The 115343-nt window shown below is 36.2% G+C and carries 72 protein-coding genes, 1 tRNA gene and 1 pseudogene (2 of these 74 running past the window's edge); 29 read left to right on the top strand and 45 right to left on the bottom strand.

The genetic code is table 11. From position 1 onward, the window contains the following. The 5 genes in view from JKP34_RS18345 to JKP34_RS10835 are tightly spaced (each overlapping or abutting the next) and all read right to left on the bottom strand, a layout consistent with a single transcriptional unit that may run on beyond the window. Window positions 1–209, bottom strand: the start of a protein-coding gene (locus tag JKP34_RS18345) for a PorP/SprF family type IX secretion system membrane protein (protein ID WP_201920971.1). 1267 nt of this gene lie to the left of the window's left edge; 209 of the gene's 1476 nt are visible here — the first part of the coding sequence; its start codon is at window positions 207–209; the stop codon falls past the left edge of the window. After that, complete coding sequence (locus JKP34_RS10850) at window positions 206–4585, bottom strand: Ig-like domain-containing protein (RefSeq protein ID WP_201920969.1); 4380 nt, start codon at window positions 4583–4585, stop codon at window positions 206–208. Before JKP34_RS10850 ends, JKP34_RS18345 begins: the two co-directional genes overlap by 4 nt. Next, complete coding sequence (locus tag JKP34_RS10845) at window positions 4582–13776, bottom strand: T9SS type A sorting domain-containing protein (RefSeq protein ID WP_201920962.1); 9195 nt, start codon at window positions 13774–13776, stop codon at window positions 4582–4584. The genes JKP34_RS10850 and JKP34_RS10845 overlap by 4 nt, the downstream gene beginning before the upstream one ends. After that, window positions 13773–15755 (bottom strand): fibronectin type III domain-containing protein, encoded by a 1983-nt coding sequence (locus JKP34_RS10840; protein ID WP_201920960.1) that lies wholly within the window; start codon window positions 15753–15755, stop codon window positions 13773–13775. The genes JKP34_RS10845 and JKP34_RS10840 overlap by 4 nt, the downstream gene beginning before the upstream one ends. After that, complete coding sequence (locus JKP34_RS10835) at window positions 15755–20386, bottom strand: hypothetical protein (protein WP_201920958.1); 4632 nt, start codon at window positions 20384–20386, stop codon at window positions 15755–15757. Before JKP34_RS10835 ends, JKP34_RS10840 begins: the two co-directional genes overlap by 1 nt. A gap of 200 nt (window positions 20387–20586) precedes the next feature. On the opposite strand from JKP34_RS10835, the gene JKP34_RS10830 reads away from it, so the two are divergent. From JKP34_RS10830 to JKP34_RS10815, 4 genes are read left to right on the top strand one after another with little or no spacing between them, the layout of a single operon-like run. Next, window positions 20587–21714, top strand: coding sequence for an MBL fold metallo-hydrolase (locus tag JKP34_RS10830; RefSeq protein ID WP_201920955.1), 1128 nt, complete (start codon window positions 20587–20589; stop codon window positions 21712–21714). A gap of 40 nt (window positions 21715–21754) precedes the next feature. Next, on the top strand, window positions 21755–22471 hold the full coding sequence (locus JKP34_RS10825; RefSeq protein WP_201920954.1) for a pseudouridine synthase: 717 nt from the start codon (window positions 21755–21757) through the stop codon (window positions 22469–22471). Between the two features lies 1 nt (window position 22472). Beyond that, window positions 22473–22817, top strand: a complete 345-nt coding sequence (locus JKP34_RS10820; RefSeq protein WP_201920951.1) for a translation initiation factor — start codon at window positions 22473–22475, stop codon at window positions 22815–22817. Further along, window positions 22810–23298, top strand: coding sequence for a DUF2062 domain-containing protein (locus JKP34_RS10815; RefSeq protein WP_201920948.1), 489 nt, complete (start codon window positions 22810–22812; stop codon window positions 23296–23298). Before JKP34_RS10820 ends, JKP34_RS10815 begins: the two co-directional genes overlap by 8 nt. On the opposite strand, the gene JKP34_RS10810 is transcribed toward JKP34_RS10815, so the two are convergent. Together JKP34_RS10810 and JKP34_RS10805 are read right to left on the bottom strand one after the other, a co-directional pair. Then, a complete protein-coding gene (locus JKP34_RS10810) occupies window positions 23295–24866 on the bottom strand; it encodes an ABC transporter permease/substrate-binding protein (protein WP_201920945.1) in 1572 nt (523 codons plus the stop codon). The genes JKP34_RS10815 and JKP34_RS10810 overlap by 4 nt on opposite strands. After that, the gene (locus tag JKP34_RS10805; RefSeq protein ID WP_201920941.1) at window positions 24859–25755 is read right to left on the bottom strand and encodes an ATP-binding cassette domain-containing protein; all 897 of its coding nucleotides are present in this window, start codon (window positions 25753–25755) and stop codon (window positions 24859–24861) included. The genes JKP34_RS10810 and JKP34_RS10805 overlap by 8 nt, the downstream gene beginning before the upstream one ends. 96 nt (window positions 25756–25851) lie before the next feature. Between JKP34_RS10805 and JKP34_RS10800 the strand changes: the two genes are divergently transcribed. Beyond that, complete coding sequence (locus JKP34_RS10800; protein ID WP_201920938.1) at window positions 25852–26475, top strand: flavin reductase family protein; 624 nt, start codon at window positions 25852–25854, stop codon at window positions 26473–26475. 73 nt (window positions 26476–26548) lie between these two features. Next, window positions 26549–27055, top strand: coding sequence for a peptide-methionine (R)-S-oxide reductase MsrB (msrB, locus tag JKP34_RS10795; RefSeq protein WP_201920936.1), 507 nt, complete (start codon window positions 26549–26551; stop codon window positions 27053–27055). 39 nt (window positions 27056–27094) lie between these two features. Here the strand turns inward: msrB and JKP34_RS10790 are convergent, their stop codons facing one another. The 9 genes from JKP34_RS10790 to JKP34_RS10750 form a co-directional block, all read right to left on the bottom strand. Continuing rightward, a complete protein-coding gene (locus tag JKP34_RS10790) occupies window positions 27095–27658 on the bottom strand; it encodes a 1-acyl-sn-glycerol-3-phosphate acyltransferase (protein ID WP_201920933.1) in 564 nt (187 codons plus the stop codon). 93 nt (window positions 27659–27751) lie between these two features. After that, window positions 27752–27955, bottom strand: coding sequence for a hypothetical protein (locus tag JKP34_RS10785; protein WP_201920930.1), 204 nt, complete (start codon window positions 27953–27955; stop codon window positions 27752–27754). A 110-nt stretch (window positions 27956–28065) separates the two neighbouring features. After that, the gene (locus JKP34_RS10780; protein WP_201920928.1) at window positions 28066–29469 is read right to left on the bottom strand and encodes a sugar porter family MFS transporter; all 1404 of its coding nucleotides are present in this window, start codon (window positions 29467–29469) and stop codon (window positions 28066–28068) included. 86 nt (window positions 29470–29555) lie between these two features. After that, window positions 29556–30290: a glycoside hydrolase family 16 protein gene (locus tag JKP34_RS10775; protein WP_236664964.1), complete on the bottom strand. Its 735-nt coding sequence runs from the start codon at window positions 30288–30290 to the stop codon at window positions 29556–29558. Between the two features lie 53 nt (window positions 30291–30343). Next, a complete protein-coding gene (gene bglX, locus JKP34_RS10770; protein ID WP_236664963.1) occupies window positions 30344–32650 on the bottom strand; it encodes a beta-glucosidase BglX in 2307 nt (768 codons plus the stop codon). A gap of 90 nt (window positions 32651–32740) precedes the next feature. Next, a complete protein-coding gene (locus tag JKP34_RS10765; RefSeq protein WP_236664962.1) occupies window positions 32741–33847 on the bottom strand; it encodes a family 16 glycosylhydrolase in 1107 nt (368 codons plus the stop codon). A gap of 57 nt (window positions 33848–33904) precedes the next feature. Beyond that, entirely contained in the window at window positions 33905–35995 is a 2091-nt protein-coding gene (locus JKP34_RS18340) for a PKD domain-containing protein (RefSeq protein WP_317193681.1), read from the bottom strand. Window positions 35996–36008: 13 nt separating this feature from the next. Continuing rightward, window positions 36009–37511, bottom strand: a complete 1503-nt coding sequence (locus JKP34_RS10755; protein ID WP_201920921.1) for a RagB/SusD family nutrient uptake outer membrane protein — start codon at window positions 37509–37511, stop codon at window positions 36009–36011. Between the two features lie 11 nt (window positions 37512–37522). Then, window positions 37523–40621, bottom strand: coding sequence for a SusC/RagA family TonB-linked outer membrane protein (locus JKP34_RS10750; protein ID WP_201920919.1), 3099 nt, complete (start codon window positions 40619–40621; stop codon window positions 37523–37525). Between the two features lie 273 nt (window positions 40622–40894). Between JKP34_RS10750 and JKP34_RS10745 the strand changes: the two genes are divergently transcribed. Together JKP34_RS10745 and JKP34_RS10740 are read left to right on the top strand one after the other, a co-directional pair. Beyond that, window positions 40895–43798 carry a triple tyrosine motif-containing protein gene (locus JKP34_RS10745; RefSeq protein ID WP_201920916.1) on the top strand — a complete coding sequence of 968 codons (2904 nt, stop codon included), beginning with the start codon at window positions 40895–40897 and terminating at the stop codon, window positions 43796–43798. A gap of 253 nt (window positions 43799–44051) precedes the next feature. Beyond that, complete coding sequence (locus JKP34_RS10740) at window positions 44052–45470, top strand: DNA/RNA non-specific endonuclease (RefSeq protein WP_201920913.1); 1419 nt, start codon at window positions 44052–44054, stop codon at window positions 45468–45470. A 70-nt stretch (window positions 45471–45540) separates the two neighbouring features. Here JKP34_RS10740 and JKP34_RS10735 read toward each other — a convergent pair whose 3' ends face one another. The 6 genes from JKP34_RS10735 to JKP34_RS10710 form a co-directional block, all read right to left on the bottom strand. Then, window positions 45541–46497 (bottom strand): mechanosensitive ion channel family protein, encoded by a 957-nt coding sequence (locus JKP34_RS10735; protein WP_201920910.1) that lies wholly within the window; start codon window positions 46495–46497, stop codon window positions 45541–45543. Between the two features lie 45 nt (window positions 46498–46542). After that, a complete protein-coding gene (locus JKP34_RS10730; protein ID WP_201920907.1) occupies window positions 46543–47811 on the bottom strand; it encodes a metallophosphoesterase in 1269 nt (422 codons plus the stop codon). A gap of 124 nt (window positions 47812–47935) precedes the next feature. After that, window positions 47936–51337: an efflux RND transporter permease subunit gene (locus JKP34_RS10725; RefSeq protein WP_201920905.1), complete on the bottom strand. Its 3402-nt coding sequence runs from the start codon at window positions 51335–51337 to the stop codon at window positions 47936–47938. 23 nt (window positions 51338–51360) lie between these two features. Beyond that, complete coding sequence (locus tag JKP34_RS10720; RefSeq protein ID WP_201920902.1) at window positions 51361–52497, bottom strand: efflux RND transporter periplasmic adaptor subunit; 1137 nt, start codon at window positions 52495–52497, stop codon at window positions 51361–51363. A 33-nt stretch (window positions 52498–52530) separates the two neighbouring features. After that, window positions 52531–53919 carry a TolC family protein gene (locus JKP34_RS10715; protein ID WP_201920900.1) on the bottom strand — a complete coding sequence of 463 codons (1389 nt, stop codon included), beginning with the start codon at window positions 53917–53919 and terminating at the stop codon, window positions 52531–52533. Continuing rightward, complete coding sequence (locus JKP34_RS10710; RefSeq protein ID WP_201920897.1) at window positions 53900–54529, bottom strand: TetR/AcrR family transcriptional regulator; 630 nt, start codon at window positions 54527–54529, stop codon at window positions 53900–53902. Before JKP34_RS10710 ends, JKP34_RS10715 begins: the two co-directional genes overlap by 20 nt. 210 nt (window positions 54530–54739) lie before the next feature. On the opposite strand from JKP34_RS10710, the gene JKP34_RS10705 reads away from it, so the two are divergent. Then, window positions 54740–55561 (top strand): alpha/beta fold hydrolase, encoded by an 822-nt coding sequence (locus tag JKP34_RS10705; protein WP_201920893.1) that lies wholly within the window; start codon window positions 54740–54742, stop codon window positions 55559–55561. A gap of 3 nt (window positions 55562–55564) precedes the next feature. Here JKP34_RS10705 and JKP34_RS10700 read toward each other — a convergent pair whose 3' ends face one another. Then, complete coding sequence (locus tag JKP34_RS10700; RefSeq protein WP_201920890.1) at window positions 55565–60430, bottom strand: BspA family leucine-rich repeat surface protein; 4866 nt, start codon at window positions 60428–60430, stop codon at window positions 55565–55567. A gap of 308 nt (window positions 60431–60738) precedes the next feature. Here JKP34_RS10700 and purL point away from each other — a divergent pair, with 308 nt between their 5' ends. The 8 genes from purL to JKP34_RS10660 all read left to right on the top strand — a co-directional run bounded on the left by purL (window position 60739) and on the right by JKP34_RS10660 (window position 69701). Beyond that, window positions 60739–64428, top strand: coding sequence for a phosphoribosylformylglycinamidine synthase (purL, locus tag JKP34_RS10695; RefSeq protein WP_201920888.1), 3690 nt, complete (start codon window positions 60739–60741; stop codon window positions 64426–64428). Between the two features lie 125 nt (window positions 64429–64553). Next, window positions 64554–65105 carry a DUF4136 domain-containing protein gene (locus tag JKP34_RS10690; RefSeq protein WP_201920885.1) on the top strand — a complete coding sequence of 184 codons (552 nt, stop codon included), beginning with the start codon at window positions 64554–64556 and terminating at the stop codon, window positions 65103–65105. A 92-nt stretch (window positions 65106–65197) separates the two neighbouring features. Next, window positions 65198–65270 (top strand) — tRNA-Gln (locus tag JKP34_RS10685). Between the two features lie 76 nt (window positions 65271–65346). Beyond that, complete coding sequence (locus tag JKP34_RS10680; RefSeq protein ID WP_201920882.1) at window positions 65347–66273, top strand: ribose-phosphate pyrophosphokinase; 927 nt, start codon at window positions 65347–65349, stop codon at window positions 66271–66273. 24 nt (window positions 66274–66297) lie between these two features. Continuing rightward, window positions 66298–66933, top strand: coding sequence for a 50S ribosomal protein L25/general stress protein Ctc (locus JKP34_RS10675; protein ID WP_201920880.1), 636 nt, complete (start codon window positions 66298–66300; stop codon window positions 66931–66933). Between the two features lie 90 nt (window positions 66934–67023). Further along, window positions 67024–67938: a glutaminase gene (locus JKP34_RS10670; RefSeq protein WP_201920877.1), complete on the top strand. Its 915-nt coding sequence runs from the start codon at window positions 67024–67026 to the stop codon at window positions 67936–67938. Window positions 67939–67940: 2 nt separating this feature from the next. Then, window positions 67941–68672 carry a 23S rRNA pseudouridine(2604) synthase RluF gene (gene rluF, locus JKP34_RS10665; protein WP_201920874.1) on the top strand — a complete coding sequence of 244 codons (732 nt, stop codon included), beginning with the start codon at window positions 67941–67943 and terminating at the stop codon, window positions 68670–68672. A 30-nt stretch (window positions 68673–68702) separates the two neighbouring features. Next, a complete protein-coding gene (locus tag JKP34_RS10660; RefSeq protein ID WP_201920871.1) occupies window positions 68703–69701 on the top strand; it encodes a DNA topoisomerase IB in 999 nt (332 codons plus the stop codon). Here JKP34_RS10660 and JKP34_RS10655 read toward each other — a convergent pair. The 16 genes from JKP34_RS10655 to JKP34_RS10580 all read right to left on the bottom strand — a co-directional run bounded on the left by JKP34_RS10655 (window position 69698) and on the right by JKP34_RS10580 (window position 96813). Continuing rightward, entirely contained in the window at window positions 69698–70765 is a 1068-nt protein-coding gene (locus JKP34_RS10655) for an MraY family glycosyltransferase (RefSeq protein WP_201920868.1), read from the bottom strand. The genes JKP34_RS10660 and JKP34_RS10655 overlap by 4 nt on opposite strands. Before the next feature lie 10 nt (window positions 70766–70775). Then, window positions 70776–71984 (bottom strand): DUF1972 domain-containing protein, encoded by a 1209-nt coding sequence (locus JKP34_RS10650; protein WP_236664961.1) that lies wholly within the window; start codon window positions 71982–71984, stop codon window positions 70776–70778. Window positions 71985–71988: 4 nt separating this feature from the next. After that, the gene (galE, locus tag JKP34_RS10645) at window positions 71989–73023 is read right to left on the bottom strand and encodes a UDP-glucose 4-epimerase GalE (protein WP_201920865.1); all 1035 of its coding nucleotides are present in this window, start codon (window positions 73021–73023) and stop codon (window positions 71989–71991) included. Window positions 73024–73155: 132 nt separating this feature from the next. Next, window positions 73156–74229, bottom strand: a complete 1074-nt coding sequence (locus JKP34_RS10640; RefSeq protein WP_201920862.1) for a glycosyltransferase family 4 protein — start codon at window positions 74227–74229, stop codon at window positions 73156–73158. Then, complete coding sequence (locus tag JKP34_RS10635; RefSeq protein WP_201920859.1) at window positions 74226–75452, bottom strand: glycosyltransferase family 4 protein; 1227 nt, start codon at window positions 75450–75452, stop codon at window positions 74226–74228. Before JKP34_RS10635 ends, JKP34_RS10640 begins: the two co-directional genes overlap by 4 nt. Before the next feature lie 4 nt (window positions 75453–75456). Next, window positions 75457–76149, bottom strand: a complete 693-nt coding sequence (locus tag JKP34_RS10630; RefSeq protein WP_201920856.1) for an acyltransferase — start codon at window positions 76147–76149, stop codon at window positions 75457–75459. Window positions 76150–76151: 2 nt separating this feature from the next. Next, complete coding sequence (locus JKP34_RS10625; protein WP_201920853.1) at window positions 76152–78557, bottom strand: phosphotransferase; 2406 nt, start codon at window positions 78555–78557, stop codon at window positions 76152–76154. Window positions 78558–78710: 153 nt separating this feature from the next. After that, on the bottom strand, window positions 78711–80006 hold the full coding sequence (locus JKP34_RS10620) for an O-antigen ligase family protein (protein WP_201920851.1): 1296 nt from the start codon (window positions 80004–80006) through the stop codon (window positions 78711–78713). Beyond that, a complete protein-coding gene (locus JKP34_RS10615) occupies window positions 80003–81106 on the bottom strand; it encodes a glycosyltransferase family 4 protein (protein WP_201920849.1) in 1104 nt (367 codons plus the stop codon). Before JKP34_RS10615 ends, JKP34_RS10620 begins: the two co-directional genes overlap by 4 nt. Then, on the bottom strand, window positions 81088–82335 hold the full coding sequence (locus JKP34_RS10610) for a lipopolysaccharide biosynthesis protein (RefSeq protein WP_201920846.1): 1248 nt from the start codon (window positions 82333–82335) through the stop codon (window positions 81088–81090). The genes JKP34_RS10615 and JKP34_RS10610 overlap by 19 nt, the downstream gene beginning before the upstream one ends. Beyond that, window positions 82332–84518, bottom strand: a complete 2187-nt coding sequence (locus tag JKP34_RS10605; RefSeq protein ID WP_201920843.1) for a GumC family protein — start codon at window positions 84516–84518, stop codon at window positions 82332–82334. The genes JKP34_RS10610 and JKP34_RS10605 overlap by 4 nt, the downstream gene beginning before the upstream one ends. Window positions 84519–84523: 5 nt before the next feature. Next, window positions 84524–85276, bottom strand: a complete 753-nt coding sequence (locus JKP34_RS10600) for a polysaccharide biosynthesis/export family protein (protein ID WP_201920840.1) — start codon at window positions 85274–85276, stop codon at window positions 84524–84526. Between the two features lies 1 nt (window position 85277). Next, window positions 85278–85712: a response regulator gene (locus JKP34_RS10595; protein WP_201920837.1), complete on the bottom strand. Its 435-nt coding sequence runs from the start codon at window positions 85710–85712 to the stop codon at window positions 85278–85280. Window positions 85713–85876: 164 nt separating this feature from the next. Continuing rightward, complete coding sequence (locus JKP34_RS10590) at window positions 85877–90487, bottom strand: FG-GAP-like repeat-containing protein (protein WP_201920835.1); 4611 nt, start codon at window positions 90485–90487, stop codon at window positions 85877–85879. A 139-nt stretch (window positions 90488–90626) separates the two neighbouring features. Further along, window positions 90627–95447: a PAS domain S-box protein gene (locus JKP34_RS10585; RefSeq protein WP_201920832.1), complete on the bottom strand. Its 4821-nt coding sequence runs from the start codon at window positions 95445–95447 to the stop codon at window positions 90627–90629. Between the two features lie 7 nt (window positions 95448–95454). After that, window positions 95455–96813 (bottom strand): sigma-54-dependent transcriptional regulator, encoded by a 1359-nt coding sequence (locus tag JKP34_RS10580; RefSeq protein ID WP_201920830.1) that lies wholly within the window; start codon window positions 96811–96813, stop codon window positions 95455–95457. Between the two features lie 150 nt (window positions 96814–96963). Between JKP34_RS10580 and JKP34_RS10575 the strand changes: the two genes are divergently transcribed. From JKP34_RS10575 to JKP34_RS10540, 8 genes are all read left to right on the top strand, one after another. After that, window positions 96964–97632: a DUF502 domain-containing protein gene (locus tag JKP34_RS10575; protein ID WP_201920827.1), complete on the top strand. Its 669-nt coding sequence runs from the start codon at window positions 96964–96966 to the stop codon at window positions 97630–97632. A 56-nt stretch (window positions 97633–97688) separates the two neighbouring features. Next, window positions 97689–98249, top strand: a complete 561-nt coding sequence (gene pth / locus JKP34_RS10570) for an aminoacyl-tRNA hydrolase (protein WP_201920824.1) — start codon at window positions 97689–97691, stop codon at window positions 98247–98249. Between the two features lie 102 nt (window positions 98250–98351). Next, window positions 98352–98765, top strand: a complete 414-nt coding sequence (locus JKP34_RS10565; RefSeq protein ID WP_201920821.1) for a 6-pyruvoyl trahydropterin synthase family protein — start codon at window positions 98352–98354, stop codon at window positions 98763–98765. Continuing rightward, the gene (folE, locus tag JKP34_RS10560; RefSeq protein ID WP_201920818.1) at window positions 98740–99438 is read left to right on the top strand and encodes a GTP cyclohydrolase I FolE; all 699 of its coding nucleotides are present in this window, start codon (window positions 98740–98742) and stop codon (window positions 99436–99438) included. Before JKP34_RS10565 ends, folE begins: the two co-directional genes overlap by 26 nt. Before the next feature lie 101 nt (window positions 99439–99539). Further along, window positions 99540–100250, top strand: a complete 711-nt coding sequence (locus JKP34_RS10555; protein ID WP_201920815.1) for an SDR family NAD(P)-dependent oxidoreductase — start codon at window positions 99540–99542, stop codon at window positions 100248–100250. A 60-nt stretch (window positions 100251–100310) separates the two neighbouring features. After that, on the top strand, window positions 100311–100751 hold the full coding sequence (locus tag JKP34_RS10550; RefSeq protein ID WP_201920812.1) for a hypothetical protein: 441 nt from the start codon (window positions 100311–100313) through the stop codon (window positions 100749–100751). 4 nt (window positions 100752–100755) lie between these two features. Continuing rightward, window positions 100756–101004, top strand: coding sequence for a hypothetical protein (locus tag JKP34_RS10545; protein WP_201920809.1), 249 nt, complete (start codon window positions 100756–100758; stop codon window positions 101002–101004). 41 nt (window positions 101005–101045) lie between these two features. Beyond that, complete coding sequence (locus JKP34_RS10540; RefSeq protein ID WP_201920806.1) at window positions 101046–101291, top strand: hypothetical protein; 246 nt, start codon at window positions 101046–101048, stop codon at window positions 101289–101291. 12 nt (window positions 101292–101303) lie between these two features. Here the strand turns inward: JKP34_RS10540 and JKP34_RS10535 are convergent, their stop codons facing one another. From JKP34_RS10535 to JKP34_RS10520, 4 genes are all read right to left on the bottom strand, one after another. Continuing rightward, window positions 101304–101855 (bottom strand): hypothetical protein, encoded by a 552-nt coding sequence (locus JKP34_RS10535; protein WP_201920804.1) that lies wholly within the window; start codon window positions 101853–101855, stop codon window positions 101304–101306. An 8-nt stretch (window positions 101856–101863) separates the two neighbouring features. Next, entirely contained in the window at window positions 101864–102235 is a 372-nt protein-coding gene (locus JKP34_RS10530) for a DUF1987 domain-containing protein (protein ID WP_201920802.1), read from the bottom strand. A gap of 2 nt (window positions 102236–102237) precedes the next feature. Beyond that, on the bottom strand, window positions 102238–102786 hold the full coding sequence (locus JKP34_RS10525) for a SiaB family protein kinase (protein ID WP_201920799.1): 549 nt from the start codon (window positions 102784–102786) through the stop codon (window positions 102238–102240). A 95-nt stretch (window positions 102787–102881) separates the two neighbouring features. Then, on the bottom strand, window positions 102882–104384 hold the full coding sequence (locus JKP34_RS10520; protein ID WP_201920796.1) for a peptide MFS transporter: 1503 nt from the start codon (window positions 104382–104384) through the stop codon (window positions 102882–102884). 215 nt (window positions 104385–104599) lie between these two features. Between JKP34_RS10520 and pckA the strand changes: the two genes are divergently transcribed. Next, window positions 104600–106222 carry a phosphoenolpyruvate carboxykinase (ATP) gene (gene pckA / locus JKP34_RS10515; RefSeq protein ID WP_201920793.1) on the top strand — a complete coding sequence of 541 codons (1623 nt, stop codon included), beginning with the start codon at window positions 104600–104602 and terminating at the stop codon, window positions 106220–106222. 62 nt (window positions 106223–106284) lie between these two features. After that, entirely contained in the window at window positions 106285–106938 is a 654-nt protein-coding gene (locus tag JKP34_RS10510) for a peptidoglycan DD-metalloendopeptidase family protein (protein ID WP_201920789.1), read from the top strand. Here the strand turns inward: JKP34_RS10510 and JKP34_RS10505 are convergent. Further along, window positions 106935–108226: pseudogene (locus tag JKP34_RS10505) on the bottom strand (NupC/NupG family nucleoside CNT transporter). The gene JKP34_RS10510 and the pseudogene JKP34_RS10505 sit on opposite strands and share 4 nt — an antisense overlap. A 137-nt stretch (window positions 108227–108363) precedes the next feature. Here JKP34_RS10505 and JKP34_RS10500 point away from each other — a divergent pair. Beyond that, window positions 108364–109053 carry a 16S rRNA (uracil(1498)-N(3))-methyltransferase gene (locus tag JKP34_RS10500; RefSeq protein WP_201920786.1) on the top strand — a complete coding sequence of 230 codons (690 nt, stop codon included), beginning with the start codon at window positions 108364–108366 and terminating at the stop codon, window positions 109051–109053. Window positions 109054–109096: 43 nt separating this feature from the next. Here JKP34_RS10500 and JKP34_RS10495 read toward each other — a convergent pair whose 3' ends face one another. Beyond that, window positions 109097–109582 carry a hypothetical protein gene (locus JKP34_RS10495; protein ID WP_201920783.1) on the bottom strand — a complete coding sequence of 162 codons (486 nt, stop codon included), beginning with the start codon at window positions 109580–109582 and terminating at the stop codon, window positions 109097–109099. A 321-nt stretch (window positions 109583–109903) separates the two neighbouring features. Here JKP34_RS10495 and JKP34_RS10490 point away from each other — a divergent pair, with 321 nt between their 5' ends. Further along, window positions 109904–115343, top strand: partial view of a PKD domain-containing protein gene (locus JKP34_RS10490; protein ID WP_201920780.1) — the 5' portion only. It continues 1460 nt past the right edge of the window; only the first 5440 of its 6900 coding nucleotides appear in the window; it begins with the start codon at window positions 109904–109906; the stop codon falls past the right edge of the window.

Here is a 115343-nt window from a genome sequence, read left to right as displayed (position 1 = left end):
GTGGTGTTCAATCGTAAACCACTATTATATCGCTGGGTTCTATGCGTAACATTAAAGCCCATTACATTATCAATACCTGTATAACCAGGATTAAGTGATAATTCAGTATTCTGATAACTCGAAAAATAAGGCTGCTGCGCCATTGAGCTGCTAATCGTTAAGACCAATAGCCCAATTATTAATATGATATGTGTTAATGATTTTATCACCTTAATAAGTTTATAATACCACTATTATTTCCATTGAATTGCACTTCCGTACCATCGTAAAACCTTCCTGACAGGTACCATACATAAATTCCTTCTTCGGCATTTGCTCCATTCACCATTCCATCCCATCCTATTTCAAGCGCCTCTCTCGGATTGTCAGTGCTGTACATTACTCTACCCTGCCTGTCTCTTACTTCAAATCTGATGCTTTCGAAACCTGCACCATACAATTTGAATCTGTCATTTTCACCATCATTGTTTGGCGTGAAAAGATTCGGAATAAATACCTGATTTTTCACGAAGATGGTCATTTGCTTTTCTACAAAACAGCCTAAACTATCTGTGGCAGTCAATGTGTAAGTTGTTGTCGATTGCGGGCTTGCAATAGGATCAGCAATTGTAGGATCTGTTAATCCGGTGGCAGGTTCCCATCGGTAGAAATCACCACCGTGGGCGAAAAGTTGTATTTCATCTCCTGCACCAATGGTGGTATCCATCGGTATCTCCACAACTATTTCTTCTTTAACAAATACTGTAACCTCAGCTGTATCACGTTTACAATCTCCTGCCTGAACTATTACCTGATAAGTTGTAGTCTCGCCAGGGAATGCCACAGGATTAGCCGCATTAGCATCGGAAAGTGTTGTAGCCGGAGACCATTGATAGGTGTATTCAAATGCACTTCCTGAAGCTGTTGGTGCCCCACCAATTTGTACATCACCATTAGGACAGATGGTTTTATCTTCACCTGCATTAACTACTAAAGCTGCATCAATACTTACTAAAACAGAATCGGCATAAGTACAGCCGGCTGAAGTTGTAGCTGTTAAAATATACCATGTGTCTGAATCAGGAGAAACAATAGGATTAGCAATAGTTACATCGCTTATGTTAGCATTTGGGCTCCATGAAAGTGTCCATTCATTATTAATTCCTACCGGATTAAGATTGACTTCGCCCTCATTACAAATGAATAACTCTTCACCAGCATCAAAAATTGGTAATGGATTAACAACTACATTAATTGAATCAGTATTAACGCAACCAGAAGCATTCCACACTTCTGCAAACCATTTTTCATTTTCAGCTGGTATTATTTCCAATGAGCCTTCAGCATTCAGGAACTCATCTCCTTTATCATTGTACCAGTTAATAGAATCGAAGGCTATATCAACAGTTAAGACTGCTGATTCGCCCTCGCATAACTCAATATCATTTCCCAAATCAAAGTCAGGTAATTGATTAACAGTCACATTAACTGTGTCTGACGCAAAGCAACCGTTCAAATTTGTAAACTCTACATAGATTTTTTCAGAATTAACGGCAGTTCTGTTTAAAGTAGGCTGATCAGTTGCTAATAAGCCTTCACTTTCAGAATACCAGTTAATTTTGCTAAATGCTCCTTCAACTGAAAGTTCAAAATTATCTTCAAAACAGATAGAGAAATCCTCTCCTAAATCAACTGTAGGAAGCTTATTAACAGTTACTTGAAGTGTATCATAGCCAATACAATTACTATTGTTGATGTATTCTGCGTAAACCGTAACTGAATTATCCGCTTCAAAATTAATATTTGATTGATGCGTATTAAGTAAACTATCACCCAAATACCAGTTAATACTATCTGATAAGGTTGGGATTTCAATGTTAACTATTTCGCCAGAACATATGGAGAAATCATCTCCTAAATCATAAAATGGAGGTTCAATTGTATCCACTATAATGGAATCAGTATATGTACAACCGTTAAAAGCAAAAGCTTTTGCTATAATAGTATCAGCCTCAGTTGCCTGATAATCAAGAAACCAATCACCGCTTTCAAGCAAGCCATTTTTAACTGAGGTCCATTCTACACTAGCTAAACCTTCTTGAGCTTCTAACAAAATATTGGCGTTCACACAAATGGCTGTGTCATTTCCTAGGGAGAAAACTGGTAAATCTAATTTGGTTATTAAAAGTGTATCAGCATTGGAGCAGCCTTTATCATCTACCACTTCAACAAACAAGCTATCATCTTCTGTTACGGTAAAATCAATCGTGTTTATGTCAGAAGCTAGTGATCCCCTTTTAGCACTTGTCCATTCCACTGAGGCCCAAGTTCCCGATATTTCAAACTGAGCGATGGAATTTTCACAAATATTAACGTCAGCACCTAAATCAATCTCTGGTAAAGGATTTACAGTCACAACTATTGTATCAGTAACTGAGCAGCCTTCTACATTTGTTTTATCAACAAAAAGTGTATCTGTTTCTGTAAAAGCTTGTTTAATATTAATAACATCTGTAGCTATTACTCCTAATTTTTTAGTATACCATGAAATTTGATCGTAGGCTGTGTTGATGCTATATGATAATGTATCGAATTCACATAATTCAACTGCCATTAAAGGATTTTGATCAGGTAAAACCAGTGACTGAACAAAAATAGTATCATAGCCTACACAGCCAAAACCATTTGTTAACTCCGCCACAATAGTATCATTAGCAGATACTACTTGACTATATGAAGAACCACCTGATTGAATTAATCCCTCACCTTTTCTATACCAATCGATATTGTTAAATGACTCACTAATATTTAATGTCAGCATTTCATTCTCACATATTGAAATATTTGATGGAAGCGATGAAGCTGGTAATTCAATCGCTTTAATGTTAATAGTATCGTAAACTGTACAACCTAATGGTTTTATCACCTCTACAATTATAGTATCATCCTTTTCTACAGTATAGCTGAAATCATTATTATCTGATAACAGTAGACCGTCTGTTTTCGAATACCAGTTTACCTCATCAGCAGATACACCAGCTGAAAGTAAAGCATCATCACCCACACAAATCTCACTGTCTGTTCCAAGGTCAGGTTTATCGCAAATAATAAAGGATTGTTCAGCTGCGAAGCCTGAGCTTAAACCACCTGCATCAATTGTCTGAACAGTCCAGAAATATTCACCCTCGCTTAATTGGCTTAAAAAACTGCTTGCTGCAGTTCCATTGGAGGTAATAGTGTTTACGAGTAGATCATTACCACCACTAATACTTAGTTCACTTACAACATTATAATTACCTGAACTAGTGCCAGCAGCTATTTGATAGGTTAATTCATTGGTTGCCGTAAGCGCATCAGTGCTTTTTGTCCAGCTCAGTTCAACAGCATTTAAGTTTACATTACTACTTAATCCTGTTGGTGGATTCGGCCTGCCATTAGTTGCTGCTATTGTGTTTTGATAGAAATATGAAATGATAGGGTCTGTAGGGTTGGTATCAGAAAATCCTGTAGCAAAAAAGTCGTTTTTGCCATCCTTATCTATATCTACAATTTGAATACTTCCATTAGAAATACCATCCATAGTGATATTGGCATCTGTAAAATTACCAGTACCATCATTTGTAAAAACTTCTCCCCTATAATTACTCGATCCATCTAACCCAATAACCACTAAGTCTTTATCGCCATCATTATCTAAATCTTTTAAATCAAAAGAGGCATTATTAAGAACTGGTATGCTGGATGAAATTTCAGAGTAAGTACCAGACTGACTTTTATACAACTTTAAAACCGGACTAAAAGAACTGTTTCGCCCTATTAAGAAAATATCAGCTAATCCATCAGCAGTATAGTCTACCAGTTGCACATCATTGATTAACAAATTTGATGTGGCTGAAAAAACCTTCTCGGTTAACTCGGCATCCTTATCGAGCAAAAGTAACTTAGATATAAATTGACCACTTGCGTTTTCTCCTGAAATGAATAAATCTAATATACCATCCTGGTTAAGATCAGCTTTGGCTAAACTAGCTCCCAAGAGGTCTGGTAAGCTATAGTCTGTTGATTGAGTAAAACTTAAGCTGTTTTGAATCCAAACAGATGTTTCAATAGCACCTGCATTATTATAACCACAAATAACAACATCTTTTTGACCATCTAAATTAATGTCAAAGTCCAATAGCTTAGCCTGATAAAACCCTGATACAAGATCATTAGAAACCGTAAAGCTCGTTCCTTGATTTAAAAGTAAATGGTTTTTTACCTGATTAGCATCATCACGACCTCCATATAAAATATCGACTTTATTATCATTGTTAAAATCTGCCAATAGAAAAGTAGCATTTTTTAATGCCACTACTGGCAAACCTACCAAGGTAAAGGTATTATCCTGATCGTTTTGGTATATCTCAAAATGCTTGAATCCATCATTATCAATACCATTAACAATAGCATCCTGATAGCCATCATTATTAAAATCAGCCCACTCTACCTGCACATTACCTAAAACAGGTAATTCGGTACTACCCAAAGTTGAAAAACTTTGCGCAATAAGTGCACTATGCCCATGCCATAGGCAAAAAATAATTGCGAATAATCTTATTCTCATTTAACTACAAATCTTTTAGAAATAGTTTGTCCGTTGGTTTCAATCACAGCGATGTAAACGCCTGCCGGAAGCCTGTCATCAGTAATATTAAAGACATGCTTCTGCTGTTGCTTGCCACTTAACTGATAATATTCATAACCCTTATGAAGGTCTACTATCCTTACATCAAGGTCATGTTGCTGATTCCCCTCAACCTCTAGCCTGAAGGTTCCATAGTTAGGATTTGGATAAATATTCGTACTTAAGTGAAGTTTCCCTTGTGACTTACTGAGCTCTTCTTCCTTCAAGCGAGCCGCTTCATCTTGTGATAATACATTTATCGTCTTTGTCACATATGCCTCACACTGATCAAGATTAGCCTTCATGGACATCTCAAACTCGCCCGTTCTTGTAAAAATCACTTCTTGATAATCAGCTTCCTGTGAAACTAAATAAAAGTCCTTGTCATCAGGGTTAAACCACTCGACTGTACTAGGCATAGGCCAGCTGATATCTATTATTAGTACAGTATCACCCACCACGGCTTCAGAGGTAAGTAAGAAGTCAGCTTGTAAAAGGTCATCATCTTTAATTACTTCTATATCGTGAGCGTCTATACAGCCTGCTTCATTTGTCACTTCTATGTGGTAGTTACCTTCCGCGTCTATTCTTACTTCTCTTTCAGTACTTGAAAAGGTATTGTCAGAAGTCCATGAATAAGTACCCCAATTGCCTGCATCAAGGGTGATATAACCTCCTGTACATAGGTATACTATTTCTGGTAAATTACTTAACTCTTCCAATGGAGGATTCTCCATGGTTACCTCATAAGCTGTGGTACATCCTTCAGCATCTTGTATAGTAAAGCTATGGGTCCCTGCCAATAAATCATTTCTTTCCGAGGCTTCTACCCCATCTTCCCAGATAACTTTGTAAGGTGCTGAACCACCAGATGGTGTCACAGCTACCATGCCCGATGGCTCATCGTAACAAATAGGATCAGCAACTATCAGTTGACTGATATTAATTGGAGTGGCATCATCAAGTCTTATGCTACCATTAAAAGTACAGCCATTACCATCTGTAATAGTTACAGCATAAGTACCTGCTGCTATATTAGTAATAGTAGCTCCCTGAGCACCATTCTCCCAGCTAATAGTATAATCACCACTACCACCAGCTACTTCAATACTGATGTTACCATCAGTTCCCTGATAACAAGAAGGTATGTCTCTACTAATACTTTCTATTTCAATCGGGTTAATATTGTCTATGGTTAGTCTTTGAGTAAGACTGCAATTATTAGCATCTGTAATAGTTACATCATAACGGCCAGCAGTCAGATCCTCTCTAGTAAAAGTAGTTTCCCCATCTGACCAGCTGATTTGGTATGGAGCTGTGCCTCCATTTACTTCAATTGTAGCTTGACCGTCTGCACTACCAAAACAGCTTACACCTGTAAGCTCAGCTGTGATAACCAATGGCTCAGGCTCTTCTATTTCAAAAGATTCAGCTATGGCACAGCCAGCATTATCCGTAACCAATACCTCATAAGTACCTGCTCTAAGCCCTGATCTATTTTTGCTGATTGCACCATCGGACCAGCGATAAGTATATGGTGCTGTACCACCTTTCACTTCATAGGTAATACTTCCGTTAGAAGCATCATTACATTTAGTGGCAGCTTCTTCAACATCAACTAGTTCCAATAAGTCAGGTTCTGTGATGGTAAATTCAAATGCAGTAGCACAGCCATTGGCATCTGTTATGGTAGCAGTATAAGTACCTGCAGTTACATTTCTTAATATCGGGCCTCGTTGACCATTAGACCATTTCACTAATGGACTTCTGGCATTTCCAATTGACGTGAGTTCAATACCTGCATCATTGGCATTATAACAGCTTGCATGTTCAATAGTATAATTTATGGTTACACTATCTTTTTGCGGTACAGTAACTACTTGTGTAAGTAAACAACCATTATCATCTGTAACTTCAACCGCATAGTCACCTGTTAGTAAATCATATCTTCTCGATGAGGTATTACCATCTGGCCAGCTGACTCTATAAGGCGCTGTGCCTCCATTAATACTTAATTCTGCCGAGCCATTGGCTGACTCATAGCAACGTGGAGCAGCTACACTAGCCTGTAAACTCAATGAGTCTGGCGCAATAATGGTAACGCTTTCACTTACAGCACACTCATCATTATCAAAAACTTCTACACTGTAAGTGCCTGCAGCTATACCTGTAAGTGTTTTGCTGCTGGCTCCTGTAGACCATAAGTAACTGTAATTACCAGTACCACCAGCTACCACTACTTCAATACTACCATCAGTAGCTGTATGACAGCTCGGAGTTTCTTTATTAAAGCTTGCTATGTAAATTGGATTAACAGTACCTACTGTTACTGATTTTACAGCGCTGCATCCAGAAGCATCTGTCACCAATACAGTATATGTGCCTGGTAATAAATTAGATGCTCTCTCTATATTTTGATTTTGCTCATCATTCCAGCTGATGGTATAAGGTGATGCTCCACCACTAATATTTATTTCCGCGGCACCATCATAAGTGGTCTCACAAGTAGCAGCTACCGTCTCCACTACACTGATGTTTAAGTCGGTGCCTGGTGATGTGATGTAAAATGATAAGGTATCGGTAGTGCATGAACCATTTTCTGCATAAATATCATATTTACCAGCACTTAAACCCTCTGCACTATTTGTAGTAATACCTGCGTCATGAGACCAGTGATACCTATAGTCATTGCTTAGTTGACTAAGTACTATACTACCGTTAGCAGCTCCGCATGATGCCAAAACAAAGCTTTCAACTGTTAACAAAGGTGAGGCTACTTCGTTTAGTACAATGGATTTTTCTAATTGGCAGCCTACGCTATCCGTAATGGTTACCTCATAAGTACCTGCAGCAAGATTTGTTCTTCGACCTTCAGTAATGCTGGCATTATCGTCCCAGCTGATTTGGTAAGGTGCAAATCCACCTCTTATATTCAACTCAATTACACCATTACTACCACCACAACTACTAGGAGTAATACTGTTCGATACTGTCAACTGATTCGATAAATCTTCTTCTAACTCAACTACCTTAGTAGTAGAACAGCTATCTGCATCTGTTACAGTAATGGAGTAAGTGCCCTCTCCCAGTCCTGTTTTTAACCTGCTGTTATCGGCTACTCCATTCCACGTGATGGATAGTGGCTCTTTTCCTGTAGCAGAGGTAATTTCGATTGTACCATTCGCTAATCCACAACTTGGATTGAACTGGTTGATACTTAGTTCAGGTCCACTCGTATTGTTAATAGAGAACTTGAATGACTGTTCGCAGTTGGTGCTATCTGCCACTAAAACTTCATAAACAATACCTCCTTTTAAACCTGAAGCCGATAGTCCGTTAGTAACCGGAATAGTTGTCGGCCAGTATACAGTATAAGGTGCATTCCCTCCTGTTACAGATAAATCAACCGAACCATTAGCGATACCACAAGTAGCTTGCGTAGCGTTAGCTATTGATACTGACAAGGCTTCATCGCCTCCTACAAAAACAGTATCTGTAATAGCACAACCGCTTTGGTCACTTAGCTGATAGTAGTAAGTTCCTTTACTTATATTACTAAGTAGAGAGCCATTACCTACTAATGCATTTTGGCTATTGTACCATTCAATACTATAGCCTGGAACACCTCCTGTGATATTTAATGTAACTGATGCATTAGCTGCTCCGCAAGTGGCTTGTGAGATATCAGCTACCGTTGCGGACAGATTTGTTTGTTCTTCTAAATAAACTGAATCTCTCTTCTGACAGCCCATCGCATCTTCTACTATCACAATGTAGTCTCCTGCCATTAAAGCATCAGCTGCTAACAGCTGTCCACCTTTATACAACCAATTGGTGGTATAAGGTGCTACTCCGCCACTGATGTTTGTAACCACCTCACCATTAGCTTCACCACATCCAGGTTGATTGAGGATGTTATAGTCTATAGTTATTTCATCGGGTGAGTTAAAAGTAAAGTTTAAGGTATCGGAGATACAAGAGCCCGAACTAGCCACCAACTGAAATGTACCTGCAGGAATAACATCAAATAAAGCTGTATCTGTAGCTGCTATTTTAAATGAATCTGTTGCATTCCACAGTTTATAGGCCAAGTTGCCATTAGTGGAAGTTAATTGTAATAGGCCATCATTACCGCCATAACAACTTACATCTGTTTGGTTTAGCACTTCAACATTGAGCATAAGTGGCTCTACTGTAAAGGTGGTTGATTCCTCACAACCCTTACTATCTCTTATGGTTAAAACATGCTCACCTATTGTTAAAGATTCTGTAAATCTAAACACACCACCATTAGGCACAAATGATTCATACGTGCCATTATTAAACTTGTACTCATAACCATTTTTTGGCCAGCCACCTTCCACATTTCCATGAACTATTATTTCTGATGGATTGGCACAATTGTAACTAGTAGTAGACTGAACATCAGCATAAAGAGGTAGTGGAGACCTACTGATGGATACCTCTTTACGAGCCACTACCCGACAAGCACCTTCAGCACTTAGCCTCACTTCTACTTTATAATTAGCTGGAGCAAGATCCGTTAATTCAAGTATATTCTCAGCAAATAAATCTCCATTTTTTAATACTTTAATATTAAAAAATGATAAGCTTTTTTCATCACCATAACTAGGATAAATAGAAAGACTTCCATCTGTGGCATCATAACAACTTACATCTTCCTTTTCAACATTAAGAAGCAGCTGAGGAGTAATAGAAATGGTATCTGTCTTGGAAATCAAACAACTATTGTCAAAAGACTGAGCGTAGTAATTAGTATCCTTCAGTAAAACTTCGTAGATACCACCGCTCTCTAAGCTATCGAACAACACTGTTGACTGCAAGTATCCATTTTCATCTGTCCATAAGGAATCTGCCTCTCTCCAACTATTTTGATTATCAATTGAGAATAGATGCTTCCCATCTCCACCGAATGCATATACTCTTAACTTTGCATTATCAGAATTGGCACAGGTAGATGGTTCTATCACTGTTTCAGTAATCACAAGAGAATCGAATCTATCTTTAACAGTTTCTAATTGCTCAACACTGCAACCTTCATCGTCTAATACTTTTACACGATAATCACCAATGAACAAATCCTCAAATGCAAAATAACCAGAAGCAGAAGTGATTTCTGATGTTAGTAGATTATCTGCATCGTCATATAATTCAACAGTATATGTTCCATCGCTAGAGCGCCCATTAATTGCCTGAACTTTTAATATTGCAGCATTATCTCCCGCACAGGGTGCATAATCATGTGTTAAGGAACTAATCTCGAGTCGAGCAATATCATCAATTGAAAAGGGGATAAAATTCTCAGGACAACCATCTAAATCATCAATAATGGTATAGAAGTAATCACCACTTGTAGCTACTAAGGTAAGCTCAGTAGCCCATCCTGATTCTCCTGGAATTGGGTTTTTATCACTATCATAAAAAGTGATAAGATATTCTCCATTTTCATTAGGTACTCCTCCCCTAGGTTCTACAGTAAATTCTCCATCTGAACCTCGAAAGCAAGTAGGTGGTGACTTAGACGTAGTTACCCCGATTTCTAAGGGTTCTTTTAGCTCGAAGGTACCTGTCTCGTCTTCATCCTGTGTTTTACCTGAAAAGTTATTCTTATCTAATACCTCTATGGTATAAAAACCTGCATCTACATTGTTAAATGTAACCGTACCCCCATCAACTGAAAGAGTTTTTTCATCAAATGTATCTCCTGATTCAGTAAATAATATTACTCTATATTCAGGAATACCCCCATCTACTGTTACATGGATTTCATCAACCCCATCAAAACATTGAATATTATAATTTCCATTATCATAAGTTGAAAGGTCATAAATTAATTCTAAGGGATCAGGCTCTTTTAGTGAATAATAAACAGGATCAAGTGCACATCCTAAATTATCTGTTGCTTCAAGTCGATACTCAATAGGATCTCCATTACTATCTGAAGCTCTCAGATTATTGAAAATGTTACTGGTATTAGCTGATGCTTGTTGTTCAGCTATTTTATTATTATTGTCATCAAATAGCTTAAGAACATAAGGTTCTTCTCCCCCTAAATAAGTTACTTCTAGCATACCATCAGATCCTCCATAAACAGAGACATGATAATCAGTCGAATTATTTTCGAATTTAACCTCTAACTCATTTTTGGTCATTTGAAATGCTTGGCTAGGCTGATTAATTGTGAATGAGAATTGATCAAATTGGCACCCTTCACCATCTTCACCGTTTAATTTATATACACCATAAGGAAGGTTTTTTAAGGTTAGGCTTACGCTACTATTAACATCATAAGTGAAAGCGCTGTAATTACTAAATTCAGATTCACTAGGCAGTTTTCTTTGTAGATTAAGATTATAATTATTCAAATCACCCTGAGTATTACTCATGGAGAGATTAATATTAGTATCATCACCGAAGCAGATTAGTGGATATGTAGGATTATCTGAATCACCCGCAATAAGGGGCTGCTTTTTTTCCGTGAAATTAATAATGGTACTAGTCGCATCGCATGTGCCATCAAAGACTTCAACATAATAGTCTCTTGCATTATCCAAACCACTTGCACTCACCGTATTTGCTCCGATAGATAGGCCTGTATAAGTTGAGGTCGTAGGTACTTCCGCTTCTGTATCGCTATAACGTAAGATGGCAGAACTAGCCGCTGCATTTAAATCAGAGGCATTATTATTGGCCTCAATTGTAAAAGATACTTTATTTTGATAGCACTGCGCTTGTGTTCTACTGGTAATTGTTAGGCTCAAATAATTTTGTACACGAGGGATATCTTCTTCAAATTCATCTGTTTCAGAGCAACTGCCTTCCTTTAAAGTAAACCTAACATTGTCTTCTTCTTTAAGACCTAAAATAGCTGTAGCATTATCAGACGCATTATAGTCGCTATCGGTATAGTTACTTTCAAAATAATTGCTATTAATTTGCTCCTGAGATATTTCTACATCGTTAATGTAAAGTTTTGATATAGAATAACTGGTATTTGCCTGACTACCTGAATAATTTGTCAGAATTAATTTACCATCTTGCCCATCTTTACAAGTGGGAGCTTTAGGTGTAATTGTGATGTCATAGCTTCGTGTATCAACAATCTCAGCACCATCTAATCTTATACATGAAGGATTTCTAATCAGTGCCACTGTATATTTACCTGCAGGTAAATCAAAAGTTTGCTCACTGTTGTTATCATCAGAATCAAGAGATTTAGTACCTGCTTCAGTCCAAGCAGTCTCAATTGATGTTTGACCCGTGTATTCTTGTTCATACACTTTAAGAGTCATACTTTCATCTACCCCCGATGGAGTGAAATAAATGGTACCATCAGAACCACCAATACAAGATGGAATGGTCGGTGGTGTTTCAGCCGTTAGTCCTAATTGGTCTGGTTGGCTAATGGTAATTTCACTCGACTCTATCCAGTTACAGAAAGTAGATTCATTTTTTTTATAGCGGACCCGTATTTTGTACACACCAGCTTCAACATTGCTAAATTGAATTTCTGTTCCACTGTCTTCTGACTTTAAATAACCAGAAACAGCTGAGAAAATGCTGCCAGATTTCTTGAGCAGCTCATATTCCAATTCGTCTCCACTTTGCCTTTCTGCCATTGCTGTTAAGGTGGTGTTATCACCAAAACAATTCAAGGAAGTGTTTGCTGCTGCTATGTCTTGGCTAATAGCAACTACGGGAGCATCAGGGATTTTAAAATAATACCTTTGAGTACAGGCATCATCTTGAATTACTATTTCGCCACTTTCGTTTTCCTGCATTGGGGTAACTTGTATGTCATAATAGCCCTCACCAAAATCTCTGCCTATTTCCTCATCATTCTCATTAAGATAATTTCCTTTAGAGAATATGAATTTATTCTCATTATTTTTTTCGACTAAAAGTACGTAACCATCTGGACGTACTGCCGTTATTGATACAGGTCCTGTAAATACATCACCATTAGTATCCTCTTGATAGACATTTTCTAATTCTATTATATCACCACCTGGTCCCTCTTCAAACTTGAATAAATTAATTTGCACCCATTGCAAGTTATCGTCTGTATTTGTAAAAGAAACAGTTGCATTATTCTTCGCATTTTCATCAACATCTTCTAGATTCGGACAACTAGGTGGTAAGAAAGTAATATTTTCAAAAACTGGCGGGAGTATAACCTCAATATCTAAAATAGTATAAAAATTTGAAGCCGTAGAGAAAGACCATTCATTAGCTATTATGGCACCCTCACTGTTTGTACTTAATTCTGCTCTGGAAAAAATCAATTCTATATCTCCCGAGCCGATAGTATTAAAGTCTATATCAAAAACATATTCATCACTTTCTTGTAGAACCAGTCTTGGACGAATCGGTTTTGTACCTAAAGAATGTAAAGTTTGTTCACCATTTCTTCGATAATACATGTATTGAGTGGGAAAATTATCGAATTGGTAACATGTTACTCCAGCTCTAGTACCTTCAATAAAGGCAACCCCAAAAGTTTGAATTGTTTCATCTGCGCAGATGGTGGATGGAATGGGGTCTAATGAACTAGCAAGAACTCCACTATTCATCCAATAAGCCTCAGCTTCTTGCTTTTTAAGATATAAATTAAATTCTCTTTTTCCGTCAATAGCAACGGTGCACGTTTCTGGGTCACCACCACCTCCACCACCACTTGAACATTCGCTAGCGGATTTTTTAGTTACAGTTAATGCATCAGTATTCGTGAGTCCATAGGCACCACCATCACATGATATAGCAACAGCAATACTCACACTTCTTATAGGAGCATTTTCTTCCCAAATGATTGAAGCAGAACTAAATGGAGAACCTGCACCTTCGTACCGAGTACCACCAGTTGAAAAAGTACCGCCTGTTACCTGCCATAGATAGCTATAAGAAGTGTTCCCAAGAGTACATGGTGAATAGCTATCACTTTTCTGTATGCTGTAAGGTTCACCAGAGCCATCGGTACAAACTCTTGGTGCACCTACAATTACAAAATTGTTATTAGTTTGATTTATATTATAACTTTCAGCTATCTCAGCCTTAACATAAGGCATGAATGGCATAATAAGAATATAAATAAATAAGAATAATTTTTTCATAAAAATACAAGCTTTACGTTCGCTTTAGATTTTACGTTAGAATCTATTATTTCAATTTTTCCATTCTCGTAAGGCACCGTTTTAAGTAAATTCCACTGCTCATTGCTTTTTACATAAATATTGCTTGTAGAATAGTGATCACTATACTTAGTTTCCCAGAAAATTGTAGTTAGCCCTTTGTCATCAATTGTTACATTGTAAATTACGTTCAGGTCGTTTTTTTCATCATTAAAACTAAACTGAAATGGCTTTGAGACAGCCTCATTTCCTGAGGAATCTACTGCCACTAACCTTAATGAAATCTTATTTATATTTTGAGGCAATTGTTTCTTGAAAAATAAACTATTAGTATCAACAACTCCCACTAATTTATAATTCTGTACATTTTTTTGATAAATTAAATATTTATCGATGTCTATACTACTACTTTTTAACCAACTCATCTTGTATGAATCACCTTCTTTTATAACTGAGCTTATTATCGGTGTTGCAGGTGGCACAATGTCTGGAAGTTTTACTTTGAAGGGCTCACTTAATTCAGAAGTATTACCAACTTCATCTACAGCGCTTAAGTAGAAGATTCGTTCATTATTGATAAACTTTAGGTTTTCAATAACAACTACAGAGGTATCATTTGTCTTGATTTCTTTTACAAGGCTGGGCTCAATCCCATTGAACATAGATTTATACAATCGAAAGCCGGCAACATCAGATTCCGGTAATTTATTCCATTTGAGAATAATCAATGAATCAGAAATTTCAAACCCATCAATTATTGGTTGACTCGGAGGAACACTATCAATTACGTTATAAAGAATAGGAAGGCTATATTGAATTTTATCAAAAAAACTTACACCAACTCTATAGTAATTATTAGTAATCGGTGACTTGTCTATTAGTACTTCCTTATTTCCTTTACCTTTATCTACTAGTTCATAATTCCCGTCAGCCTTTTGGGAACGCTCCAGAAAAACGTTATCAATATATTGCATATCTCCTTTATACTTAATTCTAGCATTAACGCTTTTATTGTCTCCTATAAATAGACTATCAATTGAAGCAAATGGACTTTCATAGACCGGCAGAATTTCTACCTTTAAAGTATCAGAAGGAGCACTAATTCTACCAAAAATATCTTTACCTTTTACTCTATAAAATACAGTACCTTCACTCCTTGCAGTATCTACATAACTAGCATATTGATTTGATATCGTTGGTCCTTCATCCAGATTGATAATAGGTAATTCATTCATTGCCTCAAACTCTAAGCTTTCATCAGCCTTTTCTACAATAAAGCTAGAATACACTTCTAGCAAAGAGGATTTAAACCAAAGCACCTGTGTCAAACCGTTTTCCTGAATTGAATGGCTCATTTGTGGTCTTGGGTTAGGACCTTTATCTAAAGGACCAAAAAAAACTGAACCTGTATCCAGTTTCATGGTAGAATCTTGATAATTTGGTACTATAGTATATAAATATCTTTCGTTCTCATTTACCTCATAGTCCTTATAAAACAGACCTGATTTCTCTGCCACTTCTATTGATTGATCTGCAGCAAATAGTGCCATTGAAAACCTAGAATCCTGTTCCTTCGCTTTATTTACAATGGAAAAAACATCAGTTTGCTGGTCATTAAAGGCTACATAGTCCCCAAACATACTTTGTGCAGCAATGGCTGCATAGTCATTTGCATTTACTAATTCCTCCCAATTATCTAGAGGTTCTGGTTTAACAGCTTCAAATACTACTTTTTTATCTAAAGGAGTGGGGAGTAATTTACCGTCCCTTTGATAAACAAATTTTTCTAGGCGGTAACCATGTTTTAAACTTTTGAGCCAAAGAATTGAATTATTAGGAGCCCAGCGTAGTAATATGGCGTTTTCTTCATCGTCATATGCAGCTGCAATTTCAACCTTATCTTGGGCTCTCAAACTTAAAGCAGACAAAAATAATGCTATCGTTATAAGGAATTTATTCATTAGAATCTTCTCGAAGGATTAAATTGAATATTACTTTTACCTAATTCACCATTTGGTAAGCGATAAATCATTTTCGTAGGGTAACCTCCTACTCTAATCATTGGAAAATTCGAATTAATCAGAGTCTCCACCCAATCTGGTTTTTCTTTGTTAACATATTCTAGCGCCATCTCATTCTTGAAGTTTTTATAGTGTCTATTAATCGCCACCGGAACGTTAAATTGTACTCCTACATTCCTTTGACTCACATAAATATCTTGATTGAAACCTACGCTTTGATCAATAGTTAAACCAGCTGAGCGTTGAATGATGATATATTCATTAGTTGGTAAATTATAGCGGCTAGTATGATTATATAATATCGGATTAATATCTTTTTCTATCCAATCGTTACCTGCTGATAAAAACTCTGTTTTAATTAATGGATTATTTCCTCGTATTTCTAACTCATCAAATACCTCATAACCATTAATAAAACTGTATAATAATTTGTATACCCTAAATGAAACATTGTCTATTGTACCAGTTGTTCTATCATAGTAATCTGAAAATAACTTCTCTTCTAAAGTATTGAACTTACTACTACGCATGTAAAAATCATAAATTGACTTTTTCTCTAAATTCTCTACAGTACCTTGAGCCTGATTCGTTTCAACCTCAAAATCTATTTGTCTATCTGCTAACTCCTCTCCTAACTGAATTCTATCTGTTCTTCTTGTAACATTAGCATCTATAGAGGTGTTTTGATTTGTAGGCACCCGTAAAAGTTCAAAATGAAGTACCTCTCCTTTAGCCACTTGAGGAATGTTGAAGTTTACCTGATTATTATTATTATCGTATGTAAAATCAGATTGAAACTCTTTACCATCTGATGTTGAGAATGAAGCCTTTAGATTCCACTTACCATTTTCCGTATCAAATGGTCTGGTTAACCCGCCTTGATTCAATTTAATATAGCCTCTATCGGTTTCATCCTGATAGAAATTGGCCATTCCTTCAATTGGATAGGTATATGAAACCATATGCTCCGGAATGAAATCAGGTTGAGGTCCAGATTTAAAATTTATTGATAAGGTCTCGGTACTATTTTCTTCTACAGTCTGCCACCCTCCATCAACATACTCCTTAAAGATTATTGAAATTTCAAGCTTCATATCCTTCTCATCAGGCAAAATATCAACAGGCTTCAAAACAGCAACATCCTTTCTACTATTAAATGACATGTCAGTTGCCAAAATACTATTGCCTTGCTTAAGCCTAAAATATTCAACTTCTGCTTTATATCTTAAAGTATTACCATTTAAGTCTTCCAGTTGAAATTCTTTTTCAACCGGAATATTAAAGACAGCCTGAGGTGAAGTAAAAACATCTACTTCAGTAGCCCCATTATCAGGAGTTAATTGCGCAATAACCTTCACATCTTCCAATGGATTGCCACCATCAAGATTTTCCAGTTCACATTCATCTCCTATGGTTACTGTGAAGCTAAATTTACCTTTTACCAAACCGTTTAGGACACTAAATCTACCGGCAGCATCACCTCGCATCCAAAATGGGTTTGGACCTTTCACCTGCATTAAAGCTGCAAGTTCGCCATGGAAAATTTCGACATTCTTTTTAATAAATCTCAGGTTAATTTTCATCCCTATGGTGGCCAACATACCGAAATAGGCTTGACCTTGGGCATACCAACCATTAATACCTACCAGACCTGTTCTGCCTGAACAGGTGGCATTATATCTTTGCATATTTATATCAAAGCCTGCCGTTGCCGCAAAGCGTCCGTAAAACATCAAGAACCTCTTATCCCCAGTATCAATAGTAAAGCGTGCACCAAAAGCAAATCCTTTTCCGGTACTTTGTTCTCCTAATTGTCTGCTATTAGCTCTTATCTGTTCATTTTCGGCTCTCTGCTCAGCAGTTAAGATATCCAATACCAGTTGTGGTGGCGGTGGCATACCAGGAATATTGTGTCCCACCATAAAATAACCTTGAAGTGTAGCTAAACTTAATATGTCGATACCAATAGGGACTGTCGGGTTACCTATGTGTATATACCACTCACCTGGTGCAAAATGAATAACCGCTTTACCAGCCAACCCACCCGGATTAGTCCCCTTAATAAGACCACCAGCTGCATTGATATACATCGATATTTCACCATGGAACGTATCGTTAGTGTTGTCAAAAAGCAGATTAACCTGTCCACTAATTGAAGCACTAGAATTACGCTCTATTTCTTCTCCATTTGAAACCTTAGAGGCCACTTCTTGTACTTTGCTCAAACTACTGCTAAAGGACTGCGTCATAATCTCTACTCCACCGTTGAAGGCAACCTGATTTACACCTCCTGATGAACTAAAGGCAATACTAAATTCTGCATTGCCATTAGCGGTTGTTTCTGCATTTTGAATACTAAATGTAACAGAGGCTTTAATACCTAAGTGATAATTAGGATCTGGTACATAAATAACTCCCGAGGTTGATTTCCCTAGATTTGACCCTAGATTCTCATTTAAACCTTGTTGACGCATATGATAATAAGCCCCACCACCAATACCGTTCAAAGCAAATGGTGGCACCATAGGCATGCCAGTTTTCCACTCTACCAATGCATCAACATACCAATATCTTAAGTTATTAACTTTACCAAAAAGCGCAACGGCTGTTACATCAATAGAAGCAAATTTAGCCTCGACATCACCTCTAAAACCATCGCCATAGGTATTGTCACCTTCATAAAATGTAAGTGAGCCCTTAATAGAAAAACCAGGTCGTTCAACATCTACTGATATTTTGGATAACTCTATCTTGTCATAGCTATAAATCTGTCTTCCCTCAATACTTTCTCTTTTGGCCCAAACAGTAAATCCTGCTCCAGCACCAAAGCCACTATCATCTGCTTTTACCAGATTAACTGTAACATCGGCATAAATGCCAATTCTATTATCATCTGTTCTTAATTCTACTGCATTTATTCCTATTGGAAAGCCACCAGTTTTATTTTCTGAATTATTGGTAAAACCAAATGTCTCGGCTTGTATATATGGTGCTTCAGTTTGTAATACTAATTGTTGAAATACTAGTCCTTTAACTTCTGCCGTCTTTTTTCCTGATTCAGAAGTAGGTGCAATATTCATATTTCCATTTAGGACTGCTTTAGGTTTAAACTTTCCACCCTGAACCTTTAATTCTATGTATGAATCAGCAGTTAAATTTAAATCCGCCTTGAATATATCAAACTGAGCATCATCCTGAAGTTGAGCGATTAACTGGTAGTCATTAGGGCCAAGGATAGTTCCTGAGTATAGCAAGGGTTTTTCTGACTTCATTGAAGGAATCTCAATCTGACCAGCTAAACCAGCAGAAACTAGTTCATTTTGTAGAAAACTAGCATATAAACTATCTACTGATAGTTTCCAGGAATCAGCATCGCCTTCATCTAACGTAAGTAACTCACGAGCAGAGAGACTGCCAGAAAATCCAGATTCATCAATAAGTATTTCTGCGGCTCTAAAAGAAGTTCTTCCTGTTGTGTTCTTTTTATTGAATTCCTTTGGAAGCGTAACTACTAATTCCCTAAGATAGAACCCTCTCCAAAGTTCTCTTGTTCCTTCTATAAAATAGGGAGAATCATAATCTGTCGGAAACTTAATATCCGCTGAGTTCCGAGTATCGGAAAAGTCAAAAACCGCATTACTCACTTCAAAACTCCAGCCTTCCAAACTTTTTAATTGGAACCTTGGTAAAGTCAGCTCAACGAGAATGTTATTCCAATCTGTTACAGTTGTTGAGAAATTGGTAGTCAGCCTTTCCTCAGAAGGAGTACCATCAGGATTTTCTTTGATAAATAGATCTTTGGAAAATGTTACGTCAGCATCAATAGCCAATTCTTTGAAACCGTAGCAGTCAAATTCTGCATAGGTGGGTCCAGGTGTTGCAGGATCATCACTCCCTAATAAGGTAATTAAAGCTTTATCACCAGGAAGTGTAATATTTGCATTACCTATCAATTCAAGTCTTCCAACACCGGTAATTCCTCCTTCAGCTGAAAATTCAATACCCCGTCCCATAAAAGACAAAGTATCTTTTGAAGTTTCTAATACCAGGTAGGCATCAACATAAGCATTGGTTTCTGTTAGCTTCAACTTGTGAAAAACAACCGTGTAGGATAAGCCCCCTATGGTTTTTTGTACACCTACAGGTAATTGAAAAGTCATACCTGCCGTTAGCTGGTCTACCAATCGCCCCTCATCTTTTACACTTTGAAGAAGTGCAATAGCCTCACCTGCGAAATATGCTACAGAATCCTGATTGATATTAGGAGATTCTCTATACTTACCCCAGTCTAGAGGATCTAATTCTTCAGTATGGCTTGAAAATGAATTATTTATTTCATCATCGAAACTTCTTTCAAATCTTACAGAACTTTTAAAAATTGACCTAATTTCCCTTTCAGGAATGGAAATATTGAAGCTATTTATGGCCTTTAATCTAACAGGCTTGATACGGTTAACCTTGGTAAGACTTTTACTATCAGAATCACCTGTGAAACCTTCGGCTTTTATATCCGTGTAGGGATTAACTAAAAACGTGACCAATAAAAAAACAAGGAAGTAGAGTTTCTTCAAATTGTTAGGTTTTGGGTGATACAACTTTTTTCAAGCCACGAAACTAACTACTAATGTATAGATTGCCAATGCCTGTTCAATAAATATTTTTATTGTTCGATGAATATGGACTATTTTTAGATTAGAAATCTGACCTTTTCCGCCTCAACCTCCATTAGTGTTTTAAAACCAATCCACACTTATCCTCGTTATCCCATCCAATGAAATTCGTAAAGAACCTTTTTAAGTGGCTATTCATAATAGCCATCATTTTAATAGCAGGATATTATATGGTTAAATACTTAGTACCCTCAGTGGGTAAAGCTCCCAAACAAGCTAAGATGGAGCAATCTCCTTATTACCAGAATGGTAAATTCCAAAATGTAGTTGAAACCAAAAGTGCTGACTTCAGCCAGATGCCTGGCATTATAAAGGAATATATCAACAGAAAAGCTGAAAGTGCTCCTAGTTCAGACTATGTTTTTCAGGAAACGAATAGTGAATTGCTGAGTAAGGATACAAGTAATACAATTCATTATAATTGGTTAGGACATGCTGCTATCTTGATGGAGAAGAAAGGCAAATACATTTTGCTCGACCCTATGCTCGGCAAACGGGCATCGCCCTTCAGTTTTATGGGGCCAAAACGTTATAGCGCACCACCTATTTCAGCGGAGGATTTACCCGAGCTTGAGGCTGTAATTTATTCACATGATCATTACGACCATTTAGATTATGAAACTATAGTTAAACTAACGGAAAAGACTAAATATTTCTACGTGCCTTTAGGAGTAGCCGCTTCATTGGAATCATGGGGTATTCCAAAGGAAAAAATCAAAGAGTTTAGTTGGTGGGATCAGGCACAACAAGATCATGAAATAACTATTACGGCTACGCCTGCACGCCATTTTAGTGGAAGGCTTTTTAGCCAGAATAATACATTTTGGGCTAGTTGGGTAATCCAGTGGGATAACGAAAAAGTATACTTCGGAGGCGATACTGGTATTTTTGATGGCTTTGCCGAAATAGATCAAAAGCTTGGTCCATTCGATATGGCCCTGCTACCAATAGGTGCCTACAATGAAGCCTGGCACGACATCCATATGGACCCGAAAGAAGCGGTTGAAGCTTATCATCAATTAAGAACAGAAAAGTTTTTTCCTATTCATTGGGGTACTTTTGATTTAGCCCTCCATAGTTGGTATGAGCCTATACAACAATTGGTAGAGATGAGCCAAAATGATCAGTTACCTTTAATTACACTACCACAAGGGGAATGGTTTAGCAAAAATGATCATTCTGAAAATTATTACTGGTGGAAAAAATATTCCAACACATTAAATCAATAGTGTAATACAGGCTTTCAATTTATTTTCAGAGCTTTGTGTTATGGAAACGATTGAGTCTATTGTGTTAGATATCATATACCAGGATGAGCAACTCGTGGCTATTAATAAACCACATGGCTTACTTGTCCATAGGAGTAAAATAGCAGCCGAAGCAGATGTATTTGCTTTGCAATTACTTCGTGATCAACTAGGACAAAAAGTCTATCCTGTTCACAGAATTGATAGAAAAACTTCAGGTATTCTGCTTTTTGCTTTGTCTGAAGAAATGGATAAATCCATGAAACAGCTGTTTGCGGAAAAGCAGGTCGGAAAAACTTATCTCGCCATAGTCAGAGGTTTTACTGAAGATAAAGGAACCATCGATTATGCTTTAAGGAAGGAAAATGGTCAGTTGCAAGAAGCCGTAACGCACTATAGGACATTACAAAGAACTGAAATTGCTGTTCCTTTTGGCAAGCATAATACATCCAGATACTCGCTCTTAGAGGTAAAGCCTGAGACAGGGCGTATGCATCAGATCCGAAAACATATGGCACATATCAACCATCCTATTATTGGTGACCGCCCACATGGTTGCAACAAACAAAATAAGCTATTTAAAGAAAAGTGGCAGATGGATAAAATGATGCTTCATGCGAAGGAATTGAACTTTACCCACCCAACAAGTAACAAAGCGGTAAACATAAAAGCAGATATTTCGTCAGAATTTGAAAGAACTTTAGAATTCCTTTCTTTTGAAAAACTAATAGTAAACTGATATGGGAAAGAATAAGAAAAACAGAGAAGGTATTGTGTATTCCACTAATGATGATTTCGAATACGATTATGAAGAGTCATTCGAAGAGGAGACATTGCCTCCAGCTGAACAAAACCTAAAAGTACAGCTTGATAAAAAGGCTAGAGCCGGTAAAAAAGTTAGCTTAATAACTGGCTTTGTAGGTACTGCTGACGATCTAAAAGATTTAGGCAAACTGCTTAAAAGTAAATGTGGTGTTGGTGGTTCTGCAAAAGATGGGGAAATCTTAATTCAAGGTGACTTTAGAGATAAAATTGTGCAGACGCTTACTAAAGAAGGCTATAAAGCCAAAAAAGTAGGTGGCTAATCTGAGGGAAAAATTTATTTATTATTTAGATAAGTATCGCTTCAAATTAAAGCGATATTGGCATGAAGTATTAACGTCTGACAAATCAGACCATATCATTGCCATTAGTTATGCCATTGGTACTGAAATAGCTATTTTTCCTACTCCCGGCTTTAGCACAGCCATTGGTTTTGCCTTATTGGCCATATTTAAGGAGCTTAATAAAATGGCTGTATTGCTTTCCATGCTAGTTTGGAATGCCTTTACCGTATTGCCTGTATATTGGGCTAGTTTCAAAGTAGGTTCATTTATTTCTTCTTCCATCCCTCCCATAGAAACAGCGTATAAATGGCTCGATACTACCATCTTATATTTCAAGCAATTTGTGATTGGTAATTTAGCTGTGACTATTCCTATTTCAATTATAAGCTATTTTGTTGCCAGAGCTATTCTGCAATGGAGCAGAGAAAGAAGAGCCAGTAAAAAAGCAAAACAACTCTAACGAACTATTTCAGCCAAATCACTTATTTTTTCTACTTCAAGTGCATTGGCCTGCTCCTTTCGCATCAGCATGGCAAAGGTATTATTAAAGCCGAGTGGCCTACTCCATACAAAATCAAATTGTTCTTTTGACTCTTTGATTACATAATAATAAACTTCATCTGGTGATTTGAATAAATCTGACACTTTTTCATCTTCATTTTCTAACATCAGCAGTAATGCCGTTCCTGTATATTCTGGGTAAAGGTCAATCTCGCTATTTTTCATAGCATCCATCAAAAGCTTTGTACCTCCGAAACCCAGCTTCAATTCAACCCTACAGTTAGTTTGATATTCGATTATGTAGCGAAAAAGATGAGCCAAGATGTAGTTCTCTGTAAATGCTTTGCTACCTATGGTAATAGTCACATTCCGTTTTGCTGGCTTTGATAGTTCGTCATTTACAAATTGATTAGATTTTAAATAATCAAAAGCTACTTCTGCAGGCTGCCTGCCCAGTTCATCCACTTCATAATTAAGAGCTGTCATAGTAGAATCATCTATTTGCAGGCTAAGTCGATTTAAAGCCTTTAGAATATCAGGATGTTTGTTGACTATTTCATTTCTTAGCATTGCAGCTGCTTCATAAGGTGGGAAATAGTTTTGATCATCCTTTAATACTTTTAGGTCATAAGCCTTTATTCGCCCATCGGTAGAGAAGCCGCTAATTAAATCAACCTCTTGCTGTTGTAAAGCTTTGTACATCAAACCTATTTCCATCTCTACGTAAGGAATTTCAAAATCATAAGCTTCAAACAAGCCCTTCAAACCATCTTCTCTGTAAATAAACTCTGAAGGAAATCCACCCTTGATATATGGGCCTTCATTGGGCTTCTCTCCCTTGAAAAACTCGTAACCAAGATAAATGAGCAGTAAGGAACCAAAGCTTACCAGTACAATTTTAATGACTTTCAAGCTACTCTTACCAATAAGACCTAAAACAGAATCAAGCATCAGGGCTAATAAAGATGCAGGAATCGCTCCTGCTAAGATCATGTAGCTATTGTTGAGTTGTATGCCTTGCAGGATAAACTTGCCCAATCCACCAGCAGCAATAAAGGCACTTAAAGTTGCAACACCCACATTAATTACGGAGGCTGTTTTTATACCTGCCATGATGTAAGGCAAAGCCAATGGCAATTCTACTTTTAGTAGCAATTGTCTTGACGTTAAACCCATAGCTATGGCAGATTCCTTTACTGACGGTGCTACCTCTGCAATTCCGGTATAGGTATTTCTTACTATAGGCAATAAGGCATATAGAAGTAATGCCACAATTGCTGGAACCACTCCTATCCCGAGTATTGGTAATAAAAAACCCAGTAAAGCCAGACTCGGAATTGTTTGTATGATATTAACAAAGCCTAATATGGTTTTAGACAAGCGCTTAACTTTCGAAACAATTATCCCTAATAAAACACCTAAAAGTGTTGCTATCGCTAATGAAATAAAGGTGAGCTCAATGTGCTCAAGCAGCTGTTTAAGCACCTCATCACGATTTTCCAAAAAAAAGGTAAGAAAATCACTCACGCCATTGCTCCTTATATTGAGCAAAGGCTTTCATCAATATTTGCTCATCTTTATCTTCCACAAATTGTAAAGCTTCAAGTAGCGTTCCTTCTTCTCTTATATTATTAGGTAATTGATGTACATAAGGTTTTAGAGAATGAATTTTACAAGCTGCAAGTGCTGCCTGATATTTATCACCAGCCGTAAAAGCTTTTACTTTATCCGTTTTTGGCTTGAATATCAGTCTTTCGGGCGTATCTATCTGCTGAATTTCACCGTCAGCAATCAGACAAATTTTATCTGCTAGTTCAACAGCTTCCAATAAATCGTGGGTGACCATTACGGTAGTAATTGCTTCCTTTTTTTGAATTTGCCTATAATCCTTTCTTATTTGATTTCTGATGAGTGGATCCAAGGCGCTAAAGGGTTCATCCAGCAGCATAATATCTGGTTCTCCTGCCATTGCTCGTGCCAGCCCCACTCGCTGTGCCTGCCCACCACTTAAGTTTTCAGGGTATTTGTTGGCATGCTCCTCATAATCAAGATCTAACCTTTTCATCCAATGTTTCACCTTAAATTCGATGTCATCTGGCTTCTCTCCTGCGAGCTTAGGCAATAAACCTATATTTTTAAAGACAGAATAATGAGGAAAAAGCCCTACATCCTGAATCACATAACCTATTCTTCTCCTTAGATGAACTAAGTCTAACTGATGAAGTGGCTTATCATGAATCATAACTTCACCTGCACTAGGTTCTTCCATCCCATTAATCATTTTTAACATGGTAGTTTTTCCACTACCGCTAGCCCCCAATAGAACTAAAAACTCCCCCCTATTAACCTTCAAATTCACTTTATTGAGTACACTAGCCCCTTCAAAATTCTTGCTTACCTGGCTGAATTCAATCATGTATTGAATATATAGACTAAAACTTATTTTATAAAATGTAATATCAGTTATAACGATCTATTACAAACAAAAGCTAATTGTCTAAGTTCAGCTAAGATGGAATTAAATCAGTCAGACTTTACTAGATTAGACACGAGATATAGAGCCAATTTTTTTAACACCCTAGCAGGTTTTAAGAGTGCCAATCTGATTGGTACTTATGATGAGAATGATAAGGAAAACCTAGCCGTATTTAATTCAGTAATCCATTTAGGAGCCAATCCAGCTTTAATGGGTTTTATTCTGAGGCCAACTACAGTTGAAAGGCATACCTACGAAAACATTAAAAAAACGGGCTTTTATACCATCAATCATATCCATGAAGCTATCATTGAAAAAGCTCATCACACTTCTGCTAAATACCCATCACAAATTTCTGAATTTGAAGCCTCGGGTTTACACGCTCAAGTTGTGGATGATTTTAAAGCTCCATTTGTTAAAGAGAGTATCATCAAAGTTGGTTTAGAATTCCGAAATGAGTATTTCATTAAAGAAAATGATACAAGATTAATTGTTGGAGAGGTGGTTCATATTAGTATTCCTAAAGAGTTTATAACAGCAGAAGGCTCTATTGATTTACCAAAAGCGCAAACAGTAGCTATCTCTGGTTTAGACAGTTATCTTAAAACTAAGCTCATAAAGAAGTTGTCGTATGCACGACCGAAACCCAACAATAACTAATAATTCACAACTCTTTAATACGAAGTGAGTTTACATTATAGAATCAAAAATTTCTGATATGGGTTTATCAACTATGAAATATCATTTTATTTATATTATTAGTACGTTTATTTTATTCTCAACACAATCTTGTGCACAAAACAAGACTGCCTCTAACGAAGGTCAAAGTGAATCGGATCATAAATTTGAGATTCAGAAAACAACAGCTGAATGGAAGGCACAATTAACACCTGAAGAATTTAAAGTATTACGTGAGGCAGGTACCGAGAGGGCATTTACTGGTAAGTTTAACGATTTTAAGAAAAAGGGAACATTTGTTTGTGCTGGTTGCCAAACTCCATTATTCAGTTCAGAAACAAAGTTTGATAGTGGTACAGGTTGGCCTAGCTTTTATAAGCCAATAAACGATAAAAATGTACTTGAGGTGAAAGATAAATCGTACGGTATGGTAAGAACTGAGGTAGTTTGTGCAGTTTGTGGAGGTCATCAAGGTCATGTTTTTCCTGATGGACCAAAACCTACTGGTTTACGCTACTGTATCAATTCAGTTTCAATGGATTTCGTGCCTGCAGAAGAATAATTGAAAAAAATCTATGAGGGGCATGAATCAATAGACTTTTTACCTCACTCCGTTTTCTGGGAATTTACCATTTAAAGGTCGATAAAAGTCTTTCAATTCTTCGATCTGTTGGTCTATATTGCCATCAGGATAGATCATCTTACCTATACCTGCAATCTTCTCTTTGTAGTCGAGGTAACCACATATGATAGGTACATTTGCGCCTTCTGCGACACGGTAAAAACCTGTTTTCCAATCAGGGTTATAGCTTCTTGTTCCTTCAGGTGTCACCAATACTATCAATTTTTCTCTCTGTTTGAATAAATCAATCATTACAGCTGTCATCGACTTTCTATTTCCAGAAGCATCCTTTTTACTTCTATCAATACCGATAGCACCCATTGGGTTTAAAATTATATTCAAGGGGAATTTGAGTAGTTCTTTTTTAACGGTGTAGCGAACAGGTACTTTTAGGATAAAAAATGCTGCTCTTGCCCAAAAGAAATCCCAGTTTGAGGTATGCGGTGCAGCAATCATTACTGCTTTATCTATTCCTTCGGGAAGTTCACCTTTAACCTTCCAACCAAATAATTTAAAGATTAATTTTGATATGATGTGCCACATAAAAGCATCCTTTTAGAATGCAAAAATGAGACTATTATTTAACTATAGGTAATAAAACTATTATTAATATGTAAGATTTTCACAATCTTAACCTTAGTTGATGAGCTCACTTTCTCTCTTAGGAGCAATTCTTTGCAAGCCTACAAGGCTAGCAGTATTTGGATTGATAGATACTGGTTTGATAGATGCACTCCTTTGTGTATTAGAAGAAGACTGATTAACGAACATCATATCGCTCACCACCAGCGCAGTACCTACAACAAAGAGTAGAGATAATAAAGTAAAAAATCTTTTCATAGCATGTTCGGTTTATGACCAACGCAAACAAGACACATGCCAACAAAAAAAGGTTGGAAAGAAAATTAAAAAAGTTTCATTCCAACCTTAAATTATGCTATAAAAATTACCTACTCTATTTCTCCATATTTTTCCTCCCAAATACCTTCTACTTCTTCTAATGACTTTCCTTTGGTTTCAAAAAGATACTTTTGAGTGAATATGATAATGAAAATAATGAACACACTGAAGATGAAGTACGGCAGCGATCTGTTCCAAAAGCCATCTAAATTTGTTTCACTACCAGCTATAACCGGAAAACTAAAGGTAACCAAAGCATTACCGGCCCATTGCACAGCTACAGCAATTGACATCGCTACACTTCTTATCTTGTTTGGGAACATCTCTGACAATAGTACCCAGGTAACTGGTCCCATACTCATCGCAAAAGATCCTATAAAAAGTAAAACACCAATTAGCGATACAATTCCTACGGCATCAGCATATAATGTACCTCCTAAAAGAATAAAGCCTAACAACATACCAAATGAGCCAATTATAATTAATGGTTTACGGCCTAACTTATCTACTGTAAACATGGCTACGAATGTAAAGAGGAAGTTAACTGCTCCTAACAAAATCTGCTGTGCAAGAACATCTTCCTGACCGTAACCCAGGGCTTTTTCAAATATATCACCTCCATAATACAGCACTGCATTAATACCTGTGAACTGTTGTAAAAGTGACAATATGGACCCAATGATAATAATTGGAAGTACGGATTTCTGCAAAACTGAAGTACCAGTTAATTGAGTCTTTCTTTCTTTTGCTAAAGAAGCCTTAATTTCGTCTATTTCTTTCTGAGCTACTTCTTTGCTATGAAGCTTATTAAGCACAACCATAGCTGCTTCTTCCATTCCCTTTTGTACTAACCACCGAGGACTTTTAGGTATAAAGAAGGTTAAACCAAGAAATAATAAACAAGGAATAAGTTCTGACCAGAACATCCATCTCCAGCCGGTAGAAACATTTTCAGCTTCTGTATTTCCATTTCCAATGAAATATGTAGCCAGAAACACCACAAAAAAACCAGTTACAATCGCTAACTGGTAGAAGGATACAAGAACCCCTCTTTTATCCTTCGGAGAAATTTCTGCTATATAGGTTGGGGCTGCCATGGAGGCAAGTCCTATTCCTAAGCCGCCAATTAATCTAAAGATCACTAATAGGGTTACTGATTCAGGTAAAAAGGAAGGCAAACCTGACCCCGCAGCAGATACCGTAAATAGCAATGCTGAAATAATAAGTGTTACTTTCCTGCCCAATGCATTACTAATGGTTCCTGCACCGATAGCGCCTACAAAGCAACCAATGAGCGCACTGCTTACTACCCACCCCTTCATGAAATCGCTTAATTCGAAATATTTACTGAAGTAGAATTGAGTACCGTTTATAATACCAGTATCGTAACCGAAAAGTAGCCCACCTAATGCTGCTACCATCGTAATTAATATAAGTAATCCTTTCTTTGACATGATTTGCTTTGATGTATTTGAAACCTAATATTAAGCATTTAAGCAGAGGAAACTGCATTAAAAGGCTATTTTTTTAGGTCATATTCCTACTCTGGTTTTTCACTATAAACTTTTACATAATCAATGATCAACTGCTGTGGCCAAATATCTTCAGCAACTCCATATCTTCCACCCCAATCACCACCAACAGCCAGGTTTAAGATTAGATGAAAAGGTTGAATAAAAGGCCATCCTTCCTTTCCCTCACCATTTTTGTTGACTGTATGATATGAAGTACCATCAACATACCAAACAAGCTGATCATCAGTCCATTCTAAAGCATAATTATGAAAAGCTTCTGAAGCATCATTTACCATGATGCTATCCGACTTTTGCGTACCTTTTACATGATTATAAGCTTCAGTATGAATAGTGCCATATATTTGTCCTTGATTATATCCAACATGTTCCATGATGTCTATTTCACCATCTAATGGCCAGTCGAGAGGTTTCTTTTGAGAAGGCAGCATCCATATAGCAGGCCAGGTACCTCTTCCTTCAGGCAACTTAGCTCTTACTTCAATATAACCACCCTTCCAGTCTCCTTTTTGTTTAGAAGTTAATTTGGCTGAGGTGAAATTTTTGTCATCATTAGTTTTAATGGCTGTAATTATTAATTGACCATCCTTTATACTAATGTTATTTTCAGTATAGTACTGTAGCTCATTGTTACCAAATCCACAGAGTTCTGGACATCCATTACCTTCAATAATATTCCAGTTTTCTCTAATATTTTCTGCCGAATAGTCGAAGTTATCTTCCCACAGCAGTTTACTTTTCATTTTTGAGCTACAGCCGAAGGAAAAAATTACTGCTACAATTAATATATATCTCATCATTTTAGGGTAAATGTTTTATAATTACTTACAGCCGAGCTAGCACCAATTAGTACCTTAAATGAGCCTGGCTCTGTTCCATAAGTGAAGTCTCTTCTGTAATAAGCAAGGTTTTCAGGCTTTATGGTAAATGAAACTTGCTTAGTTTCGCCTGCAGCTATTGCTACCTTTTCAAAACCCTTTAACTCTTTTACTGGTCTTGTAATGCTCCCTACTTCATCCTGAATGTAAAGCTGAACTATTTCATTTCCATCAACTTTACTTTTATTGGACACGGCTATGGAAACTACTATTGAATCATTTTCCGCTTCCAATGCTTTTTTTGAAAGTTTAAGTTCGCCATACTCGAATTCGCTGTAACTTAACCCGAATCCAAAAGGAAATAATGGACTATTATCCACATCTGTATGGTGGGTATAAAATACCTGGCCTGGTGCTGTTGAAGGTCTGCCAGATGTTTTATGATTGTAATAGATTGGAACCTGACCAACATTTCTTGGAAAGCTCATAGTTAATTTACCGGATGGATTTACTTGACCAGTAATAACATCGGCTATAGCATTTCCGGCTTCTGAGCCTAAATGCCATGTTTCTAATATAGTTGGGATATTTTCATGTTCCCACTCAAGTGTTAGCGGTCGTCCATTCATCAATACCAACACTATATTTTTATTAACCTTATATACTTCTTTTAACAAGTCAAGCTGAACTCCCGGAAGCCCAATGTTGGATCTGCTTCTACCCTCACCTGACATATAAGCTGGCTCACCTAGGACCATGAATACAACCTCAGCATTTGAAGCTTTTGCCATTGCTTCAGAAAAACCACTTTTATCGGTTTCGTTGATCTCCAGCTCATCAAAAAAGTTATTTGGTCCTATGGACAAATCACATCCTTTAGCATAACTAATCATGGCCTCTTGACCCAAAGCTGACTTCAATCCTTCATAGAAAGATACCGCTGTATTTGACTGGGCGGCTGCTCGCCAATTACCTAATGGTGCGTCTTTATCTTTTGCTAATGGACCAATTACTGCTACTCTTTTCTTTTTGTTGAGCGGCAATAAATTAGTTTCATTTTTAAGCAATACAATAGACTCTGAAGCCATTTCTCTAGAAACCGCTAGGTTTTCCTGTGATAATAATTCTTTATTTTCCCTTGCGGAATCGGCATATTTATAAGGATCTTCAAATAAACCCAATTTATATTTTAAAACTAATACTCTACTAACGGCTTCATTAATTAAAGAAATATCAACAGTTTTATTTTCTACTAATTCTTTCAAGTATTTTGAATAGGCATCCGCTTCCATATCAATATCAGAACCTGCTATGATTGCTTCTTTTGCAGCTCCCTTTAAATCTTCCACTGTACCATGGTTTACCATCTCACCAATAGAATTCCAGTCAGATACAACTACACCTTCGTATCCCCAATCCTGTCTCAACTTTTCTCTTAAAAGATAACTATTACCTGTTGATGGAATACCTAGCATATCATTAAAAGCATTCATAAAAGTGGCAACATCAACCTGAGCAGCATCTTTGAAAGGTGGGAGAATTCGATTAAGCAATTCGTGTTTGTTGATATTTACATTGTTGTAATCTTTACCAGACTCCACGAAACCGTAACCTGCAAAATGCTTTGCACAAGCAGCTATGGTATTGTTACTGCTTAAATCATTTCCTTGAAAACCTTTTACTCTTGCCTGAGCAATCAAACTACCCAGGTATGGATCTTCACCTGCGCCTTCCATAACTCTACCCCATCTGGCATCAACAGATACATCAACCATTGGAGCAAAGGTCCATTGCAAACCAGCTGAAGCAGCCTCTTTAGCCGCAACTGCCGCTGACTGTTGCATTAAATCTAAATTCCAGGAACAACTTTCTGCCAACGGAAGCGGAAACATAGTTTTATAGCCATGTACTACATCATATGCAAATATCAATGGTATGCCTAACCTTGATTGCTCCACAACTTGCTTTTGAAGTTTATAGGTGTTTTCAGCTCCTAAAAGATTTAACACTGACCCAACTTCCCCATTGAGAAGCATTTCATATCTTTTTTGAGAGGTAGAACCTTTATCACCAGGACCTGTCATTTCAGCTCCAACAGAATACTGGTTTAGTTGTCCAATTTTTTCATCTAAGGTCATCAGTCCTAAAATGGAATCTGCCTTCTGAAGAATCTTATCATCAGATTTAGAAATCTCTTTCGGTTCAGAATCATCATTATTTTGACATGAGAAAGCCATGCCTGCTCCTAGAATAAGAGCAAAAATGATAGGTTTAATATGTTTCATGAGTAAGGTTTTTATTTAAAGTGCCATCCCTTAACAACTTAAGGAAAAGCTGCTTTACCAGTCATATTTGTTTGGACTGATCACATTTCTTTATTGTTTCTGAAATACTCTTACATAATCAACTGTCATTCTTTGTGGAAAAACAGTTGTTGCATCAGGTGAACCAGGAAGATTCCCACCAACGGCTACGTTAAATATGAAGAAAAATTCATCTCTAAATTCTGACAAATCATCAGGTGTTATATCTATGGTATGGTATAGATTATCATCAACAAGCCATTGAATTTTTTCTTGATCCCATAAAAGTGTGAAGACATGAAATTCATCACCAAAAGTTGATCCTGGGTCAAGTCTGTAAGGTTCTCCTTGTCCGCAGGTACATGCCCTTGTGCCATTACTATCCCAATGTAAGGTTCCGAAAACTTCACGTTCTCTTGTTCCACCTCCAATTTTTTCCATGATATCAATTTCTCCGCATGCCGGCCAGCCTACATCCCTAAAGTTGGCACCTAGCATCCAAAGAGCCGGCCATATGCCTTGTCCTTCAGGTAATACTGCTCTAATATCTATTCTTCCAAATTGAAACTCCTGTCTGTTTTCAGTAATTATTCTTGAAGAAGTATAATTATTACCACTGAAATTTTCTTCTTTAGCGGTAATTACCAAATAGCCATCTCTCACTTCAGTATTCTGTTCTCTATAATATTGGAGCTCATTGTTGCCCCAACCATTTCCTCCAGTTCCTATTTCATGAGTCCAGTCATTAGATAACGATGTTCCATCAAACTCATCTTGCCATACTAAATCATAGCCTTCATAAGAAGTTGGTGTACTATAGCCATCAGGAAACTCTTCCTGAACTTGCTCAGAAATTTCAACCTGCTTTGATACCTCAATGAAAACATTTTCAGTAGTATGCGCACTTACCTTAATAGTATAATTACCGGCAGAGGAATAAGTATATGATGCACTACCATCGTTAGATTGAATCACATCAGAGCCATCACCAAAATTAAATTTATAGAAATTACTATTTGAGGCACTAGCATCTATGCTTACACTCTGAGGATTGCTTTCACTTATGGTGATTTCAAAATCAAGATCAGTTGGTGGCTCAGGTTCTAGTGCGGATTCTGATGAATCACATCCAATAACTAGAAACATTAATAACACATATAAAAATTTAATCTTTGTCATGCTCTAAATATTTAAATGGGTAGACTTTTAGAGTCTACCCATAATAAACTATCTTAATTAATTTGCAGGTATAAGAACAAAGTTCCAGAAAGCTCCTCCAACGTCAATTGTTAGTGATAGCTCCTCACCAGAGGCGTTTTTGAAGTAATCTAAAACCTCATATGTTACAGCAGCATCCATATCTGGAGGTGCAGCACCATATTCTCCACCATTATATGCTTTAGGTAAAGCCATAAAGGCTCCTGTTCCCCTCACTGTGATATAGGCTGGATCTGTATCTGTTGCAGGAGTTAAAGAGAATGAATGAATACCAGAACCCCATGCAGCAGCATCGGTACCTTCAAGATTGGTGTCTGGCTGACAGCCATCTGATAATCCCATGTAACCTTCTCCAAAGATATCACCATTAGTGTTATACTCATACTGACCGCCTGTTTTGAAGATGAATTCATCATTGAACAAGCACGGTCTGTCTCCTGAAATATCTGCTCCATTAGGGAAATAAGCATCGCTACCTTTATCCGGACCAACTCCAAATGCACCAGCAGCAGGCTTCAGTTTCCATGATTTGGAACCACCACCAGTTAATAATTCAGTGGTAATTTCATTAGCTGATTCAGTAGCAAAACCAATATCATCTATGTAGAATGTTCCACCATTATTATTCTCAGTATCTGCAAAAACTACTAAATTTTGAAGGTTATTCTGTGCACCTGAGAAATCAAACGTTAGTTCAACCCATTGCTCTGCAGTTGGAATACTTGCTTCCACCTGAGTAAAGGTATCAGGATCACCAGCTACTTCTAGTTTTAGTAAAACATTTGTTGTCACAGGAGACCATACTTTCATTGAAAGCGTGGTATTCTCTGAAAAGTCAACAGGCTCGTCTAATAACATGGCTAGACCTGCAAAAGAGAATTCTGTTCCTTTAACAAACTCACCAACTCTGGTAGACGTATTTGCTCCCGTAGGATCTGGGTTATCAATCACACTAAAAACGGACCCACCGAATTCACCAAATTGAATGTTGTCATTCTCCCATGTTAGTGGTAATAATTTAGGCGTAGAGCTAACTGTTACTTCTTTAGTTACAGTAGCAGATTGTCCGGGGCCTGTTGCTGTCAAAGTCACACTATAAGTTCCTTCTTCAGCATAGGTATGAACTGGACTTTCTTCCGTACTGGTGCTACCATCACCAAAATCCCATGTATAAGATTCAGCATTTAATGAAGTATTAGTAAATGTTACTGTCAACTCAGCTGGTTCAGCAGAGAAGTCTGCAGCAATTGGGGCATATCCTTTTCTGATTAACCTGTGGTACCATTTCAGATCTGGCGTTGAAGCATCACTAAAACGAATAAACATTTCATTTTCAGATATAGAAAGTATCTGATATTGATTTACACCTGTATTGTAACCTATAAATCCATTATTAGTGAAATTAAGGTTTATGTAACCATCTTCTCCGTCTTCAAAAGAGAAATTAATATTCTCAGGTGCAACATATGGTGCCTTTCTATCTCCAACTTCTGGTTCAAATGCTCCTGGAAAGTTAGACTCTTGTGCTGCGTTTAGATAAACATCTCCATTGGTATTCTGCTCGAACTGATATTGATTTAAGATGAAAGTATATTCATCATTGTATAATCCACCACCTGCTTTTTCATTTGCAGCAGCTGCATAATAGTCCGGAGTATAGGAATTTGGAGGACCAACACCAAAGTGGCCTGCTCTAGCAGCATCAATCACCCAAGTTTTACCTTCTGGTTGGTCACAACCACCTGTTAATAATTCAAGAAACTCTACATCACATATTGTAGGGTCTGTTGATTCAATTGTTACACTTTCAGAAGATGATACAGAACCACCAGCTGAATATACTGTTAAAGTAACTTCGTAATCACCAGCGAAAGGAAAATAACCTTCTACCTCATCTCCTTCAGCGCTGGCTCCATTACCAAAGTCCCATTTCTTAATGAAACCATCTGAATTATTAGAAAACACTATATAGTTTTCACCTTTTGATGAAGTGCTGCTTTCAAAACTAGCTTCAGTTGGCGCAGGCGCTTCATCCAGTGTAAACTCTTCCTGACAAGCGGTAAAACCGATAGTCAGTATTGCGAAAAATAAATAATATAACTTTTTCATTTCCATGAATATTTTAGTTGTAATTAGGATTTTGTGACCAATTGCCACCTGCCAGGTCTATCTCGATCTGTGGTATAGGGAATAATTCATTTTTTCCTTCAACAAACCCTTCAATTTCTGAAGCTGCTCGGCCCGTTCTAACAAGATCCCAGAACCTGAAACCTTCACCAGACATCTCATATCTTCTTTCCTGCCAAATAGCTTCTGTTAAAGCTTGTCCTGAAAGGGATAAATCTAACATGCTAACTCTTGCACGGACATCATTCAGATATTCCAAGGCTTTAACATCGTTTGGAGCAGATTTTCTATTATGAGCTTCCGCAGCCATCAAATAAATATCTGGTAATCTTAATAGTCTGTAGTTTACCGGACTAGTAAGATCATTATCAGGCAACCCTAATTCATCCAATCTTTTAATATACTTATTGTTGTAAAAGCCTGTATGACCACCACCACCAATGGCATAAGAGATATCTCCTGGATTGTCCTGTTCCGCTATAAATGCATCGATGTCTAAAACAGTTCCATCTCTTCTTATATCAGAAGGATCAAAAGCATCATATAAATCCTGAGTTGGTAAATTATAACTGTTACCATCACCGTATTCTGGTCCTGTATATTGTCTAATGCCTTGGAAACCAACAGCTGCAAAACCCTCAAGACAAACTAGACATCCATAAGAACCACCTTCTTGTCCTGAATACTGAATTTCAAAAACAGATTCAGAGTTACCTTCCTGATTTACACTAAATAAATCAGCATACTCTTCACTAGTTGTTGAATTGATAAGACTGTAAGGCCCCATATCAATAACACTGTCCAAAACAATAGCCGCATCATCGAACTTATCCTGATAAAGATACACTCTACCTAATAAACCTAAAGCTGCACCTTTGGTAACCCTACCTTTTACAGAGTTTGTCCAATCCAATCCTGCTGAAGCTGCCTTTAAATCAATTTCAATTTGTTCGTACACCTGAGAAGCTGGAGTCCTTTCCAATGAAGTAGACTCTTCTTCGGATATTAATCGATCAAGGATCAACGGAACATCACCAAAGTATTTTACTAATTGAAAATAATAGTATGCTCTCAAAAAATGAGCCTGAGCATAAATCTCATCCTTGCCTTCAAAATCCAATTTATCCTTATTACTAAATAGATAATTGGTTCTTACGACACCTGCATAATTGAAAGAAAATACTGATCTAAGTTCATTATTCACTCCATTATGCGTCATTGCTTCAATTTCGTGTAGACCAGGAGTGTCAGTAACACTTTCCCCTCCTGCAATCGCATTATCAGAAGCTATTTCTCCTATCCACATATTTAAATAGGAAGTCTGCAATAAATCGTAAGCTCCTGTTAGCGCTCTGTCATAATCACTTGGTGTGTTGAAAAAGCTATCACCATCAATGGTATACAGCGGATCAACCTCCAATCTATCATCGCAGGCATTCAGGAATGATAGTCCTAGTACCGCGACAAAAAACATTAATATTTTATTATAGAATTTCATAGCGTTGATTTTTAAAATTGAATGTTAAAACCACCCATTAAAGACTTAGCCTGAGGATATCGACCTAAATCTACCCCATTGCTCAAAGGATCAGATGAACCAACATCAGGATCGTATCCCATATATCTTGTGAAAGTGAATGGATTAACCGAACCTATATAAACTCTAAATTTGGTCATCCCCATCTTCTCTGCAATAGACTGAGGAAAATTATACCCGATTTGGATATTTCTAACTCTTACATAGCTACCATCTTCTACATAAAAGTCTGAGAAGTTCGTGTTGGTAGTTAAACCAGTGGTTAGGCGTGGATATTCATTTGTAGAACCTGGACCCGTCCATCTATTGAGGTTATAGGCCAATTGATTGGCATATGGCTGTTGTCTTTCATAATTTCTTATGATCTCATTTCCAACAACCGCTGTTACGTTAGCCGTTAAGTCAATTCCTTTATAATTGGCGTTTACATTAAGACCCATTGTAAAATCAGGTATAGGAGAACCAATCATGGTACGATCAGAATTATCACCAAAGCTAATTTCATTATCACCATTTTGATCTACATACTTGAAATCACCAGGCTGCGCTCCAGGTTGCGAGATAGGGCTTGATGCTATTTCCTCAGCGGTTTGCCAGATACCATCAGTTTCGTACCCTATAAAATAACCTATTGGAAAACCTTGCTCTAGTCGTGTTACTACATTTCCACCTACGCTAAATCCTGTTCCCGGAACAAAATCAACTCCTCCTGGTACTTTAGTTACCTCATTTTGTAAATAAGTGAAGTTATAGTTCACAGAAAAACTAAAATCTTTAGATGGCTTAAAAGCATAGTCTAGATCAAGTTCAAAACCCTTATTTACTACCTCACCTGCATTTTTAAATGATGGCTCAGTACCAGCACCTCCTGTACCTACAGTAGCAGACTGTGGTGGAGCAAATAATAATCCTGTAGTAGTTTTAATGAAATAGTTAGTGGCTAAATCAAAATTTTTAAACAAAGTCAAATCCAAACCAATATTAGTCTGAAGTGTTGATTCCCATGCTAAATTTGGATTTGGCACTCTACCTAAAGCAACACCAGAAACAATTACATCATCAAAAACATATTGACCTTCTCCATTTAAAGATGCTCTATAAGCATATGGTTGAATTTGATCATTTCCAGTCCAACCTTGGCTCACTCTTAGCTTGGCGAAATCTATTGCTTCAATGTCAAAGAAATCTTCATCACTAATTACCCAAGCTGCAGATAAGGAACCGAAATAGCCAAACCTATTATTTGAACCAAATTTAGTCGAACCATCTCTTCTTATTAAACCTGAAAAAAGATATTTCTTTTCATAATCATATTCACCTCTTAGAAAGATCGAGTTTAACCGATCAAGATATTGAAAGGAATTAGTATTATTTAAATATCCGTTTCCTATACCAGTTACTAATGAAAGATCCGCAAAAGCTACATCATTATTAGGTACGCCATAGCCAGTACCGCTTACCTGAGAACCTGATACTTCGTTAAAAGAGAATCCTGCAGTAGACTTTACTGTATGATTACTACCAAAGGTTTTTTTATAGTTTAGAAATCCTTCAACCAAATAATCTAAATAAGAAGATTTTGATTCTGTTACACGAGCACCTCTCTCTAAAGTAACTCCCCCAACTTCATCACCTATTTGAACTGTGGTTGGATCTAAATCAGCATTGGCCGCTGTATTCTGTGCTTTACCTGCGCCATACCAAGCCAAAGGTCCAAACTCTTTATAATCAACTACAGCATAATTGTAACCTACTCTGGCATTAGCAGTAAAGTGATCGCTGATTTCGTATTCCAATTCCTGTTTACCAACTAATTTGTTCACATAAGAGTCATTATATGTATTCTCTATTTGCGCAAATGGATTGATTACATCCGAAACATTTAACAAATAAGAAAATCTTCCATCAGTTTTAATTGGCTCAGTTGGATAGGCATTGGCAGCATTATACAATACAGAACCTATACTTCCTTGAGGAAGACTTTTACTATATTCGTTAGTATATAATAAAACGTTTGTCAATTTCAGTTTAGGTAATATTTCAGTTACGAAGTTTACTCTAGCATTGTACCTCTCAAATAGGGCCTTATCTCCACCAACTATTCCTTCCTGGCCAAAATAAGAACCTCCAATATTATAAGTGGTTTTTTCAGTACCACCTGAAACAGATATATTATAATTTTGAATAGGTGCATCGTTAAACACTTTATCTTGCCAGTCAGTGCCTTCGCCTAAATTGGTGTTATTAAATGGTACTGTTTGATTGTTAGCTGCAAAAGCCTCATTTTTCAAAACAGCATACTCTGTTGCGTTTAATAAGTCCAGGGTTTTAGCAGTTCTTTGAACACCATAATAACCACTTAAGCTTAATCTTGGCTTGGTGTTTTTCTTACCCTTTTTAGTTTCAATGATAATCACACCATTAGCTGCTCTAACTCCATAAATACCTGCTGTTCCATCTTTCAAAACGTTCACCGATTCAATATCCGCTGGGTTAAGAGCATTTAAACCCTCTGAATCGTAAATGATACCATCTACAATTACCAATGGGCCTGAATCACCATTAGTTGATATACCTCTAATATTAATATTGGCTGAACCACCAGGTGCACCTGAATTGGTTGAAATATTAACACCAGCAACGGCACCTTGTAAAGCTTGGTCAACTCTAGGTACATTTCTTTCTTCAATTTCCTGAGCGTTTACTTTTGCAGTGGCACCAGTCAGTTCCTTTTTGGTACTTGTACCGTAACCAACCACTACTACTTCGCTAAGTTGTGATATATCTAAATCTAAACTGACAGTAATATTGGTTTGTCCGTTATAGCTTATTTCTTTATCGGCATAACCAATAAATGAAAAAACCAGCACATCACCACTGTTAGCCGAGAGCTTGAACTCACCGTTTAAATCGGCTGTAGCACCTCTAGAGGTTCCTTTAATCTGAATACTGGCACCTGGCAGTGGTTCGCTTGTTTCAGCGTCTTTAACAGTACCAGATACACTCTGAGCCTGCGCAAAAGATGAGGAAACAACAAGTGCCAACATCATTAAGAGTAATTTGTGTTTCATAATTTTTGAGTTGGTTAGAACTATTAAAATAATTATGCAATCGTTTTCGAAAGCACAACCTGAAATAGCGACTTTCAGTTCACATCACCTATTTACACACCTCATCATTAATACATCATACATATTTTTACATTACATCAAAAATACATCAAAACTCTACTAAAAACATCTCATAATCATTTAAACACATATTTTATAGTTTTAACAACTTCACCATTTAATATTTCCTAAACATTTTTTATACATCAAATGAATATTTAAGTAATTTTAAATATGCGTCAACGAAAGCAATTCATTTTTATACTTTGTTGTATTTTTCTAAACTGCGTTCAAGCTCAAATAAATAAACTTGGGCTTCCCTTTAGCGAATACTTCCCTAGCGCTGAATACAAAGGTGGAATTCAAAACCTGGAGATAACCCAGAGCCCTGAAGGAATTATCTACGTAGCAAATAATTTTGGCATGCTTTCCTTCAACGGTACTTCCTGGGATATCCACAGACTGAAATTAGAAACAAAGTGCAGGTATTTGCTAATTGGCCAAAAAGGAAAGGTTTATGTAGCCGGTCAGGGAGATTTTGGCTACTTTACTATTGATAGTACTGGTCAATATTTATATAAGTCTCTCTCAAATAATTTACCAGAACAGTATAAAGACTATGATGAAACCTGGCGAATCTTCAAAAAAGGCAATGAGCTTATCTTTTGTACATTTGACTACCTATTCTACTTTAATACAAATGATGAATTGCTTGATGTAAAACCATCACCTGCTGATATTGAGAGTTTCTATTTCCTAAACAACGCTATATATGTAAATCAGCAAGGTTCGGGTATACTTAAGCAGAGTGAAAAAGGTTTTGAATTAATACCACATGGTGATTTCTTCTCTGATAAAAAGGTAAGTACCATTATTCCTATTCTAAATAATGAGTTGTTAGTAGCAACGCAAAACAGTGGTTTATACATCATTAATAGTATTGGTATTAAAGCATGGAATAAACAAAATCAACAATTTTATAAGGACGCTTCTATCAACACAATCATAAGAATGTCTGATGGAAACTTCGCTATCGGTACGTTAAATGATGGTCTCATCATAACTGATAAAAATGGCAATATAAAAATGCAGCTCACCAAAGGTCATGGACTTGAGAACAGAACCATATTATCCATTTTTGAAGATATGCAAAACAACTTGTGGCTCGGACATAATAACGGAATAAGCCTGGTTGAACTTAATAACCCTTTTTCGCTAATTAATGAGCAATCTGGCCTGCCGGGTACAGGATATGATGCTTTTTTAGAAGACAAATTACTTTACCTAGGTACAAATAATGGTCTATTCTACAAAAATATTGACAATCCTAATAACCTACCAGAGAATTTCACCGGCTCTGACGGACAAGTATATGAAGTAAATAAAGTCTATGAAAAATTAATTATTGGTCATCATGCTGGTACTTTTACAATTGAAAAGGATCAAGTAAATCTAATTTCAGACATACCTGGTGCCTGGACATTTCTACCTCTGAAAAACCATAGACCCTATATACTTCAGGGGAATTACAAAGGCCTCGCACTCTTTAAGAAGAATGGCAATAAGATTGATTTTATCAGAAAAATAAAAGGGTTCTCTGAATCTTCAAGATTGATGGAGCAAGCCGATAACGGAGATATTTGGATGACCCATGGCTACAAAGGGGTTTTTAAGTTCAAGCTAAATGATCAATTAGATTCAGTAAGTGTAAAGTATTACGGTGAAGACAAAGGCTTGCCATCTAAACTCTTGATTAATGTTTGGCGCATTGATAACAAGCTCATTTTTAGTACTGAAGAGGGTATTTACACCTATAATAATGACAAAGATATTTTCGAGCATTATCCTGCCTTTGATGAGTATATAGGCGCAAAGTGTCAAATTATTAGTATGACTGAAGATCCTGTAGGCAATATTTATTATGTAACTACAGATGAAATGGGAGTGCTTGAGAAAAACGGTAATGGACAATACACTAAGCATAGTGGCATCTTCAACAGAATAAAAACACTACTAAATGATGATCTTCAAAAAATAATAGCATTAGAAGCTAATCAGGTTCTATTTGCAGCTAAAGAGGGTTTTATTCATTATAACAATCAGAGTAAATCGAGAAAAGTAACCAACTTGAAAACCCTTATCACGGATGTTTCCATTACACATAATATAGATTCAACCATTTCACACGGGCGCTATTTAACTGAAAAAGGAATAGTAACAAAACAGCCTAAGAACGCTATTCATCAAATACCATATAAAAATAATGCGGTTAGAATTGCTTATTCAGCGCCTTATATGGAAGCACATGAACGAACCATGTATCAATATTGGTTAGAAAACTCAGAAGAAGACGGTTATAGTGAGTGGAACAACAAAACAGAAAAGGAATACACTAATCTGAGCGAAGGAGAATACATTTTTCATGTAAGAGCAAAAGATGTTTACGGAGACATAAGTGAGGAATCCACCTATACATTTATCATTACACCGCCCTGGTATAGATCAACTTATGCCTATACAGGCTATATATCGCTGGCGATTATTCTGGTACTTTTGATATATTTCTTTTATGAAAAACGATTCCAAAAAAAGACTGAAAAATTAACAGAAGAAAAGGAAAAAGAAATCAACAGAATTGATACTGAACTGAAATCATCTGAAGAATTAATTGATAAACTTAAAAATGAAAAATTAAAAGCTCAGATTGATGTTCAGAACAAAGAACTGGCAACTTCCACTATGCAAATCATCAATAAAAATGAGTTCATCAATAGTGTTAAAGGTAACCTGAATACGGTTATAAAGAGAAGTAAGAATCAGGAGGTTAAGCAAGAGATCAATAAGATTATTGGTAACATAGAAAAGAATATAGAATCAGATAAAGATTGGGAAAGCTTTTCTATGCACTTCGACAAGGTACATGGAGACTTCACACATCGCTTCAAGGAAGAATTCCCTGATATTAGTCCTCAGGAAATGAAATTAAGCGCTTATTTAAGAATGAACCTAAGCACTAAAGAAATAGCTCATCTTTTAAATATTTCTGTAAGAGGAGTTGAAATTGCACGATACAGACTGCGAAAAAAATTGCAACTAGAACGTTCAGATAATCTACAAGAGTTTATTCTCAAGTACTAGGTATTACCAACTCATTCGTAACACCTTAGCCAGATTTATTTAATAATTATTAAATATTAAAGACAAATTTTCCTTAGCACTGCCAAAATAGATTTAATACAAATAGAAATAAAATTAGTATTAAATAACTCCGATTTATTAAGCTATTGTTAAACAAACAACTACATTTAATACATCTGCATATTTTACAAGTCCAATATTTTTCATGGTTTCAATAATTTTGGGGCAATCAAAAACCTAAACCATTTAACCAATGAAAAAACAAATTTCAGGAATCGTTTTCCTCATTATTCTATTCACATTCGGCTGTACAGAAGAAACTGTCAACCCTAAAAAGGATAGTAAGTCGTTACTCAATATTGTAGGTGAAATATCTGCACATACTGAGCAAATAGAAGGAGATTTTGCTCAAGGGCACCAGCATACCAATGAAAGAACTTCATCTTTCACAGAAACTTTCGAGTCAGCTTCCAAAGGTAGTTATTCAGGCGGCACCATCAGTGTAGGTTCAGGTAGCTGGTACTTAACGGATGCCCTAATTGGTACGCTTTCAAGCGACAGAAAGTACAATAGTAGATCAGTAAGAATTAGAAATACCGGTTACGCCATCATGTCATTCAACATGGATAATGGCGTAAGCACGGTAAAAGTTAGACATGCCAAATTCGGTAGTGACGGCAATTCTAGTTGGAGACTTATTTATTCAACAGATAATGGCTCCAGCTGGTATTTTGTCGGCTCAACAATCAATACAACATCTACCTCACTAAATACAGCCTCTTTTACTATCAATTATTCAGGCGCTGTTAGGTTAGGTATTTATAAAACAGCTGGTGGTAGCAATAGAATTAATGTTGACAACATTGAAGTTACAGCCTACGGAAGTTCTTCAGGCGGTGGCTCAGGAAGTGGTACAGCCTCCAGAGATAATAACATGACATTCGGTAATCCATCTGATGCCTCGTCATCAAGTAGCAATAATTATCTTATTAACCGATCTGATTATGCCTTATCATACAACAACGCCAAAGGAACTGCCAATTGGGTTAGCTGGCATTTAAGTACTGCATGGACCGGTAGTGCATCAAGATGTGACTGTTTTAAAAGTGACACCGCCCTACCCTCAAGTTTCTTTAGGGCAGTAAGCAGTGATTATACAAATAGCGGCTATGACAGAGGTCACTTATGCCCTTCGGCAGATAGAACTTATACCAGTACTGCAAATAGTAATACGTTTTACATGACAAACATAGTTCCACAAGCAGCTGATAATAACCAGCGTAGTTGGGCCACTTTGGAAAATTATTGCAGAACATTAGCTAGTCAAGGTAATGAATTACACATAGTTGCTGGAGTAGCAGGAACAGGTGGAACGGGTAAAAATGGCTATAAAACGACCATTGATGGTGGAAACATCACTGTCCCGGACTCATTTTGGAAAGTAATTTTGGTTCAGCCAAACGGTACTAATGATGTAGGCAGAGTAACTACATCAACCAGAGTGATAGCTGTTAATATCCCTAACGATCAAGGTATTGGCACCAATTGGGCAAGTTATAGAACCACAGTTGATTATATAGAGAACATAACCGGCCTTGATCTTTTTGAAAACATTAATAATTCTACTGAAAGCTATTTAGAATCTAGAGTAGATAATGGGCCAACCAACTAAAATGAATTCTAACAAAAATAAAAGAGCAGCTTAAAAGCTGCTCTTTCTTTTTAAGGCTACTTGTTCTTTTTTAGGAAGGACTATTACCTGCCTGATGTATCTGCATTTCACTCAAAGTTTGGCCGCCTTTAATACCAAAATCCAAAGTTCTGATAGGGAAAGGAATAGTAATACCTTCCTCATCAAACGCCTTCTTAATAGCTTTGATGGCTTTAGAACGCATTTCTAAATAGCTAGGGTTTTTAGGATACTTAATCCAGAATTTAATTTCAAAATTGATAGAACTGTCACCAAACTCATAGTAGGTAAAGATCATATCATCATGTCTGATTACACCCTCCAACCCTTTAAGCGTTTTCTCAATAATTTCTTGTACTTGCTCTAAACTATCTGCATATGAGACACCAACAGCCAAATCAATCCTTCTCTCGCCTAGAATGCTGTAATTAACGATAGGGCTGGAAAGTACATCTTTATTCGGGATATATACTTCCTGACCCTGCCACGTTTCAACAACAGTAACACGCAAGTTTGTACGGCTAACAGTACCCATAAAATCAGAAAGCTTTACAATGTCACCGATAGCGAAAGGTTTTCTAAATGCCAGCATAATTCCTGAAACGAAATTGGCCGCGATATCCTGAAAAGCAAAACCTAAAGCCAAACCAATAACCCCTACACCAGCGAGTAATGAGGTAACAGCCTTATCTAGCTTTAGAATCCCGAGGATAATAAATAAGCCGAGCCCAAGAATGGCATAGTAAATAATAGTTGAGAAAAGATTTTCAAGTGCCTGATTATTTGAAGATCTGTTAAAGACTTTAACAAATAATTTCTGTCCAGCCTTTGCCAAAAGCAGAAATATTAAGAATAGAATAACTGAGACAAACATATTGGGCACCATATCAATGAAAGTGTCCCACCATGTCATTACTTTGTCAGTTACCTGATCCAGTGGTCTTGCCACCTCTTGCTTTAAAGAATCTACCTTCTGTTCTGTATCAGATTGAAGAAATGAAAAAATCATAGTGAATGTTGGTTTGTCAAGACAACCAAATCACTTTTATTTTGTTTAGGCCGACCTTAATTCAAGAATAGTAATTTCAGGAGGCATCCCTATTCTGCCGGGGTAGCCTAAATAACCATATCCCCTATTTACATAAATACTTTGATCACCTTGCTGATATAAGCCAGCCCATTGTTTATAAGCATATTGTGCCGGACTCCATTGGAAATCACCTAGTTCAACCCCAAATTGAAAACCGTGGGTATGGCCAGAAAGCATTAAATCAATGTCAGGATAGCTTTTTCTTACCTGTGCATCCCAATGGCTTGGATCATGAGAAAGCAAGATCTTAGCTGGATACTCTTCAGTGCCTGCATAGGCTTTTGAAAGGTCTCCATATTTAGCAAATCTACCAGCACCCCAATTTTCTACTCCTAATATAGCTAGTGGCTCATTATCAACCTGCAATATGCGATTTTCATTATTGAGCAAATCCCATCCCATAAGCTTATGGGCTTCCATCAAGTTCTCAAGGTTTTGTCTTTTTACAGCTTCACTTGGCCAACTTTTATAATCACCATAATCATGATTCCCTAAAGTAGAGAACACGCCTAAATCAGCCTTTACCTTTGAAAAGATGGGTACATAATCAACTACTTCTTTTGCCTCATTATTAACAAGATCACCAGTAAACAATACCAAATCCGGCTTCTCTTTGAGGAGCATGTCTACCCCACCCTGAACGGCTGTTTTATTCCAAAAGCTTCCTGAATGAATATCTGATAATTGACCAATTTTAACGCCATCCCAGGCCTTTGGTAAACCTTTGATGGTTATTGATTTCCTCCTTATCCTGTAGTCATGTGCACCAGATATAATGCCAAAGCTCATAGCAGCAAACGGTAAAGCTCCTGCTATCAATGCGGACTTGGCAACAAATTCGGATCGGCTGATCTTACTACCCTTTGAGACTTCAGAAACAGCAGCCTTATCCGAGCTAATCAGTTCCTGTAATTTATAGTAGCCCAACTGTCCTAATCGAAAAATATCGCCTAACAACAGTACAAGAGCAGCAATAAACTTCGAGAAATAATTCATGAAGACTATTACCAATAAAAAGCTTCTAAATACTCTTGAATAGTTATCAGGATTACCAAAGTGATAGAGCCAAAAACAGGCAATGGTTAAAGCTGTAAATCCCCAATAGCCATAAATTGCTACAATTCTCCATATTCCTGTAACATTTTGAATGGTGAGCTTTAAAGCTTGATAAACGTAAAAATCAAGCAATAAGAAAATGATAGTTACTATGGGTATTAGGATGATTTTAGACATGACAATTGAATTTTAATTCCTTATTAGAGTACTTTTAAAAATAATTGAACGGTAAAGTAAAAAAGGCGCAGAAAATCATTTCTACGCCTTAACTAGTTAAAACTCTATAAATAATTCTTACTAATTATCTACCAATACCAAATTTGGCATTCAGCTGATTAGCAATCAGGTACATCACTGGTACAATCACCAAGGTAAGGAAGGTTGCAAATGTTAAACCAAATACAATAGTCCAACAAATAGGCTCCCAGAACATTACTGAATCACCACCCAAATAAAAATCTGGATCATAGGCAGTAAATAACTGGATAAAATCAAAGTTGAATCCAACCGCCAATGGCACCAAACCTAATACCGTAGTTATTGCTGTTAATAAAACTGGACGCAAACGGGTTTTACCCGCTTCTAACACCGCTTCTTTTACATCTTCATATGACAGGCTCTCACCTTCTGCTAAGTTCAACTTCGTATTTTCCTTACTAATTTCAATAAAGTCAATCAATACAATTGCATTGTTTACCACAATACCCGCCAGTGATATGATACCAATCATAGTCATAACAATCACGAAGTCCATCTGGAAAACAACCAATCCTAAGAATACCCCAATGGTACTAAATATTACCGAACTCATGATAATAAACGGTGCAGTCATTTTATTAAACTGTGCAACAATGATTAAGAAGATTAAAAACACTGCGAATAATAATGCCTGACTCAAGAAAGCTAACTCTTCCGCTTGCTCCTCTTGCTCACCAGTAAATTTAACCTCATAGCCAGCAGGAACTTGAAAATCTTTCATTCCGGCCTTCACCTGATCATTAACATTGGTAGCATTGTATCCATCCAAAATGTTGGAATAAACTGTAACTACCCTATCTAATTCTTTCCTGTTGATAGAACCATAAGTGCTTGTATATTTCACATCTGCAACAGCTGAAATCGGTACCTGATTGATTTTACCTGTAGCTTGATCTCTGTAAGTGATTTTTTTATTAATCATAGCATCCACATCATAACGATATTCATCGTTATATCTTAACTGGATTTCATAATCATCTTCACCTTCCTTATACTTAGAAATCTCCTTACCAAATAGACCTGTTCTGATTTCATTTGCAATAGTATAAGTACTTAAACCAAATCTTCTCGCCTTTTCTCTATCGATATTGATTGTCAATTCTGGTTTACCCGTTTCCAGGTCATTTTGAAGTTTTTCTATACCAGAAATATTCAGCTGATTAATATAAACCGTCAAATCTTCAGTGATTTCAATCAACTTATCATAGTCTTCTCCACTAATTTCAATATTTAATGGCTTTCCTGTTGGGGGGCCTGCCTGATCCTTATCAACAGTAATAGCTACCCCAGGATATTGACTCACAGCATCTCTAATCTTGTTCATAACAACTGTTGTCGATACTCCATCACGGTATTTGAATTCAACAAAATTTACTGTAATTCTACCTTTATTAGGTGTTTCAGATTGTCCAACAGCTGTAGGGTCACCTGGATCACTAGCTCCTTGACCAATATTGGTTACCACAGATTCTACTATTCCCATATATGGCTCTATCACACCATTCACCTTCTCTTCAATATTTTTAGAGAATTCGTTGGTATGTGTTACATCTGTTCCTACTGGAAACTCTATAAATACATTTACGTATTTCGGCTCATTTTCTGGAAAGAATAATACATTAGGCGTAAATACGCCCAATAACATCAATGACCCCACTAGTGCAGCCACTGTACCCCCTAAGAACCAATAAGGATTGTACCCTTTTATGGCAAAACGTAAGCTTCTAGTGTATAATTTTTCCAGCCATGGCAAGAATCCTTTTTGAAATCTTCTGGATGCTGGAGTTAGCACATAAGTGTTTAGTAAGCCTAACAATCCAAATAAGATAGCCAGGTTACCTATTACATATACTTTGAATATCAAGAAAACTGTACCAATGGCGAAAGCGATCAAGACATTTCTCCAGATTGATTTATAATTATATTTACCCCCGTCATCAATTCTCATAAATGAGGCAATAAAGACTGGGTTAATAACTAAAGCCACAAATAATGATGAACCGAGAGTAATGATTAGGGTAATAGGTAAGTACTTCATGAACTCACCAATCATTCCTGGCCAAAAAGCTAACGGTAAAAAAGCTGCTAAGGTGGTGGCAGTGGAAGAGATAATAGGTAAAGCCACTTCTCCTACTCCCATTTTTGTTGCTTTAATTGGGTCATATCCTTCTTCCATCAATCGATACACATTTTCGACCACGACAATACCGTTATCTACCAACATTCCTAATGCCATAATTAAAGAGAATAAGACAATCATGTTAATTGTGATACCTAAGGCACCTAAAATCATGAAAGCCATGAACATTGACATAGGAATTGCGACTCCTACAAACAAGGCATTTCTTGTTCCTAAGAAGAATAACAATACTAATACAACTAGGATCACTCCTGAAATAATATTGTTTTCCAAGCTGCTCACCTGATCTCTAGTTTGTTGCGATTGATCATTGGTAATGGTGACTTCTAAACCCTCAGGAAATACTTCTGCTTTTGCTTTTTCTACTACCTCATAGATTTTATCGGTAAGAATTAGGAGGTTCTCTCCACTTCTTTTTACAGCATCCACCATCACAACCGCTTTATTGTTTAAGCGCGCATAACTTTGCTTTTCTTTATAGTCGAATTCAACTTCTGCAATATCTTTTAGATAAACAATGTGTGCATTTTCATTTTTGATGATCAACTCTTCCAATTGCTTAGGATCATCATATTCACCAGAAATAGCTACTGTTCTACGGATATCACCTATTTTGATATTACCACCAGACATGGTCATATTTTCGGCCTGCACAGCATTTTCTATATCAGCAAAACTGATTTTTCTAGCCTCCATTTTTAATGGATCTACTTTTATTTGCACCTCTTTTTCATCTACCCCTCGAATCTCAGCTTTTGACATCTCAGGAAACTTCTCCATCTCCTCTTCCAGATACTCAGCATATGATTTTAACGTTTCTACACTATAATTTCCTGATAGGTTAATATTCATTATTGGGAATTCAGAAACGTTGAGTTCAAAGACATTTGGCTCATCATTCAAATCAGTTGGTAATTCTGAATTAGCCTTATCTACAGCATCTTTTACCTCTTGTAGAGCTTCTTCAACATCTGTATCAGTGGTGAATTCTACAATGATGGTAGAATAATCCTGCACTGAAGTAGATTTGATATTATCTACAGAAGAAATAGTGTTAATCTCCTTTTCTAAAGGTCTTGTGATTAACTTTTCCATATCAGCAGGCGAGTTTCCTGGATGCGCGGTACCAACATATATTGTAGGCTGAGAAATTTCAGGAAAATTCTCCTTTGGCAAGTTGATATATGAAAATATACCCAGCAGTACAATTATAAAACTTAATACATAAACAGTAGTTCGGTTATTCACCGATAAGGAAGTCAATCCAAACTCCTTTTCTACTTTCTTTTTATTAATGTCACTCATAAAATTTCAGCTTTAAACGATGATTACTTAGCTACTTGAATAGAAATTCCTGTAACTGCATCTCTGTAACCTTCCGTGATTACTTCATCACCAGCTTTTAATCCTTTTAAAACTTCGGTATTCCCGTCATAAGTCAACCCTCTCTCTACTCTTACTTTGTCAGCTACTTTCTTTCCTTCTTTGGTATTCACCGCATATACAAAGTCACCAATATTATCTTGCTGTATTATGTCAGAAGGTACGACAATGGTCTTTTCACTGGTATAATCAGCCAATTGTAAACGGGCAAACTGGTTAGGTTTCAATTCTAAACTTTGGTTAGTCATTTTTACATCTAGTTGAAAAGTCCTATTTGCAGGATTTATGACATAGCTTATAGCACTCACTTTGCTTTTGAAAGATTGCTTAATTGATGGCAAATACACTTCTACTTCATCACCTACTTGAAAATCATTGATATACTTCTCAGAAACTTCAGCTTTCAAATACATCTGCTCATTACCTACTAATGAAACTACTGGCAATCCTGGCTGCACTAATTCACCTAAATTTACCATCACATCATTTACTCTTCCGTTAAAAGGTGCTCTAATTTCAGCCTTGTCTAACTGAGACTTCAATGTAGCCAATTGCCTTTCTAAGCTTTCCTTTCTGTTTTTGGCCTCTAAATATTGCACCTCTGTACCAATTTCCTGTTTCCATAAATTAGCTTGCTTTTCAAAAATAGTAGTCGCTAATGAAAGTGCTGTTTCTACTTCCTTTATACTGTTTATAGTAGATTCTGCTTCAAACTTCACTAATAATTGACCTCTTTTCACATCATCACCGGTTTCTACATTCACCTGTATGGCTCTACCCATTGTTTCTGCACCTAAGGTTATATTTCTTCTTGAAGCCACCTGACCTTGTACTTGAATTTTATGTACAAAGTCTTGCTGTAAAACTTTATTAGTCTTTACTAAAATTGACCTATCTTGTTTTTTAGAAAAATTAGGATCTAATTGAGCAATTTGAGCTTCCAATTCATTAACCTTTACTGTTTTTTCTTGAATTTCTTGTTTTAAAGTAGCCAGTTCAGCTTTTAATTGCTCTGTCTTATCGCCAGAATCACATGCAGCTAATGCAACTGTGAATGTTAAAAGTATTAATATATTTTTCATGTGTGTTGTTGTGTTTCTGTATTCAATGATTAATTAATAAAGTATTCCTAAGGCTTTTTCTAGCTCAATTTTTGAAAGTACAGCATCGTACAATGCTGAATAATAATTAGTTTGTGCTTCTTTAGTAGAAGTTTCAGCCTCTAATAACTCTGTACTGCTAGCAACCCCATTTTTAAATTTGATTTCCATTTGCTCAAATACTTCTTTCGATAATTCCATATTTCCTTTTTGAACCTCTAAAGCTTCTGTAGCAGATTTCAAATTATCTTTTGCTTGCTTTATTTCCATATCTATTGAATTTCTTAAAGAAGTTTTTTGAATTTCAAGTTGCTCAATTTGGATTCTATTTCTTTCCATACGATTGCTTCTAGCCAAACCAGTAAATAAACTCCATTTTAAGCTTACACCAACTGCTCCAAAGCTTAGCCAATTCTCATTAAAGTTGAATAGATCATTAGTACTGTTTACCCCAGAGTTCCAACCATAACTAAAATTGGCGTAGAGCTGTGGTAAATGTGTGGCCTTATTATTCTTCAAATCCAAATTTGCTAAATCTTGGTTTGTTTGAAGAATATTATATTCAGGCCTAAGATTCACATCAAATTCTGCCTCAGCCCCTAAGTATTCTGATGCATCTAAATTTAACTCCTCTAACGTTCCTGATAATATCACTTGATTTTCTAGTGGAAGTCCCATTTGAAATTTAAGTACATCCTTGGTGTAGGTAAGATTTCGCTCCACCTTATTCATTTCTGTCTTAAGATTATTAAGATTCACCTGTAGCTTATCTACGTCAAGCTGCTCAGCAAAACCATTCTTTCTCAAAGCTTTTGTGTCTGATAACACCTTCTCTAATCTGCTTAAATTAGCGCCAACCAGCTTTGCTCTTTCTTCTGTTATCAGCACCAAATAATAAGACTTAGTTATTGATTCTACAATGTCAATTTCAGTACGGTTAGATTCTTTTTGACGTAATTCTCTTAAAGTTTTGGCCGCCTGTAAGCCTACAAAATAAGAACCATCAAACAATAATTGTGAAACACTAAATGCAGCATTACCATCATATTGAGGGCTAAATTGCACAGGTGTAAAACCTTCAGCTTGTGGATCTCCTGTTAAGATTGCATTTGGTAAAAATGCTTTTTGTACTTCATAATTGTAATTTAAACCACTTTGAAAATTTGCTTGAGGTAACCCCATAGCTCTAGTCTCTCCTACCTGAGTTTCGGCAATTTTTTCTTCCAACCTGTCTGTTTTCAGGTTGTGATTATTCTCTAAACCATACTGCACACACTCTTCTAGTGTTAATGGTTTATCAAAACTAATGGTCTGTTGTTCTTCGTTCTGTGCTTGTACAAGCAAAGGAGTAAAGCATACTCCAATAATAAAGGTGGTTAATGTTTTAAGCTTCATGCTCTTCATCAAAATAATGTTTAAATAATACGCGTCCGTTATCTGTTAAAAGCCCTAAAGCAAAATGCTTAAAGAGCTGCTGATGTACTTCTTGAAAATTAAATTTTTCTTTAGGATAAATTTCAGGATCAAAGCTAAACTGTACTTGAGCCATTCTTAGAGTAGCTATTATATCCACATTTATATCTTCTCTGAAATAACCTTCTTTCATCCCCCTCATGAGTGTATTTTTTAAATGCTCAAGGATAAATTCATACTTAAACTTGATAAAAATCTTAAACATTTTGGGATAAAAGCGTTCTAGGTCATACATAACCGCAGGGTTGACAGATTCCACTGACATCCGCATGCATTTTGACATTTCATAGAGTTCCTCAATACAGTTATCAGTATCAGTAGTTGTTTCAATTATCAACTCCTTTTGCCTGTCAAAATGGGTTTTTACCACTTTGGCAATGATGGCATTTTTATCTTTGTAATGCTGGTAAATGGTTTTTTTGCTGACCCCAACACTTCTAGCGATATCGTCCATCGATACTGTCTTTAAACCAAACTGTAAAAAAAGTCCTCTTGCTTCTTCTAATATTTTATCTGCTACATTCACTTTTTCTACTTCCATTTGTACTAATTTCTTAGGAAACCGCAAATCTATTTCAAGTTTCCTGAGTTTCCAACGATAGAAGATAAAATAAGTTCAGCATAGGCTAAAAAAATTTTAAATTATTTTATCGCTGATTATCAATAGGTTAACATATATATACTAAAAGAACATTTGAGATAGAATTAGAAATTACATATTAGATTAATCTTAAAATCTTAATTTTAGATAATGGAAAAGCACAGAATAAAATTTGGATCGGGTGAATTGTTTTATCGGATTTACGGAGAAGGTAGAACAGTATTACTTGCTTTTCATGGCTTCGGACAATCTGCAGAATATTTTAAATATTTTAGTGAGCAGTTATCTACTATTTACACAGTTTATACATTTGATCTTTTCTTCCACGGTGAAAGTGAATGGACAGATGATACTAAGCCACTCAGTAAACTTCAGTTCAAGAGCTTTATCGATATGCTCAGAGCCGAACATCAAATTACAAACTTCGCAGTATGTGGCTACAGCATGGGAGGCAAATTTGCATTAACATGTCTTGAAATGTTTCCTGAAAATATTAAGCAACTATTGTTAATTGCCCCCGATGGAATAAAAACATCATTTTGGTACAGCCTGGCTACATATCCCCAGTTCTTTAGGAACATCTTTAAAAAAACAATTAAAGAACCCTCTACATTCCACCGCATTACGCGCTGGGCTAATCGTTTAGGACTCGTAGACAAAAGCATTCTAAAATTTGCCAGCAGCCAAATGAATACAGAAGAAAACCGCAGAAGGGTTTATATGAGTTGGGTCATCTTTAGAAATTTACAATTTAACCTTAAACAGGTTGCCGAAATTTTAAATGAGCAAGATATACCAACTATGATGATTACAGGCAGTTATGATAAAATAATTACATCTGAAAATATGATGCGTTTATTAAAACATGTTGATGACTACCAAAACATAGTGCTTGAAACAGGCCATAATAAACTTATTTCAGAAAGTGCTGATTTTTTAGCGCGCAACAAAAAAGAATTAAAATTCAAGTAACTACTAACGCTGTAATACAAAAAATCCTTTTACCGTTTCACTTCCTGATAAATCAATCACATAGTAATAAGTTCCCGAATCTAATTGGTCACCTTTAGAAGAAATCCCTTTGAAGTTATTGTCAAGATTATCATAATCATTGACAGCATATACCTGCTGCCCCCATCTATTGTAAATAACCACTGAATTACTTTCGTAAAACTCTATATTCTGAACTTTTAAATAATCATGCTTGCCATCATTTAAAGGAGTCACCACATTAAAAACCTCAACTTTAGGAGCTTTTTCTATGCCTCTAGCACTGAGATTAATTACAAAATCAGTAGTATTTTCACTTACAATGGTAAGTGTTGCTGATTGCTCTCCTAAAGAGGTAGGCATAAACTCTATTGCGATATTGGCACTTTCTCCAGGAGGTATTGGTGCAGGTAACTCATCTCTAACGGAGAAATCATTATTATCTATTTGAATAGCTAATATAGTTAAAGGTATTGTACCAGAATTATTGATTTGTAAATCTCTCGCATCAAAATCTCCCAGTAATACTTCATCAAAAACTACCGTGCTTCCGTTGGCTATTGCCGAGTCGCCAATCACAACCCCTATTGAAATCGCTTCCACGGTTATTTCAATTTCTACTTCTGGGCTGTTTTCTTCACCATCGTTCACCACTATAGGTACTGTCAATAATCCCGTATAATCCGTTGCCGGTGTAATGGTATTTTGACTGATGCTGTAATTTTCACCAGGCAAAACATTAAGTGAAAAGCCATTCGGAAAATCACTGTCGATATCTGAAACAACTAAATCATCCAGATTTAAGGTAATTGATGTGTTTTGTGGAGTAGATAAAGCTACCTGACCTGTAATAACTGGTGCATCATTCACTGCCTCTACAGTTACGTTAAAGCTGGTAGTGGCGAATGTACCGTCTGGTTCTGTTACTTGAATAGTGAGCTGTGCTATGCCACTTGAATCTGGTAAAGGGGTAATTTCAATACTTCTATTGGTATCTGTGCCAGATAACTCAATATCATTATTAATAATTACTGAAGGATTATCACTACTAGCAGTTATGGTTAAATCAGCCAAATTACTCTCAGTATCATTTACCGTGAAATTTAAGATGCCTGATGATTCATCTTCATTAATAGTTATATCATTAATTGAACTTATTATAGGTGGTGTGTTGACAGCTGCTATAACCTCTGCACTTATTGGGAAGGAAAAATCCGCATTAACTAGATCATTTGAAAGAATTTTTACTGTATCAGTATAAATACCTTCTGTCGTTTCACTTAAACTTATTTCGAATACCACACCAGAAGTGTTTCCAGCTGTCACGGTTAGTGGTAAAGAAGTGATAAGTGCATAATTTCCTTCAGAAAAAGTAATATCACTGATCACTAAATCTGTATTGCCAGCATTCTGTATGTTAAAGGATTGGGTAAGATTATCTCCTTCACTTATCGTTCCTAAATCTATAGCTGTTGTTTGTCCATTCGTAATCTCAGTGTCGGTTGAAGCACCCAGGTATACTAAAATTTCAGGCGCTGGAGATGGAATAATTTCTACGAATATAGGAAAGGTGAAATCTTGCTCATCAGAATCATTATTAACAATAGTAACGGTATCAGAGTAAACACCCACAACTGTTTCACTAAGTTCAATATCGAATTGCATGCCAGCTGCATTACTACTATTTACTGTTATTGGCAAGGCTGTTAATACTGAAAAAGTACCTTCTGATAAGAAAATATCATCAATAACTAAATCAGCATCTCCTGCATTCTGAATATTAAAGCTTTGGGTAAAATTATCTCCTTCAATCACCTGACCCAAATTGATAACATTTGTTTGTTCATCAAATATTTCACCCCCAGTTGAGCTATCAAAATAGACTTCAATTTCCGGCTCAGGCAAACTCACAATTTCAGCTGTAATTGGAAATGAGAAATTTGTATCATCAGGATCGTTACTTGTAATAGTAATGGTATCATTAAAAAAACCTAGTGATGACTGATTTAGTGCTATTTCGAAAATTACTTCTACAGAACCATCGACCACAGTGATGATAGGTAAACTGCTCAGCAAAGCGAAATTATCTTCGGAAAAAGTAATATCACTCACCACTAAATCAGCATTGCCACTGTTCTGAAGATTAAAAGTCTGGGTAAGGTTATCACCTTGAAATATGGTGCCTAAATCAATAGCTGTGGTCTGGTTATTAATTATTTCAGGACCAGAAGAAGAACCTAGGAATACCGCTATTTCTGCAGATGGAGGAGGCACTATTTCACCTGTTAATGTAAAAGTAAATGTTCCTTCATTTGTATCATCATTTAGAATGGTGATAGTTTCAGTGTAGGTTCCCACTGTTGAACTTCTGAAATTTACTTCGAAAGCTACCGAATCAGCTATATTGACAAATGAAGGTGCAGTTGATACTAAACTAAAAGCTGAACCAGAAAAACTAATATCATTAATGCTCAAATCCTCATTACCAATATTTGCTATGATAAATTGCAATATGTTATCAGTATCAGCTTCGGTTGCGCCAAAATCAATAGCATCGGTTTGACCTGAGAGTATTTGTGTACTGTCCGCCCCTTCAAGCAATACTATTTCGGGCTCAGGATTAAGCGTAACTACCACCGTTACTGGAAAGGTAAAGCTCGCTTCATCAGCATCGTCACTTTCAATAGTAACTGTTTCGGTAAATGTGCCATCAGTTGATGAGAATTGATCAATAGTGAAAGTTTCAACTGCTCCAGAAGATATTAATGTACTCGGTAAAGAACTAATAGAAAAGGCCGTTCCTGTAACACTTATATTGCTAATAGTGAGATCAACTCCACCTTGATTTTCAATAGCAAATGTTCTTGTGATGGTAGATCCTGCTACCTGATTTCCAAAATCAATGGCTGCCGTTTGCGCATCGAATATTTCTGGGTCAGAATTAGACGCCCCATCATAAACCGCTATTTCAGCGGCAGGACAGTTAATTCCTGCATCATTGATAGTCCAAGAATAAGTAGATATAATATTATTTCTGGCTGTTTCGGCTGTGCAATAAGATAAGCCCTCTGCACTAAAAGATAAACCAGACGGCAAAGATGGCAACCCATTCCATCCTATTAATGTACTATCATAATTTTCGACTGATAAGCCCGAATCATCTAACATATTTGAAAGATTTATGGCATTAGAAACATCCCAATCACCTAGCTGATAATTAAAAGCTGTTGCTCCTCTAAACGTTCTGAAGGCGAACTGTAAGCTTGCGGTATTCCAGTCGCTTATATCCTGGTTAAAAGTAGTGGCACGCGTAAACATATCACCCATATTAACAACATTCTCAACATTCCATTCACTGATGTCTTGATTAAAGGCATCAGCTGAATTAAACATACCACTCATATTTGTTACGTTACTAACATCCCACTCACCAATATCTCTGTTAAATACATCATTTAAACTAAACATACTTCGCATAGTAGTTACGCTTACGGGAGTCCAAGCAGATATATCACCATTAAAGCCTGAGGATGCAAACATGAAAGACATATCTGTAACATTACTAACATCCCAACTATTTAATTCTTGATTAAAACTGGTGTTCTGAAACATATTTCCCATGTCCGTCACATTGCTTACATTCCAACTGTCTAAAGGTTGATTAAAAAGATTGGCATCCCTGAACATCGAGGACATATCTGTAACATTTTCTACATTCCAAGAATCTAAAGGACTATTAAAAACACGAGCACTATTAAACATAGAGCTCATATTGGTCACCGAAATAGTTTCCCAGGCATCAATATTCTGATTAAATTCATTGGTGATATTGAACATACCCGACATATTGGTAACCTTGCTGACATCCCAGTTATCGAGGGGTTGATTGAAAACCAAGGCAAAGTTGAACATCTGAGACATGTTTGTAACCTCTCCTACTTCCCAGTTATTAATATTCTGGTTGAACTCAACTGCGGATGCAAACATGCGGTACATATCAGTAACTTTGCTTACATCCCAACCATCAAGTGCTTGATTGAATGATTGTGCAAAATCAAACATTTGACGCATATCGGTAACATTACTTGTATTCCATCCACCAATAGGCTGATCGAAATCACTAGCTACCCTAAACATGAGCCTCATAGAAGTAACACTCTCTGGTTGCCAGGTTGATATATCTCCGTTGAAATCAGAAGCATTCTGAAACATAGATTGCATGGTTGTAACTTTCCGAACATCCCATGAAGCTAAAGGCTGATTGAATACTGAAGCATTCTGAAACATGGACTGCATATTTTCTACATTGCTCACATCCCAGCTATCTAATGGCTGATCAAATGAAGATGCACCACTAAAAAGGAAACTCATATCTGTTACATTGCTAGTATTCCATCCTGCTAAAGACTGATTTAAAGAAGATGCTCCTCTGAACATACCGCTCATATCTGTTACACCAGTTAAATTAGGCATATCAGGAGCATTTATGACCAAATTAGAACAACCCCTAAAGGCATTTGCCATGGAAGTCCATACCTGGCTTCCCCATTGTTCAATACTTAGTATCTGGTTCCTACTAACGCCAGCATTGAAATATATTCTGGGAAACTGCCCTGTAATGGTGACAGTATAAGTACCAGCAACTGCATATGTATGCGAAATATTGCCACTTAAATTAATGTCATCATCGCCATCTCCCCAATCTACATTATAATCATATCCTGTGCCTGTTGTCGGAATGGTTATCTGGTCGCCATCATTGTCAACTTGCCAAGTGGTTACAAAGGCTTGGGTAAAGGCATTAGTACTAAATAAGACGGTGATGACTAGCTGGAATAAAAGAAATCGCATAAAACAGTTAAATTATATAACAATTATACGATTAATTTTAATAATACTGTGATTTTATTGAACAAATTTCCACCTAAACCATTCATTTTCTGAACAATAGAATTTCAGTAGTAATAAAATGAATACTGCATAATCAAATTCGCTTTAAATAATGAAATCTAATAAAGGGTTACACACTAATCAGTAAATTATAAATGGGTTAATAATTTTATCCATCTTAAAATAAGAGACAAGAAATGTATGCCCAAGATTTATAAGTTTTTCTAACTTTGCTACTTCATTAAAGCACAACTCTAAAACATTAATATATGCTCACCTTCTTTATTGGTAAATCTCAGCAGTTATTTGCAGTAGACCATCAAAATAATTTTGATAAGGAAGCACTCGAAAAACTCAAATGGCTGTTTGACACCGACCAATTGGCGCAGGAATCGGATCTGAAAGGTAACTTCGTAGGACCAAGAAAAGAGTTAGTAACACCTTGGAGCACAAATGCTGTTGAAATTACCCAAACCATGGGGATTAATAAAATCAACAGAATAGAAGAATTCTTTCCTGAGGAGCAAGTAGCAGCATCTTTTGACCCTATGCTACAGGCAAAATATGTTGGTTTGAATGAAGAAATATTTCAAGTAAATAAAGTACCAGATAAGGTTTTAGAGATTGATGATATATCAACCTACAATGAGCAAGAAGGATTGGCGCTTAGTAATGAAGAAATTGAGTACTTAAAAGGTGTTAGTGAGCAATTGGGCAGAAAGCTTACTGACAGTGAAGTTTTCGGATTTTCACAGGTAAACTCTGAGCATTGCAGGCACAAAATATTTAATGGAACATTCGTGGTAGATGGTAAGGAAATGCCTTCTACCCTATTTCAACTTATAAAAAAGACCTCTAAAGAAAATCCCAATCGAATCATCTCGGCTTATAAAGATAATGTTGCTTATTTAGATGGCCCAAGCATTGAACAGTTTGCACCCGAGCAGCAAGATAAAGCAAGCTATTTTACCAAGCGTAAAATTAATAGTACAATTTCGCTAAAAGCGGAAACTCATAACTTCCCTACTACGGTTGAACCTTTTTATGGAGCAGCAACAGGTTCTGGTGGTGAAATACGAGATAGAATGGCTGGTGGAAAAGCTGGTATTCCTTTGGCGGGCACTGCTGTTTATATGACAAGCTACTCTCGCCTAAAGAATGACAGAAACTGGGAACAGCAAATTAAAGAAAGACCATGGCTTTATCAGACACCAATGGATATCCTTATAAAGGCCTCGAATGGTGCTTCTGATTTTGGAAATAAGTTTGGCCAGCCTTTGATTGCAGGTTCTGTCCTCACTTTTGAACATAACTATAAGGATAAAAAATATGGTTACGATAAGGTAATTATGCAAGCCGGAGGTATTGGCTATGGCGTAAAAGAAGAAGCCCAAAAAGACACACCTGAAAAGGGCGACAAAATTGTAGTTATGGGTGGCGATAATTACCGCATTGGAATGGGCGGTAGTGCTGTTAGTTCAGTAGACACAGGTGAGTTAAGTAATGAGCTCGAGCTAAATGCTGTTCAAAGAGCTAATCCTGAAATGCAAAAGCGTGTAGCTAATGTGATTAGAGCCATGGCGGAGTTAGGCAACAACCCTATTGTTTCTATTCATGACCACGGAGCAGGTGGTCACTTAAACTGTCTTTCTGAATTAGTTGAAGATACGGGTGGAAAAATTGATTTACAGAAGCTTCCGGTAGGTGATTCAACTTTATCGGCAAAAGAAATTATCGGCAATGAGTCACAAGAACGCATGGGGCTTGTCATTAAGGAGAAAGATGTTCCATTATTGAAAAAAATGAGCAAGCGCGAGCGAGCTCCTTTTTATGTAGTTGGTGAAATAACTGGAGACCATCACTTTAGTTTCGTTAATGCTCCTGAAAAGAAGAACCCGGTCGATTGGCCATTAACCGCTATGTTCGGCAACTCGCCCAAAACCATCCTTGAAGATAAAAAGCAAAATACTCAGTTCAGCGATATAATATATGAAGCTTCGGAAATTGAGGCCTATGTAAAAGATATTCTAAAATTAGAGGCAGTTGCTTGTAAAGACTGGTTAACCAATAAAGTAGATAGATGTGTTACCGGTAAAGTGGCTAAACAGCAAACTACGGGTGAAATACAGCTCCCATTAAATAATGTTGCTGTAATGGCGCTTGACTTTAATGGCAAGAAGGGCATTGCTACTTCTATTGGGCATGCACCAGTGAGTGCATTGATTAAACCGAAATCCGGATCGCAGTTATCCATAGCTGAAGCATTAACCAATTTAGTCTGGGCTCCTATTGAGCAAGGCTTGAAGGGCGTTTCATTAAGTGCCAACTGGATGTGGCCGGCAAAAAACGAGGGTGAGAATTCAAGATTATATGATGCAGTTGAAGCTGTAAGCGATTTTGCAATTGAGTTAGGCATAAATATCCCAACTGGAAAGGATTCCCTTTCAATGGTTCAAAAATACCCTGATGGTGAAAAGGTATTCGCCCCTGGTACAGTTATTATTTCTGCTGCCGGAGAAGCTAAGGATATAAGAAAAGTATTAGAGCCAACGCTCAAACCGGAAATGGCCAGCCAGCTAATCTATATCAATATGGCTAAAGATTCATTCGAATTGGGTGGTTCTTCATTTGCTCAAACCAGAAATCAATTAGGAAATACTGCTCCGGAAATCAAGGATGTCAAGCATTTTGCCAAAGCTTTTGAAACTGTTCAACAATTAATAGAAGAAGGAAAAATCTTAGCAGGTCACGATATAGGTTCAGGCGGATTAATCACCTCTTTACTGGAAATGTGCTTCCCAACTAAAGAACTAGGTCTTAATATTGATCTTTCAGGATTAGATGAAAAAGATATCGTTAAGGTGCTTTTTAGTGAGCAGCCTGCTCTCCTACTTCAAGTTGCTGATAATTCTGTTATCGAAACTTTGAAAGCTCATGACATTGAACATCATATTATTGGACATATAAACGAAGAAGGGGCTGTTAACATCTCCAATTCAAATCTATCGTTTGATGTCTCTTCATATAGAGATTTATGGTTTGAAACTTCTTATTTGTTAGATCAAAAGCAAAGTGGTGAGAAACTAGCTAAAGAGCGTTTCGATAATTACAAAGCACAGTCGTTAAATTATCGCTTCCCTGATCATTTTAATGGAACCTTCGAATCTTTAGGGCTTGATCCAAAAAGAAATACACCTTCAGGTGTTAAAGCGGCTATTATCCGCGAGAAGGGTGTTAACAGCGACCGTGAAATGGCTTATATGATGCATATGGTCGGTTTTGATGTGAAAGACATCCACATGACAGACCTTATGAGTGGTGAGGAAGATTTGACAGATGTTAACTTTATAGTTTTCACAGGAGGCTTTTCTAATTCAGATGTATTGGGCTCTGCCAAAGGCTGGGCAGGAGCATTTAAATATAACGAGAATGCCAAAAATGCCTTAGATAACTTTTATGCAAGAGAAGACACCCTAAGCATGGGCGTTTGTAATGGCTGTCAATTAATGGTCGCTTTAGACCTGCTTTATCCTGATAAACCAAGCGCTATCAAAATGGAACATAATGATTCACATAAATTTGAATGTGGATTTGTTAACCTGGAAATACCTGAGAATAATTCTATCATGCTCAATAGCTTGTCAAAAAGTAGATTAGGCATATGGTTAGCTCATGGAGAAGGAAAGTTTAGCATTCAAGGCAAAGAAAGGGATTTCAACATTGTGGCACGTTACGGTTATGAACAATATCCTGCTAATCCAAACGGTTCTGATTTCAATGCAGCTGCGATCTGTACTAAAGATGGCCGTCATCTGGCAATTATGCCGCATTTGGAAAGAAGCATTTTTCCGTGGAACTGGGCACATTATCCAGCAGAAAGAAAAGCAGATGAGTTTTCTCCTTGGGTGGAGGCCTTAGTAAATGCTTTTAATTGGGTCAAACTAAACAAACCTCTATAAAGTAAACTAGAAGACTTTCTGCCAAGTTATTTAATAACTTCAAAACAGAATTAGATGTAAGTAGTTGGATTACAGCACATATATAATTAATATTAGAAATCATTGTAATCTAACACTTAAATGTTATGAAAAAATTCTACTTAATTCTTACTGTTGTTGTTAGCCTTTCATTAACATCATGCTTTTCATTTAGGGAATATCCTGTAGAATATGATTATAACTATTTAGGAGATTTTAAGAATTACCCAACATTCTCTTTTATTTCTAAAAATCAGGATGACCTTGGTTTGTCGAAAGAAATTGTTGAAGCTACAGTAAAAAATTATATGGAAGTTTTGGGGTATAAATATGACGATGATAATCCAACTTTTAGAATTAATTACTTTTACATGTCTGATACGCTTTCCTATAAGGGATATGAACAACCAGAAATGCTAAGCTTTGTGAAAATCAGGGATGATAAAGATAAAAAGAAAGAGGAATACAAAGAGAAAAAACATTCTATGAATTCTGGAACTTTTGTGATTTCCTTTATTGAGCAGGAAAACTATAGCATGATATGGCAAGGTTATACAACAGATTTGTATAAAGAAGATATTCAATCTGACCCTCGTAAAACAAGAGTAGCTGTTCTTAGCATCCTAAAAAATTACGTTTACCTGCCTGACCTAAATTAATTTCATTTTTTACAGTTTTTTTTAGGCCATCTGTTTGCTTAAAATAAATTCGTTTTTACCTTTGTATTCCCTTTGCAAGAGGGGGTTAAAATTGCCCGATGGTGTAACTGGCAACACGTCTGGTTTTGGTCCAGAAGAGTCTAGGTTCGAGCCCTAGTCGGGCAACAAAATCCCGCTCCAGTTTCGGTTTTTATCGTGACGGGATCGGGATTATTTATTTAAAGCTAAACGTTAAGCAAACATGTCCTCAGTTAAAATATTCTCAGGATCAGCATCGAAATATCTTGCAGATAAGATAGCTTCAAGCTATGGAACTCCACTTGGTGATGTTGAACTTCAAAAGTTTAGTGATGGAGAATTATCTCCATATTATACAGAATCAATAAGAGGACATCATGTATTCTTAATCCAATCCACCTTCCCTCCTGCTGATAATCTCATGGAGTTACTCCTAATGATTGATGCAGCCAAAAGAGCAAGTGCTGAAAACGTAACAGTTGTAGTTCCTTATTTTGGATATGCTAGGCAAGATAGAAAAGATAAGCCAAGAGTGGCTATCGGTGCTAAAATGATTGCCAATATTTTGGAAGCGGCAGGAGTTGATAGAATTGTAACCTGCGACTTACATGCAGGGCAAATTCAAGGGTTTTTCAATATCCCCCTAGATCATCTTGATGCTTCAGCCATTTTTGTTCCTTATTTGAAAGAAAGCATTACCAAGGAAACGATTTTTGCCTCACCAGATGTGGGTGGAACTGCAAGAGCGAGAAGATACGCGAAGCATTTTAAAGTGGATATGGTAGTTTGTGACAAACATCGTCAAAAAGCCAATGAAGTTGCTGCTATGCAAGTAATTGGTGATGTAAAGGGAAAGGACGTTATTTTATTTGACGATTTAGTAGATACAGCCGGTACACTTTGCAAAGCTGCTGATGTATTAAAAGAAAAAGGAGCTAAATCTGTAAGAGCAGTTATAACGCACCCTGTACTTTCAGGAAAGGCGTATGAGAACATAGCAGGATCTACACTAGATGAGTTAATTACGACTGATACGCTTCCGTTAAGAGAAAAGTCTGACAAAATAAAAGTACTAACCGTGGCTGATATGTTTGCCAAAGCAATCAGAAAGATTCACGATCATGAATCTATCAGTTCACTATTTATATAAGTAACAATTTAACAATTATATATTATGAAAACAGTTGAGATTATAGGGTATAAAAGAGCAAATCTTGGCAAGAAAGAAGCAAAAAAGTTAAGAGCAGAAGCAATGGTTCCTGCTGTACTTTATGGTGGTGAAAAGCAAATTCACTTTTACGCACCAATGATTCTTTTCCGTCCACTAGTTTACACCTCAGATGCACACTTTGTAAAGTTAAACATCGAAGGTGATGAATACGAAGCAATTTTACAGGATGTATCATTTCACCCTGTAAGTGAAATCATATTACACGCTGACTTCTTAGAATTACACAGAGGAACAAACATTAAAATGGATATTCCTGTACACCTTACTGGTACGGCACCAGGCGTTACTAAGGGTGGTACTTTAATTCACAAAAGAAGAGCCTTAAGACTTAGAGCATTGCCTAAAGATATGCCAGAATATATCGAAGTAGATATTTCCGGACTTGACTTTGGTAAAGCAATTAAAGTTGAATCAGTAGAAATCGAAAATTGCCAGGTGTTAGATACACCACAAGCATCAATTGCTGTGGTTGAAATACCTAGAGCACTTAGAGGTAAACAAACTGATGATGAAGAAGGAGCTGAAGATGAAGAGGGAGCTGAAGGCGAAGAAGCACCAGCAGAAGGTGCAGCTGAATAAGCTAAACTCAAATTTAAGAATTAAATCCTGTGCAATATGTACAGGATTTTTTTTGTCCTTAAATTAGTAATCTCAACATAAAACCAACTAATGGATTACCAAGATATATTTGCAAGTGCGTGCAAGGAAATACAATCAAAAACTAGCCATGGAAAGGTAGCGGATTATATTCCTGAATTAGCAAAAGTAAATCCTGAGCAGTTTGGTGTTCATCTGGAAACTGTAACAAATAGCGGTTTTTCTTTTGGTGATGCCAGCACACCATTTTCAATTCAAAGTATTGCAAAAGTATTTTCTTTATCATTAGCCTACGAATTAGTTGGTGAAAGGATTTGGAAAAGAGTTGGCGTTGAACCATCAGGCACATCATTTAACTCTATTGTTCAATTAGAGCACGATGATGGAATTCCCAGAAATCCGATGCTAAATGCCGGTGCATTAGTAATCTCTGATATTTTAATTACCCAACTTGACAATCCAAAAAAGGAATTTCTTGAATTTGTACGGTTAATCTCAGGTAACGCTTCTATAGATTATTCAAGCAGAATTGCCTCATCCGAAAAAGAAATGTCTTATGTGAATAATGCCCTTATTAATGTAATGAAATACTTCAACAACATTAATAATGATATTGATGAAGTGATGGACTTTTACTTTCATCTTTGTTCCATTGAAATGGATTGTGAAGTACTCTCCAAGTCTTTTCTATTTTTGGCAAACAAGGGAAAACTTACCACTACAGGTGAAAAAATTATTAACCCAAGTAAAGCCAAAAGAATAAATGCTATTATGCAGCTATGCGGCTTTTATGACCAGGCCGGTGATTTCTCTTTCAAAATAGGACTACCCGGTAAAAGTGGAGTTGGTGGTGGCATTGCAGCAGTACTTCCGGGAGAATATACCATTGCGGTATGGAGCCCCAGATTGAACAAACAAGGTAATTCCGTGCGTGGCATTGACTTTCTTGAGCAGTTTACTACTATGACTAAACATTCAATATTTTAAAAGTGGCAGCAGAACTAACAAGGATTAATAAATACTTAAGTGAGGCTGGTTACTGTTCCAGAAGAGAGGCTGATAAACTCATTGAAATGGGATTAGTGACCATCAACGGCAAAATCCCAGAAATGGGTACCAAAATAGCTGAGGGAGATGTTGTTCGGGTTGATGGGAAGATTGTTTCTGCTAAAAATCAAAAGCAGATTTACCTGGCTTTCAACAAACCCAGAGGTATTGTTTGCACAACTGATACCAGGAGAGAAAAGGATAACATTGTTGATTACATCAATTATCCTGAAAGAATATTCCCCATTGGCCGATTGGATAAATATAGTGAAGGTCTGATTTTTATGACCAACGATGGTGACATTGTAAATAAAATCTTAAGAGCCAGAAATCATCACGAGAAAGAATATATAGTGACTTTGAATAAGCCGATCAAAGGTGATTTCATAAAGAAAATGGGCGATGGAGTTCCTATTTTAGAAACTGTCACAAAAAAGTGTTTTGTGGAGCAATTAGGTGATAAACAGTTCCGGATAATTCTTACTCAAGGTCTGAACAGACAAATCAGAAGGATGTGTGAACACTTTGATTACAAAGTAGCCCGACTGAAAAGAGTTAGAATCATGAATGTGCAGCTTGATATACCTTCAGGTAAATGGAGAGAACTAACGGCTTCAGAGCTTAAAGTAATACACAAAATGACTGAAGACTCTAGCAAAACTTATAATCCATAAACATTTTATACCGATTCAGGTATATAATACATGCCTGAAAAAAAACCGAATTTAGTCTACGTAACAGATGAAGAACCTGGTTATACAAGGATTAAACGTGGAGATTCATTTGTATATATAGATGAAAAAGAGTTAGAACTTTCTGAAGAAGAAACTCTTAAGCGTATTCAAAATTTAGTCATCCCCCCTATTTGGAAAGATGTTTGGATTTGCAAAAAAGAAAACGGCCATTTACAAAGTACAGGCCGAGATCTAAAAAACAGGAAACAATACATCTATCACCCTGACTGGACTGCCTATAACCAGCACAATAAATTTAGTAAGCTCGCTGAGTTTGGCAAAAGTCTTGGTCCTCTAAGAAATCAAATTGAGAAAGATCTTGCCTCAACAGAATGGAACAAGGCTAAAGTTGTTGCGCTAATCGTACATCTGTTGGATGAGTATTATCTAAGAATTGGCAACCAGTACTATACTGAAAACAATGAATCGTATGGCATTACCACACTTAGAAGAAAGCATATTGCAGACAGTGAAAAAAGCTTACGCTTAGAATATCAGGCCAAGAGCAATAAAATTAGAAAAGTAAATATTTCCAATAAAAGATTAGCCAAGCTGGTTCGTGAAATAAGTGATCTCCCTGGATATGAGATTTTCAGATACAAAGAGGGTTACAGAAATTGGCAAAATGTAGAAAGTGCTGATGTCAATGAATATATTGAGCAGCATATGGGTGAAGATTTTAGCGCCAAGGATTTCAGAACATGGGGTGGCACCAAGCTTACAATAGCTTTATACAATGATGCTGAACAAAAGTTAAAAGAGAACAAAAGGCTACAATTTGAACCAACATTAGTGAGGTTGGTGGCAAAGAAGCTGGGCAACAATTTAAGTACCTGTAGAGAGTATTATATTCATCCAGATGTGCTTAAAGCTGCCGAGCATCATGAATTACCTAAAAAGGCTTCACCTAAGTTCCAGAAAATGGAATTAGATGAAGCTGAAAAAATAGTACTTACAATTCTGGACTAAAACTTTTTAATCTTTTCAGTCCATTCCTTTATATAAGCGTTATACCTCAGTAAGGCGATTAGTGTTATAAAGCATCCTAAAAGGATAAAAATAGTCCAATTAATATCAAATCTATCGCCAGAGAATACAACTATTAATATAAACAGAACAGCCGTTGAAACTATGTATATAGTACTTTTTAGAGGGCTATATCCTCCTGCCAGAAACAAATGATGTAAATGATTTCTATCCGCTTTAAATGGGCTTCCTCCTTTATTGATCCTTAGCAGATAAACTCTAAGCGAGTCCATAATTGGGATAAACAATATGCAAAGAAGGATTGCAATATTATTAAGTGACTTCTCATCTATAGCTATGACTCCCATTAAGTGAATCCCTGAAAGTATAATTAAGTAGCCAAGAAAAAGTGAACCGGCATCACCCATGAAAATCTTGTACTTTTTACCTGTATTAAAAACTAAAAAGACTACGATTGCCGGTATAAATGATAGCAGTACCAGAAACAGAAAATTAGCTCCCGCTGTATAAGCCAATGCAGCTAATATAGCTATTGAAAACAAAGCGAAACTTCCTGCTAGTCCATCTATACCATCCATTAAATTGAAGGCATTTACAAAACCGACTATCGCCAAAAGAGAAATTACATATTGTAAAGGATAACTTAATTCATGAATACCAAGAATCCCGAAAAATGAAGTGATCATAAAACCATTATTAATGGCCAGGTGTGCTAATACTAATTGTATAAATAATTTAATAGTAGCTCTGATATCAAATCGGTCATCTAAAACGCCCATCATCGTCAATAACCCTCCAGAAATAAATATCACTTTTAAAAAAGAGAAGTCTCTTAGTACATCTTCCATTAATAGCTGTGTAATAAGCACAGAAAGAAAAATTAATATGCCTCCTATTAAAGGCACAGTGCCTTTATGCTGCTTTCGTGCATTGGGTTTATCAACCAGGCCTAGTCTGATAGCTACCTTTCTAGCAGGCTGGAAAAGTGCCAGAAAAATGACTGCCGGCATCATAATAGCGATTATTATATTTGTGTAGGTCAACATAGCTCGTGAATTATCTTTTTACGTAAAACTGATCCTGATTAAATAGGTGTGCAAGTTCATATTGCTCTAAATCACTCAGCGTAAGTGACGAAAGCTTGCCGCCAACAGCCTTTTTTACGGGTATCTGTAAAGCCTCAACAACAAGTAATTTATACTTTTCGGCAATGAGCTTCCAGTTGTATCTTCTATTAGCAATTTCAGCCATCTTACTACCAAGCTTAGGCAAATGTTGCATATCTAATTCCATAAGTGCTTTTACCAATTGATCAAGGTTATTAAAATAAATTGCTGAATCTTCTGTAGTCACTCGATTGTAAGAGACTCCATTAGCGATAATTGGCAAACCTAGAAACATGGCTTCCACAAGAGAAGGGTTGGTTCCTCCTGCTGAATGTCCGTGGATATATAACGAAGCATTTCCTCTAATCAGATCTAGTTTTTTCTGATCATATATAGGGTCTAAAATGGTAATATTTTTTACATCCCGATATTTAGCCTTAAGTTCTCGACCATATTCGCTGTTATCCCAATTGCCTATAAAGACCAACGACATGTCTTGAAAAACTGAAAAAGCTTCAAGAACTGTATGCACATGATTTTCAGGTTCAATTCGGCATACCTTAACTGCATAATCATCTAATAAAAATGGATAATCATATTCATCTTCAATAGTAGGATTCACTTTTAAAACATGATCGGCTCCATATTCAATTATTCTGCTTAATGAATTATAACGCTGTGCGGTATAATCCTGAATGGCTTCATTGTCTGAAATATCGATGTGTGAAAATTTAACGGCTAAACTCTCAGCCCAAAATAAGTACCACTTAGCAAGAGTATTCCACTTATCTCGTTTCCATTCAATTCCATCAATTGATATGATGATACGCTTCTTGGTGAAAAGTTTCACGAAAGGTAATAACCAGGCTCCGGCAACTCCTAAAATAAGTAATACATCACTTTTGAATACTGAATGCACGATAGACAAACTATCATAAATGATACTTTGTATGCCGTTTGCATTAAAGGGTAAATAAGTAAGTTTAGCGCCTTTATAGTGCGACTTTCTTTCTTCCTTGCTGTACTTTTTACCCGAACAATATACGTTGATGTCGTATTCATCAGAAAGTTTAGTAACCAGGTGCTCAGTAAGAGTTTCAAAGCCTCCATAATTAGCCGGAAGCCCAACTGTTCCTATAATTGAAATTCTAGTTTTCATGATCTTAAAATACTTTTTGTGATAATAAATTTTGTTGCCAATTCCAGCTATGCGCTATTGCATCTTCCATAGAATACTGACTACTCCAGTTGAGTTTGTTGTTAATTTTTGTGGTATCTGCATAAATCTTCACAATATCTCCATCCCTCCTTTCGCCAAGCACATGTGGCACTTCAATATGATTGATAGCTTGAAATGAATTGATCAGCTCTAATACAGAGGTACCTCTACCAGTACCTACATTGAATACTTCCAAAGGCTCATCCATTTGTTTGGCATAATCTAACGACTTAATATGCGCGTCCGCTAAATCTAAAACATGAATAAAATCTCGTATGCAGCTTCCGTCTGGTGTGTCGTAATCGGTTCCGAAAACCTTAATGGGGCCAATCATTTCAGCAGCACTTTGGCAAACTAATGGCATCAGGTTTCTTGGTTTATTGATAGGCAATTCACCTATCAGCCCACTTGGATGTGCACCAACCGGATTGAAATATCTTAAGATGATTGGTTTGATGATATTATCTTCAGACTTAACCAAAAATTTTAAGAAATCCTCCCCTACTTGTTTAGAATAACCGTAGGGTGTTTTGGCTTCCTGAAGTGGACTGTCTTCTGAAACCATAATAGAATCGGGCTCACCATATACAGTGCACGAGGAAGAAAAAACCAGTTTATCAACATTAAATTCATTCATTAATTCAGTTATGGTGACTAATGAGTTGATGTTGTTTTGAAAATATGCGGCTGGTTTGTTTATGGAGTCCTCAACAGATTTATAGGCAGCAAAGTGAATAACACCGTAAATGTGGTGCGTTTCAAATATCCTCTTCAATACTACCCTATTAGTACAGTCAACATTAAAAAATAGTGGCTTGATTAAACAAAGCTCGTTTAAATTCTCAATAACTGATTGATAACTGTTTCGGAAATCATCAACAACGATGGCTCTGAATCCAGCTTCACTAAGCTTGGTTACAGTATGTGAGCCAATATATCCTGCTCCTCCGGTTACTAGTATATTTTTAAGATGTTTCATAGTACTGGATTTAGTTTATTACCTTATACATCTACTATGAAAAAACGTACCTAATTTTTTAACAACTGATTACCAGATACTTATAATATTTTTGTTTGAAATTATTTCCAGAAATTGGAAATAAATCCATGATTAGCACTTTAATATGGCTAAGCTGGATTCAATAAATTGAGCCTCAGTAAACTGCATAAGTTTTAATTGCGCAGCAGCACTCATAGCATTATGTGTATAAGTATTACTCATAATGGCACTAAGTGCTTCACTTAATTGAATTCTTTTTCTACTGTCAACCTGATAACCATTCACAGCATCTTCTACCAACTCAGTAATACCTCCGATAGGTGGAATTATAGCAGGTAATCTGTAAGCCATACCTTCAATAATGGTTAGACCGAAGGTTTCAATCCAACCATCAGGTCGCGATAAGTTTAGGATAATATCTGCCCATTGATAGTGCGGATGTAAGTTTGTTTGCGTGGTATAGATTTCACAATTATTAGGTATAATAATATTTTTAAAGTAGTTCGATTTTTCAGTTTCAGATGCATTCAAGATCAACCTAAATTGGAAGTGATCATTCATTAGAGCCAATTCTACAAACTCTTTTACACCTTTGTAGTCCTTTAAAGAGCAAACCATAAGTACATTTCTCGGCTCCTGGTGCGAACGTTGGTTATTTGAGGCTTCTTTTAAGAAGTCATCAGGAATTGCATTATATAAAATGTGTTGCTCAACAGAATTGATAGGCTCCTCCGCTGCCAAATACTTAGATACATAAATTACTTTGGCAGCGCAAAGTTTAACCAAGGCAAACATTAATTTTTTAAATATTAATGGTTTTAGGCTGGTTTCATGTATATGATAAATTACTTTTGCACCTCTTAATTTACCTGCCAAGGCAGCGCCAAAAGGTAGTACGGTATTTACATATATAATATCCGATTTTTCTATCTTAAACACAAGCTTAAAAAAAAGAAGCATTTGGCTTATAAACAGAAAAACAAAGCGGATATAAGGATTAGATGCTAGTTTGTACCAATAATTAAATTTTTTGGCTCCGGGTATATCTGACAGAAAACCTTCTCTACCACCGCAGGTGTAAACCTCAACATCAAAATCATGAGCTAACCAACCTTTGATCAACTGCATTAACACTTTAGGGCTTCCGCTAAAGTCATTAAATAGGTGAGCAGCAATGATTCTCATGATACAACCTTTTGATAAACTTCTTTTAACTGCTTCCCTCTAATTTGCCAGTTGAAATGAGATTCAAACCTCTTTCTAGCATTAATCCTCATTTCTGCAAATGTTTCTTTATCAGTGTAAAGCTTTTTTAAACCTTTAGCTAGTTCAGTAACCGTATCATCATAATCCTGATGCTTAACTGCTATGCCACATTTATCATCAATAAATTCACCAGGTCCGGCATTGTCCAGACAAACTACAGGCACACCAAAGGATAATGCTTCAGCAACTACCATACCTGCCCCTTCATGAGAAGGAAACAAGAAAGCTGATGAAACTTTAAATTTCCTCATGAGGTCTACTCGGTCAATCCACTCAATAAATTGCACATTTTCTTCTATATTCAACTCCAGAACAAGTTCCTTATAGTTGCTAAGTTCAGGTCCGCACCCCACAATAGTGAGTTCAGTCATCTTCCTTTCTTCTGCATTTAATTGGTTAATGAAGCTGGCAAAAGCTTTAATGGTAAGATCAAATCCTTTTAATGCAACTAATCTACCGGCTGATATTACTGAGAACATTTCAGGCTTATAGTTGGAAATAAAACCAAAATCCTGCGTAGCAACTGAAGGCATTATCGATGATTTTTCCTTATCAAATTCGAGCACTTGATGCACTTCTGAATTCATACAAAATATGTGATCCGCCTTATTAATAGCTTTAGATAAATCTGTAGAGCTATTCCAAAAAAATTGCTTGATTCTCCAGGTAAGCAAATCCTTTAAATGCTGAAGACGGTTATAATCTTTAAGGTACTGCGTAGGTATTTTAGGATGATGACCAACTGGCCCCCATACAAAAGGCTTATTCAGTTTCCAGAGATAGCTGGGTGTCCAGTCATTATGAAAATTAAGGTTGTGAGCAATATCAAAAACAAATCCCTTCTTTTGAATGAAGCCAACAATTCCCCTTTGCCACATCCAATAATACAGCATAGCTCCTCTTCCACCTTTCTTCCAGAAACGCATCCAGTAAGGCAAATCAAAATATTCAAACTGAATATTGTCATAAAGCTTTGAAGGATTCTCCTTCATATACTGAGCTATTTTGGGTTCATTATTTTCACGAGTGACTGCAATCACTTTTTGGAATCTGGCGATTTGCAAAATCATATTCCATCCCATTCCATCTTCTGATCCTTTGTAAGGATTTACCGCATAGGCAGTAGCTAAAATTGTTTTCATTGGTTCAGTCTAATCGTGATTTTATTAATTTGGCAGGTACACCACCTATTATTGAGTTATCCGGAAATGACTTGTTCACCACAGCACCTGCGGCAATAATAGATCCTTCACCTATGGACACACCATCGAGTATGCTTACTTTACTGCCAATCCAGCAGTTGGCACCGATTTTAATTCCTTTGCGGCTAACACCCTGATGCCGTATTTCCTTTTCTAATGATTGATAATTATGATTCTCAGGATGACAACTTAAATATTGGCCTATAATACAGCCATCTCCAATTTCTAATCCTCCTGCTCCACCTAAATAGGCAAACTCACCTATACCAACATTATCACCTATTTTGATAAATTCACCGAGTTGATTGAGAGAAGTGGAAACCACCACTCTGCTGTGTGCACCAATTCCTACATTATTACCAATAAACACACCTTCTTTAGCAAGGGCACTGATATATACCTGATCGCCAAGCTTCATGAACTTACCAAAATGTATTTTTGATAAGTTGAAGAAACTCACCCTCTTACCAAGAAGTGCAAACTTTGGTGCTTTACCCCTAAGTAGCATTTTTAGTGAGCGCATCAAGCTCCAAAATTGCACCCATACAAATTCAACTATAGCCCCATTATTAAGCTGGCTGTCAAGTTTAAAATTTGGATTTCTTAACCTGATAATTTTTGTTAAAAGCCCTTTCATAATCACATACTTAAAGCTGTTCTCTTTTCAATCAGATTGAGTGTATCATCAAGATTCTTATTTTCTACAGGGATATAGCGCGAACGCTTACCCTTGTTAAGACTTTTAAATAGATTGAGGTATTTTGAAGTCAAAGACTTAATATCTTCTTCATTCAACTCTTGCTTTCTTCTCAGAATTTCCTGAGGATCGGCATATAAAAAGAAGTTCACATCTGGTTTTAAGAGTAACTTATACCAAGGCTTTACCCATTTTTCAGGTAAATTGATATTACTTCTCTTTCCGTCATTTATAAAGTCGAAATAATATCTGTCATATAAAACCACCACTCCTAAACTTACATATCGTATATGCACGTAGAACTGTCCGATTAAATAATCTATATAGTAATAGGCGAATCGGACTAATGAGCCAATTGTACTCTTGTTGTTTCCTTGGCGAGGTAAAGCGTTGATGACATCCTCCTGGGCTTTCTTTTTCCCTTTTGTCCAGACACTCAAAATAGGAAGTAGCGAAGGTCTGTGTCTTAATACAACCACTCTCCTTCTATATTTCTTTTCAAGTCTGTGCTTAAGATTATCTATCACAGTGCTCTTTCCTGCTCCATCAACTCCACTGAAAGTGACTACAAAGCCTTTGTATTTCAGTAGTGTTTTTAAGGTATCAAGCACATAAAGGAATAAGTTTTTAACATAATTAATACCGCTATTCTCCGGATCGCCTGATTTAAGCAATTTGAGTTTGTACCTTGGAATGGAACCATTAATAGCTGAATCAAAAATAATTCTATCGAGAAGTTGTGATGAGCTTTTCAGGTTAAGCATCAGGTTATTATACTTTTTAGGCACATTGGCTCCGTTCATACCATAAAACAATCCTATAAACCTGGCAGTATTTAAAACGGAAGTCACCTTTACGCCATAATCGTTTATCTGATAATCATGCAGTAATTCTTTAAAGCTTAATACTGATAGTTCTTTTACTTTAAGATTCCACAACAAATCAAAATCAAGCTGTTGACCATTGCTAAGAATTGCTTTTACTTCAAACATGTAGCTTTTTCTTAGCACTCTTAACTTAGCCACTAAAGGATGATCTTGTAAATAATTCACGAATTGGCTCGCATCAGCTTTTTTAATGCATAAGTCAACGTCCGATTCCTCTGAGATAAAGTCTACGGCTATGTTAGGCACTTTAATTCCTGCATATTCGAACTTATTGAAATAACTAAATGCATCAATCAGTAATACTTTTCTATCACCTATAAATTCAGCAAGTAGTTGGCTAATTGCCTGATTCCAGGTGCTCAAAAGCCAATTAACCTGAATATGCCATTTTTCCTGTTTTTGGAATAACGAAAGGTTTTCAATTGTATTAAAAAGTAAATAAGCAGCCAGGTATTCGTTAAAACTCTTTGCCACCTCTGGGAAACAAGAGGAAAAATATGGTTTGGATGCATAATAGCGTAATTCTGCGTAAATCTCCTTCCAGGTTTTTCTTTCCAAAAGAATCCCCTTCTGAATAACAAAATGAAAGAAATCATACCCTTGTACATTAAAGCTACTTAGCTCCCAGTCGTATATTCCAAGCTGTCCATTTTTGTAATAAGTATTCCATGGTGTAAAGTCACCATGTATTAGACCTGTAGTAAGATTCTGCTCCTTAAGATTGGCTAATAACATTCTAAGCTTCTTGTAAAGTGCCTGAGATACTCTTTCGTCACCTTGTTCAGAAAGCTGACCCAATTTTCTTTCGAATGATTTTACTAACTCATCAAAATTAAATGTCTGAATTTTAGTGGGTTTAATAAGGGATATCTCTTGCAGGGCCAGAAAATGATGTCGACTTAATTCAGTTGATCTGGCACTATTTTCTGAAATGTCTGTTAATGTTAAGGAAGTACCGTTATTCTTATATACATCAGGAAATTCAAAAGTGCAGATGTTATTTTTAGTTAAAAGATCGATTGTTTTTGACTCATTCTGAATGAGTCTAACACTATTAAATTTACTTGAAAACTTCACAAAGAAGCTTCTTCTGCCCCTTATGTAATAAAGTATCTTTTTATTGTTAGGGCCAGGCGTGCCTGTAAAGATTGCCCAAGCTTTATTACCCCATAAGTCAATAATTTGATTTAGCTGGCTATTCGGTTTAATGACTACAAGTTTCGATTTCAAGATTACATGCTGAAGCCTTAATAGAAAAACAAGCTTAAAACATAGTGCCATCAGCTTGGCCTTCAGGCTTGATGTATTATAAAATTTTAAGAAATAAGCTTTGCGCGCAGTTGCAGGAACAACCCATCTAATACTTCCATCAGGGTTATTTACAACTAATAGCTTGAGTTCTTTTCCACCATCTGTAATGCTTGACCCGGTGTATCCTAATTCATCAAATAGCTTATTCATTGACATACATTTTAAGTTTTACATTTAGCCTACTAAGGCTGTAAAACATTGACAACAGTGATGCCATCTGCGGAAAACAGCATTTAAATGAACTGGGGACAGGTTTGACGCAAACACATATTCCATATTTTGGAACATGTTTGAGAAATGGAATTAGACAGCTAAGTCGGGACGTCTCTTTTTAAGGTATAATCTGCCGGCCGGACTCAAGATGTGGTTATCCCTAAAGGATATGTAGAGTATAATAAGTTGATAGAATAAAATGCCATAGTTAGATTCACCATAAATGCCAAACTCAGTAAGTGAATTAATAATGAGGGGTATTAAAATACAATACAGCATCAAGCGTTTTTCATCATTTTCTTTGGCTATTCCTTTAAAAGTAAAGATCATCTGAAAAATGATGACCGTGATACCAATAAACCCTAAATTCATCAGCACTTGCATAAATGTATTATGTGTCATCTTACCAGGATAAGTATGCGTACTTTGAAAATATTCTTTATAATCAATCCGCATAAAGCCGAAACCTAGAAGAGGCTCTCTTGGCAAACCTTCATTGATCAAAGCTGTCCAGAAAGGTAAACGGCCAGTCATACTCATTACTTCTTCAAGCCTTTCGGTATCGCCATCTTTCAAAACAACTTTCCAGATAGCCACTGGTGCTACCACTATCATACCTGTTATTATTAAAATTTTAAGTTTGGCATTTGAAGACTGCTTAACATGAAAACCGATAATAAGTAAAGCACCAATTAATGAAGACCTTGATCCAGTTGCATAAAGAGCATAAAACATCACAGCCAACTTAAAAATGGTCCACCATCTTTTATGGTTTCTTCTTAAATCGAATATCAAGCCTGCTACACCAACCCCTGCTAACATTCCTAATTCATTAGGATTCATCATATAACCTCCTAGTCTGGCTTCTTCTCCTCCATGTGTCATTCGGAAAAAAACATCAGGGTTCACCCACATGCCAACCACAAAAATACTTAGCAAAACGAAGCAGGCATCACCCAATAAATTATACAACCTGATAGGATGTTCAGGGAAGAACTTATCCAATAAGAAAAGACATTTCACAAAATAGTAGCAAAACACTAAGGTTTGAGTAGTCATAAACCATTGCAGTGCACTATATCCTACATTGGTACTCCACATAAAAGAAGCGAAACCTAAAAATAAATAAGTGCCATAGAAAAATATAGACATTACATTATTCCACTTTAAGTTGTCTACAGCTCCGTAGTTGATAATTTTCTTGTATACCAAATAAGAACTAAAAAGTACACCCATTCTCCCAACTACCTTTATCCCCCGAGTAATGACTACATTTTCGCTCCAGGTAAAAAAGCAGGCTACCATTAAAAGAAGGATTAAGAAAAGCTGAAAGTTGACCTTCTTATAAAATTGGCTATGGTCAATATTTGAAGTAATAGTCTTCATACCGCATATAAAGCGTCAAACTGTTGGATTATTCTATTCCATGAAAAAGCTTCTTGCACCATATTTCTGGCATTATGACCAAGCTCTTTTAAATTTCCCGCCTCTTTTTTTGTATATAACTGTTCAAAGGCTAGTTCCAGATGTTTCGCATCATTCCTTTTGATCTTTATACCCGCGCTAAATTCTTCAAGGTAGTTGCCAACATTTGTAAATTCTGAAACAACGGACGGAACAGAAAGACTGGCAGCTTCCAAAACTGAACTAGGTAAGCCTTCATTTCTTGAAGGATGTGCGAAAACATCCATTTGTTTAATCAGTGTATCTTTCTCTTCTCCGTACTTTGCACCATAAAAGATTACGTTTTCAATCTGAATATCAATTATCATGTGCTCCAAACTCTGTCTATCATCACCGTCTCCCACCAACCATAGTTTACTTTCCGGATATTTGTTATTGAAATTTTTAAAGGCTGTCAAAAGCAAATCAAGACCTTTGGTATAGGCAGTTAATCTGCCTACGAAACCAATTATAAAATCATCTCCTTTGTTTACCTGAATTTCTGACTTAGCTACTTCAAAACCATATGGCATCAAAAAGTTTTTATCTTTTTTAAAGATTCGTTGCAAGCCCTTAACCTCTGACTCACCAATGGAGTGTACCTTTTCAGCACCACGTAGTAAATGCTTCTCAAATAGATGGAAGTACATTTTTTTCGTCCATTTACTTTTTTCCATTGCTACCGTATTGTAAGCACCATGTCCGGTTATTACATAAGGTATTTTGTTTCGTTTTAAAAAACTGGCTAAACCAAAAAATACGGGAATCCATCCACCATGAAGATGAAATACTGCCTGCTTATTTTTTAGCATAATGGCTTCTTTTAAAAATTTATTCAGTTTGAATGGATTTCTTTGAGCCAAAAACAATCTGGTTTCAAAATTACGTTCACCATAGTTTTGAACAGTATCTTTAGTTATGCCCCAAACTGCTACCCTTCTGCCACTTTCAGCTTGATTAGTTGCCAACTGATAGACCACTTTATTTACCCCGTTCATACGTGCTGGGTTAGCTTTTCCGAGTACTACATGAATGATTTCCATATTCTAAAGTTGTTTTTGATTAAGCGTGAGTACCAAAAGCCTGCGAGAATTAATTGCGAAACAATTAAGCCAGCTATGGCACCAGTTAGCTCAAACTGTTGAAGTAAAAATTTGAAACTGATAAGACTAAAGATCAGTGTAAACACATAGCCTATTAAATAAATCTTGTTTAGAAGTAATAATCTTATACCCAAGCGTATTGGGTATGCAGCAATGATGATAAAGTAAAGAATAACCATACCTCTAACAACAAAAGCATACGGCACATAATCCTGACCTACTGATATTTTAAGTAATAATTCAGCAAAGCTGAATATACCGATCAGTACAGTTCCGAAAGCTAAAATTGACTTAACATTAAGATTATATAAATAGCTACTTGCCTGCTCTGCAGAAACTTCATAGATACGTGAGGCATTCGGTAATACATAATTTTCAAAGGTTTGCAGGAAGACATTGATAACGCCAAAAAGTGATTGCACTAACCTAAAAGCACCTAAAGCCTCCACGCCCAAATACAAACCCGACATTACCACAAATAAATTACTTGACCACCACTGTATAGTAGCGCTCATTAATAACCATTTTCCGTGATTGAGGTGTTCCCTCATATACTGAGTCCAATCACTTACTCTTACATTAATTAATTTAGTTGTGAATAGGCCCAAAGCAATAGCCGGAACATAAGCCAAGGCGAGTAATAAGATGAAGTATGAAAAAGAGATATCAGCATAAAAGGTAAATGCCAATATCGTGGCAGTTGAGAATACGTAGGCAATATCTAATACCAATGCTTTTATAACTTCACTATTCGCTAAAGAAATCTTTCTGAAGTAATCATGTAATAAGAAAGCAGCTAATAGTGCAAGCACTTGTTTATAATAGTTGTAAAACGAAAACGAAGAAAAAATAAACTCCGCAGCAATAAAGGAAATAACTACTATTAAGCTGATGATGACGCATAGCTGTACAAGGTTAAATAGCAAGTAATTACTTTTATTACTTGTTTTAGCGATAATTACCTGTAGAGGTTGTATCACCAATGAATTAGTCAAATTCATTACAAAATAAATAGCAATCATAATGGCTGCATATTGCCCGAAAAGCTCAGGAGAAAATAGTCTGGCAATTACAATTGTCATCAAAAAACTCATGCCACTAAACAGACCTTGATCTGCGATGAGAAGTAACTTCTTGTTATTCAATATTTTTAGCACAGAAGACTTCATTTCTTAATGAACTTTTTGATTAGTTTCTTGAGGTAGCTATATACTTCAACCACAATATTTGGATTATAATGAGCTCTATTCAGAATGAAATGAGTATCCTTCACTTCATACTCCTCAATCAATAAATTGGCTTCAGTTATCTTACTTGCCAGTGTTAAGCGTGCATCTAATGAAATAAAATTCACATTCGAGAATGCCAGCATAAGCAGTGAATTTCTGCTACCCAAATAGTCATTAAGTATTAAAGTATAATCATATTGCTCAGCCATATTCAAAATATATTGTCTTGCGTTGTCTTTTGACATCAGCTCAAAGCCCGAGTCTTTCAAGTTCATGATATCTACACCCGTACCATCTTCTAATATTGACTGAAACTTGTCAGGAAAAGAGGCTGCCTGATCGGCAACATCTAGTACCATTACTCTAGCACCTTGTTTAGATAATGTTTTAGCTAAATGAAGTCCGTTGTATAGAGCACCTTCATTCTTTTTAAAATCACTAATGCTAATGATGGCATTAGGCTGAATAAGTCCTTTAATTTCAAGCTGAGTAACCAAGCGTTGAAAATGAGTGATTTCATCTTCTGCCATTTTTAACTTGGGTGTTTCTACCGCTAAAGGAATTAAAGAGTTGTCTTCAATAGTCTTTCTGTTATTAACTCTGGCCTTTAAAGCATGAATCACAAATATGAAAGCAATAGCCCCAAACATCCCTAGCATTGCTGCTACAATTTTAATAATGGTTCTATTGGGTGAAACAGGAACCTGAGGAACAGCCGCAGGACTGATCACTCTATGGAAGGCTATTTTAGCAGCTTGAGCAATTTCTGCCTCTATTTTCTTTTCATTCAGAAAGTTGAAAGATTTCTCATAAATGTTGAATTCTCTATTAAGAATAGTCAGCATTTTTTCATGAGCGGGCACCTTAATAAATACCTTTTCCGATTCAGTAATCTGACTCGAGAGAAGCTCATATTTTGTCTGTAAGTTTTTTCTTGTGTTGGAAATACTTTCGATGAGGTAAAGCTTCAAGTCCTCGATCTTTTTATCAATAATCTGAACAGATTCCTCCTCTTCGGTATAAACTAAAAGAAGATCCTTTTTCTCTGCTTGTAATGCTTTGATGTTTTTGACAATCTCTGTTGATAATAAATCCGTAAAGGCCTCAAAATTGGGAGCCAATTCAAGGAAGTTATCTTTGCCGGCTTTCACATAGGCCTCAAGCTCCTCAATTGCCTGAAGGCTCATCTTCAAATTAGTTTGTTGAATTTTAAGCTGCGAAATCCTTCTTAACTCTGTTTCAGTTTCTTGTCTGATGTTGGTGATACCATTTCTATCTCTGAAGTTTTGGATATTATTTTCAGACTCAATCAACTTTGTATTTACAGCATCAATCTGCTTTTCTAAAAAGTTAGCAGTGATGTTGGCAACTTTGTATTTTGAATCTATATAATCGTGGATATAAACCTCTGCCAAGGTTGCCGCTAATTTAGCTGCCTTTTCAGGATTTGGTGATTTGAAGATAATCCTAATTACAGCAACATCTTTATCAACAGCTGTTATATCCAGGTTCTTTTTAACCGTGCTTATTAGGCTACTTCTTTTTAAGAATTTGAAGCTATAATTATCCACAACTTTCAAGTGGGTATTTCCAGAAAATGCTTCTTCATTCTTAGTAAAAAGCACTCTGCCAAAAGGAGCTGTTATTGTGTCTCCTAATTGGCCGCTGGCATATACACCATTCTGGTTTACTAACTTGATGAGGTTATCCGCATCTATCTGAAAATCAATTTCTTTATTCTCAATATTTTCCGTCAGTTCACCAAAGTGAATCTTAACAGGACTTTCATGATAAAGCTCTACAGATCTGATTTTGCCCTTTCTGTAAATTTCTAAATCAAAGTCTAGCTGATCCAAAGCCTTATTTAATAATACTTCGGATTTAAGAACTTCAATTTCACCAGCTACCTTGTTAGATGTAGCGAATACATCAAAATCCTTAAAAAGATTGCTATTGGTTATACCCTCTGAAATATCTGCCAGCTTAACTTTAGTTGTACTCTCATACATTGGCGTAACATAATTGAGGTACTTTGAAGCGAGCATGTACCCGCCAATCATCATAAAAAGAATGATAGGTAAGCCTCTAAGGTATGGTCTGAATATGATGAGCGTATCTTTCATAGAATTTAGAATAATCCCATTATGATTGCCGCAGCAGAAACTGTGGTAGTTAATGGTATAATTACAGAAATACGCTTGTCGAACTCCTTATATCTCTTAGAAGGGATTATTACAACATCGCCCGGTAAGAGGTAAAGATTTCTTTGTGAAAGGTGATCAGCTTTGGTTAAATCAATGTTGGTAACAGCTACATCCGCACCAACTTGTCTTAACACTTTTATCTTCTTCAGATTTGCGTAGAATTCAAATCCACTACATTTGGCGATCAACTCCATCAATTGGTTTCGGTCTTTGTCTATTTTTACAACTCCCGGAGTTCTCACCTCTCCCAAAATGGTTATCTCCTTATTAAGGATTTTTACATCAACTACTGGGTTTTGCACCCATTTGCTAAATACGTTTTTTAGGGTGTCCTTCATTTCTATGACCGATTTACCTTCAACATAAAAAGGGCCAATCTTCGGTAGAGAAATCATTCCTTGCGCATCAACCAAAAGCCATTTCCCATATACCTCATTTGAATTATAAATACCGTAAACTGAGCCGATACTTAATTCATCTTGTCCCCATAAACTTATGCTTACCTTATCATCCTTTTTGATTCTGTATTCATAATCCTGATTATTATAGAAAACACTGTCAAGCGTGGCTATATAATCATCAGGCTTTTGTGATTCAAATAAGTTCTGCGTTTTGCACGAACTAAGAAGTACTAGCAAAAGCATAAATGAGAGTAATATGTGAAATGACTTCTTCATGCTACTTTATTTGAAAGATTCTTTTTAGAAGTGTTGGCTTATTCTTTTCCAAAGCTTCTTTTACAGCAAGCACTTTTCCTATGATTGCCTCCACCTGATTCATCGTGTCATTTGATTTTTGTAAATAATCAAATGCTCCGTGCTTAAGCGCATCTACCGCAGGCTTTATTTCATCTTGTGCTGAAATAAGAATTACGTAAATGTCAGGATCGTATCTTTTGATTTTTTTAAGGACATCATATCCTGTTATGCCTTCCAGGTTATAGTCAAGAAAGATGATTTCAGGTTTTTGATGTAAGCTGTTCTGTATGTCAAACCCATTATCGAAACAGGTAACATCATCAATCCCCAGGTTTAGAAGAACCTGCTCCATGATTTGAAGAAAGAATGGATCATCGTCCACTACAAAAGTCTTGATATTAGGTAAATTTTTCATGTCTTGAGTATTTATGTTTTACCAGACATGTTCAAAATCAAACCAAATTTATAACTTACTGATTTTCAATATTATAACTATTGTGCCAATAAATTTTTATCCAAAAAAAAGAGTTTATTTCCAAAATATGGAAATAAACTCTTTAAGAGAGATGTTTAAATAATTTAGTTAATCAGAATTTTTGCGACATATCGCTTACCACTCAATTCCTTAGCTTCAATGAAATACATACCTGATGGGATGTTCTCTAATTGAAGTGTAGCCTCTTTTATGGGTTCAAAATCACCTTTCCTAATTTCATTTCCGTAAATATCTTTGATGCTGTAACTCTTAAGAAATTCACCTTCGTTATACTTAATATAATCCATGTCCGTATTAATGATACAGTAATTATCAGCAGGATTTGGGTATACATTAAGTCGTCCTATGCTACCATTACCATCGTATTTAATGGTATTTCTTAGCTTATTGGTAATCACAGGAGCTTCATAGTCGAAAATGATAGCTGCTTGATTATAAATTGGTTCTCCTCCATTAAACCTGCTCGTAGGTTTAATTCTGTACTGAAGATAACCATGACTTTCTACTTCATTTGTCGAGCTATCCATTAGCATAATATTGTAAAAGGCAGCTTTAAGTGAATCACCAACGAGTTTTACGGATACCGGATGACTTGAACTAATCAATTCTAACGCATTTATATCCAAATCTTCATCTATTTCACTCTCTAAAAACACATGAGTTGCATAATAACTGCCTACATTTTGAAATCTTATAGTGTATGTTAACCATTGATCAGCCGAAACCCATCCATCTGTGCCTTCACCTCTAGGTGAAACCACAATATCGTTAGGGTCAATGGCTCCAACTATTTCTATATTTGCATAAATTGAATTATTAGCTGGATTTAAGTCTTGAGTTTCTAGATATACGTGAGCTTCAAAAGCCAAGAACTCACCTACCACGGTTTCCAAGCCAACACTGTCCATTAAACTAAAACTTATTATTTCTCCTGGTGCCAATGAGTCTACAGTAAAAACATAATCTGCACCAAATTCCGCATAGGCTCTTTCGGAATCTACAATATAAACTCCATCAGGATAATTCAGAGTGATATCAGTAGGGTAAGCAGTTGTTGTTCCTTCATTTTTCACCTGAACTATAGTGCTATTTTTAAATCCTCTTCTCCAAGGAGTTTGAACTACGTTTATAGATACATCATTGCCCAACTGCTTAGCCTCTAATGGTAAATATACCGTTAGGAATTCCTCCGATCCATCTAGTGGCTGATTAATGGAATTGGCAAGTTGCCAATAATCATTTGGTGCCAGCGAAATATCATAATTACCTGCTTCTAAATTGACGAATGTCTCGCCATTCGGTCCACTCACCACGTAATTCGTCTGATTTGAAACTGTAATTCTTATATTCTCAATTCCAGCTTCTGATGCATCTTGTACGCTATTTCCATTTTGATCATGAAAGCTGATTAATTTCAGCGTTACCTGAGCTTCTTCTGTAATAACATTGGTGGCATCAACTATTAAACCTGTGGTAATATGTTGCGTAATGCCCGATGGCCATTCAACCTTTAAAGAATCTACAACAGTATTTTCCGCCAATCCAAAGTGCTGAATTAAACTACTTTGACTACCAAATCCGGAAACAGGCAAAAGCTCTTTATAATACCAGTTGCCTCCAGCTTTTAAGTATAATTTTGCTCCAATAGCAGAGGCATTACTTATAACTCCCTCCAACTTAAAGGCTATCCAGTGATTATCATTTGAGTTACCGCAAAACAACTTATTTGCTTCATTACCATGAGTAGAAATAAACGCATCTTGCATACCATCATGATTATAATCGGAAATGGCCATTCCATAGGCATTCCCGAAATCAGCACTAATGATTTCATCATTCTTTAAGATAAAGTTACCTGTTCCATTATTTAGGTAAACAAAATTTCGACCTTGATCATTATTCACCAGGAGATCTAAATGGGTATCATTGTTTAAATCCACCCATTTAGCTCCATGACTGTGCCCCCCATTATTCGTAATTGTAGTTATATCTAACTTCGTGAAACTGCCATCACCATTGTTCACATAAAAGTCATTATTTTGAGCCGAAGCATTTCCAACAAATAGATCAAGATCACCATCATTATCGTAATCGCCCCAAGCAGCACTTACAGAATTTTTAGCTTCTGTCGTTATTTCATTGGTTACTGCAGTAAATTGAAAATTACCTAAATTCTTGAAAAGGCTATTAGGTTTACTATCTCCGTTAGGTATAAAAACATCGATTAATCCATCATGATCGTAATCTGCTAATACGGGTGCTGTTGAGCGTGCACTCGTAATAGCAATTTCATTCTCAGTAATGAGCGTAAAGGTATTGTCACCATTATTTTTATAAAGTTGGTGAAATTTGGTAATGAAAAAGTTGGTCACTAATAAATCTACATAGCCATCATTATTGAAATCTGCGAAGCTTGCTCCATGGAAATACTCAGGGTGAATTGATAAACCACTATTCTCTAATTCACTAAAGATTCCATTATTGCTAAGGTATATTGAGCTATTAGCATTTGTAGCGTTTACAATAAATAAATCTTCCCAGCCATCATTATTTATATCAGCAGCTATAGCAGATACTGTTTTGCTTAAGCTGTTTAGTACAGGCTGGCCACTTGTTACTTCGGTTAAAGAACCAGACTCATTCTTATAAAGTCTGTTAGGAGAATTCTCATTTTTGTCTGTAAGGAATAAGTCATCCCAGCCATCATTATTATAATCTAACCAGACTGAATTCCAGCTATTTGTTAAGGTATTATCAAATAATTCTGATGAACAATCATTCATTAATAACAAGCTAGCATTACTCGAATTATTCTGAATACCCTGTGTAATTATGCTCTCCTGCTGGTAGTTGTCAATTTCACCAGACAAGATATTTTCAACAGTTATTACCGTATTATCTTCAATTAATTCTCCATTATTATAGGCAGTACTTAGCACTAGCTCAGTAACTACCTCATAATCATCCGTTGCTTTTATATCTGGAACATCTTGGAAAGAAATAATACTATTGTTATCTGATATGCTTATATCACCACTGATGCTCGTTCCATCAGTATTGTTACTTAAAACACTACTTACTGGTACAGCTCCAGAACCTACTTTTACAGTAAGGTTTGCATTTTCAAGCGTAGAGTTTCCCTCAATTACTATTTTTGAAGATAGCCTTAAAGTATCGCCTGGTATGGCTGAATTGGTAGTTTCATTAGCTGATAGCTTAAAGGCATGAGGTAAAGAAGACCCGAAATAGGTCATCCAGTTATCGTTAAAGTTAGTATTGAGTACCGCAATATTCTGATTGGAAGAAATGAATAAATATGGTCTGTCAGATCCTGAATTAGTACCTGTTCCGTTATAAATACTTTTCCATTCGTTTGCTGTAATTTGCACATCCGCATATCTCTCAGCATCAACTGCAAAGGTCTTATTAAAAACCTGTCCTTGCGTTTTAGCATCAACAACATTCACTGTGGCCTGAGTTGTGCTTGCAAAGAGATAGAGATGTGTAAGACTTTGACCTATTTTATTACCCGTAAATGGATCAACTACATTCTGTTCGTTACCAGGAGGCGCTATGTAAGCCAGAAACTCCGTTCCGGAAGTAGTACCATTTGCTGAAGATAACATGGTAGCCATATCTGAGGTACCTATTGAACCAGTTTCCATCCAGTTGGCTTCAAAAACAGACACCCTCTTTCCTATTGAACACGTAACTCTGAACACAGTATTGTAAGTAACATTTCCGTTTTGCTTACCTACCCAATCCGCAGGGTTGTATGTATTCAAATTCCAATTATTTATTTCTACCCAGCTACCATTAACATATCGCTCGAGTACCACATCATTATCATCATCCCAGGAAACGATTCTTATTTCTTGCTCACCACCTGCTTGATAAGGTACAGCAAAATAGAATAATTCTCCTGAAGAACTTCCATTCGCACTTGGCACATAGCCACCACCATCTCTTGCATTAGTCCACAAGGCGCCATATTGCACGCTAATGTCTTTGTTTGATTCAATCAGAAATGTTTCACCTGAAGCCATTATATCTCGTCCATCAGTAAAAAAGTGAATGATATCTTGGCCAATATCTAAAGTTTGTTGTGCGACAATTTGAGAATTATTTATATCTACATCGGTATATCCGGTTTGATTGGTAGCTGAATTAGATATTTTAGAGATGGTTACCCGTGTATCATCTTCATAGGCAAATACATTTAAATCTCTGTTTGAGAAAGAGGTTGCAGGTGAATAAATAATAAATTTAGAACCTACTGATTTTTTATTGACAGATGCGACAAAATCATGCTGCCAGTCACTATTAGTAGACATAGAAGCATACACCAATTTGCTGCTTTCTATAGTAAAATAGTCACCATCACTTTTGAGCTCTCCACCAGAGGCATACCTGGCATCATCATTAATACCATTGTCTCTTATGTATAAAATGTAAGACTGACCCGCCATAAGCCATCCGGAAACTGTATCATCAGTGTCTCCATCAGCTCCATCATCATTAATGGAAAAATAAGTGCTATCATTAATGGCTGTCACTATAAGTGCAACATCTCTCCTAACAGCATCATTATTAGGCGGAACATAAATATTAAAGTAAGTACTAGGTTCACCTCCGGCTATAAGATTAAAGAAGGTGCAAAACAGAATAATAATCGATAATAATACTTTTCTCATGGTAACCTATTTTATGATACATTACGCATGTATCAATAGGTATACCTAAATTTTAACTAACTGATTTTGTGATAGTTAATAAGAAACTAGTTAAAGTAAATTTCCAAAAAATGGAATATATTTCTTAATAATGGATTCTTTATTTTAGTTTTAAAAGAGATTCTCTAACAGAATTTAGGGTGCTAAAAAGCTTAGCAATAGCCTTGTTTACTTTTTCCTGATTTGCTGAAGTATTTATTTGTTCCAGGTATTTTACTTCATCAACTATGCTCTTGATATTTAAATTAAGTATGCTAGGTTTCATTCTATGTACCAATTTGGCTACCTTTTCATAGTCATTAGCTTCTATTGCTTTTTGAATATCAGTAATTGTACTAGCTGAACTATCAATAAAGATGTTGATCATTTTATTATAGAAACTCTTATTACCGCGACTCATTTCGTCTAGTGTACTTAAATCATATAAGGCAGTAGGTTTAGTATATTCATCATTAGCCTCAGCAACTGAAGCTACCTTCTTTTTATTATTTGGTTCTATAAGTATCTTTTGATTCGTGTACTTCAATACTTTTCTAATGAATTCTTCTTCAACATAAGGTTTGGTGATGTAGTCGTTCATACCAACCGCTAAACTTTCATCAATTTCTGTTTTAAAGGCATTTGCAGAAAGTGCTATAATTGGTATGTTAATTTTAAGTACTTTTCTAATCATTGTGGCAGCCTGTAATCCGTCCATCACAGGCATTTGAATATCCATTAAAATAAGATCATAATTTGAATTTTCTTTGAGTGTTTTAACTGCCTCCTTGCCATTAACTGCTTCGGTTATTTCTACATTTAGTCTTTCTAAACTGTTTGTTGCAACTAAGCGATTCATCTCATTATCCTCTACCAATAAAATCTTTAGGATGTCTCCTTCCGAGCTTATCTGTGTTAGGTCAATTACCTCTTCTCCTACTGGCTTGGCACCAACTGGAAGATTCAATATAATGTTGACTTCAGTGCCAACGTTTTTAACACTATCAACATGAATTTCACCTTTCATCAGCTCTACAATTTCTTTAGTAATAACCATTCCTAATCCGGTACCACCAAACTTTCTACTTGTACTTACGTCCTCTTGCTGAAATTTCTCAAATATTCTGGATAAATAACTCTTCTCCATTCCAATGCCAGTATCTTTCACTCTAATTTCAAGCTTTTGCTTATTAGATGCGTTCTCAATAACTTTAGCATAGATAGCTACCTCGCCATTCTCTGTAAACTTGATTGAATTACCCGCCAGATTTATAAGAACCTGCTTTATTCTAGATTCATCACCTATATGGTAATCAGCAATATTACGGTCTATATCAATGATGATTTTGTTATTTTTCTCATCGGCCGGAACCTTTAATATACTAGCCACATCATGTATTAAATCAATCAGGCTAAAGTCTCTATTTTCGAGTTTAAGTTGGTTGGATTCAATTTTGGCAATATCCAAGATGTTGTTAACCACTTCCAACAAATGATTACTTGCTTTAGAAGCTTTATTAAGATAATCACTTTGTTTTAGGCTTAATTCCTCCCTCTTCAATTCGCGCATCATACCAATAATACCATTTAATGGTGTTCTTATTTCATGGCTCATATTAGTAAGAAACGACTCTTTAGCTTTGCCGGCCTCTTCTGCTTTTAACTTAGAAGTTTCTAAGTTTCTAATAAACCTATCTCTTTCCATCATGGTGTTAATCCACTTAGCCAAAAGTCTTATAAACTCTAACTCACTGTCATAAAAATCTCTATTTCTTTTCTTGGTTGAAGAAAAATTAACGGTTCCTAACAGTCTACCTTCGCTGTAAAGTGGAATACCTATATAAGATTCAAGATTAAATTTCTCGTAACAGGTGTGGCTTTTATATTTTGAAGCTTTCATGTCCTCAATAGCCACCAGATCATCCTCTTTTATAGTTATATCGCAATAGGTATCTTCAAGGTCGAATTCCATTCCATCATGAAGTCCTTCGCCCTCTTGAAAATGATTAACTACCAAGTACTGATTATTTTCTAGATTAATGCGGCTCATAATCGCCATTTCCATTCCAAGAAATTTAGTTCCCAACTTAAGAGCTTCGCCTAGTTGTAGTTTATATGAGGCATCAGTAATGGCATTTATTTCATTTAATGCTCTAAGCGCTTCAAGTTGATTATTGCTCTGTTGTTCTGCCTCTTTTATATCAGTAACATCTTGAATTACAGAAAGCAACAGATCCTTTCCTTGTATATCTGTATATAAAATTCCATTACAAATTACAGGATAGCACTCTCCATTTTTCTTGATAAGTTCCTTTTCATAAGGACCATACTTTCCTGTTAATTGCAACGACACCATCTGCTCGTTTTCGGCAGCTTTATATTCTTTGGGTGTTAAATCATAATAGTCAAGTTTGAGAAACTCTTCTTTTGTATACCCTGTTGGTGCCAATAATGCAGCGTTAGCATCAATAAACTGAGCAGTATTGAAATCTGTTAAACCTATCCCTATCGGACTTAAATCATATATTTTCTGAAATTTCTCAACATTAACTTTAAGGGCATCTTCTAATTCTTTAAAATGAGAGATTTCCTGCACCGTACCATACATAAAAGACGGTTCGTCATCCTCAAAGCTCAAAACTTTCCCTCTTTTTAATACCCAAACCCAATGACCTTTTTTATGCTTTAATCGCAGCTCGGCATCATAAAATTCTAAATGACCTTGAAAATGCTTTTCCAAGTTATCATGCTCCTTACCAATATCTTGAGGGTGTATTAAATTCCACCATGTGTTAAAATCTAATGGATTTAGCTCCTCCTTTTCATAACCCAGTATCTCAGCAAACCTCTCATTTATAAAATGTAATCCACTTTTAATATTCCATTCGTAAGTACCGAGGTTAGTACCTCTAATAACATAATCTAATCGTTGCTTTTCGTCATCAAGTTTAAGCTTGGTTTCCTTTTCTTCGGTAATATCTAAATGAATTCCAATTGAACCTACTACTTCACCTTCATCATTATAATTGGGTGCACCGGATATCAACCACCATTTAGGATGTCCACTTTTGTTGCGTACCATTATCTCATAGCTATCAGCAGTTTCACTAAGTCTTTCGGAATTCTTCGACTCCATAAAATCAATGCTATCGCCTTTGAGAAATATTTCTGATGCTTTCTTACCTATTACTTCATCTATGGTATAGCCACTCATGAGCTCAAAGCTTCTATTGAAGTACCTAATCCTATCATCCTTATCAACCTCCATCAATCCTAGGTTCATGTTGGAGATGATATTTCGGTACCTTGCTTCTTGCCGCTTTAGTTGGTCTTCTCTTTGCTTTCTATCTGAAATATCACGCGAATTAGCTATTACATAACCTTTACCACCAGCTTCAAAATACTTGGCAGTAACTTCAACCGGAATTGACTCACCAGTTTTTAGATTAACATTCTCACCATCTATCGTAATAAAATCTATCTTTTTTAATTCTTCCACATGTGCGTCCCAAGTCCCTTCTTCTTGAAAAATGGTCTCAAAATCTTTCACATGATAATGTTGTACCCTTTCCGGGTCAATGGCAAGTCTTCTGGCAGCTTCATTATTAATGTAGAACAGTTGGCCATCGCTATGAGAAACCTGAACAGCATCAGATGAATAGTTGATCAGGATTTTAAATAAACCTAGTTCCTCGGTTGCCTTGGTAATTGTTTTCTCAGCTATTTTCTGACTTGATATATTGTTAAGATAGATATTGATATAATCTTCTTCATCAGACTGAATGGCAGAAACAGCATAATATTTTCTTCCTTCCAGAATCTCGAAAGTCAATCCAGATGCTCGCTCATCAATGTGTTCGATGATGAAGCTTAACCAATCTTTTTCATGGAAGTCAACATTTAGAGCTAAGGGCGATTTTATTTGCTTAGCCGCATTGTTTTGTAACAGTATTTGCCCCTCATAATTTATTCTAAGTATTGGATCAGGATGCTCTAAACTGAGTGAAGCTATTTTCTTAATTTCTTTTTCCTGCTCTGCCTTTTCTATAGCAGATTGAATATTTGACGATAAGCTTTTAAGAATAAACACTTCTTCATCCCGCCAGATTCTTTCATCAGTGCAATCATCAAAACCAATAAAACCCCAAAATTCATCATACTTAAAAACGGGTAAAAGAAGAATAGATTTAATTTGCTGGGCTAAAAGCAATGGTTTTATGTCAGAATCATCAGGCAGATTTTTCACCAACATTTTGAAGATTCCTTTATTTTCCAACTTTGGCAAAAACTCACCAAAAACAGCTAGCGGTTGAAGCTGTAAATCCGGATTATTTATTTGCGGTTTTATATTGCCTTTAGTCCACTCAAACCTCTGAGAAGTAACTCTTTCTCCATTTATAACCGAATTCTCAAATAAATACGATCTATCAATATCAACAGCTTTACCCACCTCTGTTATGGCATTCATAAGTGCTACATCAAGCCTCTTATTCACAAGTAACTCTTCAGTTGCTTGTGCAATGCCCTTAAGCATATTTTGGGCTCTTTTTAACTGCTTTAAATCCTGTATCTGTTCTGTAACATCTCTGCAATCAAATATAATAGCATCAACACCCTCCTTATTCTTTAGGTTAATAAGGTTGTAAGAGATATAAATAATTGTCTGGTTTTTAGCTTGAAAAACTGATTCAAGATTAGTTAGTGATTGCTTAGTACTGATAAGGTTTAAATCTTCTTTGAATTGGCTCACCTTATCAGGTCTGATCAAATTAAATATTTCCAGATTGAGGATTTCTTCTTTAGTATATCCGAGCTGATTTAAGGCAGATGGGTTGGCATAAATAAGTTTAAAAGATAAGTCTGTGATAAGTACCATATCACTTCCATCTTCAACAACAGATTCAAAGAAATTAAAATCAAAACTGTCCAAATATTTTTTCATAGGCGGATTACAACTCTTTGATATTTATATCCTCTGATTTAATCATATTATAAACTGTAGATTTGCCTATATCAAGTTTATTGGCAACCTTAATAACGTTACCATTGTATTTTTTAAGGTAATGAGTAATAATATCTACTTGATACTCTTTTAAAGTCTTTTCTCCACCATCTAAAAAACTGCTCTCTTTCCCAATACTTCTGAAAGTAATGTCTTCTCCTGTAATCTTGCTTCCATCAGCCATAGCACATGCCAAATCTATTACAGCTTTTAGTTCTCTAACATTACCAGGATAGTGATAATCGAGTAGCTTTTGTCTAGCACTTTCTTCTAAACTGAACTTTTTTATCTTATTATCCTTAGCATATTCTCCTACAAAATGATCTGCTAATAAAATGATATCCTGATCCCTATTACGTAATGGCGGTAGCTCTACAGGTAAGCCAACAATTCTGTAGTAAAGATCTTCCCTGAATCTTCCTTCCTTTACTTCTGTTGCTAAATCCTTATGAGTGGCTGTTATAAGCCTGGCATCGAAACTAATTGTTTTATTACCTCCTACTCGAACTACTTCACGTTCCTGAATTACTCTTAGTATTTTACTTTGAATATTAAGATCTAGTTCGGCAATTTCATCCAAAAAAATAGTCCCTCCGTTTGCAGCCTCAAACTTTCCTATCTTTTGTGAAACTGCTCCGGTAAACGCACCTTTTTCATGGCCAAATAACTCACTTTCCACTAATTCGGCAGGCATGGCTGCCATATTAACTGCTATAAAAGGTTTCCTTTTCCTGCTACTATTATAATGAATAGCCTTTGCAACAAGCTCCTTACCCGTTCCCGTTTCACCGGTAATAGAAATATTGATGTTAGACTTTATAGCTTTTTCTAAATGCTTAAAAACGGTTTTAATCGCCTTACTTTGACCTATGATAGAATTATCGAATAAATAATTGTCTTCTATCTGCTCTCTTAGCTCTTCAACCTCCTTTTTTAACTCAGTATTCTCACGAACATTTATAATGGATTTCCATAGCACATCTTTTGTATGATCATCCTTTATAATATAATCCCGAGCTCCATTTTTCAATAATGATACCGCTACACTAATATCCTCCTGACCACTGATTACAATTACAGGCATATTTATATCTACCGCCTTAATTTTGGTCAAAAGTTTATCACCACTCAAATCGGGTAAACCAAAGTCTATACAAACTACATCAGGTTTTTGATAAAGATTCTTCAGGCAATCAGATGCATTGTCAAAAAGAGTTACTTCATAATCAGGATTGAGGCTTAAATGATGCTTAAGCAATTCCCCGTACCAGGGATCGTCCTCAACTAAATATATAGAAAATACCATGTTTTAGGATTTTGGTCCTTTAATGTAAGTAAAATATTTGAATCAAAATACCTTTAGCTGTTCAAAAGTGTTCTAATAAAACAACCGTATTATTTTCTAAATAAGCCGAATAAATTGAAATTTACGGTAAAGAATTAATCTCAAACTTACATGAATAATAACACCAGTTTAAGCCCTCAGAATTACGATAATGAAAAGGAAAGCTTTTGGTCCAAGCAGTTTTTTATAAAAACGCTCTTAAACGGATTACTTTTAATACTTCCTATTATTATAGTACTGTTCTTATTATCTCTAATATTCAAGCTGTTATTTAATGTTATAGCACCTTTAAGTGCATTGTTAGATCAAAATGCAGAATCACATACTTGGTTTATCAACATACTCGCATTACTAATTTTAGTATTATTCATTTTCATCTTCGGATTAGTGTTAAGAAATAGAAGAGGTCAGCTATACTTTAACAAATTTGAAAGAAGATACCTGGTACAAATTCCTCTCTATACTTCCATAAAAGAAACGGTTACTCAGTTCTCGGGAGTAAAAAAGATGCCTTTTTCACAAGTTGTCCTTGTTGACGCCTATGGCACAGAAGTGTTCTTAACAGGCTTTGTAACTGAGGAAATTACTGATGATCTGTATACTATATTTGTTCCTACCGCACCTAATCCAATGAATGGAAACATATATCACGTGCCTAAAAAACAACTCAAATTTCTTGATATTGAATCTGAAAAAGCAATGAAATCAATTGTTGGCATGGGTACGGGATCCTCTCTACTTTTTAAAGCTCAGGAAAAAATGGATTACAGACATGAATAATAAATACTTAACTTTGAAGCTGTTATTTTAAATTATAAATACCTTTTACTTAATAGATGAAGTATCTAATCGTAGGACTAGGAAACATTGGTCCGGAATATGAGCTAACAAGACATAACATAGGCTTCTTAACGCTAGACAGAATTGCCGATAAGCAAGGTGCTCAATTTGAAACACTCAAATTAGCTATGAAGGCTGAATTTAAGCATAAAGGACGTCAAATTCATTTGATAAAGCCTACTACTTATATGAACCTATCGGGTAAAGCAGTTAATTATTGGATGCAAGAGCTCAAAATCCCTAAAGAAAATATTCTGGTGATTACAGATGATATTGCTATCCCTTTTGGCAAATTAAGAATGCGAGCGAAAGGATCAGCTGCCGGACATAATGGACTTAAAAACATTGAAGATTTAACTGGCGGCCAAAACTATGCACGACTAAAGTTTGGTGTAGGAAACGACTTCCATAAAGGTCAACAGGTCGACTATGTACTTTCTCCTTTTACACAACAGCAATTTGATGAGTTACCTTTCTTAATGGACAAAGCAGCCGATATGGTACTAGGCTTTTCTACCATAGGCATCAATAGAACAATGAGTGAATTTAATGACTGAGTATATAGTCAAATAAATTTGTTTAATATTTATAAAAGAATGTTAAACATAAAACAACATAAAGGGTTCATAACCGTATATCAATTTCGAATAAACTAATTAATGAGAGTATCCGTTTTTAGAAAGGAACATTTTAACGCAGCCCACAGATTACATAATCCTAACTGGTCAGACGAAAAGAATACGAAAGTATTTGGCAAATGTAATAATCCAAATTACCACGGCCACAACTATTATTTAACTGTAAAAGTTACCGGAGAGGTAGATCCTGATACAGGCTATGTGATGGATGTAAAAGTTCTAAGTGATTTAATTGAAAGCAAAATACTTGACAGGTTTGATCATAAAAATTTAAACCTTGACACCGAAGAATTCGCCCAATTAAATCCTACGGCTGAAAATATAGCAATAGTGATATTCAATTTGATAAGGCCAGAAATTGATAAAAAGCTGGACTTAAAAATCACACTGTACGAAACTGAAAGAAATTATGTTGAATACCCCGCAGAATCATAAAAATTTGAATGACCTGGATAATATAGACGACATCGGAGATGACCATGTAGGCTCTCAAGCAGAAACTCCTCTAAGAGCTGATGCTTTTGAAATGGATGATGAGCTTAAAATGGAGCTTATAGCCAAGCATTTCAAAGAAATAATGCACGTTTTAGGAATGGACTTAACTGATGATAGCTTGAAAGGCACACCTGCCAGAGTTGCTAAAATGTATGTTAAAGAGGTGTTTAGTGGGCTAAACCCAGAAAACAAGCCCCAACCGAAGCTATTTGAGAACAAATACAAGTACGATCAAATGTTAGTGGAGAAAGACATTACCTTCTACTCTCATTGTGAGCATCATTTTGTTCCTATTTACGGTAAAGCCCACGTTGCTTATATATCAAGCGGAAAAGTTATAGGGTTATCTAAAATCAATAGAATAGTACAGTATTATTCCAAGCGGCCTCAAGTTCAGGAACGCTTAACTGTGCAAATTGCAGAAGAATTAAAAAAGGTATTGGAAACTGAAGATGTAGCAGTAGTGATGGATGCTTCACATATGTGTGTTTCCTCAAGAGGCGTTGGAGATACTAACAGCAGAACAGGAACCTCATATTTTGGTGGTAAATTTAATGATGATGCTACCAGAAGAGAATTCTTAAACTATGTAAATACGCCAAGTAAAGATTGACCGGGACAAACTTTTAGATGAAAGGGAGCTATGGCTCCCTTTTTTTATGTTTAACTTTCAAAACATATTGTTAAACATTCTGTTAGCCAAGAAAAAATAATATGTCATTAAAAGGAAAAAATATATTAATCGTTGGAGCCAGTTCAGGCATCGGAAAATCATTAGCTGAAAGTCTAATAAAGGAAGATGCAAAGTTATTTCTTGCTTCAAGATCAAAACCTGATATATCTGGCGATTTCACTTACATAGAATTGGATGTACTGGATATTTCAGATGAACTTGACAGCCTACCTGATGAACTTCATGGGCTTGCTTATTGTCCTGGCTCTATCAATCTAAAACCTTTCAGGAGTTTAAAATCAGATGATTTTATAGATGATTTTAAACTTAACACATTAGGAGCTGCTACTGTAATCCAAAAATGCCTCAAAAAACTAACCTCAGCAGAAGGTTCAAGCATTGTGCTGTTCAGTACAGTTGCTGCTAATACTGGGCTATCTTTTCATGCATCAATTGCCTCGGCAAAGGGTGCACTACAAGGCCTGGCATTAAGCTTAGCATCTGAGCTAGCTCAAAAGAAAGTTCGTGTAAATGTAGTGGCGCCAAGTCTTACCGATACACCACTTGCCAGCAACTTATTATCAAATGACGATAAAAAGGAAGCCTCTAACAAACGTCATCCAATAGGTAGATATGGAACTGCTAATGACATTTCTAATGCCGCCAAATTTCTGCTAAACGATGATAATTCGTGGATAACAGGCCAAATTATTGGAGTAGATGGAGGAATGGAAAGAATAAGAAACATTTAATAACATTAGGGCTATGTGCCAGTTAACAATATACTTTCATATAATAACATCAAATAAGAAATGAGTAATACAAAAGAGAACATTACAGATAAATTAGAATTGATACACACACATGAGCATGCCACTATTGAAAAGGTGGAAGGTAAACCTATCGCAATTGTAACAGCAACCAGTACCTATATACCTATTGAAGAATTTCAAAGTATTTTTAAGCGTATTGGGGACTTAGTTGAAAAGCATCAACTTACTAAGCTTATTTTTGACAAACGTGCGCTAACAGTTTTTCATCAACCATCAATGGAGTGGTACTTTACTGAGTGGAAAGAAAAAATGTGGGATAAGGGTTTGAAAACTCATAGAAAGATTTTACCTGACAATAAAGTTTTTCAACAAAGTGTTAAGATAGGCCGAGAAAAAATCAAAAATGAGAATCCTAATTTGAAGTTCAATCAAATGGATATTCAGTATAAAGATGATCTACAGTCAGCAATAGACAGCTAATCCTATGGCAGAGAAGACAGTTGAAGAATTAAAGAAGGAGTTAGCATTAGCAAAGAAAGAGATATCTCATCTTAAGGAGAAGTATGATTCTGACATTGTTGATATGCAAAAGGAAATTAAATACTTGAAAGAGCAGTTAATGGCGCAGCAAGGAATGTTAAACAATGCCATTACTTATGCCACAAAGTTAGAGTCAGATTTTAAAGGCTTGAAAAAAGAAATCGATTCTGGTAATTTTGAAAGTATACATTAATGAAATTGTCGCCTTCGGGCGACATTTCTAAATTGAAAGAGATGGAGAAAAAGATACCGGAGTCGTTTTACATATATAGGGAGCTACTTTCAAAAATAACCAGGCAGAAAGAAGAGCTAAAAAAGAAATATCAGTTCAAAATAGATTCTTTAACTTCTGAGGTTGATTTCTTAAAAGAACAAATTGATGCTCAGAACACTATGATCGCCCAAACCATAGAATACATGGAGAGACTTGAAAATCAAGTAAATAACATGAATGTGGCTATTAAGGAGGATAAGAAATGAAAGAGGTAGGTCTTATTTAAATAATTTATCCGCAACTGTCGATTTACCTTTTAAAGCTTGTCGCATCATATAACGCTCTACTATCACATCAATTGGTTTTAGCAATATAGCTATACCTAATTTGAATATGAAACCCACTTGTTCGTTCCCAAATTTTTGCTCTACTATTGGTTCTAGCAAGCCTTCTGAAATCACGAATAAAATAATGGCTATTAAAAGTACGATAGATGAGGCCTTTCTACCTACTTTGGCTTTTACGAGCTGATCGATTGTGTCTTGAAGAAGTTGATTATTAACCTTGAGGTCATCATTTATCTTATTAATTTCTTCTGACTGCTTTTTGAGCTTTTCATTGGCTTCATTTAATTTGGCATGTAATCTATCACTCACAGAAGTAAGCAGCTTCGCCTCACCAATTAGGCGCTCATACTTATCACAAAGCTTTTTGTAGTTCTCCTTTACTGTTTCTGCAGGTATATTATCATCTTCCGAAAGCTTACGAACTTCCTTCAGAAAATCAATTTCTGCCTGAAAAACATCTGATTGAGCTACAGCTTTTGCCATTAATTCATTTAGTCTTTAATCTGAATCATTCGAAATGGAACTTTAATAATTTCCTTAAAATCCTCTCCTGATTCCTGCATATCCTCATCAAAATACCAGTCAACACTTAATTCTTTACCCGTTTGAGGTATTTTTTCAAGTTTTCTGAATATTTCAACCAAACACTTTGAGGAGCTAGTATTAAAATACTCTAATTTAACTTCAAAATTAGTAGAATCCTTTGGGTTATTTACATAATCATCTAACCAATCGAGTAATGGCTTATAAAACTCGATAGAATTCTCTGGGATTGATCTTCCGGATATCAAAAAAGTATCCGCTGCAGGATTAAAATCAAGTTTCGGTGTTTTAGGTGTTGCTTCTAAATAATAAGCCTCCATAGTTATTGATTATTATTAATATTTACTTTCAAGCTAAATAATGAGAACTCCTTATCAAAATTAATAAAGTCATAATCCAATCTGTTTCCAGATTTTCTTACCATATCCATAATACCTAAGCCGGCTCTACCATTGTCAGAAATAGCCCCTTTGTCAAGTCTATCTCTGTAGCTTTCCCTTAAACTATTTTCATCCATCTTATTTACTTCTTCAATGGTATCTTTGAGCTTATCTATTTGTTCATTCCTAATGTAGTTACCGGAAAGCACTTCGTATCCATCATTTCTCTTAACCAAAAGAATATAAACATTTCTTAGGACTTGAGAAACCCTGGTATTTTCTTCGCTGCTGTGGTAGACATTTTGAACGACTTCGACCAGAATATTAAAGATTTTTTTCTTAAGTCGTGAATTATACTCGACCATACCAAGCTTATTTTCGACTATTGTCATCAGATTAGATATAAGAGTTTCATCAATAAAACCCTTATATCCAAAAAGTAACTTATCGCTTTCTTTAAGCTTATTATATTGATCGACCGTATTCAACATTCAGAGCTAAAATAGCTTTTATTCATAATTAAAACACTATAATTTATAAATAATTTACTATTGTAGAACAATTCGGTGATTTGTAATTGACAATTTTACTTCACATTGCCTGTTAGCTTTCTTATAAGCGGGCTAAAAATGAGAAGTATCAACCCTGCTCCTACTGTAAACAGTGTAATAAATGTAAATATATCTGGTAATAAAGATGGATTTGCTTCTATAGCCTTTTCATCAAACTCTCCAGCCACTAATCCTGCAATTAAATTACCAAAAGCTACTGACATAAACCATGCTCCCATCATCTGACCAACCAATCTTTTCGGGGCCAATTTTGTAGTAGCACTCAGTCCTACAGGACTTAAAAATAACTCACCAGCTGTATGCAACATATAAGTTAATAATAACCAGCCATAAGAAGCTTTAGTATGCTCTACCACAATAAATGAAGCAATAATCATTACGGCAAAACCCAATCCAAGGAGAATTAGTCCAAAGGCGAATTTTATCGGAGTATTTGGGTTCAAATTCTTGGAAGCTAATTTTACCCATAGCCATCCAAAAACAGGTGACAATATAATGATGAACATTGGATTAGCACTTTGCAGAACGCTAGCTGCCATTTCATAACCAAATATATACCTGTCAGCATACCTACTAGCAAATAGATTTAATGAACTACCTGCTTGTTCAAAACCAGACCAAAAAATGGCGGAAAATATTAACAAAATTGCCAGAGCTCCGACTTTCTTCTTCTCATCGGAATTCAGTTTTCCAAATAAGAAAATCGCTAAAAAGAATAATATTAATACTGAAGCTAAAATATATTTAGAAATACTAGCTATGTAATAGGCGTTTATGTTTATATATCCTAAAGTAGTTAGTAGTACTAAGACAACCAGTGCCACTAAGAATATAGTAATACCTATTTTTACTTTTGATCTGAACTTTAATTGCTTTTCATCTTTAGCATCGTAACCTTCAGGCACCGCTCCAACATCTCCTAAATACTTTTGTGTCGCTTTATATTGAATTAATCCAATTAACATTCCAAAGCCAGCAATTCCAAAACCTAAATGCCAATTAACGTTCTCACCTAAAGTACCTACGATTAGTGGCGAAATAAAAGCACCTATATTAATACCCATATAGAAAACAGAAAACCCTGCATCACGTTTTGTAGGTTGATCCTCGGGGTACAAGCCTCCTACTATACTGGAAATATTAGGCTTTAAAAGACCAGTCCCTATTACAATCAATATCAAACCTATAAAGAAAAACTCGGTCATAGGTAGTGCCATACTAAAATGACCTAGGGCAATTATGATACCTCCGTACCATACTGATTTTTGCAAACCGAAAAAGCGATCGGCTAGCCAACCACCTGGTAAAGCTAGTAGATAAACAAACATGGTGTACAAACCATAAATGGCTGTAGCCTGCTTATCATCTATACCTAGACCACCTTTCTCGATAGCTGCCACCATAAATAAAACCAAAATGGCGCGCATTCCATAGTAGCTGAATCTTTCCCACATTTCAGTAAAGAAAAGTGTGGCTAATCCTCTAGGATGGCCAAAAAACGTTTTCGTAGAACTCATATATTTATCTTTTTCTCAATTTTACAAAAGGCTAAAGCTAATATGAGCAGTTGATTAAAACAAGTTGATTATGTAAATAGGCCTCTAAATAGGTAGATAGTGTAGTTTTTACACTTTGCAAACGGTTGCATTTACTGAAAAAATATCTTTTTCGACTCTATTATTTACTTAACTTTGTGAGCCTAAATCTTATCAACTATTAAATTCTTATATAAATGAAGGAATTTGGATTGAAGTCCTCAAAAGCCGGATTAGAAAGTATTGGTATCCAGAAAGTTGCTGAAGCTCACTGGAATTTAACACCTGCCGAATTAACGGAACATGCTCTTGCTAATAAAGAAGGAGTTTTAACAAGTACTGGCGCTTTAATGTGCGATACAGGTAAGTTCACAGGTCGTTCACCTAAGGACAAGTTTATAGTAAAAGATGCTAAAACTGCCGATAAGGTATGGTGGGGTAATATTAACATCCCATTTGATGAGGATAAATTTGATGCACTTCATCAGAAAATGTTGAAGTTTTTAGAAGACAAGAAAGTGTATGTAAGAGATGCTTACGCTGGTGCTGATAAAACTTATAGATTAAAATTAAGAGTTGTAAATACACATGCTTGGCATAACCTTTTCTGCTATAACATGTTCCTTCGTCCTGAAACTTATAAGTTAAAAGACTTTGAACCAACATTTACTATTATTAATGCGCCTGAGTTTGAGGCCGATCCTGAAGTAGATGGAACAAGACAGAAAAATTTTGCGATTGTCAACTTCACAAAAAATATCATATTAATCGGTGGTACTGGCTATGCTGGTGAAATGAAGAAAGGTATTTTCTCTGTGCTTAATTTCACTTTACCTACTGACCACAATGTATTATCAATGCACTGTTCAGCTAACATGAGTGAGAATAGAGATGGTGATACAGCTGTATTCTTCGGGCTATCAGGAACAGGAAAAACCACACTTTCAGCAGATGAAAACAGAGGTTTAATAGGTGACGATGAGCACGGTTGGACTGAAAATGGTGTATTCAATTTTGAAGGTGGTTGTTATGCAAAAACGATAGATCTTACAGAGGAGAAAGAACCTCAGATTTATAAAGCCATTAAATTTGGTGCCATTGTAGAAAACACAAGGTTCATACCTGGTACAAGAGAAGTTGATTATACCAATACTGAGGTTACTGAAAATACAAGAACTGCTTACCCTATCCACCACATCAATAATGCTGTTGAGCCTTCTATTGGTGGAATACCTAAGAATATTTTCTTCCTAACCTGTGATGCCTACGGTGTTTTACCTCCTATTTCTAAGTTGAATAAAGGTCAGGCAATGTATCATTTTATCTCAGGATATACTGCTAAGGTAGCTGGTACGGAAGCTGGTGTTACTGAACCACAAACAGTATTCTCTGCTTGTTTTGGAGCTCCATTTTTACCATTACACCCAACAGTTTATGCTGAGATGCTAGGTAAGAAAATGGATGAGAACAAGGTAAATGTATGGTTGGTAAACACCGGTTGGTCTGGTGGTCCTTACGGAGTTGGCTCAAGAATGAAGCTTAAATATACAAGAGCCATGATTACCGCAGCACTTAATGGTGGTTTAGATGAGGTAGGTTACAGAAATCACTCTATTTATGGCTGTGCGATTCCGGCTACTTGTCCTGATGTTCCTTCGGAGGTACTTAGCCCAAGGGAAACATGGAAAAACGATAAAGGCTATTACGAAATGGCTAATAAGCTGGCAACGGAATTTATCGAAAACTTTAAGAAATTTGAAGAGTTCGCCAATGACGAGATTATGGCGGGAGCTCCAAAACCAAATTTGAGTAAAGTATAATTTTAGTTTTACATAATTTTTAAGACTGCTCCTTTTCATTAAGAGCAGTCTTTTTTTTGACTATGGCAAATCAACATAACTTTGATTCACTGGATATATACCCTGTAATGGGTGAAAAGATACATGCCAACAATAGTGTGGTAATGGATTTTACTGAAGACAATAAAAAACTAGCTAAGGTTGATCTTTCTGACACCAAGAAGTTCACTGATTACGTTTTTAAGCAATTAGGCAAAAAGAAATTTGGATACGGTGGCTATTTGGAAAACCGGGTGATTTATAGAAGAAGTGAACACTTTCAGAAAGGAGATTCTCGCTCTATGCATTTAGGTGTGGATGTTTGGACTAAAGCCTATCATCCTTTATTTGCTCCATTCGATAGCGTAGTACATAGTTTTAAAGACAATGATAATTTTGGTGATTATGGACCTACCATCATACTTGAGCATGACTTAGTTGGTAAAAAACTTTATACATTATATGGTCATTTAAGTTTAAAAAGCCTTAATGACATAAAAGAAGGTGATATCATCAAAAAAGGAAGTGCTTTTTCCGAATTAGGAGATTATCCTGAGAACGGTGACTGGCCACCACATCTACACTTTCAGGTAATTACTGATTTAGAAGGCAGAAGAGGCGACTTTCCTGGCGTTTGTGCCCCGTCAGAACTACCTCATTATCAGAAAATCTGCTTAAACCCTTATAGCTTTATTTAAGAGGCTACTAAAGCTCCGGCAATTGTAGCCGTCATCATACAAGCTAAGGTTGCTGCCAATAATGCACGCATTCCTAATTTTGAAAGATTACCTTGTTGATTAGGGGCCATCCCTCCTATTCCACCAACCTGAATGGCGATAGAGCTAAAGTTAGAAAATCCGCATAGTGCATAAGTTGCTATTACAATTGATTTGGAGGATAAAATACCATCAGCTTTCATTTTAGCTAGATCCAAATAAGCAACAAACTCATTTATAGCAGTCTTCTGCCCTAACAGACTTCCTACTGCCAAAGTATCAGACCACTCTACTCCCATGGCAAAGGCAAAAACTCTAAATATCTGACCTAGAATATATTCCAGACTGAACTTATCAAATGTGCCACCAGTGGATTCCATAATCAGCGCATTCAGACACCAGTCCAATCACCTATTAGATCCCCTAACAAATAATTAATGGCCGCAATAACTGCTATAAAAGCCAATAACATACCTGCAATATTCACTGCTAACTTTAAACCATCAGAAGCACCTCTTGAAAGGGCATCAATTAAATTAACCCCCATTTTATCCTTACTTACATGCAAGGTATCATCAATCTCATCAGGATTATTCTCAGGGATCAAGATTTTAGAAATTACAATGGCAGCTGGTGCGTTCATAATTGAAGCACTTAACAAATAAGAAGCAAACATGGCTTTTTGTGCCGGATCATCTCCACCAAGAAATGCTACATATCCAGCGAGAACGCCACCTGCAATCGTAGCCATACCTCCTGTCATTAAACACATCAATTCCGATCGTGTCATATTAGGAACAAAAGGTCTCACCAATAAAGGTGCCTCCGTTTGACCTAAAAAGATATTACCAGCTGCAGATAAACTTTCTGCACCAGAAAGACGCATAGTACGCGACATGATCCATGCTATACCATACACGAGTTTTTGTAGCACTCCCAAATAATAAAGACCAGCTGTAACGGTAGAAAAGAATATAACCGTGGGTAGTACCTGAAAAGCAAAAATAAATCCAAAGGTGTCGGAGGCTAGATCACCAAAAAGGAAACGTGCTCCATCACCTGAGAAGGAAAGGAATACAACAAATGCCTCAGAGACTTTCATAAAAATCATCTCCACGAAAGGCACCTGCGTTATTAGAAAGCCAAAAACAACTTGAAGCCCCAAACCCGTAATGACCAGGCGCCAATCAATCTTTTTTCTATTAACTGAAAAGAGATAAGCAAAACCTATCAAAACCAGCAGTCCAATAATTCCTCTTAGGTAGTCCATAATTTTTTCAAAGCCACAAAAATAAGGGAAAGTCCTCAATATAAAAACCTTATAAAGAGTTATAGCTGAACGCTTGAAAATGTCTCTAAAAAAGGTGAACTATTGTTGCTGTGCGAAACAATTAGTTATTTAGCATTATGAATTTATTTTACCAGCCCAACTTACCCGAAGCTACTTATTTAGATACAGAAGAATCAAAGCATTGCATAAAGGTACTAAGAATGCAAGCAGGAGATTCTATTGAAGTTATTGATGGAAAGGGCAGCTTATTTAAGGCAGAAATTATCGAGGCGAACCATAAGAAATGTAGTTTTTCCATACTTGAAAAAATAACCACAGAGCAATCTTCATTCCGGAAGCACGTTGCTATTGCACCGACTAAAAATATTGACAGGATAGAATGGTTTGTTGAAAAAGCAGTTGAAATCGGCATAGATGAAATTAGCTTTATATTATGCGATCATTCTGAGCGCAAAATATTAAAGCCAGAAAGACTAGAGAAGAAAGCTGTAAGTGCTATGAAGCAATCTTATAAGTTTTGGATGCCCAAAATCAATGAGCTAAAGCCTTACAATGATTTCCTTCAACTGAAACATAGAGGGTTGAAATCCATCGCTTTCGTAGATTTCGAAAACCCCGTTCAATTAAAGGATCTATTAGACGGTAAGCAAGACAGCCTTGTATTAATCGGGCCCGAAGGTGACTTTAGTGAGCAAGAAGTTAAACTAGCAGAAGAAGCAGGTTTTAAAAAAGTAGGATTAGGCAATAGCAGATTAAGAACTGAAACCGCTGGTATTGTAGCTTGTCATTTGATGAATTTAGCTTAGCAAATTTTCATTCTGGCATTACCGTTTACTCATAAAAGTAAAATTAATTAAGATTAGCAGTATCTAATTCAATGAATCTTTCAGATAGACTGTCAGAAAAAATGGTTTTTATTTCAAGGAGTTCAATATTAATGGCTTCTATCAAGAAGTAAGTCGTGTCAGTTCCCCAAGATACGCCTAATGTATCTGTTGGAATATAAGCGGTTTCAGTAGCTGGTATAAACCATGATCCTTCAAGCGTATCCGTTATTGATGTACATGAATCAGAAGGATTAATGTAGTAGGCCTTATCCTTGTCACTAGTTGAAGCGGTAAATTCAAATATCAATTGTCTAGCTACCTGACAGGAATCATATTGAACAGCTTCTCCATTTCTGTTTCTCTCAGTTAACTGCCATTTCTTTTCACTCGCATTTGACAATAGTCGCTGTAATTCTACTCTTCTGAAATCCTCAAAATTAGGCTCATTGGGTATGCATGAGCCTGCAAGTAGTAAAATAACCAATATTAAAGCTGCTGATCTAAACATATCGACAAATATAGTATTAACTGTTGGCTCAATTCCAATTATAAATTGATTTAATAAACTACATATTGTAAAAGTGAAGTATAGACTTCAAAACAATACTGTGTCACACCCTAACTGTAAGGTTTAGTTGAATAAGCATTGAAAACAATTCTGTTTAATTGATTTTTTATAATAATATTTATATTAATTTTAACTATATTTATTTTTAAACCTATGAGACTAATGTAATCTTCGATGAACAAATGTTTTTTAAGCATGAATAATACTATCTAGTTTTGTAAAGTGAAGGGGGCTAAAAATTATATCATAAGTCTTATTACGTTGCTTATTAGTTTAATAGGCATCTCAGGCAAGTCGTATGCACAGTGTGGAGCGAGTAGTGGGGTTGGTGGTTTTCAGACACTTGAAGAAGATTTTTGTGGCGGTGAAAAGCAGGTTTGGGCTGGTAAAAGCTATTCAAATGTTGACGTACCAGCGGGAACAGATGTGTATATTTTGGTTGATTGGGGATATCCAGGCGCTACAGATTATTATCCTACCGTATTAGAATTTGGAAATTACATAATCGATAATACACCAACTGTTTTACCACCAGCAGGGGCATTATTCGCAAATGATAGATATGCGTACCATGTTTATCCGGAAAATTTAGAAGACTGTTCATATGACGTAGATGTATTTTTAGTCTTTGTTGATGCCGGTGAAGACCCTGCAACTCATCCAAGTTCAATTATTTGTCCTGGAACGGTTAATAGTGCGAGTACAATTTATTGGGAAAAGGACAACATACTTCCTGGCAATCTTGCTATTGAAGAAGCGCCTATTATAAGAATTTGCGAAGGAGAAACTGTTACTATAAATCCTTTGTATAATATAAGTCTATATAATTGTCCATTGACTAACAACACCTCTGATCGATGGTTTCAATGGATATACAATATTGATGGTGGTAATCCAATACCAGATGTGGTTATCAACGGCCCTAATTTAGGAGGAAGTCAAACTTTCAATGCTGGTGGTGTAGCATCTAACTTAAACTTTGAGGAAGTAGTCCAAATTGATCCTGGTCCTAATTTGGTACCAGGAGATATCGATATGTTGCCAACTGGTACTATTACTATTGATGGAACCAATACTGTAGCAGGTCAATATTTTGATATCCAACTAAATGCATGGAATGTATGTAATCCTTTTGACGATCCTGATAACCCAAGCACACCTAATTTAAATTCTGCGGCAAATGCGGATTCTTTACCAGAGTTCACCACAGTTAGAATTTTAATTATAGATGAGCCCATTCTTGATCCTATTGAAATTCTTGATGCAAGTAGTAATCCTAAGCCCGGCAATCTGTTCTGCCCAGAAGAAGTTATTAGAATTTTCAATGATGGAACTGACTTAGGACCAGGACCCTGGACAATAAATATTTATGACGGACCAACTACAGCTGACCCCTTAATCGTAAGCTATCCTAATCAAAATAGAACGTTAGATATTGAGAATACAACTGGGCCAGATGCTGCAGCCCTCAATGCACCAGGAGTCAAAACTGTAGAAGTAATTAAAGTTAACAACAGCTCCGATATTACAGGTGGATGTAGCTCTTCGGTTACAGCACAATATGAAATAATTGGAACACCAGCAGCTACTATTGGCTTTGATGACGGATCTTTTGGCTCGCCAAATACAGCAGATACATCATACGAAATATGTGCTGAAAGCTTACCATTAAATTTAGAGCTAACCGATGAGACGCCTGGCAAAACTGTTAACTTGACTACAGAATGGCTAATCGAAAAAGTATCACCAAATAGTTCTACAATCGACAATATAGATGATGGAGGTGGTGGAGCTACAGCTTTCGACTATCCCTCAAATCCATTAATTATTAGTGATACGGGTCATTATCGAGTTCAACTTTATATTTTAGATGGCTCAACTAATTGTACCACATCTGATCAATTAGACATTTACGTTTATGACACCCCAGAAGCTCTTTTCAGTGCCACTGGTGTTTGTGAAGGAGAAGACACAGACTTCGATCCATCAGCTTCTAATATACCTACAACCATTAATGGTGAAGTTATTGATCAATGGCTGTGGGACTTTTCGTACGATGGGGTCACTTTTAATACTGAATTAACCAGAACAAATGACAATAGCTTCACAAGGAATCTTGGTACGGCCGATGATTATGAAGTAGCCTTAATTACTCGTACTGACAAAGGATGCTACAGCGACACCACTGTTACAACCGTTAGCGTTTACGCCAATCCTAATGCTGATTTACAGGCTTTATATGGTCAAGACTATGAAACTTTTGTGGAAGATGATCCCTACACAGGAGATCCAATATGTCCTGGAACCCTAATAAAGTTCTTTAACAATTCCGATGAAGCCAGTAACGATCCTTCCGTTGTTGATGTCGGGTATTACCTCGAAATCGATAGTATTGGGACAACAGTGACCAGAGCTATAGGGGGTTCGGGAACCTTTGCAACACCTGATATTTTTTATAATACCACAGGTTCCAATGTAAATTATTCAGTACAGCTAATAGCCACCGCCAACCCTACAGATGGAAATCCTGATAATGATTGTGTTGAGCTATCTGCCCCTATTGTTGTAGAAGTTTTACCAGGTAGTCCTTCGGGCTTTACTATTTATGAGGACAATACTAAATCTAATGTTTATGAACCTACCAGTAGCTACTGTTCTCCACATGAATTCACTTTCGAAATCAACAATGTGACTAACAATTTACTGAACCCAGGTGATTCCGTGGTATGGGAGGTATTTGATGGAGCTACTCTATTAGGCGGAGATACAATAGCATATTCAACAGGAACAGCTTCAGATTATGATTTTTCATTTTTGTTTGAAAATGATTTCCCCAGCATTGCTCCTATTAATTACACTATTACATTACAACCTTTTTCTGATGGATTTTGTGTGAACAGCTCGTCAAATACTGTTAGGGTACTGCCCAAGCCCATTAGCAACTTTGCTCCTACAGATACAGTAGTAACCTGTGATTCTGTTACCTTTTATTTTGAAGCTGAACAAGCCGGTTTGTTGAACTATTTTTGGAATGCGACACCAGTTGATAGTGATGCAATTGCTGACACCCTCATTGCTGAAAATATTAATGGGCCAGAATACTGGGTAAGCTTTGGAAGGCCGGCTGATACTGATCCTCCATTGACTATTAATGTCACTTTACAAACTGAAAATGTTTTTGGCTGTCCAAGCGATCTCTCAGGAACTTTTACAGCTAATATACAACCAGAAGATAATTTCAATATAGACCTTGTATATTCCGGCACGGGCAACTGTTTACCTAACACCTATACTTTTACAAACAATACTATCCCTGCCGATATACCGGCTAATACTGAATGGGAACTACACATTACAAATGTAAACTTAGGTTCAACCACTATTATAAATACAGATACTTTACCGGCAAGTAATAAAGACTTTTCAGCAGGATTCGTTTATGAATTTACTCAGGCTGCCAATTACGAAATCAGACTAATTGCCTTGCTTGAAAGTACTTGTGACCTGGCATCAGATCCACCAATAAGCTTAACTTTTAACAATAGCCCTCAAATGGGTTTTCGTCCTGTTCAGGATGAAGGTTGCTCTCCACTAGAATTAGATTTAATTGATGTTTCATTTAATCCGGATGGAACTGATTTAGATGAAATTACGCTTCAATGGACCAATTTGGTTTCAGGAGTCACATTTAGTCTCGTTGTCAACAATGAACCTGCTGATTATTTCAACTCTATTATACCTTTTGATTTATTATACACCACTTATGATGGCACAGGTTATAATGATTATGAAATAACCCTTACAGGAGAAAATGAATTTGGTTGTATAGATGATAGTGTTTATAACGTAAGAGTTTATCAAACACCAGTTATTGATTTCGATATAGTATCACCAAACCCTGCTTGCGAGGGAGACTATACTTTTGAATTTGATGTAATCACCTATAATGTTCCTCCAAATACTGATTTAACATGGAATTGGAATGATGGAACAGACACAACACTTTCTAGTCCTAACAATATTCAACATACTTTTGTAAACAGAGCAAGTTTCTTTGGTTCAGATAACTATATGGTATCCTTAACTGCTGAAAGTGCTAATGGATGTACTACCACAGTCACAAAAAGTATAGAGCTAAACCCAAGAGTAAGAGCTGAGTTTTTTGCTGACAAAAATAGTGGTTGCTCTCCTCTTTTAGTAAATTTCACAAGCTTCTCTCAAGGAACGGGGTTAACAGGTAATCATATCTATCAATATAAAGAAGCAACAAGTGCAGCTTGGATTAATGTGCCTTCAGCTGACATATCTGCATCCGGAATGACTACCATTTCTTTTCCGAATACAACTGCTGCAGATTTAATTTATGATGTAAGGCATATAGCTGTCTCTTCTGTTGGCGGCTGTTCTGATACATCAGCTGTAGCTCAAATCACGGTATTTCCAGAAATTGCTCCTCCTGGTATTGAAGGACCTGATGAGGTTTGTGCCTTTGCTCAAAGTATTAATTTTAATATTCCTGCCACTGAAGTAAACGCTACTTCTAATTATTTATGGTCATTACCACTTGGTGCGTTTATATCTAGTCAAAATGCAAATGGAAGTGAGATTACCGTAAACTTCAGTTCATTTAGTGGCAATCTAGAGGTTTCTGAATTGAATGACCAAGGTTGTATTAGCGATCCTAATATCAAACCGATTACTGTATTAACTGGGCCTACAGGTGTATTAAGCTTAAACGGCACAAATGTTATCTGCCCTGGAGAAAGTACTTCATTAAGATTTGACCTGAGTGGACCCGGAAGCAGTGATGACTTTACTGTGGTATACAATAATGGCACATCGAACGATACTTTAAGAAATATCCCAGATGGTTACATCCATTCAGTAAGTCCAACAGCTTCAACCAATTATTTTTTACTTTCCGTAATTGATAATGATTATCCGGCCTGTACCCCTTCTGCCATATCAGGTTCAGCTTTTGTCTCAGTTAACCTTCAACCAAGTGTAACACTAACTGGTGATGCTACAATTTGTGAAGATGTGAGTACCAACTTATTCTTCAACTTAACAGGTGTTGGCCCTTGGGATGTTGAATATACTGACGGCACAAATACTTTCAGTTTTACCACTAATAGCCCAGTTCATTTAGAAGCAGTTACACCAAGCGAAAATACTGTTTATACGCCAGTTTCAGTCTTGGATAATAACACTCCAAGATGTAGTGGACCTGTAAATGGTAGCGCCACCATCACCGTTAATCCAAAACCTACTGCAGAAATATTCGGAGATCAAGATGAACTTTGTGCCAACGCACCAACAGAAATTAGATTAAACCTAACGGGAAATCCTCCATGGTTAGTGCGTTATTCTGATGGTACTAATACATTTACACTTAACAATATTAGCCCTACCGGAACTTACGATCCTTCAACTGATACATATACCCACTCCTTTAATGTGAATCCTCCGAGTGGAACCACTTCTTACACATTAATTGATGTGAGAGATGTCAATAATTGTTTGGGAGATATACAAGGAAGTGCAGTATTAGAGGCGAACGATTTACCTACTGTTGACCTAAACGGTAATGCAGCTATATGCTTAGGTTCTTCTACCGACCTTGATTTATCGTTTACAGGAGATGGACCATTCAGTATTTCTTATTTAGCCAATTCAGATACCTTAACAGCTAATAATTTAA

Origin of the sequence: Marivirga atlantica, assembly GCF_016734805.1 — a bacterium.
GTDB classification, from domain to species: domain Bacteria; phylum Bacteroidota; class Bacteroidia; order Cytophagales; family Cyclobacteriaceae; genus Marivirga; species Marivirga atlantica.
Note: the sequence above shows the minus strand (reverse complement) of the source record. Positions and strands in the feature narration are given on the sequence as shown.

What these genes read in the sequence shown, in the direction of transcription:
- JKP34_RS10850 (WP_201920969.1), bottom strand. Translation starts at nt 4,585, where the DNA reads ATGAGAATAAGATTATTCGCAATTATTTTTTGCCTATGGCATGGGCAT.
- JKP34_RS10845 (WP_201920962.1), bottom strand. Translation starts at nt 13,776, where the DNA reads ATGAAAAAATTATTCTTATTTATTTATATTCTTATTATGCCATTCATG.
- JKP34_RS10840 (WP_201920960.1), bottom strand. Translation starts at nt 15,755, where the DNA reads ATGAATAAATTCCTTATAACGATAGCATTATTTTTGTCTGCTTTAAGT.
- JKP34_RS10830 (WP_201920955.1), top strand. Translation starts at nt 20,587, where the DNA reads ATGAAATTCGTAAAGAACCTTTTTAAGTGGCTATTCATAATAGCCATC.
- JKP34_RS10825 (WP_201920954.1), top strand. Translation starts at nt 21,755, where the DNA reads ATGGAAACGATTGAGTCTATTGTGTTAGATATCATATACCAGGATGAG.
- JKP34_RS10820 (WP_201920951.1), top strand. Translation starts at nt 22,473, where the DNA reads ATGGGAAAGAATAAGAAAAACAGAGAAGGTATTGTGTATTCCACTAAT.
- JKP34_RS10805 (WP_201920941.1), bottom strand. Translation starts at nt 25,755, where the DNA reads ATGATTGAATTCAGCCAGGTAAGCAAGAATTTTGAAGGGGCTAGTGTA.
- JKP34_RS10800 (WP_201920938.1), top strand. Translation starts at nt 25,852, where the DNA reads ATGGAATTAAATCAGTCAGACTTTACTAGATTAGACACGAGATATAGA.
- msrB (WP_201920936.1), top strand. Translation starts at nt 26,549, where the DNA reads ATGAAATATCATTTTATTTATATTATTAGTACGTTTATTTTATTCTCA.
- JKP34_RS10790 (WP_201920933.1), bottom strand. Translation starts at nt 27,658, where the DNA reads ATGTGGCACATCATATCAAAATTAATCTTTAAATTATTTGGTTGGAAG.
- JKP34_RS10785 (WP_201920930.1), bottom strand. Translation starts at nt 27,955, where the DNA reads ATGAAAAGATTTTTTACTTTATTATCTCTACTCTTTGTTGTAGGTACT.
- JKP34_RS10780 (WP_201920928.1), bottom strand. Translation starts at nt 29,469, where the DNA reads ATGTCAAAGAAAGGATTACTTATATTAATTACGATGGTAGCAGCATTA.
- JKP34_RS10775 (WP_236664964.1), bottom strand. Translation starts at nt 30,290, where the DNA reads ATGAAAAGTAAACTGCTGTGGGAAGATAACTTCGACTATTCGGCAGAA.
- bglX (WP_236664963.1), bottom strand. Translation starts at nt 32,650, where the DNA reads ATGAAACATATTAAACCTATCATTTTTGCTCTTATTCTAGGAGCAGGC.
- JKP34_RS10765 (WP_236664962.1), bottom strand. Translation starts at nt 33,847, where the DNA reads ATGACAAAGATTAAATTTTTATATGTGTTATTAATGTTTCTAGTTATT.
- JKP34_RS18340 (WP_317193681.1), bottom strand. Translation starts at nt 35,995, where the DNA reads ATGAAAAAGTTATATTATTTATTTTTCGCAATACTGACTATCGGTTTT.
- JKP34_RS10755 (WP_201920921.1), bottom strand. Translation starts at nt 37,511, where the DNA reads ATGAAATTCTATAATAAAATATTAATGTTTTTTGTCGCGGTACTAGGA.
- JKP34_RS10750 (WP_201920919.1), bottom strand. Translation starts at nt 40,621, where the DNA reads ATGAAACACAAATTACTCTTAATGATGTTGGCACTTGTTGTTTCCTCA.
- JKP34_RS10745 (WP_201920916.1), top strand. Translation starts at nt 40,895, where the DNA reads ATGCGTCAACGAAAGCAATTCATTTTTATACTTTGTTGTATTTTTCTA.
- JKP34_RS10740 (WP_201920913.1), top strand. Translation starts at nt 44,052, where the DNA reads ATGAAAAAACAAATTTCAGGAATCGTTTTCCTCATTATTCTATTCACA.
- JKP34_RS10735 (WP_201920910.1), bottom strand. Translation starts at nt 46,497, where the DNA reads ATGATTTTTTCATTTCTTCAATCTGATACAGAACAGAAGGTAGATTCT.
- JKP34_RS10730 (WP_201920907.1), bottom strand. Translation starts at nt 47,811, where the DNA reads ATGTCTAAAATCATCCTAATACCCATAGTAACTATCATTTTCTTATTG.
- JKP34_RS10725 (WP_201920905.1), bottom strand. Translation starts at nt 51,337, where the DNA reads ATGAGTGACATTAATAAAAAGAAAGTAGAAAAGGAGTTTGGATTGACT.
- JKP34_RS10720 (WP_201920902.1), bottom strand. Translation starts at nt 52,497, where the DNA reads ATGAAAAATATATTAATACTTTTAACATTCACAGTTGCATTAGCTGCA.
- JKP34_RS10715 (WP_201920900.1), bottom strand. Translation starts at nt 53,919, where the DNA reads ATGAAGAGCATGAAGCTTAAAACATTAACCACCTTTATTATTGGAGTA.
- JKP34_RS10710 (WP_201920897.1), bottom strand. Translation starts at nt 54,529, where the DNA reads ATGGAAGTAGAAAAAGTGAATGTAGCAGATAAAATATTAGAAGAAGCA.
- JKP34_RS10705 (WP_201920893.1), top strand. Translation starts at nt 54,740, where the DNA reads ATGGAAAAGCACAGAATAAAATTTGGATCGGGTGAATTGTTTTATCGG.
- JKP34_RS10700 (WP_201920890.1), bottom strand. Translation starts at nt 60,430, where the DNA reads ATGCGATTTCTTTTATTCCAGCTAGTCATCACCGTCTTATTTAGTACT.
- purL (WP_201920888.1), top strand. Translation starts at nt 60,739, where the DNA reads ATGCTCACCTTCTTTATTGGTAAATCTCAGCAGTTATTTGCAGTAGAC.
- JKP34_RS10690 (WP_201920885.1), top strand. Translation starts at nt 64,554, where the DNA reads ATGAAAAAATTCTACTTAATTCTTACTGTTGTTGTTAGCCTTTCATTA.
- JKP34_RS10680 (WP_201920882.1), top strand. Translation starts at nt 65,347, where the DNA reads ATGTCCTCAGTTAAAATATTCTCAGGATCAGCATCGAAATATCTTGCA.
- JKP34_RS10675 (WP_201920880.1), top strand. Translation starts at nt 66,298, where the DNA reads ATGAAAACAGTTGAGATTATAGGGTATAAAAGAGCAAATCTTGGCAAG.
- JKP34_RS10670 (WP_201920877.1), top strand. Translation starts at nt 67,024, where the DNA reads ATGGATTACCAAGATATATTTGCAAGTGCGTGCAAGGAAATACAATCA.
- JKP34_RS10660 (WP_201920871.1), top strand. Translation starts at nt 68,703, where the DNA reads ATGCCTGAAAAAAAACCGAATTTAGTCTACGTAACAGATGAAGAACCT.
- JKP34_RS10655 (WP_201920868.1), bottom strand. Translation starts at nt 70,765, where the DNA reads ATGTTGACCTACACAAATATAATAATCGCTATTATGATGCCGGCAGTC.
- JKP34_RS10650 (WP_236664961.1), bottom strand. Translation starts at nt 71,984, where the DNA reads ATGAAAACTAGAATTTCAATTATAGGAACAGTTGGGCTTCCGGCTAAT.
- galE (WP_201920865.1), bottom strand. Translation starts at nt 73,023, where the DNA reads ATGAAACATCTTAAAAATATACTAGTAACCGGAGGAGCAGGATATATT.
- JKP34_RS10640 (WP_201920862.1), bottom strand. Translation starts at nt 74,229, where the DNA reads ATGAGAATCATTGCTGCTCACCTATTTAATGACTTTAGCGGAAGCCCT.
- JKP34_RS10635 (WP_201920859.1), bottom strand. Translation starts at nt 75,452, where the DNA reads ATGAAAACAATTTTAGCTACTGCCTATGCGGTAAATCCTTACAAAGGA.
- JKP34_RS10630 (WP_201920856.1), bottom strand. Translation starts at nt 76,149, where the DNA reads ATGAAAGGGCTTTTAACAAAAATTATCAGGTTAAGAAATCCAAATTTT.
- JKP34_RS10625 (WP_201920853.1), bottom strand. Translation starts at nt 78,557, where the DNA reads ATGAATAAGCTATTTGATGAATTAGGATACACCGGGTCAAGCATTACA.
- JKP34_RS10620 (WP_201920851.1), bottom strand. Translation starts at nt 80,006, where the DNA reads ATGAAGACTATTACTTCAAATATTGACCATAGCCAATTTTATAAGAAG.
- JKP34_RS10615 (WP_201920849.1), bottom strand. Translation starts at nt 81,106, where the DNA reads ATGGAAATCATTCATGTAGTACTCGGAAAAGCTAACCCAGCACGTATG.
- JKP34_RS10610 (WP_201920846.1), bottom strand. Translation starts at nt 82,335, where the DNA reads ATGAAGTCTTCTGTGCTAAAAATATTGAATAACAAGAAGTTACTTCTC.
- JKP34_RS10605 (WP_201920843.1), bottom strand. Translation starts at nt 84,518, where the DNA reads ATGAAAGATACGCTCATCATATTCAGACCATACCTTAGAGGCTTACCT.
- JKP34_RS10600 (WP_201920840.1), bottom strand. Translation starts at nt 85,276, where the DNA reads ATGAAGAAGTCATTTCACATATTACTCTCATTTATGCTTTTGCTAGTA.
- JKP34_RS10595 (WP_201920837.1), bottom strand. Translation starts at nt 85,712, where the DNA reads ATGAAAAATTTACCTAATATCAAGACTTTTGTAGTGGACGATGATCCA.
- JKP34_RS10590 (WP_201920835.1), bottom strand. Translation starts at nt 90,487, where the DNA reads ATGAGAAAAGTATTATTATCGATTATTATTCTGTTTTGCACCTTCTTT.
- JKP34_RS10585 (WP_201920832.1), bottom strand. Translation starts at nt 95,447, where the DNA reads ATGAAAAAATATTTGGACAGTTTTGATTTTAATTTCTTTGAATCTGTT.
- JKP34_RS10580 (WP_201920830.1), bottom strand. Translation starts at nt 96,813, where the DNA reads ATGGTATTTTCTATATATTTAGTTGAGGACGATCCCTGGTACGGGGAA.
- JKP34_RS10575 (WP_201920827.1), top strand. Translation starts at nt 96,964, where the DNA reads ATGAATAATAACACCAGTTTAAGCCCTCAGAATTACGATAATGAAAAG.
- pth (WP_201920824.1), top strand. Translation starts at nt 97,689, where the DNA reads ATGAAGTATCTAATCGTAGGACTAGGAAACATTGGTCCGGAATATGAG.
- JKP34_RS10565 (WP_201920821.1), top strand. Translation starts at nt 98,352, where the DNA reads ATGAGAGTATCCGTTTTTAGAAAGGAACATTTTAACGCAGCCCACAGA.
- folE (WP_201920818.1), top strand. Translation starts at nt 98,740, where the DNA reads ATGTTGAATACCCCGCAGAATCATAAAAATTTGAATGACCTGGATAAT.
- JKP34_RS10555 (WP_201920815.1), top strand. Translation starts at nt 99,540, where the DNA reads ATGTCATTAAAAGGAAAAAATATATTAATCGTTGGAGCCAGTTCAGGC.
- JKP34_RS10550 (WP_201920812.1), top strand. Translation starts at nt 100,311, where the DNA reads ATGAGTAATACAAAAGAGAACATTACAGATAAATTAGAATTGATACAC.
- JKP34_RS10545 (WP_201920809.1), top strand. Translation starts at nt 100,756, where the DNA reads ATGGCAGAGAAGACAGTTGAAGAATTAAAGAAGGAGTTAGCATTAGCA.
- JKP34_RS10540 (WP_201920806.1), top strand. Translation starts at nt 101,046, where the DNA reads ATGGAGAAAAAGATACCGGAGTCGTTTTACATATATAGGGAGCTACTT.
- JKP34_RS10535 (WP_201920804.1), bottom strand. Translation starts at nt 101,855, where the DNA reads ATGGCAAAAGCTGTAGCTCAATCAGATGTTTTTCAGGCAGAAATTGAT.
- JKP34_RS10530 (WP_201920802.1), bottom strand. Translation starts at nt 102,235, where the DNA reads ATGGAGGCTTATTATTTAGAAGCAACACCTAAAACACCGAAACTTGAT.
- JKP34_RS10525 (WP_201920799.1), bottom strand. Translation starts at nt 102,786, where the DNA reads ATGTTGAATACGGTCGATCAATATAATAAGCTTAAAGAAAGCGATAAG.
- JKP34_RS10520 (WP_201920796.1), bottom strand. Translation starts at nt 104,384, where the DNA reads ATGAGTTCTACGAAAACGTTTTTTGGCCATCCTAGAGGATTAGCCACA.
- pckA (WP_201920793.1), top strand. Translation starts at nt 104,600, where the DNA reads ATGAAGGAATTTGGATTGAAGTCCTCAAAAGCCGGATTAGAAAGTATT.
- JKP34_RS10510 (WP_201920789.1), top strand. Translation starts at nt 106,285, where the DNA reads ATGGCAAATCAACATAACTTTGATTCACTGGATATATACCCTGTAATG.
- JKP34_RS10500 (WP_201920786.1), top strand. Translation starts at nt 108,364, where the DNA reads ATGAATTTATTTTACCAGCCCAACTTACCCGAAGCTACTTATTTAGAT.
- JKP34_RS10495 (WP_201920783.1), bottom strand. Translation starts at nt 109,582, where the DNA reads ATGTTTAGATCAGCAGCTTTAATATTGGTTATTTTACTACTTGCAGGC.